Annotated in this window: 111 protein-coding genes and 4 tRNA genes (2 of these 115 only partly in view); 37 read left to right on the plus strand and 78 right to left on the minus strand. The window is 67.3% G+C overall.

Annotation, left to right across the window (positions count from 1 at the left end):
• The 8 genes from ACYVII_RS00865 to dusB form a co-directional block, all read right to left on the minus strand.
• Window positions 1-615: the start of a sensor histidine kinase gene (locus ACYVII_RS00865; RefSeq protein WP_460529540.1), read on the minus strand. The gene continues 648 nt to the left of window position 1, outside the view; the window shows 615 of its 1263 coding nt (coding positions 1-615); it begins with the start codon at window positions 613-615; its stop codon lies beyond the left edge, outside the window.
• 55 nt (window positions 616-670) lie between these two features.
• Complete coding sequence (locus tag ACYVII_RS00870) at window positions 671-1564, minus strand: sulfurtransferase (RefSeq protein ID WP_460529543.1); 894 nt, start codon at window positions 1562-1564, stop codon at window positions 671-673.
• Window positions 1565-1600: 36 nt separating this feature from the next.
• On the minus strand, window positions 1601-2305 hold the full coding sequence (locus ACYVII_RS00875; RefSeq protein ID WP_460529546.1) for an MgtC/SapB family protein: 705 nt from the start codon (window positions 2303-2305) through the stop codon (window positions 1601-1603).
• A 49-nt stretch (window positions 2306-2354) separates the two neighbouring features.
• A tRNA-Asn gene (locus tag ACYVII_RS00880) sits at window positions 2355-2427 on the minus strand.
• Window positions 2428-2514: 87 nt separating this feature from the next.
• Window positions 2515-3330 carry an ABC transporter ATP-binding protein gene (locus ACYVII_RS00885; RefSeq protein ID WP_460529549.1) on the minus strand — a complete coding sequence of 272 codons (816 nt, stop codon included), beginning with the start codon at window positions 3328-3330 and terminating at the stop codon, window positions 2515-2517.
• Between the two features lie 60 nt (window positions 3331-3390).
• Window positions 3391-5319, minus strand: a complete 1929-nt coding sequence (dnaG, locus tag ACYVII_RS00890; RefSeq protein WP_460529552.1) for a DNA primase — start codon at window positions 5317-5319, stop codon at window positions 3391-3393.
• Between the two features lie 45 nt (window positions 5320-5364).
• Entirely contained in the window at window positions 5365-6633 is a 1269-nt protein-coding gene (locus ACYVII_RS00895) for a deoxyguanosinetriphosphate triphosphohydrolase (RefSeq protein ID WP_460530500.1), read from the minus strand.
• Window positions 6634-6661: 28 nt separating this feature from the next.
• A complete protein-coding gene (gene dusB / locus ACYVII_RS00900; protein ID WP_460529555.1) occupies window positions 6662-7849 on the minus strand; it encodes a tRNA dihydrouridine synthase in 1188 nt (395 codons plus the stop codon).
• 83 nt (window positions 7850-7932) lie between these two features.
• Here dusB and ACYVII_RS00905 point away from each other — a divergent pair, with 83 nt between their 5' ends.
• A complete protein-coding gene (locus ACYVII_RS00905; protein WP_460529558.1) occupies window positions 7933-8403 on the plus strand; it encodes an aminoacyl-tRNA deacylase in 471 nt (156 codons plus the stop codon).
• 93 nt (window positions 8404-8496) lie between these two features.
• On the opposite strand, the gene ACYVII_RS00910 is transcribed toward ACYVII_RS00905, so the two are convergent.
• From ACYVII_RS00910 to recO, 3 genes are read right to left on the minus strand one after another with little or no spacing between them, the layout of a single operon-like run.
• Entirely contained in the window at window positions 8497-9186 is a 690-nt protein-coding gene (locus ACYVII_RS00910; RefSeq protein WP_460529561.1) for a DsbA family oxidoreductase, read from the minus strand.
• A 29-nt stretch (window positions 9187-9215) separates the two neighbouring features.
• Window positions 9216-10025: an undecaprenyl diphosphate synthase family protein gene (locus tag ACYVII_RS00915; RefSeq protein ID WP_460529564.1), complete on the minus strand. Its 810-nt coding sequence runs from the start codon at window positions 10023-10025 to the stop codon at window positions 9216-9218.
• On the minus strand, window positions 10022-10765 hold the full coding sequence (gene recO / locus ACYVII_RS00920; RefSeq protein WP_460529567.1) for a DNA repair protein RecO: 744 nt from the start codon (window positions 10763-10765) through the stop codon (window positions 10022-10024). The genes ACYVII_RS00915 and recO overlap by 4 nt, the downstream gene beginning before the upstream one ends.
• A gap of 68 nt (window positions 10766-10833) precedes the next feature.
• Between recO and ACYVII_RS00925 the strand changes: the two genes are divergently transcribed.
• Window positions 10834-11541, plus strand: coding sequence for a trimeric intracellular cation channel family protein (locus tag ACYVII_RS00925; protein ID WP_460529570.1), 708 nt, complete (start codon window positions 10834-10836; stop codon window positions 11539-11541).
• 2 nt (window positions 11542-11543) lie between these two features.
• Here ACYVII_RS00925 and ACYVII_RS00930 read toward each other — a convergent pair whose 3' ends face one another.
• From ACYVII_RS00930 to hrcA, 15 genes are all read right to left on the minus strand, one after another.
• Entirely contained in the window at window positions 11544-12374 is an 831-nt protein-coding gene (locus ACYVII_RS00930) for a phosphotransferase (protein ID WP_460529573.1), read from the minus strand.
• 19 nt (window positions 12375-12393) lie between these two features.
• Window positions 12394-14160, minus strand: coding sequence for a 2-isopropylmalate synthase (gene leuA / locus ACYVII_RS00935; protein ID WP_460529576.1), 1767 nt, complete (start codon window positions 14158-14160; stop codon window positions 12394-12396).
• Window positions 14161-14337: 177 nt separating this feature from the next.
• Complete coding sequence (locus ACYVII_RS00940) at window positions 14338-15216, minus strand: fumarylacetoacetate hydrolase family protein (RefSeq protein ID WP_460529579.1); 879 nt, start codon at window positions 15214-15216, stop codon at window positions 14338-14340.
• Window positions 15217-15361: 145 nt separating this feature from the next.
• On the minus strand, window positions 15362-16126 hold the full coding sequence (locus ACYVII_RS00945; protein WP_460529582.1) for an alpha/beta fold hydrolase: 765 nt from the start codon (window positions 16124-16126) through the stop codon (window positions 15362-15364).
• A gap of 73 nt (window positions 16127-16199) precedes the next feature.
• The gene (locus ACYVII_RS00950) at window positions 16200-16961 is read right to left on the minus strand and encodes an ABC transporter ATP-binding protein (protein ID WP_460529586.1); all 762 of its coding nucleotides are present in this window, start codon (window positions 16959-16961) and stop codon (window positions 16200-16202) included.
• A 93-nt stretch (window positions 16962-17054) separates the two neighbouring features.
• On the minus strand, window positions 17055-17711 hold the full coding sequence (locus ACYVII_RS00955; RefSeq protein ID WP_460529589.1) for a transcriptional regulator: 657 nt from the start codon (window positions 17709-17711) through the stop codon (window positions 17055-17057).
• Window positions 17708-18916, minus strand: a complete 1209-nt coding sequence (locus ACYVII_RS00960; RefSeq protein ID WP_460529592.1) for a sensor histidine kinase — start codon at window positions 18914-18916, stop codon at window positions 17708-17710. Before ACYVII_RS00960 ends, ACYVII_RS00955 begins: the two co-directional genes overlap by 4 nt.
• A gap of 102 nt (window positions 18917-19018) precedes the next feature.
• A complete protein-coding gene (gene era, locus ACYVII_RS00965) occupies window positions 19019-19960 on the minus strand; it encodes a GTPase Era (protein ID WP_460529595.1) in 942 nt (313 codons plus the stop codon).
• The gene (locus tag ACYVII_RS00970; protein ID WP_460530503.1) at window positions 19957-21339 is read right to left on the minus strand and encodes a hemolysin family protein; all 1383 of its coding nucleotides are present in this window, start codon (window positions 21337-21339) and stop codon (window positions 19957-19959) included. The genes era and ACYVII_RS00970 overlap by 4 nt, the downstream gene beginning before the upstream one ends.
• Before the next feature lie 11 nt (window positions 21340-21350).
• Complete coding sequence (gene ybeY, locus ACYVII_RS00975) at window positions 21351-21812, minus strand: rRNA maturation RNase YbeY (protein ID WP_440294829.1); 462 nt, start codon at window positions 21810-21812, stop codon at window positions 21351-21353.
• A gap of 54 nt (window positions 21813-21866) precedes the next feature.
• Window positions 21867-22874, minus strand: coding sequence for a PhoH family protein (locus tag ACYVII_RS00980; RefSeq protein WP_460530505.1), 1008 nt, complete (start codon window positions 22872-22874; stop codon window positions 21867-21869).
• A 70-nt stretch (window positions 22875-22944) separates the two neighbouring features.
• Entirely contained in the window at window positions 22945-23301 is a 357-nt protein-coding gene (locus ACYVII_RS00985; protein ID WP_460529599.1) for a histidine triad nucleotide-binding protein, read from the minus strand.
• Window positions 23302-23394: 93 nt separating this feature from the next.
• Window positions 23395-24132, minus strand: coding sequence for an RsmE family RNA methyltransferase (locus tag ACYVII_RS00990; RefSeq protein ID WP_460529602.1), 738 nt, complete (start codon window positions 24130-24132; stop codon window positions 23395-23397).
• Between the two features lie 6 nt (window positions 24133-24138).
• Complete coding sequence (gene dnaJ, locus ACYVII_RS00995; RefSeq protein WP_460529605.1) at window positions 24139-25239, minus strand: molecular chaperone DnaJ; 1101 nt, start codon at window positions 25237-25239, stop codon at window positions 24139-24141.
• Between the two features lie 58 nt (window positions 25240-25297).
• Window positions 25298-26344: a heat-inducible transcriptional repressor HrcA gene (hrcA, locus tag ACYVII_RS01000; RefSeq protein ID WP_460529608.1), complete on the minus strand. Its 1047-nt coding sequence runs from the start codon at window positions 26342-26344 to the stop codon at window positions 25298-25300.
• A gap of 337 nt (window positions 26345-26681) precedes the next feature.
• Between hrcA and ACYVII_RS01005 the strand changes: the two genes are divergently transcribed.
• A complete protein-coding gene (locus ACYVII_RS01005) occupies window positions 26682-27302 on the plus strand; it encodes a DUF4870 domain-containing protein (RefSeq protein WP_460529611.1) in 621 nt (206 codons plus the stop codon).
• A gap of 50 nt (window positions 27303-27352) precedes the next feature.
• Entirely contained in the window at window positions 27353-27760 is a 408-nt protein-coding gene (locus ACYVII_RS01010) for a DUF4870 domain-containing protein (protein WP_460529614.1), read from the plus strand.
• Here ACYVII_RS01010 and hemW read toward each other — a convergent pair.
• From hemW to ACYVII_RS01030, 4 genes are read right to left on the minus strand one after another with little or no spacing between them, the layout of a single operon-like run.
• Window positions 27753-28979, minus strand: a complete 1227-nt coding sequence (gene hemW / locus ACYVII_RS01015; protein WP_460529617.1) for a coproporphyrinogen-III oxidase family protein — start codon at window positions 28977-28979, stop codon at window positions 27753-27755. The two genes, ACYVII_RS01010 and hemW, sit on opposite strands and share 8 nt — an antisense overlap.
• Window positions 28954-29787 carry a DUF1990 family protein gene (locus ACYVII_RS01020; protein ID WP_460529620.1) on the minus strand — a complete coding sequence of 278 codons (834 nt, stop codon included), beginning with the start codon at window positions 29785-29787 and terminating at the stop codon, window positions 28954-28956. The genes hemW and ACYVII_RS01020 overlap by 26 nt, the downstream gene beginning before the upstream one ends.
• Window positions 29788-29799: 12 nt before the next feature.
• A complete protein-coding gene (locus ACYVII_RS01025) occupies window positions 29800-30483 on the minus strand; it encodes a transcriptional regulator (protein ID WP_460529623.1) in 684 nt (227 codons plus the stop codon).
• Complete coding sequence (locus ACYVII_RS01030) at window positions 30480-31688, minus strand: sensor histidine kinase (RefSeq protein WP_460529626.1); 1209 nt, start codon at window positions 31686-31688, stop codon at window positions 30480-30482. Before ACYVII_RS01030 ends, ACYVII_RS01025 begins: the two co-directional genes overlap by 4 nt.
• 122 nt (window positions 31689-31810) lie before the next feature.
• Here ACYVII_RS01030 and ACYVII_RS01035 point away from each other — a divergent pair, with 122 nt between their 5' ends.
• Window positions 31811-32503, plus strand: a complete 693-nt coding sequence (locus ACYVII_RS01035) for a hypothetical protein (protein WP_460529629.1) — start codon at window positions 31811-31813, stop codon at window positions 32501-32503.
• Window positions 32504-32549: 46 nt separating this feature from the next.
• Here the strand turns inward: ACYVII_RS01035 and lepA are convergent, their stop codons facing one another.
• Both lepA and ACYVII_RS01045 read right to left on the minus strand, forming a co-directional pair.
• Window positions 32550-34403, minus strand: a complete 1854-nt coding sequence (lepA, locus tag ACYVII_RS01040; protein ID WP_460529632.1) for an elongation factor 4 — start codon at window positions 34401-34403, stop codon at window positions 32550-32552.
• Between the two features lie 112 nt (window positions 34404-34515).
• The gene (locus ACYVII_RS01045; protein WP_460529635.1) at window positions 34516-35739 is read right to left on the minus strand and encodes an amidohydrolase; all 1224 of its coding nucleotides are present in this window, start codon (window positions 35737-35739) and stop codon (window positions 34516-34518) included.
• A gap of 176 nt (window positions 35740-35915) precedes the next feature.
• Between ACYVII_RS01045 and rpsT the strand changes: the two genes are divergently transcribed.
• Complete coding sequence (rpsT, locus tag ACYVII_RS01050; protein ID WP_460529637.1) at window positions 35916-36176, plus strand: 30S ribosomal protein S20; 261 nt, start codon at window positions 35916-35918, stop codon at window positions 36174-36176.
• Between the two features lie 129 nt (window positions 36177-36305).
• Here the strand turns inward: rpsT and holA are convergent, their stop codons facing one another.
• From holA to ACYVII_RS01100, 10 genes are all read right to left on the minus strand, one after another.
• Window positions 36306-37283 carry a DNA polymerase III subunit delta gene (gene holA / locus ACYVII_RS01055; RefSeq protein WP_460530508.1) on the minus strand — a complete coding sequence of 326 codons (978 nt, stop codon included), beginning with the start codon at window positions 37281-37283 and terminating at the stop codon, window positions 36306-36308.
• A 200-nt stretch (window positions 37284-37483) separates the two neighbouring features.
• Window positions 37484-39865, minus strand: coding sequence for a ComEC/Rec2 family competence protein (locus tag ACYVII_RS01060; protein WP_460529640.1), 2382 nt, complete (start codon window positions 39863-39865; stop codon window positions 37484-37486).
• Between the two features lie 16 nt (window positions 39866-39881).
• Entirely contained in the window at window positions 39882-40553 is a 672-nt protein-coding gene (locus ACYVII_RS01065; protein ID WP_460529643.1) for a helix-hairpin-helix domain-containing protein, read from the minus strand.
• 123 nt (window positions 40554-40676) lie between these two features.
• Window positions 40677-43250, minus strand: a complete 2574-nt coding sequence (leuS, locus tag ACYVII_RS01070; protein ID WP_460529646.1) for a leucine--tRNA ligase — start codon at window positions 43248-43250, stop codon at window positions 40677-40679.
• A gap of 83 nt (window positions 43251-43333) precedes the next feature.
• Window positions 43334-44797 carry an anthranilate synthase component I family protein gene (gene pabB, locus ACYVII_RS01075; protein ID WP_460529649.1) on the minus strand — a complete coding sequence of 488 codons (1464 nt, stop codon included), beginning with the start codon at window positions 44795-44797 and terminating at the stop codon, window positions 43334-43336.
• 9 nt (window positions 44798-44806) lie between these two features.
• Complete coding sequence (locus ACYVII_RS01080) at window positions 44807-45736, minus strand: ABC transporter substrate-binding protein (protein WP_460529652.1); 930 nt, start codon at window positions 45734-45736, stop codon at window positions 44807-44809.
• A gap of 44 nt (window positions 45737-45780) precedes the next feature.
• Window positions 45781-46515, minus strand: coding sequence for an ABC transporter permease (locus ACYVII_RS01085; protein WP_460529656.1), 735 nt, complete (start codon window positions 46513-46515; stop codon window positions 45781-45783).
• Window positions 46512-47201, minus strand: a complete 690-nt coding sequence (locus ACYVII_RS01090; protein WP_460529659.1) for an ABC transporter permease — start codon at window positions 47199-47201, stop codon at window positions 46512-46514. The genes ACYVII_RS01085 and ACYVII_RS01090 overlap by 4 nt, the downstream gene beginning before the upstream one ends.
• Window positions 47198-48103, minus strand: coding sequence for an ABC transporter ATP-binding protein (locus ACYVII_RS01095; protein WP_460529662.1), 906 nt, complete (start codon window positions 48101-48103; stop codon window positions 47198-47200). Before ACYVII_RS01095 ends, ACYVII_RS01090 begins: the two co-directional genes overlap by 4 nt.
• Before the next feature lie 113 nt (window positions 48104-48216).
• Window positions 48217-48864, minus strand: coding sequence for a TetR family transcriptional regulator (locus ACYVII_RS01100; RefSeq protein WP_460529665.1), 648 nt, complete (start codon window positions 48862-48864; stop codon window positions 48217-48219).
• 143 nt (window positions 48865-49007) lie between these two features.
• Here ACYVII_RS01100 and ACYVII_RS01105 point away from each other — a divergent pair, with 143 nt between their 5' ends.
• From ACYVII_RS01105 to ACYVII_RS01115, 3 genes are all read left to right on the plus strand, one after another.
• Complete coding sequence (locus ACYVII_RS01105; RefSeq protein WP_460529667.1) at window positions 49008-50060, plus strand: App1 family protein; 1053 nt, start codon at window positions 49008-49010, stop codon at window positions 50058-50060.
• A gap of 36 nt (window positions 50061-50096) precedes the next feature.
• Window positions 50097-51173, plus strand: a complete 1077-nt coding sequence (locus tag ACYVII_RS01110) for a winged helix DNA-binding domain-containing protein (RefSeq protein ID WP_460529670.1) — start codon at window positions 50097-50099, stop codon at window positions 51171-51173.
• Between the two features lie 87 nt (window positions 51174-51260).
• Window positions 51261-51953 (plus strand): TMEM175 family protein, encoded by a 693-nt coding sequence (locus tag ACYVII_RS01115; protein ID WP_460529672.1) that lies wholly within the window; start codon window positions 51261-51263, stop codon window positions 51951-51953.
• A 15-nt stretch (window positions 51954-51968) separates the two neighbouring features.
• Here ACYVII_RS01115 and ACYVII_RS01120 read toward each other — a convergent pair whose 3' ends face one another.
• The 5 genes from ACYVII_RS01120 to ACYVII_RS01140 form a co-directional block, all read right to left on the minus strand.
• A complete protein-coding gene (locus ACYVII_RS01120) occupies window positions 51969-52949 on the minus strand; it encodes a carbohydrate ABC transporter permease (RefSeq protein WP_460529675.1) in 981 nt (326 codons plus the stop codon).
• Window positions 52946-53899 (minus strand): carbohydrate ABC transporter permease, encoded by a 954-nt coding sequence (locus ACYVII_RS01125; protein ID WP_460529678.1) that lies wholly within the window; start codon window positions 53897-53899, stop codon window positions 52946-52948. The genes ACYVII_RS01120 and ACYVII_RS01125 overlap by 4 nt, the downstream gene beginning before the upstream one ends.
• 4 nt (window positions 53900-53903) lie before the next feature.
• On the minus strand, window positions 53904-55286 hold the full coding sequence (locus ACYVII_RS01130) for a type 2 periplasmic-binding domain-containing protein (RefSeq protein WP_460529681.1): 1383 nt from the start codon (window positions 55284-55286) through the stop codon (window positions 53904-53906).
• Between the two features lie 37 nt (window positions 55287-55323).
• Window positions 55324-56979, minus strand: coding sequence for a glycoside hydrolase family 13 protein (locus ACYVII_RS01135; protein WP_460530511.1), 1656 nt, complete (start codon window positions 56977-56979; stop codon window positions 55324-55326).
• A gap of 269 nt (window positions 56980-57248) precedes the next feature.
• Window positions 57249-58256 (minus strand): LacI family DNA-binding transcriptional regulator, encoded by a 1008-nt coding sequence (locus ACYVII_RS01140; protein ID WP_460529684.1) that lies wholly within the window; start codon window positions 58254-58256, stop codon window positions 57249-57251.
• A 90-nt stretch (window positions 58257-58346) separates the two neighbouring features.
• On the opposite strand from ACYVII_RS01140, the gene ACYVII_RS01145 reads away from it, so the two are divergent.
• Window positions 58347-59198 carry a UbiA family prenyltransferase gene (locus ACYVII_RS01145; RefSeq protein WP_460529687.1) on the plus strand — a complete coding sequence of 284 codons (852 nt, stop codon included), beginning with the start codon at window positions 58347-58349 and terminating at the stop codon, window positions 59196-59198.
• Here ACYVII_RS01145 and ACYVII_RS01150 read toward each other — a convergent pair.
• Window positions 59158-60594 (minus strand): DHA2 family efflux MFS transporter permease subunit, encoded by a 1437-nt coding sequence (locus ACYVII_RS01150; RefSeq protein WP_460529690.1) that lies wholly within the window; start codon window positions 60592-60594, stop codon window positions 59158-59160. The genes ACYVII_RS01145 and ACYVII_RS01150 overlap by 41 nt on opposite strands.
• Before the next feature lie 167 nt (window positions 60595-60761).
• On the opposite strand from ACYVII_RS01150, the gene ACYVII_RS01155 reads away from it, so the two are divergent.
• The 4 genes from ACYVII_RS01155 to ACYVII_RS01170 all read left to right on the plus strand — a co-directional run bounded on the left by ACYVII_RS01155 (window position 60762) and on the right by ACYVII_RS01170 (window position 64518).
• A complete protein-coding gene (locus tag ACYVII_RS01155) occupies window positions 60762-61943 on the plus strand; it encodes a coiled-coil domain-containing protein (RefSeq protein WP_460529693.1) in 1182 nt (393 codons plus the stop codon).
• A gap of 42 nt (window positions 61944-61985) precedes the next feature.
• On the plus strand, window positions 61986-62999 hold the full coding sequence (locus tag ACYVII_RS01160; protein WP_460529696.1) for an LLM class flavin-dependent oxidoreductase: 1014 nt from the start codon (window positions 61986-61988) through the stop codon (window positions 62997-62999).
• Between the two features lie 92 nt (window positions 63000-63091).
• On the plus strand, window positions 63092-63931 hold the full coding sequence (locus tag ACYVII_RS01165; RefSeq protein WP_460529699.1) for a MerR family transcriptional regulator: 840 nt from the start codon (window positions 63092-63094) through the stop codon (window positions 63929-63931).
• Between the two features lie 206 nt (window positions 63932-64137).
• Entirely contained in the window at window positions 64138-64518 is a 381-nt protein-coding gene (locus ACYVII_RS01170; RefSeq protein WP_460529702.1) for a septum formation family protein, read from the plus strand.
• An 83-nt stretch (window positions 64519-64601) separates the two neighbouring features.
• On the opposite strand, the gene ACYVII_RS01175 is transcribed toward ACYVII_RS01170, so the two are convergent.
• Entirely contained in the window at window positions 64602-65039 is a 438-nt protein-coding gene (locus ACYVII_RS01175; protein ID WP_460529705.1) for an MmyB family transcriptional regulator, read from the minus strand.
• Complete coding sequence (locus ACYVII_RS01180; RefSeq protein ID WP_460529708.1) at window positions 65036-65524, minus strand: MarR family winged helix-turn-helix transcriptional regulator; 489 nt, start codon at window positions 65522-65524, stop codon at window positions 65036-65038. Before ACYVII_RS01180 ends, ACYVII_RS01175 begins: the two co-directional genes overlap by 4 nt.
• A gap of 165 nt (window positions 65525-65689) precedes the next feature.
• On the opposite strand from ACYVII_RS01180, the gene ACYVII_RS01185 reads away from it, so the two are divergent.
• From ACYVII_RS01185 to ACYVII_RS01210, 6 genes are all read left to right on the plus strand, one after another.
• A complete protein-coding gene (locus tag ACYVII_RS01185) occupies window positions 65690-66751 on the plus strand; it encodes an LLM class oxidoreductase (RefSeq protein WP_460529711.1) in 1062 nt (353 codons plus the stop codon).
• A 56-nt stretch (window positions 66752-66807) separates the two neighbouring features.
• On the plus strand, window positions 66808-67422 hold the full coding sequence (locus ACYVII_RS01190) for an NAD(P)H-dependent oxidoreductase (protein ID WP_460529714.1): 615 nt from the start codon (window positions 66808-66810) through the stop codon (window positions 67420-67422).
• 9 nt (window positions 67423-67431) lie between these two features.
• Entirely contained in the window at window positions 67432-68379 is a 948-nt protein-coding gene (locus tag ACYVII_RS01195) for an alpha/beta hydrolase (protein ID WP_460529717.1), read from the plus strand.
• 160 nt (window positions 68380-68539) lie between these two features.
• Entirely contained in the window at window positions 68540-69847 is a 1308-nt protein-coding gene (locus ACYVII_RS01200; RefSeq protein ID WP_460529720.1) for an MFS transporter, read from the plus strand.
• A gap of 5 nt (window positions 69848-69852) precedes the next feature.
• Window positions 69853-70539, plus strand: a complete 687-nt coding sequence (locus ACYVII_RS01205) for an SDR family oxidoreductase (protein ID WP_460529723.1) — start codon at window positions 69853-69855, stop codon at window positions 70537-70539.
• Window positions 70514-70633 carry an SDR family oxidoreductase gene (locus ACYVII_RS01210; protein WP_460529726.1) on the plus strand — a complete coding sequence of 40 codons (120 nt, stop codon included), beginning with the start codon at window positions 70514-70516 and terminating at the stop codon, window positions 70631-70633. Before ACYVII_RS01205 ends, ACYVII_RS01210 begins: the two co-directional genes overlap by 26 nt.
• Window positions 70634-70785: 152 nt before the next feature.
• Here ACYVII_RS01210 and ACYVII_RS01215 read toward each other — a convergent pair.
• From ACYVII_RS01215 to rplU, 10 genes are all read right to left on the minus strand, one after another.
• Window positions 70786-70861: transfer RNA gene (locus ACYVII_RS01215), tRNA-Ala, on the minus strand.
• A 77-nt stretch (window positions 70862-70938) separates the two neighbouring features.
• Entirely contained in the window at window positions 70939-71313 is a 375-nt protein-coding gene (rsfS, locus tag ACYVII_RS01220; RefSeq protein WP_460529729.1) for an RsfS/YbeB/iojap family protein, read from the minus strand.
• 105 nt (window positions 71314-71418) lie between these two features.
• Window positions 71419-72663 carry a hypothetical protein gene (locus ACYVII_RS01225; protein WP_460529732.1) on the minus strand — a complete coding sequence of 415 codons (1245 nt, stop codon included), beginning with the start codon at window positions 72661-72663 and terminating at the stop codon, window positions 71419-71421.
• 161 nt (window positions 72664-72824) lie between these two features.
• Window positions 72825-73445: a nicotinate-nucleotide adenylyltransferase gene (gene nadD / locus ACYVII_RS01230; RefSeq protein WP_460529735.1), complete on the minus strand. Its 621-nt coding sequence runs from the start codon at window positions 73443-73445 to the stop codon at window positions 72825-72827.
• Between the two features lie 12 nt (window positions 73446-73457).
• On the minus strand, window positions 73458-73697 hold the full coding sequence (locus tag ACYVII_RS01235; protein ID WP_460529738.1) for a hypothetical protein: 240 nt from the start codon (window positions 73695-73697) through the stop codon (window positions 73458-73460).
• A gap of 117 nt (window positions 73698-73814) precedes the next feature.
• Window positions 73815-75104, minus strand: coding sequence for a gamma-glutamyl-phosphate reductase (locus tag ACYVII_RS01240; protein ID WP_460529741.1), 1290 nt, complete (start codon window positions 75102-75104; stop codon window positions 73815-73817).
• 57 nt (window positions 75105-75161) lie between these two features.
• Window positions 75162-75983 carry a glutamate 5-kinase gene (proB, locus tag ACYVII_RS01245; protein WP_460529744.1) on the minus strand — a complete coding sequence of 274 codons (822 nt, stop codon included), beginning with the start codon at window positions 75981-75983 and terminating at the stop codon, window positions 75162-75164.
• 4 nt (window positions 75984-75987) lie between these two features.
• On the minus strand, window positions 75988-77502 hold the full coding sequence (gene obgE / locus ACYVII_RS01250; RefSeq protein ID WP_460529747.1) for a GTPase Obg: 1515 nt from the start codon (window positions 77500-77502) through the stop codon (window positions 75988-75990).
• 129 nt (window positions 77503-77631) lie between these two features.
• Window positions 77632-77883, minus strand: coding sequence for a bL27 family ribosomal protein (rpmA, locus tag ACYVII_RS01255; protein WP_460529750.1), 252 nt, complete (start codon window positions 77881-77883; stop codon window positions 77632-77634).
• A gap of 21 nt (window positions 77884-77904) precedes the next feature.
• On the minus strand, window positions 77905-78213 hold the full coding sequence (gene rplU, locus ACYVII_RS01260) for a large ribosomal subunit protein bL21 (protein WP_460529753.1): 309 nt from the start codon (window positions 78211-78213) through the stop codon (window positions 77905-77907).
• Window positions 78214-78411: 198 nt separating this feature from the next.
• On the opposite strand from rplU, the gene ACYVII_RS01265 reads away from it, so the two are divergent.
• Window positions 78412-78708 carry a DUF4031 domain-containing protein gene (locus ACYVII_RS01265; protein WP_460529756.1) on the plus strand — a complete coding sequence of 99 codons (297 nt, stop codon included), beginning with the start codon at window positions 78412-78414 and terminating at the stop codon, window positions 78706-78708.
• Window positions 78709-78745: 37 nt separating this feature from the next.
• On the opposite strand, the gene ACYVII_RS01270 is transcribed toward ACYVII_RS01265, so the two are convergent.
• Window positions 78746-81373 carry an Rne/Rng family ribonuclease gene (locus tag ACYVII_RS01270; protein ID WP_460529759.1) on the minus strand — a complete coding sequence of 876 codons (2628 nt, stop codon included), beginning with the start codon at window positions 81371-81373 and terminating at the stop codon, window positions 78746-78748.
• A 381-nt stretch (window positions 81374-81754) separates the two neighbouring features.
• On the opposite strand from ACYVII_RS01270, the gene ACYVII_RS01275 reads away from it, so the two are divergent.
• Window positions 81755-82366, plus strand: a complete 612-nt coding sequence (locus ACYVII_RS01275) for a vitamin K epoxide reductase family protein (RefSeq protein WP_460529762.1) — start codon at window positions 81755-81757, stop codon at window positions 82364-82366.
• Between the two features lie 72 nt (window positions 82367-82438).
• Here ACYVII_RS01275 and ndk read toward each other — a convergent pair whose 3' ends face one another.
• Genes ndk through ileS form a run of 4 tightly spaced genes read right to left on the minus strand, consistent with a single transcriptional unit; the run spans window position 82439 to window position 88005 of the window.
• A complete protein-coding gene (ndk, locus tag ACYVII_RS01280; protein WP_460529765.1) occupies window positions 82439-82855 on the minus strand; it encodes a nucleoside-diphosphate kinase in 417 nt (138 codons plus the stop codon).
• Window positions 82852-83265, minus strand: coding sequence for a DUF4233 domain-containing protein (locus ACYVII_RS01285; protein WP_460529768.1), 414 nt, complete (start codon window positions 83263-83265; stop codon window positions 82852-82854). The genes ndk and ACYVII_RS01285 overlap by 4 nt, the downstream gene beginning before the upstream one ends.
• 37 nt (window positions 83266-83302) lie before the next feature.
• Window positions 83303-84664, minus strand: a complete 1362-nt coding sequence (locus ACYVII_RS01290; protein ID WP_460530514.1) for a bifunctional folylpolyglutamate synthase/dihydrofolate synthase — start codon at window positions 84662-84664, stop codon at window positions 83303-83305.
• A gap of 5 nt (window positions 84665-84669) precedes the next feature.
• Entirely contained in the window at window positions 84670-88005 is a 3336-nt protein-coding gene (gene ileS / locus ACYVII_RS01295; protein WP_460529771.1) for an isoleucine--tRNA ligase, read from the minus strand.
• Between the two features lie 340 nt (window positions 88006-88345).
• Here ileS and ACYVII_RS01300 point away from each other — a divergent pair, with 340 nt between their 5' ends.
• From ACYVII_RS01300 to ACYVII_RS01330, 7 genes are all read left to right on the plus strand, one after another.
• The gene (locus ACYVII_RS01300) at window positions 88346-89905 is read left to right on the plus strand and encodes a multicopper oxidase family protein (protein ID WP_460529774.1); all 1560 of its coding nucleotides are present in this window, start codon (window positions 88346-88348) and stop codon (window positions 89903-89905) included.
• Between the two features lie 52 nt (window positions 89906-89957).
• On the plus strand, window positions 89958-91307 hold the full coding sequence (locus ACYVII_RS01305; protein WP_460529777.1) for a sensor histidine kinase: 1350 nt from the start codon (window positions 89958-89960) through the stop codon (window positions 91305-91307).
• A 25-nt stretch (window positions 91308-91332) separates the two neighbouring features.
• Window positions 91333-91968, plus strand: coding sequence for a response regulator transcription factor (locus ACYVII_RS01310; RefSeq protein WP_460530517.1), 636 nt, complete (start codon window positions 91333-91335; stop codon window positions 91966-91968).
• A gap of 95 nt (window positions 91969-92063) precedes the next feature.
• Window positions 92064-93431: an MFS transporter gene (locus ACYVII_RS01315; RefSeq protein ID WP_460529780.1), complete on the plus strand. Its 1368-nt coding sequence runs from the start codon at window positions 92064-92066 to the stop codon at window positions 93429-93431.
• Between the two features lie 104 nt (window positions 93432-93535).
• A complete protein-coding gene (gene valS, locus ACYVII_RS01320) occupies window positions 93536-96154 on the plus strand; it encodes a valine--tRNA ligase (protein WP_460529783.1) in 2619 nt (872 codons plus the stop codon).
• Window positions 96155-96321: 167 nt separating this feature from the next.
• Entirely contained in the window at window positions 96322-96777 is a 456-nt protein-coding gene (locus ACYVII_RS01325; RefSeq protein ID WP_460529786.1) for a GNAT family N-acetyltransferase, read from the plus strand.
• Window positions 96778-96779: 2 nt separating this feature from the next.
• Window positions 96780-97034, plus strand: a complete 255-nt coding sequence (locus ACYVII_RS01330) for a hypothetical protein (protein ID WP_460529789.1) — start codon at window positions 96780-96782, stop codon at window positions 97032-97034.
• 54 nt (window positions 97035-97088) lie between these two features.
• Here the strand turns inward: ACYVII_RS01330 and ACYVII_RS01335 are convergent, their stop codons facing one another.
• Complete coding sequence (locus ACYVII_RS01335) at window positions 97089-97289, minus strand: hypothetical protein (protein WP_460529792.1); 201 nt, start codon at window positions 97287-97289, stop codon at window positions 97089-97091.
• The gene (locus ACYVII_RS01340) at window positions 97286-97942 is read right to left on the minus strand and encodes a helix-turn-helix domain-containing protein (protein ID WP_460529795.1); all 657 of its coding nucleotides are present in this window, start codon (window positions 97940-97942) and stop codon (window positions 97286-97288) included. The genes ACYVII_RS01335 and ACYVII_RS01340 overlap by 4 nt, the downstream gene beginning before the upstream one ends.
• A gap of 104 nt (window positions 97943-98046) precedes the next feature.
• Here ACYVII_RS01340 and ACYVII_RS01345 point away from each other — a divergent pair, with 104 nt between their 5' ends.
• Window positions 98047-100074, plus strand: a complete 2028-nt coding sequence (locus ACYVII_RS01345; protein ID WP_460529798.1) for a M3 family metallopeptidase — start codon at window positions 98047-98049, stop codon at window positions 100072-100074.
• A 24-nt stretch (window positions 100075-100098) separates the two neighbouring features.
• Here ACYVII_RS01345 and ACYVII_RS01350 read toward each other — a convergent pair whose 3' ends face one another.
• Window positions 100099-100287, minus strand: coding sequence for a hypothetical protein (locus ACYVII_RS01350; RefSeq protein ID WP_460529801.1), 189 nt, complete (start codon window positions 100285-100287; stop codon window positions 100099-100101).
• Between the two features lie 140 nt (window positions 100288-100427).
• On the opposite strand from ACYVII_RS01350, the gene ACYVII_RS01355 reads away from it, so the two are divergent.
• Window positions 100428-100763: a hypothetical protein gene (locus tag ACYVII_RS01355; protein WP_460529804.1), complete on the plus strand. Its 336-nt coding sequence runs from the start codon at window positions 100428-100430 to the stop codon at window positions 100761-100763.
• A gap of 2 nt (window positions 100764-100765) precedes the next feature.
• Here ACYVII_RS01355 and ACYVII_RS01360 read toward each other — a convergent pair whose 3' ends face one another.
• From ACYVII_RS01360 to ACYVII_RS01390, 7 genes are all read right to left on the minus strand, one after another.
• On the minus strand, window positions 100766-101179 hold the full coding sequence (locus tag ACYVII_RS01360; RefSeq protein WP_460529807.1) for a four-helix bundle copper-binding protein: 414 nt from the start codon (window positions 101177-101179) through the stop codon (window positions 100766-100768).
• 79 nt (window positions 101180-101258) lie between these two features.
• The gene (gene clpX / locus ACYVII_RS01365; protein ID WP_460529810.1) at window positions 101259-102539 is read right to left on the minus strand and encodes an ATP-dependent Clp protease ATP-binding subunit ClpX; all 1281 of its coding nucleotides are present in this window, start codon (window positions 102537-102539) and stop codon (window positions 101259-101261) included.
• Between the two features lie 152 nt (window positions 102540-102691).
• A complete protein-coding gene (locus tag ACYVII_RS01370) occupies window positions 102692-103366 on the minus strand; it encodes an ATP-dependent Clp protease proteolytic subunit (protein ID WP_460529813.1) in 675 nt (224 codons plus the stop codon).
• Between the two features lie 37 nt (window positions 103367-103403).
• Window positions 103404-103988: an ATP-dependent Clp protease proteolytic subunit gene (locus ACYVII_RS01375; RefSeq protein ID WP_440294764.1), complete on the minus strand. Its 585-nt coding sequence runs from the start codon at window positions 103986-103988 to the stop codon at window positions 103404-103406.
• A 213-nt stretch (window positions 103989-104201) separates the two neighbouring features.
• Window positions 104202-104678 carry a tetratricopeptide repeat protein gene (locus ACYVII_RS01380; protein ID WP_460529816.1) on the minus strand — a complete coding sequence of 159 codons (477 nt, stop codon included), beginning with the start codon at window positions 104676-104678 and terminating at the stop codon, window positions 104202-104204.
• 101 nt (window positions 104679-104779) lie between these two features.
• Window positions 104780-106150, minus strand: coding sequence for a trigger factor (tig, locus tag ACYVII_RS01385; RefSeq protein ID WP_460529819.1), 1371 nt, complete (start codon window positions 106148-106150; stop codon window positions 104780-104782).
• Between the two features lie 45 nt (window positions 106151-106195).
• Window positions 106196-106273, minus strand: a tRNA-Pro gene (locus ACYVII_RS01390).
• Window positions 106274-106439: 166 nt separating this feature from the next.
• Here ACYVII_RS01390 and ACYVII_RS01395 point away from each other — a divergent pair.
• From ACYVII_RS01395 to ACYVII_RS01405, 3 genes are all read left to right on the plus strand, one after another.
• Window positions 106440-106513: transfer RNA gene (locus ACYVII_RS01395), tRNA-Gly, on the plus strand.
• Window positions 106514-106660: 147 nt separating this feature from the next.
• Window positions 106661-107266 carry a hypothetical protein gene (locus ACYVII_RS01400; RefSeq protein WP_460529822.1) on the plus strand — a complete coding sequence of 202 codons (606 nt, stop codon included), beginning with the start codon at window positions 106661-106663 and terminating at the stop codon, window positions 107264-107266.
• An 84-nt stretch (window positions 107267-107350) separates the two neighbouring features.
• Window positions 107351-107836, plus strand: a complete 486-nt coding sequence (locus ACYVII_RS01405) for a Dps family protein (RefSeq protein ID WP_460529825.1) — start codon at window positions 107351-107353, stop codon at window positions 107834-107836.
• 59 nt (window positions 107837-107895) lie between these two features.
• Here the strand turns inward: ACYVII_RS01405 and ACYVII_RS01410 are convergent, their stop codons facing one another.
• From ACYVII_RS01410 to ACYVII_RS01420, 3 genes are all read right to left on the minus strand, one after another.
• Window positions 107896-108906 (minus strand): Fpg/Nei family DNA glycosylase, encoded by a 1011-nt coding sequence (locus ACYVII_RS01410; protein WP_460529828.1) that lies wholly within the window; start codon window positions 108904-108906, stop codon window positions 107896-107898.
• A gap of 5 nt (window positions 108907-108911) precedes the next feature.
• Complete coding sequence (locus ACYVII_RS01415; protein ID WP_460529831.1) at window positions 108912-109400, minus strand: ribose-5-phosphate isomerase; 489 nt, start codon at window positions 109398-109400, stop codon at window positions 108912-108914.
• Between the two features lie 81 nt (window positions 109401-109481).
• Complete coding sequence (locus tag ACYVII_RS01420; RefSeq protein ID WP_460529834.1) at window positions 109482-110081, minus strand: mycothiol-dependent nitroreductase Rv2466c family protein; 600 nt, start codon at window positions 110079-110081, stop codon at window positions 109482-109484.
• Between the two features lie 166 nt (window positions 110082-110247).
• On the opposite strand from ACYVII_RS01420, the gene pepN reads away from it, so the two are divergent.
• The 3 genes from pepN to ACYVII_RS01435 form a co-directional block, all read left to right on the plus strand.
• A complete protein-coding gene (gene pepN, locus ACYVII_RS01425; protein WP_460529837.1) occupies window positions 110248-112788 on the plus strand; it encodes a M1 family aminopeptidase in 2541 nt (846 codons plus the stop codon).
• Window positions 112789-112880: 92 nt separating this feature from the next.
• Window positions 112881-113792: an ABC transporter ATP-binding protein gene (locus ACYVII_RS01430; protein ID WP_460529840.1), complete on the plus strand. Its 912-nt coding sequence runs from the start codon at window positions 112881-112883 to the stop codon at window positions 113790-113792.
• Window positions 113789-114059 carry the 5' portion of an ABC transporter permease subunit gene (locus ACYVII_RS01435; protein WP_460529843.1) on the plus strand. Its footprint extends 608 nt past the window's final position, so 271 of the gene's 879 nt are visible here — the first part of the coding sequence; it begins with the start codon at window positions 113789-113791; its stop codon lies off the right edge, out of view. The genes ACYVII_RS01430 and ACYVII_RS01435 overlap by 4 nt, the downstream gene beginning before the upstream one ends.

Below are 114059 nucleotides of genomic sequence, written 5' to 3' on the forward strand. Positions count from 1 at the left end.
AGCGAGAACGTCGTGCAGCTCCCTGGCGATGCGCAGTCGCTCCTCCTCGGCGGCCGATCGCCGGCGGGAGGCTTCCTCGCGCGCCGCGGTTCGGAAACGCTCGCGCCTCCCGCTCGCACCGCTCGCAGCGGCCGCGACCACACAGAGCGCGACGGTGACGGCGAGCACCCGGATGCCCGCAGCACCGCCGCCCTGCGCCAGAATCCAGCCGATTCCGACCAGCCCGAGGCCGGCCAAAGTGCACCACGCCCACATCGACGCGCCACCGAGCACGGCCCGCGCGACGGCGATCGCGACCGCGAGCGCGGCGGCAGGCGGACCCGGTGCCAGCGCGATGGCCGGAACCGCGAGGGTCGCGACGGCGATCACACCGGCCCTGCGCGATGGGAGCAGCAGAAGCGCCGCGGCCGCTATCCCGAGAACGACCGATCCGGCTGACACCAGATCGACCGTTCCGCGGGCATGGTGCCAGGCGCCGCCGAATGCGAACGCGAGCCCTGGAAGCTGAACGAAGACGCTCAGGGCGGTGGCGAAGACCCGGGCACGCCATGAGCGGCGTGAGCGGATCTCAGGCGCCGGCTCGGGCCCGGTGCGCAGCCAGGGCGGGTACGGCATCTCCTCATGCTAGCCAGCGACCGCGTCCAGGCCGTCGGCCGCCGGGCGGTCGCGACTACTCCCCGCGGAGTACCGCCCGCACGCCTGCAGTCGGCTCATCGCCCGTCGCGATCGGACGGTCGGCGTGCTGCGACCACTGGCTCCACGATCCCGGATAGAGAGCGGGCCGGAACCCCGCGAGCATCAGAGCGGCGGCGTTGTGTGCCGCCGTCACGCCGGAGCCGCAGTACGTGGCAATCGCCCGGTCGCCGGTGACACCGGCCGCCTCGAACCGCTGCCGCAGCTCGTCCACGCTGAGGAATCGCCCCGAGGAGTCGACGTTGGCCGTCGTCGGCGTATTCCGCGCCCCAGGGATGTGGCCGGCGCGCGGGTCGATCGGCTCGGTCTCGCCCCGGTATCGTTCCGGGGCGCGGGCATCCAGCAGCACACCGTCATGTGCCACGCGCAGCGCCTCGTCCATCGAGACGACCGGGAGGTGGCCGTAGCTCAGCGACACGCTGCCGGGCGCCTGCTGTGCGACTCCGGACTCGAGCTCGCGACCCGAGGCGAGCCATGCGCGCAAGCCGCCGTCGAGCATCCGTACCTCGTCGAATCCGGCATACCGCAGGAGCCACCACGCGCGGGCGGCGGACATGTTGCCGAGATCGTCATAGACGACCACCAGGTCGCCGTCGTCGACTCCCCAGGAGCGGGCATCCGCCTCGAACTGCTCGATGGGTGGCAGCGGATGCCGGCCCTCCTTGGCATCCCCCTTCTTCGCCAACTGGGTGTCGAGGTCCACGTACACGGCGCCTGGAAGGTGCCCGGCGAGGTAGGCAGGGCGCCCATCCGGCACGTCCAGCCGCCACCGAACGTCGAGTAGCCTCACCGGGCGGCCGCCGGACGCGGCGTTCTCCAGCGCAGCTGCGAGATCGTCGGCGGTGATGAGCAGGTCGGAGGGATCGGACATGACGGCAACGCTACTCAGTCCTGTGGGCCCTGACGGCTACTCCAGGTCGTCTTCGGAGACCAGCTGCACGCTGCTGACACCGTCGATGCCGGTGAGCGCGTCGATGAGCGGGGTCGCGTCATCCGGGCCACGCAGCTCCAGCAGTACGGCGGCCAGACCGTCACCTGCCGGGTGATGGTCGGTGCGGCTGACCACCCAGCCGTTGCCGGTGATCGCGGTCAGAACGTCACGGAGAAGTCCTCTTCCGTCGCGGTAGACCACCTCCAGCTGCACCTGGGCGTTGCGGCCGCGCGGTAGAAGGCGCGTGACGGCCGTGAGCCCGTACGCGATCACGAAGTGCAAGGCGGTCACGGCCAATGCGAGCACCCAGAGTCCCGCTCCCGCGGCCATGCCGATCGCGGCGGTCTCCCACACGGACGCCGCCGTGGTCAGCCCGTGCACGGCACCGCGCCGGGTGAGGATGAGGCCTGCGCCGAGGAACCCGATGCCGGTGACGATCTGCGCCGCGACTCGTGACGGGTCGAGCGTGACGTGCGGGCCCAGAACATCGGCGAAGCCGTACTTGCTCACCAGCAGGAAGAGTGCTGCGGATGTTCCGACGATCGCCTGAGTTCGAAGTCCTGCACTCTTGCCGCGCAGCTGTCGCTCGAGACCGACGAGTGCGCTGAGCACGAACGCGAGTACAAGCTCGCCCACCTGGAGCCAACCCTGGCCCTGGAAGATGTCGACCGCGTGATTCATGACGCTTCGACCGTATGCCCGCCGCATTACCTGCGGCGAGGCCTTGACGCTCCCCCACTTGGACTCGAACCAAGAACCTGCCGGTTAACAGCCGGCTGCTCTGCCAATTGAGCTATGGAGGAATGCCCCCGCGGGGCTCACCTACTTTACCAAAGCGCGGCGCCTGGACAAATCGACAGCCAGTGTCGGGCGCAGCGCCGGAACCGCGGTCATTCGCTCAGGCGGAGCGCCTCGGCGAGCTGCGCCACGTAAGGGTGAGTCGGCGCGGTGAAGACGTCTTCCATGGTGCCGTATCCGACCAGCGATCCGGACTGGAGCACAGCCACTGTCGCGGTCGCGTGCCGCAGAACGCGCGCATCGTGGCTGACGATGACGGCAGCGAAATCGTGCTCACCGTGCAGCCTAGCCAGAAGGTCGACGACGGAGTCCCGCACGGTAACGTCGATGCCTGCCGTCGGCTCGTCGGCGACCAGCACGCTCGGCCCGAGCACGAGCGCTTGCGCGATCGCCACCCGCTGCCGCTGGCCACTGCTCAGCTCGTACGGGTACTTGTCGAGCGCGCCGAGCGGCAGCTGCACCGAATCGAGCAGCGAAGCGACACGCACGCCCGCCTCCCGCCTGCTGAAGTGCTTGTCCCGCTCGTAGATCGGCGCGGAGACCAGCTCGGAGACGGTCAGCGCCCGGTCGAGGCGAGTTCCGGCGTCCTGTCGTAGATAGCCGACGTGGAATGTGAGCGTGCTGCGGTCGCGGGAGCGCAGCCTCCTGATCGAGTGGCCCATCACCGTGGCGTCGCCTCCGGTGATCCTCGGCGCCGCTCCGCCGTCGGCACCCGCTCGACCGGAGACGATGCGTGCCAGGGTGCTCTTGCCCGAGCCGCTCTCGCCAAGGATGCTCAGCACCTCGTCGGGCCGCACGCGCAGGCTGATGCCGCGCAGGGCGACGCATCCCGCGGACGCCCCGTGCGACGGGTACTCCGCCGAGAGGTCATCGAGCACGATCGGGTCGCGGTAGGTCTGTGCGGTCATTCGGTGACTCCGGCGGGCATGAGAATCAGCCTATTAGGGACACCGTTGGCGGTGAGGGCGTCACTCGCCGCGGAGCCGTACCCTGTCCGCGTCGATCTGCACGAGCTCGCGCTGGATGCCCGCCACCGCGTCACGGTCGCCGGGATCGGTGCGCTGGAGCCGGCCGAGGGCATCCGCCTTGCGTCGGAGCAGGTCGCGGTCGAGCAGCGACGCCGTCACCGAGGTCGCGAACGCCGCCGCGCCGGCTTCGTCGCGCGCCGGGATGGGCGCGACGCTGAGTTGTCTGACCAGGCCCGCGAACGGCGGCGGAACGTCGCGCGCGACGCGCTCCACCCAGGCGGATGCGCCGTACGCGTCGGCGTTCGCCGCGATCGCGTCGCGCACGACCGCGAGCGAGGCATTCGAGAAACCAGCGTGCGCGACCGCGCCCGCACGCTGCGCGCCGACGTGCTGCGGATATTGCAGCACCGCCATCAGCGCTTCGCGCTCGAGCCGGGTTGCCGGGTCGGAACCGATGCTCGCCAGCGAGACGTCCGGCTCGCGCGAGCCGGGCTCATCTTGTCCACGGCGGTCGTACGGGTCGCGGTCGCCGGGGCGAGAGCGGGCATCGTGCTCTCCGCGGCGCTCGTCCCGGCCTGCACCGCGCCCCGTCTGTGCTCCCGATGTGCGTCGCAGTGCAGCCTGCACAGCGGACTGCACCTCGCCGAGCTCGGCACCGAGCATCCGTGCCAGCTGCCTCGTGTAGCCGGGCCGCAGGGCTGCGTCACGGATTCCCGCCACGATCGGCGCGCACTCGCGTAGCGCGGCGACCCGGCCCTCGACGGTCTCCAGGTCGTACTTGCTCAGCGCCTGGCGGATGACGAACTCGAACATGGGTCGCTTCGCATCCACCATGCGGCGCACGGCGGCGTCGCCCTGCTTGAGCCGCAGATCGCACGGGTCGAGCCCATCGGGGCCCACGGCCACATAGGTCTGCGCGGCGAACCGCTGCTCCTCGCCGAAGGCCCGCAACGCGGCCTTCTGTCCCGCCTCGTCGGGATCGAATGTGAACACCACCTCACCGAGCCCGCTGTCGTCGCCGAGCACACGACGCAGCACCTTGATGTGGTCGACGCCGAATGCCGTGCCGCACGTGGCCACCGCCGTGTCGACGCCCGCGAGGTGGCACGCCATCACATCCGTGTAGCCCTCCACCACGACGACCCGGTGCGAGCGCGAGATCTCCCGCTTTGCCAAGTCGAGCCCGTACAGCACCTGCGCCTTGTGGTAGATCGCGGTCTCAGGCGTGTTCAGGTACTTCGGTCCCTTGTCGTCGTCGAGAAGCCTGCGCGCGCCGAACCCGACGGTCTGGCCGGTGACATCGCGGATGGGCCAGATCACCCGGCCGCGGAACCTGTCGTACGAACTGCCGCGCTCGCCCGTGGAGACGAGACCGGATGCCGCCAGCTCGTCGCCCGTGAAGCCGCGGCCGCGCAGATGGGCGCCCAGGGCATCCCATGCGTTCGGGGCGAAGCCGACGCCGAAGCGCTCTGCCGCGATGGGATCGAAGCCCCGTTCCCCGAGGAAGCGACGGGCGGCCTCCGCATCGGGCGCGCCGAGTCGTTCTCGAAAGAACTCCTCGGCGGCCGCGTTCGCGGCGATGAGCCGTGCACGGTTGCCGGACTCCGCCGCTGCGGGCCCGCCGTCCTCGTAGTGCAGGCTGTAGCCGATGCGCGCGGCGAGACGTTCAACGGCCTCGCTGAACGTGACGTGGTCCATCTTCATCAGGAACTCGTACACGTCGCCGCCCTCGCCGCAGCCGAAGCAGTGGTAGAGGCCGACCTGCGGGCGCACCTGGAAGCTCGGGCTGCGCTCGTCGTGGAACGGGCAGAGGCCCTTCAGGGAGCCCACACCGGCGGACTTGAGGGTGACGTAGTCGCCGACGATGTCGGCGAGGTTCGTTCTGGCCTTGACCTCTTCGACATCGCTCTGTCGAATACGGCCCGCCATGGCGTTGAGTTTAGAGTGTTCGCGCGGACGACACCGGCCTGTGCACTACTTGTGTGCGAGGCGCTCGTACCAGGAGATCGCCGACTGGTCGGTCAGGCTCGCGACCTGGTCGACGACCACGCGCTTGCGCGCGGCATCATCGGATGCCCGCCGCCAGTCCTCCGCGAATCCGGGATCGAGGTTCGCCTCACCGGTGGTCAGCAGCACGTCAGCAAGCTCGGCGAGCATCGTGCGCTGCCTGGCGTAGATCGGCTGGCGCGTGTTGCGCGACATCACGAACGTCGCGACGATGCCTTTCAGAACGGCGATCTCCGCCTGAATCTCCCGCGGCACCACCACGTCGGCTCCGAAGCGGATGAGGCTCGACTGCGGGAAAGCCTCCTTCGTGGCACGTGCCGAGGAGACCGCGAAACGGCCGATGAGCTGGCTCGTCAGGTTCTTCAGCCGCGCCTGCGCGCGACGCGAGCCGTCCCAGTCGTCGAGCCAGACATCCAGGCTGTCCAGCCGATCGAAGGCGGCGATGAGCTCATCGTGCCCGATCTCTCCGCCGATCCATTCGTACATGGAGCTGACAAGCGCGTCGTGGTCGACCCGCCGGCCGAGCGCGGCGACGTCGATGTACCCGTTCACGACAGCGTCTTCGAAGTCGTGCACCGAGTACGCGATGTCGTCGGAGAGGTCCATCACCTGGGCCTCGATGCACTTCACGCGCTCCGGTGCCCCCTCGCGCAGCCAGTGGAACGCCGGCTCGTCGTCGGCGTAGAAACCGAACTTGGCGCGTCCGCTGGGGTCGGCCACGGAGGATGACGCCGGCCACGGGTACTTGCAGCTCGCGTCGAGGCTGGCACGGGTCAGGTTGAGGCCGTACGGATGCCCGTCGCCGCCGAACACCTTCGGCTCGAGTCGCGTGAGCAGCCGCAGGGTCTGCGCGTTGCCTTCGAACCCGCCGATATCGCTCGACCACTCGGCCAGGGCCCGCTCGCCGTTGTGCCCGAACGGCGGGTGTCCGATGTCATGCGCCAGGCACGCCGTGTCGACCACGTCCGGGTCAAGGCCGAGGCTCGAGGCGAGCTCGCGGCCGACCTGAGCAACCTCGAGGGAGTGCGTCAGCCGGTTGCGCGCGAAGTCGAGCCCGGCCGTCGGGCTGAGCACCTGGGTCTTGGCGGCCAGCCTGCGCAGCGCGCTCGAGTGCAGCAGCCGCGCGCGGTCGCGAGCGAAGTCGCTGCGCCGGGTCGAGTGCTGCTCGGGCAACCACCGCTCCCGGTCGAAAGCGCCGTAACCGGTCGAACGGTCAGGAACGACGGGCTGCGTGATGCCCACAGCATCGGCGGCGGTGCCGGGGTCAGCCGCCACTCGTGTTCACCTCTGCCTCAGCAAGCTGCTCATGCTCGTCCGCCGCGATGGAGCGCGATTCCAGCCAGCGGTCCGGCAACGCGGGATTCTTCGGCGTGCCCGCGCGCCCACGTGGGCCCTCCGCGTCATCACCCGGGTACGGCTGCGCCGGGTCGAGCGTGCCCAGCAGGTCGTCGAGTTGCTGGAGCGACTCGACCGTGGCGAGACGCGCCCGGAGGTCGCCGCCCACCGGGTAACCCTTGAAGTACCAGGCGACGTGCTTGCGGATGTCGCGGCATCCGCGCTCCTCGCTCTCGAAGAACTCGACCAGAAGCTCGGCGTGCCGGCGGAACGCGGCCATCACCTCACCCAGGCCAGGACGCGCGGTCGCGGCCTCGGCCTCCTCTGCACTGATCTGGCCGGCGTGCGCCTTGAACGCCGCAGCAAGGTCGCCGAACAACCACGGACGGCCAAGGCAGCCGCGGCCGACCACAACGCCGTCGCACCCGGTCTGCTCGACCATGCGGATGGCATCCTGACCGGTCCAGATGTCGCCGTTGCCGAGCACCGGAACGCTGGTCACGGTCTCCTTGAGCTTCGCGATGGCCGACCAATCGGAGTGGCCGGAGTAGAACTCGGACGCCGTGCGCGCGTGGAGCGCGATCGATGAGACTCCGGCATCTTCGGCAATGCGACCGGCCTCAAGATACGTGAGGTGGTCCGCGTCGATGCCCTTGCGCATCTTGATGGTAAGAGGACGATCGCCGGATGCCTGCACCGCGGCGGTCACGATGTCGCGGAACAGGTCGAGCTTCCACGGCAGCGCGGCTCCGCCGCCCTTGCGGGTGACCTTGGGCACCGGGCATCCGAAGTTCAGGTCGATGTGGTCGGCGCGATCCTCGGCCACCAGCATCGTGACGGCCTCGCGCACGGTCTTCGGGTCGACGCCGTACAGCTGGATGGACCGAGGCGTCTCGCTCTCGTGGTGACGGATCAGCCGCATCGACTCGGGTGTGCGTTCGACGAGCGCACGGGAGGTGATCATCTCGCTCACGTAGAGACCGGCGCCGAATTCTCGGCACAGGCGGCGGAACGCGGTGTTGGTGATGCCGGCCATCGGCGCGAGCACGACGGGTGCGTCGAGGCGCAGCGGGCCGATGGCCAGCTGCGAGGGGCTTAGTGTTGCCAGAGGAGACATCGCTCACGATTCTCCCAGATTGCACCTGAAAGACCAGGTAAGACGTGAAAGAACAGGTATCGGCCGAGAGGAACGGGACGCGTATGCCGCAGGGACGCGAACGAGTCGTCGAGGATGCCGCAGCACGCGGAGTCGACGTACGGATCGTCGAGCGCCCGGCGGCCCGGTCCCTGCACGAGGCCGCTTCGCTGCTCGGCATCGAGCCGTCGGACATCGTCAAGACGCTCGTCGTGAAGCGGCACGACGGCGACTACCTGTTCGCACTCGTGCCCGGCGGCCGTAAGATCTCGTGGGCGAAGCTGCGCGCTCTGGTCGGTGTGAACAAGCTGTCGCTTCCGGATGCCTCGCTCGCCCTCGCCGCGACGGGATACGAGCGCGGGACCATCACGCCGTTCGGCTCGACCACCCCGTGGCCGGTCGTCGCCGACGCCGGGGTCGCCGGCCGCACAGTCGCCATGGGCGCCGGCGAGCACGGCTACAGCGCGTTCGTCGACGGCGACGCGCTGATCCGCGCGTTCGACGCCACGGTCGCCGACATCACCGACCCGGAGTAGCCCCCGGCGCCTCGTCGTGCACCGGCTGCGGAACGATGCAGACATCGCCGTCGCACACGACCGCGGTCGGGTCGCCAAAGGGCTTCAGCTCGGTCATGCCGACACCGCCTCCGACTCGTCGACCTGGTCGCGCTCGTTCCACACCTGCTCCAGCACCTGCGCGAACGTTGCCGCCTCCTGGGCGCCAGAGACACCGTATTTGCCGTCGATGACGAAGAACGGCACGCCGGAGATGCCATACTCCTGCGCCGTCGCCTGGTCCTGGCGCACTGCGGAGAGATAGTCGCCGTGCTCGAGCGCAGCACGCGCATCCTCGCCGTCGAGTCCTATCTCGGACGCGTAGCCGGCGAGATCGTCGATGCGGCCGACGTGCCCGCCCTCGACGAAGTACGCCTTCAGCAGACGCTCTTTCATCTCGGCCTGCTTGCCGTGCGCCTTGGCGTAGTGGATGAGCTCGTGGGCCTTGACCGTGTTGGTGTGCTGCATGGCGGCGAAGTCGTAGTCGAGCCCGACCTGCGCAGCGATACCGCTCACGCGCTCCAGCATCTGTGACGCCTGCTCCGGGCTGATCCCCTTGTGCTGGGCGAGGTAGTCCGCCTCGTTGCCCTCGAAGTCGACCGGCGTGTCTGGTGAGAGTTCGAACGAGTGATACTCGACCTCGACGCCGCGGCCGTCGCCGGCGCCGGCGAACAAGCCGGACCCTGCCTCGAACTTGCGTTTGCCGATGTAACACCACGGGCACGCCACGTCGGACCAGATGTCAACCTTGATGGGATCGCTCACATGCAGGTGCAACTGGCAGCGGGCGGCCGCTATTCCGCAGCGGTGGGCACGTCCACCGCTCCGCCGAAGCGGCGGTTGCGCGCCGCGTACAACTCGATCGCGCGCCACAGGTCCTGTCGTGTGAAGTCCGGCCACAGCGTGTCGAGGAACACCATCTCTGCGTACGCGCTCTGCCACAGCATGAAGTTGCTCGTGCGCTGCTCGCCTGAACTGCGCACGAACAGGTCGACATCGGGCAGCTCCGGCGCATACAGGTGACGCTGGATCGTCTTCTCGGTGACGGCGGAAGGACGCATCCTGCCCGCAGCGACCTCGTCGGCGATGCTGCGCACGGCATCCGCGATCTCGGTGCGGCCGCCGTAGTTGACGCACATCGTGAGCGTGAGCACGTCGTTGCCTGCCGTGAGTCGCTCAGCGAACTGGAGCTCCTTGATGACGGATGCCCACAGCCGCGGCTTCCTGCCAGCCCACCGCACGCGCACGCCCCACTCGTTCAGCTGATCGCGTCGCCGGTGCAGCACCTCACGGTTGAACCCCATCAGGAACCGCACCTCGTCGGGCGAACGCCGCCAGTTCTCGGTGGAGAACGCGTACACGCTCAGCTGCTTCACCCCGATCTGGATGGCGCCGGCGACGACGTCGAGCAGCGAGGCCTCCCCCGCCTTGTGGCCCTCGATACGGGTGAGGCCCTGCCCGTTCGCCCAGCGGCCGTTGCCGTCCATGACGAGCGCAACGTGCCCCGGTACGGCGGATGCCGGCAACCGCGGTGGGTACTCGCCCGTCCAATCCACGGGGCGGTAGGCGACAGCATCCTGGTGCGTGTACGGCTTCGGAGTCACGCCGTCTCCCCTGCAACTGCCCTGGAGACATGCGGAAGCGACCGTAGAGCGCGCTCCAGATGCCACTGCGTGTAGGCGGAGACGATGCCGCTCGCCTTGGCGCGAGTGCCGGCATCTGTTGACTCCGCCGCCGCCCATTCACCCCTCATGAGCGCGGCCAGCAGGTCGATGACGACGCGGCCGACGCGCGGCGCCCCCGGCGGAGCACAGTCGTCGCAAACTACGCCGCCCAACTGCACGACGACGCTGGTGTGCTCCCCCGGCCTGCCGCACCGCGCGCACGCGTCGAAGCTCGGCGCCCATCCGGCCAGCGACAGCGCCCGCAGCAGGTAGGAGTCGAGCGTGAGCGACGCGTCGTGCTCGTGCCGCGACAACGACCGCAGCGCACCGACGAGCAGCAGGTACTGCTGCGGCGATCCCTCCGACTCGGTCAGCCGGTCGGCCGTCTCGACCATGGCGTTCGCCGCGGTGAAGCTCGAGTAGTCTCCGGCGATCTCTGCACCGTATGCGCCGAGCGACTCCGCCTGGTTCACTATGTCGAGGCTGCGTCCCTCGTAGAGCTGCACGTCGGCGACCATGAACGGCTCGAGGCGCGCACCGAACTTCGAGGCCGTGCGACGAACCCCCTTGGCGACAGCACGCACCTTGCCGTGAGCCCTGGTCAGCATCGTGACGATGCGGTCGGCCTCGCCCAGCTTGTGGGTGCGTAGCACGACGGCTTCATCACGGTAGGTGGGCACCGGTCCATTATCGCCGCGGCGCTCGTGCACGGTGCGAACGCCCGCCGTCGCTGACGAAGAATAGTGGTGTGACCGAGTCCGCCTTCATCATCCCGCTCTGGGCGGATCTGACCGCCGTCGCACTCGGCGGCATCCAGGGCGCGCTGTTCGCTTCGGGATTCCGCGGACAGCGCCGGCTGGACCTGCTCGGGGTGGCCGTGATCGGAACCGTGGTGGGCCTCGGCGGCGGCCTCATTCGAGACCTGCTGCTCGTCGTGCGGCCCGCAATGCTGTCGAACAATTGGTATCTCATCACGGTCATCGCCGCGTCTCTGCTGGGGATGCTGCTGGCGGGTCCGCTGCGCAGGGTGAACGCGCTGATCGTGGTGCTCGATGCGCTCGTGATCGGGATGTTCGGCGCGTTCGGCACGGCAAAGGCGCTGGGGCTCGGCGTTCCGGTCGTTCCCGCTGTCTTCGTCGGCGTGTTCGCGGCAGTGGGCGGCAGCGTGCTGCGGGACGTGATCATGGGCCTGCCGGTGGCGATCATGCACGTCGGGTCGCTCTACGCCGTCGCCGCAGCGGCCGGATGCGTGCTGCTCGTCGTGCTGCACGCGTTCGGCGTCGGCCTTTTCGTCGCCGGTGTCGCCGGATTCGCGCTCACCGCGGTGATCCGCATTCTGGCCGTCGTGTTCGACCTGTCGCTTCCGGAGCAACGGATGCTCTACCGCCGCAAAGTGGCCGCGGAGACCTCCGCGATCCCGATCGTGAAGCCAGACAAGGGCAGCTCCGCCGGCTGAGCTCAGGTGGCGTCCCACAGCGCCCGATAGAACGCGATCCGCTCCTCGTCGGGATCCACCCCGTACGCCTCGTAGTACAGGCGGTCATAGCCGAGGCCGTAGTTCCACTCGGTGCTCCACGCGCCGATCGCGATGTCGGCCCAGCGGTCTGCGATGCCCATCCGGCCCAGATCGACATGACCGGCGACGGAGCCGTCGTCGTTCAACAGCGTGTTGGGGGCGCATGCGTCGCCGTGGCAGACCACAAGCGTGTCGACGGCCGGGGCGTCTCCCAGCCGCTCGAGGGCCGCCGCACGCTCCGGGATGCCAGACATCCGGCCCCGCTGAACACGCTCGCCGACCGACCAGTCGAACGGGCATCCGGCCACTGGCAGGGCTTCGTGCAGAGCGCGCAATCCCTCGCCCAGCGCAATGACCGCCGTTCGCGGCTCGGAGCGCCACCGATCCGTGACCGCGTTCGTGCCCGGCAACGCCCGCGTGACGAGCACCTCGCCGTCCTGGTCGGAGGAATAGCCGACGACCTCGGGAACGCGCGTGTGTACCGCCGCCCACTGCAGACGTTCCGCCTCTGCGGCCAAGTCGAGTTCAGCCCTGCTCTCGGGCGGCGCCCACTTCGCGAACACGCGGTCGCCGTCGGCCCGGCCCCGCACCGTGACGCCGCCCACCTCGTTGACCCACACGACGGCGTCGATGCCGTTCCCGAGCCGCCTTCTGAGCGGCTCGGGAACGGCGAACGACGCATGCGGTTCGCTCGCAAGGGAACGCGCGCCGTGCGACCCGGCCGGCACACCGCTGTCGGGCGCGGCCGCGCCGGGAAGACCAGGACTCAGCATCGAGCAGGATGTGGTGCGATCAGGCCGACGTCAGCTGACGCTCGGTCACGCCGTCGTCGACGCGCACCGCACGGTTGACGGCCGACACGATAGCTTTCAGCGACGCCGAGACGGTGTCCGAGTCGATGCCGACTCCCCACAGCCGCCGCTCGCCGACCTGCAACTCGACATAGGAGGCGGCCTGGGCGTCGCCGCCCTCCGACATGGTGTGCTCCACGTAGTCGTAGAGAGACACCTGGATGCCGCGTGCGGCCAGCAGCGCGAGGAACGCGTCGATCGGGCCGTTGCCGGCCGCCTCGGTCCACTCCACGTCGTGGCCGTCGCGCAGCTTCACCCGAAGTGAGAGGGTGCCTGACTCGTCCTTCGCCGTCGCCGTGGACTGCACCTCGAAGCGGCCCCACTTCGCCGTCTCGTCGACGCTCGGCAGGTACTCGTCGCTGAAGATGCGCCAGAGCTGGTCGCTCGTGACCTCGCCGCCCTCGGCATCCGTCTTCGCCTGCACCACCCCGGAGAACTCGATCTGCAGTTTGCGAGGCAGGTCGAGCGCGTGATCGTTCTTCAGCAGATAGGCAACTCCGCCCTTGCCGGACTGCGAGTTGACGCGGATGACCGCCTCGTAGCTGCGACCCAGATCTTTGGGGTCCACCGGCAGGTAAGGCACTGCCCACACGAGGTCGTCGATCTCGACGCCCTGCTCCGCGGCGTTCGCGGCCATCGCCTCGAAGCCCTTCTTGATGGCGTCCTGGTGCGAACCGCTGAAGGCGGTGAACACCAGGTCGCCCACCCACGGGTGCCGCTCGTTCACGGGAAGCTGGTTGCAGTACTCCACCGTGTGCTTGATGCCGTCGATGTCGCTGAAGTCGATCTGCGGGTCGATGCCCTGGGTGAACAGGTTCACGCCGAGCGCAACGATGTCGACGTTGCCCGTGCGCTCGCCGTTGCCGAACAGGCATCCTTCGATGCGGTCGGCGCCGGCGAGGTAACCCAGCTCGGCGGCAGCGATCGCTGTGCCACGGTCGTTGTGCGGGTGCAGCGACAGAATGACGTTCTCGCGGTGGTTCAGGTGCCGGGACATCCACTCGATCGAGTCCGCGTACACGTTCGGGGTCGCCATCTCCACCGTCGCCGGCAGATTGATGATCACATTGCGCTCCGGCGTGGGCTCGAACACCTCGAGCACCTGGTTGCAGATGTCGGCGGCGAATTCGAGCTCGGTGCCGGTGTAGCTCTCCGGCGAGTACTCGTAGTAGATCGTCGTACCGGGAACCGTCGACTCGAGCTCTTTGCACTTGCGGGCCCCGCGCAGGGCGATGTCGACGATGCCCCGCTGGTCGGTGCGGAACACCACGGCACGTTGCAGAACGCTCGTGGAGTTGTACAGGTGCACGATGGCCTGCTTGGCGCCTCGGATGGCCTCGTACGTACGTTCGATGAGGTGGTCGCGGGCCTGCGTCAGCACCTGGATAGTCACGTCGTCGGGGATGGCTCCGGTCTCGATCAGGCTGCGAACGAAGTCGAAGTCCGTCTGGCTGGCGCTCGGAAAACCGACCTCGATCTCCTTGTAGCCCATGCGCACCAGAAGGTCGAACATGATGCGCTTGCGCTCGGGGCTCATGGGATCGATCAAGGCCTGGTTGCCGTCGCGGAGGTCGACGGCGCACCACCGTGGTGCCTTGGTGATGCGGGCATCCGGCCAGGTGCGGTCGGGAAGCTCGACACGGATCTGCTCGTGAAACGGCCGATACTTGTGGATCGGCATTGCAGACGGCTGCTGGGTGTTCTGCATGGTCTTCTCTTCTTCTCGTTCTCGCGAAACTTGTTCAGCCGACGACGAACTCCGCGACGAGGGAGGCCGAGAGACTAGGCCTCGTCGCGGCAGCTAAGAAGGAGCATGCCGAAGCGCACGAGATCATGGTACACCCGTCGCCCAGGCGTTCCGTCACCGCGGCATCCGGGCGGCCTGTCAGATCTGCCGAGTGCTCGCTGCCGCAAAACGCTGACGGATGCTCCCCAGCCCCTCGATCTCGCTCGTCACGCTCTGTCCCGGCTCCAGGTACACACGGGGGCTACGCCCGAGGCCGACGCCCTCGGGGGTGCCGGTGAAGATCACGTCTCCCGGCAGCAGCTCGACGAGCGCGGAGAGGCGGGCGATGAGCGACGGCACGGAGAAGATCATGTCGCTCGTGCGTCCGTTCTGCAGAACCTCGGTCCCGCCGTCGGCGCGGGTGAGCGTGCATCCGATCGAAAGGTCGGATCGGTCCGCGATCGTCGCCAGTTCGTCCAACGTGACGACGGCCGGACCGATCGGGGCGAAACCCTTCAGGGATTTGCCGATCGAGAACTGCGCGGGCGCACCCCAGAATTGCACGGTGCGGTCGCTGATGTCCTGGCCGATGGTGAGGCCGGCGACGTGGCTCCAGGCGTCCTCCTCGCGGATGTCGCGACCACCCTCGCCGATCACGGCCACCAGCTCGACCTCCCAGTCCACGGTGTCGCTGGTGAGTTCGACGTCGACGTCGGCCCCGGTGAAGCTCGAGACGAACTTCGTGAACACCATGGGATTCTCCGGGATGTTCAGTCCGGACTCTCCCGCGTGGCTCGCGTAGTTCAGCCCGATCGCGAACACCTGCGGCGGCCTCGGAACGGCCGGCCCGAGGTCGCGAGCCACGAAGGGGGCACCGGCTGAGGCATCCTGCGCGCCTGCCCACTGCACGAACTCACGCCAGCGGTCGTACACGGCCTGCGGATCCGACGAGAAGCGTCCTTCGCTGGCCTGCTCCACGTCGAGGGCGCGGTCATCGGAAAGGAGCACGAGTCGTCCGGAGAGGTTGGCGATGCGCACAGCTACCTGCTTTCGGTGCAATACGGAGTAAGAATCTGCGACAGAGCCGGAGGAAACATCCGACCAATCGAGCGTAGCGGAACTCTATCGCGGCGTTGCCGCTCAACGGCTCAATCGGGCCGGCCACATGAGCAAGCTCGCGCGGTCAGCGAACGAGGAAGTCGCGCATGGCGATCCCGAGCGCCGGATCGGTGACCGCGCTCATGTGGTTGCCCGGGATCTCGACGAACCTCGCCAGCGGCATGGCATCGGCCAGTTCGGGACCGGAACCGTGCCCGCGGTCATCCTCGCCCATGACGACCAGTATCGGAGTGGCGATACCGGCGAGCTCCTCCATCGTTGCTCCCACCGAGGTCTCGAGCACGAGACGCAACGGCACCGGGTCGCCTCCGGTGGTATGCATGAAGGCCTCCGAGCGCCACTCCTCGGTGCCCCTCTCGTGCTTTCCGAGGCCGTCGAAGACGCGAGCGAAGAACTGGTTGCGCTTCTCCACCTCGGTGATGCCGCCGAGACCCATGCCCGCGACTATCGCGCGACGGGGCTGGGCGCCGCGCACGAGCATCCGCACCGTCGTGCGCGCCCCGAGCGAGTAACCGCCCAGGTCGTACTCGGTGAGCCCGAGCTGTTCGATAAGGCCGAAAGCATCGTCGGCGAGCACGTCACGCGGATAGTGCTGCGGATCGTGAGCCTTGTCGCTGTCGCCGTGTGCGCGCAGATCGGGCATGATCACCCGGAAGCCGGAGTCGGCCAGCAGCTTCGCGTGTCCGTAGCGAATCCAGTTCACGTAGGCCGTGGAGAAGAATCCGTGGATCAAGACCACGGGGCGACCGTCGCCGAGCTCGCGATAGGCGAGGGCTGCGCCGTCGCGTCCTCGGTAGCGGTTCACGGGCAGATCGGGCATGCGCGGCATCCCTCCAGCCTACGGATGCCTGACCGCCTGCTGCGCTATGGCTCGAACGTTCTGCTGCCGGCGTCACCGGCGGTCATCGCACCGCCTCAGCGGACAGCATGAGCTCCGCCACGTCGGACGCGGCCATTCGCGGCCCATCGTGCACGATGCGGCCGTCGGCGAGCATGATGATGCGATCCGCGTGGCTTGCGGCGACCGGATCGTGGGTCACCATGGCGACGCTCTGCCCATAGCCGTCGGATGCCTCGGCCAGCAGCGCGAGCACCTCCCGTCCCGTACGGGAGTCGAGGTTGCCGGTCGGTTCGTCGGCGAAGATCACCTCGGGCCGTGTCGCGAGCGCCCTGGCGATGGCCACCCGCTGCTGCTGGCCACCAGAGAGCTCGTACGGGCGGTGCGCCGTGCGGGCTGCGAGGCCGAGCGCGCCGATCAGCTGATCGATCCAGCCGAGTTCCTCGGCACTCGGCCTCCTCCCGTCGAGTTCGAACGGAAGCAGGATGTTCGCGCGCACGTCGAGCACCGGCACGAGGTTGAACGACTGGAACACGAACCCCGCCGAGCGACGGCGGACTCGAGTGAGCTCGCGGTCGCCGAGCGCGGTCAGTTCCCGGTCGCCCAGCCACGCACGCCCGCTCGTCGGGCCGTCGAGCCCTGCCATCACGTGCATCAGAGTCGACTTGCCTGAACCGCTTGCACCGATCACGGCGGTGAACTCGCCGCGGCGGATGCCGACGGAAACGTCGTCCAGAGCGGTCACGGCACTGCTTCCCGTGCCGTAGGTCTTCGTGAGGCCTGCGACGCGCGCGGCAAGCCCGAGGTCCGAAGGAGAGATCTGCATACCTTCGACGCTACGGATGACCCTTGGCGTCATCGTCGGCCGAGCGGGCCATTCCGATGCGACCTCAGGATGACCCGCACCGCTGCCGTCGGTCTACTCCACGAGGCCGTTCTCGTAGGCGTACGCGACCAGCTGCACGCGATCGCGCAGCCCGAGCTTGGTCAGCACGCGCGAGATGTGCGTCTTCACGGTCGCCTCGGAGAGGTACTCGCGCTCGGCGATCTCGCCGTTGCTCAGAGCCCGCGCGGCGAGATCGAAGATCTGCCGTTCCCGAGTGGTCAGCGTCTGCAGCTCGGCGGGAACCCGCTTCTGAACGCGCGTCGTGAACTGCTCGAGCAGCCTGCGGGTGGCTGACGCCGCGATGACGGCGTTGCCGGCATGCACGGTGCGGATGGCGGCGAGCAAAAACTCGGGGTCGGCATCCTTCAGCACGAATCCGCTCGCGCCGGCCTGAATGGCCCTCGCCGCACTCTCGTCGACGTCGAAGGTCGTGAGCACGAGCACACGCGGCGTCGCGCCGGTGTTGCGGGCGACGATCTGCGCTGTGGCGGCGACGCCGTCGAGCTCCGGCATCCGCACGTCCATCAGGATGACGTCGGGTCGCTCACGCGTCGCCAGCTCGACCGCCTCTCGTCCGTTCGCGGCTTCTCCGGCGAACTCGAGGTCTGCTTGCGACTGGATGAGCATGCGCACGCCGGCCCGGAACAGCGCCTGGTCGTCGACGAGTGCCACTCGGATGCGATCGGTCACTCTGCAGCCTCTCCTCGGGGTGCCACCGGGGTCGGCAGCATCGCGAACACTTCGTACATCCCTGCCGTGTCGGGCGCGGGTCCAGCGGACACCGTGCCACCCGCCAGTGCTGCTCGCTCGCGCATGCCGGGAAGGCCGTGCCCCGCCGATCGTACGGCGTCGACGGGGGCTGTTCCGGCGGGAACGCTCACCACAGCATTGCGCACGCGCAGATGCAGGGCTTGCGGCTCCCAGAGCAGCTCGACGCTCACCGCTCGCGCGGTGTCGCCATGGCGAAGCGCATTCGTCAGCGCCTCCTGCAGGATGCGGTACGCGGCGAGCCCGGTCCCTTGCAGCAACGGAACGGGCGTGCCGCTCGTGGACTCGGCGATCCTCAGCCCCGCACCCCGCATGCCGGCGATCAGCGCAGGCAGGTCGTCGAGCGAGGGCTGCGGGCCGTCGGGCACTTCCTGCCGCAATTGCGTGAGCAGCAGACGCACCTCGGTGAGCGCGGACCGCGCGGTCGCCGAGATCGTGCCGAGGGCATCCGACTGCACTTCCGGACTGGTCGCCCCCGCGTAGCGTGCACCATCGGCTTGTGCGATCACCACGGCCAGGGAGTGAGCGACGACGTCGTGCATGTCCCTGGCGATGCGTGTGCGCTCCTGCTCGATCGCGGACTCGTACGCGGCACGCTGAGCGGCGACGGCCGCCTGCACTTTCGCTTCCCGCGACTGGCGCACCGTGCGGGCCAGCAGCCCCAGAGTCCAGCTCAGCACGAACAACGTGAGCATGCCGATGCCGAGGGCGATCAGCGTCACGAGGGTGTGCGTCGGGGACCCGACCGGGTTGAAGTACTGGTCGCGTGACGACAGCGACAGATACACCGCGGCGATAGCACCGCCCGCGATCGAGGACCCGAGCCCGATGAGCCGCACGGTGCGGGAACCGTAGGATGCCGACGCGTAGGCGACGCCGAGCACGGCGGCATCCGCGGGGGTGACGGCCATGAGCACCGCGATCTGCAGCAGCGCGCCCGCCCAGGCTCCGATCACCGCCAGTGCAGGGCTGAGCCGGCGCACCGCGAGAGCGCCGCAGAGCAGCAGCGCGACGACGGGTCCCGCGATGACCGACTCGGCTGTGGCGCTCCAGATCACGAACAGCAGCAGCACGCTCGCGACGACGATGTCGACGATGAGCTGTGTGCGGCTGATGGATCGAATCACCCGTCAACGGTACTGGCGGCGACCGCACGCCCGATGCCGATCCCGGCCGGAATCATCCTCGAGACGGATGCGCGTGCATCCGATCGACGGAGGCTACCCGCTTCAGAATCCGAGACGGCCGAGCTGCTTCGGGTCGCGCTGCCATTCCTTGGCCACCTTCACCCGCAGCGAGAGGAAGACCTTTCCCCCCACCAGCGGTTCGATCTGAGCCCGCGCGGTCTCGCCGATGGTTCGCAGCCGCGAACCGCCCTTGCCGATCACGATGGCCTTCTGGCTGTCGCGCTCCACGAACAGGTTCGCGTAGATCTCGGTGAGCGGCTTGTCGTCGCGCTCCACGATGTCGTCGATCGTCACCGCGAGTGAGTGCGGAAGCTCGTCTCGCACGTCTTCGAGCACTGCCTCGCGGATGTATTCGGCGATCCGGTCCTGCAGCTGTTCATCGGTGATCGTGTCATCCGGGTACAGCTGGGGAGAGACAGGCAGAAGGCGGATCAGTTCCTCGACGAGGATGTCGAGCTGGTCATTGCGCACCGCAGAGAGCGGGATGATCGTGTCCCACTCGCGCAGGCTCGACACGGCAAGCAGCTGGTCGGCGACGGCGGCCTTGGATGCCGCGTCCGTCTTGGTGACGATCGCGACCTTCTTGGCGCGCGGGAAGTCGTCGAGCCGCTCGTTGATGAAGCGGTCGCCCGGCCCGACCTTCTCGTCGGCGGGCACGCAGAACCCGATCGCGTCGACGTCGCCGAGCGTCGACTGCACGAGCGAGTTCAGGCGCTCTCCGAGCAGCGTGCGTGGGCGGTGGATGCCCGGGGTGTCGACGACGATGAGCTGACCGTGCGGCCGGTTCACGATCCCGCGGATCGCCCGCCGTGTCGTCTGCGGCTTGGAGCTCGTGATGGCCACCTTCTCGCCCACGAGCGCGTTCATCAGGGTCGACTTGCCCACGTTCGGGCGCCCGACGAACGAGACGAATCCTGCCAGGTACGGCTGGTCGTGCTCGGCCGGATCGTCCTTGGGCTCGTGGGTGCGCTTCGCGCGGCTCATTCGTTGTTTCCTCTCGCCCGCCCCGCCGGCTGTGCCGGAACGGGGCCCGTTCGCTCACGCCCGTCGTCGGAGCGACCTCGTGTCGGCACCGCTTCGATCGCACCGCCGGATGCCTCGGCGATGCCGAACAGGGCGGCGTCGCGTTCCGCCAGCACCGTGCTGATCCGGCGCCTCCGACCCTCCGCTCGGTCCGCCGTCAGCCGCAGCCCGCCGATCGTGGCCACCGAGCCTTCTACCGGCAAGCGCCCCAGCGCCTTGGCCAGCAACCCGCCGACCGAATCCACGTCGTCGTCATCGAGCTCGATGCCGAACAGGTCGCCGAGCTCGTCGACCGGCAGCCGTGCGCTGACCCGGAACCTGTCCTCCCCGAGCGGTTCCACGAGCGGCACGTCGTGGTCGTACTCGTCGGAGATGTCGCCGACCAGCTCCTCGATCAGGTCCTCCAGGGTGACGAGGCCGGCGATGCCGCCGTATTCGTCGACAACCATCGCGAGGTGGTTCGACTCCAGCTGCATCTGCCGCAGCAGGGCATCCACCTTCTTCGACTCCGGCACGAACAGCGCCCGGCGGGCGAGAGCGCCGATAGTGGCGACGTCCACGTCGAGCGGCCGCTCGTACGCCTCCTGCGCCAGGTCGCGCAGGTACAGGATGCCGGACACCTCGTCGACGTCGTCGCCCACAACCGGCATGCGCGACACGCCCTTCGCGAGGAACAGGCTCATCGCGGCCGAGACGGTGGCGTCGGCATCCACGGTCACCATGTCGGTGCGAGGGATCATCACTTCGCGCACGAACGTCTCGTTGAACTCGAAGATGGAATGGATGAGCTCGCGGTCGTCCTCCTCGAGCACATCGAGGTCGGCGGCCTCGTCCACGATGCTGAGCAGTTGTTCCTCGTTGGCGACCGCCGCCGATCTCGCCCGAGACGGAGTCACCCGGTTGCCGAGTTCGACGAGTCCACGGGCGATCGGGCCGATCAGAACCCGGATGCCGTGCACGAGCGGAGCCGTCGCGACGAGCAGTCCCTTTGCGTGCGCGCGACCGACGCTGCGTGGACTGGTGCCGACGAGCACGAACGACGCTCCCGTCATGAGCGCGGCGGAGAGGATGAGTGTGAGCCACCACTGCGAGAACACGCTCGCGAACGCGAGGGTGACGAGCACGGCGGCCGTCGTCTCGGCGACGATGCGGGAGAAGCTCACCGCGTTCAGGTGCGCTCCCGGATCGGTGGAGATCGCCTCCAGCGACCGACGGAAGCGCGACGTCTGCGCCAGCTCCGCGACATCTGCACGTGACTGCACCGAGATGGCCGCATCGACGGCCGCCATAAGACCGCCGAACGCCACCAGCAGCAGCGCGATGACGAAGAACAGAGCGATCACGTGAGCGCCTATCGTCGTCGTTCGGCGACCGCGAACCCCACGAGCACGTCGCGCTGGATGGCGAACATCTCGCGCTCCTCATCCGGCTCCGCGTGGTCGAATCCGAGCAGGTGAAGGATGCCGTGCGCGGTGAGCAGCTTCAGCTCGTCCATCAGCCCATGCCCAGCAGCTTCGGCCTGAGCGCCCGCCACCTGCGGGCAGAGCACGACGTCGCCGAGCAGCCCCGCCGGCGTCGGCTCGTCTTCTGTGCCCGGCCGCAACTCGTCCATGGGAAAGCTCAAGACATCCGTGGGCCCAGGCTCATCCATCCACTGCACGTGCAGCTGCTCCATGGCCGCCTCGTCGACGAGAAGGATCGCCAGCTCCGCCTCGGTCGACACGTGCATCATGTCGAGCGCGTAGGCGGCGAGGCGCTGCAGCGCCGCCTCGTCGACCTCGACGGCCGATTCGTTGTTGACTTCGATGCTCACGGGGTCCTCTTCGCGTGTCTTGGCTTCGGCTGCTGCGTGCGATTGCGCTCGGCGTCAGCGACGCTTGGGCGGCAGGTGGTCGCGCGGAATCGATCCGCGGCGTTCGGCGCGGTTCGCGAACTCCCTTGCCTGCTCACGCTCGTAGTGCTCGGCCTGCTTGCGCGCGTCGTACTCGGTGTACGCATCCACGATGCGTCCGACGAGCGTGTGGCGTACGACGTCGTCGCTGGTCAGCCGTGAGAAGTGGATGTCCTCGATGCCGTCGAGCACGCGCGTCACCAGCCGCAGACCGCTCGCCGATGTGGGTAGGTCGATCTGCGTGATATCGCCGGTCACGACCATCTTCGAGCCGAACCCGAGTCGCGTGAGGAACATCTTCATCTGCTCTGGCGTGGTGTTCTGCGCCTCGTCGAGCACGATGAACGAGTTGCTCAGGGTTCGCCCGCGCATATAGGCGAGCGGTGCGATCTCGATGGTGCCGCTGGCGAGCAGCTTCGGCACGAGCTCGGGGTCCATCATCTCGTTCAGCGCGTCGTAGAGGGGACGCAGATACGGGTCGATCTTGTCTGTCAGCGTGCCGGGCAGGTAACCGAGCCGCTCCCCCGCCTCGATCGCCGGCCGGGAGAGGATGATGCGCTCGACTTCCTTGCGCTGCAGCGCCTGCACGGCCTTAGCCATCGCCAGATAGGTCTTGCCGGTGCCGGCAGGTCCGATGCCGAACACGATCGTGTTGTGGTCGATCGCGTCGACGTACTCTTTCTGCCCGAGCGTCTTCGGCCGGATGGCCTTGCCGCGAGACGTGAGGATCGCCTGACCGAAGACGTCGGCTGGGCTCGATCCGTTCTCGATGATCCTCGCCGAGCTCGTCACCTCCACCGGTGAGAGGTCTTGTCCTTCGCGCACCATGACCAACAACTCCTCCACGAGCGTGCGGGCGGCCTCGACTTGGGCCGGATCGCCCGTGATCGAGATGTCGTTGCCTCGCACGTGCACGCTGACCAGCGGGTACTGCTTCTCGATCGTCGTCAGCAGGCGATCCTGCGCCCCGAGCAGTCGCACCATGGCGACGCCGTCGACGTGCAGCCGGGCTTCCGCGTTGTCGCGGGCGACGTCGGCCGCGGCCGACGTCTCATCACTTCGAGCCAAGTGTTCCTTCCGCTAGACCCCCACCGAGCACATGTGCGTGCACATGGAAGATCGTCTGGCCGGCCGATTCGCCGTTGTTGAAGATGAGACGGAACTCGCCGCCGGCGCGCTCATCGGCGACTTGCTTCGCCACCTCGACGACGTGCGCCAGCAGCACCGGATCTTCTGCGGCCAGCTCGACAACGTTACGGTAATCGGCCGTCTTGGGCACAACGATGACATGCACGGGCGCCTGCGGAGCGATGTCGTTGAACGCGATCACCGAGTCGTCCTCGTACACCACGTCGGCCGGGATCTGCCGTTCGATGATGCGCGTGAAGATGCTCGGCTCCGTCTGAGTCATACCTTTCATTCTACGAAGAACGACCACGCCGGCGGGCTTGGTTCTGCACGGCCATCGCGTCGCGATCGTCGGTCGATCGCGGCCGGCCGCCGATCACCAGCGTCCGATCGCTGCATTCAGCACCGCGATCGCCGCCGGCCCTGCGCTCGACGTGCGCAGCACGGAGTCGCCGAGGCGAACCGAGGTCGCGCCCGCGGCCGTCAACCGTTGCGACTCCTCCGGGGCGATGCCGCCCTCCGGGCCGATCACCACGACGAGGTCGCGATCATCTCCGGCGGCCAAGCGGATGCCCGTGAGCGGCACCACCGCGCCCGGCTCGAGCACGAGCATCCGGCTGGTGGACGCGCGCTCGGCCAACCGGGCGGTCGTCACCGGTTCGGCCACGTCGGGCAACCATGCGCGCATCGACTGCTTGGTGGCTTCGCGCACGATGGCGCGCCAGCGCTCAACGCCCTTGCGTGCCTTGTCACCCTGCCAGCGCGACACGGACCGGGACGCCTGCCACGGCACCACCTCGTCGACGCCGAGTTCGACCGCGGCCTGCACGGCCAGCTCGTCCCGGTCTCCCTTCGCCAGCGCCTGCACCAGCACGGTTCGGGGCCGTGCGCGGTCGATCTGCGAGACGGCGTCCACGCGCACGACCACCCTCGACGGCTCGGCCGTGAGTACGGCACCTTCGACGACGAGCCCGCGCCCGTTCGTCACCTTCAGTGCGTCGCCCACCCGGGTGCGGCTCACGCTGACGATGTGCCTGGCCTCCGCGCCCTCGAGCATGACCTCGGCACCGGTGGCGGCATCGTCGAGGTCTTCGCGCAAGTAGAGGTTGGCCATGCGCGTCTAGAGGAATCTGTCGCGCAGCTTGGCGAACAGTCCCTGCTGGAACCGCGCGAGCGACGGTTCTTCCGTCTTGTGATGTTTGGCGAACTGCTCGATGAGGTCGCGCTCCTTGCGGTCGAGCTTGGTCGGGGTAACTACCTGCACGCCCACTCGCAGGTCGCCGCGTCCCGTGCCGCGCAGGTGCGTGATGCCCCTGCCCTTCACGACGATGACGTCCGCGCTCTGCACACCCGGCTTGAGTTCGAGGTCGATGTCGCCGTCGAGCGCCTTCACCTTCGTGTGGGTGCCGAGCACGGCATCCGCCATCGACACCGTCAGCGTGCACAGCAGGTCATCGCCGTCGCGGCTGAACACGTCGTGGTGGCGCACCTTGATCTCCAGATAGAGGTCGCCGTTCGAACCGCCCGCCGGACCCGCCTCGCCACTGCCGGGCATCTGGAGCCGGAGTCCGGTGTCGACACCGGCCGGAATGTCGACCGGCACGGTCCGCCTGGCCCGCACCCGCCCCTGTCCCTGGCAGGTCACGCACGGCGTGGCGATGACCGTGCCGTATCCGCGGCAGGTGCCGCACGGCGAGGAGGTCATGACGTTGCCGAGCAGCGAGCGCACCGTGCGCTGGATGCTCCCCGTCCCGTGGCAGATGTCGCATGTGACGGGCGCGGTGCCGGGCTGGCAGCAGGAACCCCCGCAGGTCTCGCACACGACGGCGGTATCGACCTCGAGATCGCGGTGAGCTCCGAAGATCACCTCGTCGAGGTCCACCTCGACCCGCAGCAGGGCATCCTGTCCGCGTTCCCGGCGCGAGCGCGGGCCGCGCTGAGCGCCGCCCGTCGCGCCACCGAAGAACGTCTCGAAGATGTCGCCGAAGCCGCCGAAGCCTCCCCCGTCGAAGCCGGGTTGTGGTCCCAGGTCGTACTGCTGCCTCTGCTGGGGGTCGCTGAGCACGTCGTAGGCGTGCGTGACGAGCTTGAACCGCTCTGCGGCCTCGGGGCTCGGGTTCACGTCGGGGTGCAGTTCACGCGCGAGCCGGCGATATGCCTTCTTGATCTCGTCGGGGCTGGCGTCGCGGGCGACGCCGAGTACTTCGTAGTGGTCGGCCACGGAAGAGGGGTTTCCTTAACTGATCGTGTACTGAACGTTTCTCACCGCCACGGCAGGGTCACTCGCCGAGCAGCCGGGAAAGATAGCGGGCCACCGCACGCACGGCGGCCATGTTGTTGGAGTAGTCCATTCGGGTCGGGCCGAGCACGCCCAGCCTGGCAGCGTCGATGCCCGAACCCGCATAGCCGCTGGCCACGACGGATGCCTCGGAGAACGGCGAGACCGCGTTCTCGCGTCCGATCCGTACCGAGACGCCGTACTGCTCTCTGTCCAGCTCGCGGGCCATCTCGCCGAACAGCTTCAGCAGCTCCACCTGCTCCTCGATAGCCTCCAGCACGGGCGTCACGCTGCCGGTGAAGTCGTTCTCGGTGCGCACGAGGTTCGCGGCTCCCGCCATGATGAGGCGCTCCTGACGGGTCGCCTCGATCTGTTCGACGATCACCTGGCACAACGAGGCGACGGTCTCCCGCGCCTGCGCGGTCCACCGCTCGGCCGGAAGAGTGGAAGGAAGGCGACGGAGCACGACTGCCGCATCCGCCAGTCGCAGCCCCGCGCTCTGGGCGTTCACCTGTGCGCGCACCTCGGCGAGGGCATCCTCTCCCAGATCGCCATCCGGTTCGGCGACGCCCTGCTCCACGACGCCCGAGTCGGCGATCAGCACGCACAGCACGCGGCGCGGGGCGAGCGGCACGAACTCGATGTGGCGCACTCTGGCACGTGACACCGACGGGTACTGCACGAGAGCGACCTGGTGGGTCAGCTGCGCGAGGAGGCGCACCGTGCGCGCCAGAACGTCGTCCACGTCGACGGACTGGCCGAGGAACACCTCGATCGCCTGGCGCTGAGCGCTGGAGAGCGGGCGCAGTTCGGACATCCTGTCGACGAACAGCCGGTATCCCTTGTCGGTGGGCACACGCCCTGAGGAGGTGTGCGGGGCCGCGATGAGCTCCTCCTCCTCGAGGGCCGCCATGTCATTGCGGATGGTCGCAGCGGAGACGTCGAATCCGTGCCGCTCCACGATGCTCTTCGAGCCGACCGGCTCTCGGGATGCCACGTAGTCCTGCACGATGACCCGGAGGACCTCGAGGCTGCGTTCTGTCACCATGGCGCCAGCTCCCTTCCGGTCATCGACTCCGGCCCGCACGCGATTGGCACTCGTTGCGGTCGAGTGCCAATCATATCCCGGGCGCACGACGAGGGCGTCTCCGTCCACGGTGCGGCACAGCATCCACCCGCTGCGTTCCGAACAGGTGAAAGGAGTTTCAGGCTAACGACCCACGATGCCCACCGTGAAACTGCTCCTCTTCGGCCACCGGTGGTAGGGGCCAGTCCGCTCACTACGGCGCGGAATCATTGCAGTCGAGCATGGCGAGCAGTACTTTTAGCGCTATCTCGCAAAGGGCGAGATACGCATCTTGCATGCCGTCGAAAGGCGCACCGTCATGAGCGATCCGAATCTCCCTCAACAGCCGGCCGGTGAAAACGCACCCCCGGCGCCGCCGCCCCCTCAATACGGGCAGCAGACCCCTCAATACGGGCAGCAGCCTCCGCAGTACGGGCAACAGCAATACGGCCAGCAACCGCCCGGGCAGCAGCAGCCGCCGCAGTACGCGCAGCAGCCGCAGTACGCGACTCCGGCCGGGCCCCTGACGCCCGAGCAGGACAAGTCCTACGCCGCGTGGTCGCACTTCGGCGGCGCGATCGCCTTCCTCGCCTTCTTCATCGGGTGGCTCGCCATCCTGGCGATCGTCCCGTCGCTGGTGTTCTATCTGGCATTCGGGAAGCGCGGAGAGCGGGTGCGCAATGAGGCGAAGGAGGCGCTGAACTTCCAGATCACCATGGTGGGAGCCATGATCGTCTGGGCGATCGTCGCCGCCATCATCTACGCGGCCCTGTTCGTTCCCCTCGTGCTCGGCGGCGGCTGGTTCGTGCTGGGGCTGATCCTCGCCCTGGTCGGGTGGGCGCTCGTGGTGATCGACGTGGTCTTCTCGATCATCGGCGGCGTGCGCGTCAACGCGGGAGGCAGCTACCGCTACCCGTTCGCGGTGCGATTCATCAAGTAGCCGACCGTCGCAACACGCGGACGGCATTCATCACCTACGAAGGAGAGCTCATGAGCAACGTCCCACCCCCTCCCCCGCAGAATCCGTATCCGCAGAGCCAGGCGCGCCAGATGCAGCCCGCCGACGAGAAGCTGTGGTCGATGCTCATCCACCTGGGTGGCGCGATCATCTCATTCCTCAGCTACGCGAGCCTCGCCTTCCTGCCCGCGCTGATCGGGTTCCTCGTACTGAAGGACCGGGGGCCCTTCGTGCGCGAGAACACGAAGAACGCCCTCAACTTCCAGCTGACGATGCTGATCGGTGTCATCATCGGCTGGATCACGGCGTTCATCCTGATCGGATTCCTGATCCTTCTCGCGGTCTGGATCGTCAACATCGTGTTCAGCATCATCGCGGCGGTCAAGGCCAACCACGGGGAGAACTACCGGTACCCGATCACCATCCAGTTCATCAAGTAGCAGTCAGCCGTCGCACGACGGCGTCCGCCAGAAGCCGTCCTGTGCGGGTCAGTTCCACCGATCCGTACAGGGCGGCTTTCGCATTCACGAGACCGTCCGCGATGAGGCCGGCGACCGCGGCGCGTCCTGTCGCGCCGAGCGCTTTCGTCGGCAGTCCGTCGCGGATGCGCACCCGCAGCAACACGTCCTCGAATGCCCGCGTCGCGGCATCCAGAGTTTCCCGCCCTGCCGCGGGCGAGTCGCCGGAGAGCACACGTTGCGCGTAGGCGGCAGGATGCTTAACGTTCCACCAGCGCACGCCGCCGACGTGACTGTGTGCACCTGGACCGACTCCCCACCAGTCGTGCCCCAGCCAGTAGCCGAGGTTGTGCCGGGAGCGGTGTGCGGCATCCGTGGCCCAGTTGCTCACCTCGTACCATTGGAATCCGGCGGACTGCAGCCGATCGTCGGCGAGTTCGTACATGTCCGCCTGCAGGTCGTCGTCGGGCCCCGGAAGGTCTCCTCGACGGATCTGCCGCGCCAGCTTCGTGCCATCCTCGACGATGAGCGCGTAGGCGGAGAGGTGATCGGGCTTGCACTCCAGCGCGGCGTCGACCGACGCCGACCAGTCGGCGAGGGATTCCCCCGGGGTGCCGTAGATGAGGTCGAGGCTCACCTGCAGGCCGGCATCCTTCGCCCAGCGCACCACTTGCGGCACGCGTTCCGGATCGTGCGTGCGCTCGAGCGTGCGCAGCACGTGCGCAACGGCCGACTGCATGCCGAACGAGACCCGGGTGAATCCGGCGGCGGAGAGCTCCGCGAGGTACCGAGCGTCCACGCTGTCGGGATTCGCCTCCGTCGTCACCTCGGCCCCTGCGGCGAGGCCGATCGTGTCTCGGACCGCGCTCAGCATCGAGTTCAGATCGCTGGACGGGAGCAGAGTCGGCGTGCCGCCGCCGAAGAACACCGTGGCGGCGGGACGAGCCGCAACGCCGGTACGTTCCAGAACACCGGCCGCGAATCGCACCTCCATGGCCGCCTGCTCCGCGTAGTCCGCCTGGCGTGCACCGCGCAGTTCCGTTGCCGTGTAGGTGTTGAAGTCGCAATATCCGCAGCGCACGCGGCAGAACGGCACGTGCAGATACACGCCGAGGTCGCGCGCGGTCGCGCCATCGGCTGCGCTCGCCGGCAGCAGCCCGTCGGCAGGAGCGGGATCAGCGATCGGGAGTGTGCTCGGCACCCTCGACCCCATCGGAGTCGTCGTCCGTCTCGCCGGCAGCCACATCGGCCGCTGCCGGAAGCTGCGGTTCGTCATGCACCGTGACGTGCGTCACCGTGAGCGCGGTCGGCGCGTTCCGCTGTGCGTCGTCGTCGCCGACCCCGGGGGTCTGCGCGACGCCAGGGCTCCCGGTGACCGGGTGCAAAGCACGCAGGTAGCGCTTGCCCAGCCGGCGCTGCGAGGCGAACGACACCGGGGCGATCATCTTGCGCACGCCACCGGCGGCCCGGGAGAACGACCGCATCGTGAGCCACACCGAGTCGTCTTCGCGCTGCTCGAGCACGAACGACTCCTCGCCGGAGAGCGGATGCCCGTTCATCGTTCCGTAGCCGAAGCCGACGCGGTGCTCCTCCTCGATCACATACACGACGCGCACGGGGGCGTTCACATGGAACGGACCGAACGGAACGCGCAGCACCGCTGTCATGCCGTTGGCTATGTACGGATGCCCGTCCTCGTCGAAGACCGCCTCGGTACCGTGGTGCGGCTCGAGTCGCTCGGGGGTGCCGTCGGCCGCGTAGCGCACGCCGGCGTACTCCTCGCCGCTTCCGGGATCCACGTGGGTCACCTCGACGCCGCTCCCGCGCTGCACGCCCCACGTCATGAGCGCTCGCGCCGACGTGGTGAAACGCTCGTCGCCGCTGCCGAGCCTGATCGAACGCGACGTCGGGCGGTAGCCCTTCGGGGGATGCTGCGTGAGGTCGTGGGCGAGCGTCGCTCCGACCGCAGCGTAGGTCACCGGCTGGTCGGTGAAGGTACTGCGTCGCATGGCCATCAGAGTCTAACCAAGGTTGCTGCCCGATCCCTGACCCGGTTCCACCAGCCCCGACTCGTACGCGGCGATCACCGCCTGCACGCGGTCGCGAAGTCCGAGCTTGAACAGCACCCGGCTCACGTGCGTCTTCACGGTGCCTTCCGCCATGTGGAGCCTTGCGCCAATCTCCGCATTCGTGCGTCCGTGCGCTATCTCGGCGAGCACCTCGCGTTCGCGCTCGGTGAGCGTGCTCAGGGGTGGGTCATCCGCTCCAGGCGGAGGCGGGCGATGCACGAACTGCTCGATGAGCCTGCGCGTGAGCGAAGGAGCCAGCAGCACATCGCCGCTCGCCGCGGCTCGCACGCTGTTCACGAGAGCCTCGGGCGTCACGTCTTTCAGCAGGAAACCACTGGCGCCCGCGCGGAGGGCCTCGTAGACGTACCGGTCGACGTCGAACGTCGTCAGCATCACGATCCGGATGCTCGCGTGTGCACTGAGCACGCCCCCGATGGCGTCGACTCCGTCCACCCCCGGCATACGGATGTCCATCAGCATCACGTCTGGTGCGGTGCGCCTGGCCAGTGCGATCGCCTCTCCTCCGTCGCCGGCCTCACCGGCGATCCGCATGTCCGGTTGCGACTCGATGATCAGCCTCAGTCCGGCTCGGATCAGGGGCTGGTCGTCGACGAGCGCTACGGACACTTCGCTCATACCGGGTCTCCGCGCAACGGCAGCATCGCCGACAGCGTGAACGAGCCGTCGGCATCCTCGTGCGAGGTCAGCTCACCGCCCATGAGTTCCACCCTCTCGCGCAAACCGGAGAGCCCGCGTCCGGCACCCGGAACGGTATCCGACTTCGTACCCGGTCCGCTGGTCACCGTGATCAGGAGGCGGTCTGCCGGTTCTGCGATGCCAACCCGGACGACGGTGTCGACCGTCCCCGAGTGCTTCAGCACGTTGGTCAGTCCTTCCTGCACGACCCGGTACCCGGTGAGTTGAAGGCCGAGCGGAAGCGACTCTGCACGCTCGGACACGAACAGCGAGACGGGCAGCCCGAGGCGCCGCATCCGCTTGCAGAGATCCGCGAGCCCGGTGAGCGTGGGCTGCGGGTCGCCCCTCTCGTCCGTGTCGCCTCGGAGGACCGTGAGCAGCGCTCTCAGCTCCCCGAGCGAGTCCCTGCCCAGTTCCTCGATCTGCGCCAGCGCCGTCACGGCCGCGCCCGGGTCGCGCGCTGCGGCCACCCGTCCACCGCCGGCTTGGACCACGATCACGGTGATGGTGTGGGCGATGACGTCGTGGAGTTCGCGGGCGATTCGTGCGCGTTCCTGTTCGCTTGCCCGTTCCGCTGCCTGGGTGCTCTCGATCTCGGCACGCAGGGCGTTGTCACGATGAACGGCCCAGCTGCGCGCGAACAGCCCAAGAGTCCACGACGCGACGAGGAAGGCGCCGTTGTAGAGCACGTCTCCCGGGTCGCTCATCTCGGGAAAACGCACTGCTATGGATGCGAGCGTCGCCGCGGCCGTCGCGAGCGCGATAAGCGGACGGAGCATGCCAGGCTCGTGCCGAGCGCACGAGTACACCGCTACCAGCCAGGGTATGAACTCGCCCCAGTACGTGAGCGCGACGGGGAAGACCCAGGGCGGAATCGCGATCACCGCGACGATGACGATCAGGATGGCGAGCGGCTGCTTGCGCCGGAAGGTCAGCGCGGCACAGGCGATAACGGTCGGGATGACCGCCGTCACGGCCGGTGCCCTGCCCGTCGGCTGGCTGAGGCCCGTTGCGATGTCTAGGAGACCGACGACGAGGAGCAGCACCGGCGGTACGCCATCGATCGCGATGTTGCGCCAGTCGAACCTTCCCGGCCTCGCGATGGCATCACGGTAGCGCCGGACGGCGTCTGCCGCGTCTGCCACACGACAGATGCGGCATCAGTCCCGCGACCGATCGATCAGGGCTGGGTGATGGATGTCTGCGCGGCGACCGCGAAGCAGCCTGACATGTAAGCGGTGTCCGGACACGCCGCCAGGAGGACATCATGAATTGGACATCAACCGACGGCGTACGTCGATCCGTCGTCGTGACCGGCCTGATCGCCGGTCCCGTGCTGCTCGTGGCGTCGAACGCGTTCATCGTGCCCGACGCCGCTGGCGGGATGCGCGCCGAGTTCGCCGCGATGGCGGCGCAGCCGTGGCTTCTGCTCGTGCAGTCGCTGCTCGAGGCGCTCGGCTTCACGATCGCGATGGCGTCGTACGCAGGAGTTCCGCACGCACTCCGCGGCAGAGGCGGTGCGCTCGGAACTTGGGGAGCCGCGCTCTGCATCGTTGGCATCCTCGGGTTCGTTCTCTCCGCTGCGGGCGGTCTCTTCCTCTACGTCGTCGCCCGGATGCGGGACGCGGACGCCGGATTCGCCGCGGGCGCCGCGCTGAACGCCGATGCGGTCACCGGGAACATCGTGATGATCCTGATGCTGGCCGGCGAAGTGGGAGTCTGCCTGATCGTGATCGGGCTGATGCGAGCCCGCCTGATCAGCTTCTGGCCTCTCGTGATCGTGCTGGCCGGCATCGTCGCGGACTACGTGCTGCCGTCCATCTTCTCCGGGCTGACCGCGGACGTGCTGCTGCTCGCCGCGAGCACCTGGGTGGGGATCCGACTGGCGAGGGCCCCGAGGCCCGTGTGGCTGGGCGACCCGGTCGACGCTCGCCGGCCGCAGTCCGTGGCTGCGCGCTGACCCGTCGCGCCGGCGGACCGAGGCAGGCTGCTGTCGTCCGCCGGCGCTACTTCGACTTGTCCTTGCCCTCGACGTCGCCGGAGAGTGCGGCGATGAACGCCTCCTGGGGCACCTCAACGCGACCGACCATCTTCATGCGCTTCTTGCCCTCCTTCTGCTTCTCGAGGAGCTTGCGCTTGCGGGTGATATCACCGCCGTAGCACTTGGCGAGCACGTCCTTGCGCATGGCACGGATGGACTCGCGGGCGATGATCCGCGCGCCGATGGCGGCCTGCACCGGCACCTCGAACTGCTGGCGTGGGATGAGCTTCTTCAGCCGCTCGGTCATCATCACGCCGTATGCATAGGCCTTGTCCCGGTGCACGATCGCGCTGAAGGCATCCACCTGCTCGCCCTGCAGCAGGATGTCGACCTTCACGAGGTCGGCCTCCTGCTCGCCGGAGGGTTCGTAGTCCAGGCTCGCGTAACCCTGCGTACGGCTCTTCAGCTGATCGAAGAAGTCGAACACGATCTCGCCGAGAGGCATCGAGTACCGGATCTCCACCCTGTCCTCGCCCAGGTACTCCATGCCCAGCATCGTTCCGCGCCGGGTCTGGCACAGCTCCATCACTGTGCCGACGTAGTCCTTGGGGGTGAGGATGGCCGCCTTCACCATCGGCTCGCTCACTGCGCGCACCTTGCCGGTCGGGTATTCGCTGGGGTTCGTGACCGTGACCTGCTTGCCGTCCTCCGTCTGAACGTCATAGATCACGCTAGGAGCGGTGGTGATGAGGTCGAGGCCGAACTCGCGCTCGAGCCGTTCCGTGACGATCTCGAGGTGCAGCAGGCCGAGGAATCCGCATCGGAAGCCGAAGCCGAGCGCGACCGAGGTCTCCGGCTCGTAGACGAGCGCGGCATCCGAGAGCTTGAGCTTGTCGAGCGCTTCACGCAGGTCGGGGTAGTCACTGCCGTCGATCGGGTACAGCCCGGAGAACACCATGGGCTTCGGGTCGGTGTAGCCGGCGAGCGGTTCGGACGCCGGCCGCCCGGCATTGGTCACGGTGTCGCCGACGCGGGACTGGCGCACGTCTTTCACGCCCGTGATGAGGTAGCCCACTTCGCCGACACCGAGGCCCTTCGTCGGCACCGGCTCCGGAGAGCTGACACCGATCTCGAGCAGCTCGTGCGTGGCGCGGGTGGACATCATCTGGATGCGCTCCCGCGGAGTGAGCTGTCCGTCGACCATGCGCACGTAGGTGACGACGCCGCGATAGCTGTCGTACACGGAGTCGAAGATCATGGCACGTGCCGGGGCATCCGCCACACCGGTGGGCGCGGGCACCAGCTCGGTCACGCGGTCGAGGAGAAGATCGACGCCCGCCCCGGTCTTCCCGCTCACCCTGAGCACGTCGTCCGGGCTGCCGCCGATCAGGTCCGCGAGTTCACGCGCGTACTTCTCAGGCTCGGCGGCGGGCAGATCGATCTTGTTCAGCACCGGGATGATCGTCAGGTCGTTCTCCAGGGCGAGATAGAGGTTCGCGAGCGTCTGCGCCTCGATGCCCTGCGCGGCATCCACCAGCAGGATCGCGCCCTCGCACGCCGCCAGCGATCGCGAGACCTCGTAGGTGAAGTCGACGTGACCGGGAGTGTCGATCATGTTGAGCGCGTACGTATCGCCGCCGTACTGCCACGGCATCCGCACCGCCTGGCTCTTGATCGTGATGCCGCGTTCGCGCTCGATGTCCATGCGGTCGAGGTATTGAGCACGCATCGCCCTTTCCTCGACCACACCGGTCAGCTGCAGCATGCGGTCGGCGAGCGTGGACTTGCCGTGGTCGATGTGCGCGATGATGCAGAAATTGCGGATGCGCGCGGGGTCGGTCGCGGCGGGCTCGAGAGCCTTGGTGGCACGTGGGGACATCGTTCGGCAATTCTCCCATGAGCACGCCCGTGCTCATGGCGCCAGTCCCGGGCGTTCGGCACGACGGCGTACCGGCTTCGAGCAGCGTGCCGTCAGCACCATGCCGGTCCGCCTATCCGGCGAAGCGCTCCGCTCGCTCCACGACCACGCCGCGACCGTCGCGCCAGCTGTACACCTCGCGGCCCGAGATGAACACCTGCTCGGCGCGGCTCATCACCTCGAGCGGATCGCCCGACCACAGCACCAGATCGCCGTCGAGCCCGGTGCGGATGGCGCCGACCCGGTCGTCGAGGCCCAGGAACGACGCCGGGTTCACGGTGAGCGCCTCGATCGCGACGACCGGGTCGAGGCCCTCCTTCACCGCCAGCGAGGCCTGATGCACGAGGAAGTTGATCGGAACGACGGGGTGGTCGGTGGTGATCGCGACGCGCACGCCGACCGACGCCAGCTTGCCGAGGTTCGCGATCGCACGGTCGCGCAACTCCACCTTCGAGCGTGACGTGAACATCGGCCCGTAGATGACCGGGATGTCCCGCTCGGCCAGCACATCGGCGAGCTTCGCACCCTCGGTGCCGTGATTGATCACGAGCCGGTATCCGAACTCGTCGGCCAGACGGAGCGCTGTGGCGATGTCGTCATGGCGATGCACATGCTGGTCCCAGGCGAGCTCCCCGTCGAGCACGCGTGTGAGCGTCTCCTTGGCGAGATCGCGGGCGAACGGCTCGCCCTTCGCCGCTGCCGCATCCCGCGAGGCCGCGTAGTTCTGCGCGTCCACGAACGCCTGCCGCAGCACGTATGCGACACCGAGGCGCGTGCTCGGCGTCTGCTTCTTCTCGCCGTACACGCGCTTGGGGTTCTCTCCGAGTGCGGACTTGACGCTCACGGCCTCCTTGATGACCTGCTCGTCGATGGTGCGTCCGCCCCAGGTCTTGATGGCCACCGTCTGGCCGCCGATGACATTGCCGCTTCCCGGCTTCACCACGACCGAGGTGATGCCGCCGCTCAGCGCGTCACGGAAGCCCTCGTCGTCGATGTCGATCGCATCGATGGCGCGCACACCGGCCGTGTTCGGGTCGGTCATCTCGTTCGTGTCGTTGCCCGCGCTGCCGTTGGCCTCCTCGTGGATGCCCACGTGACCGTGCGCCTCGATGAAGCCCGGCAGCAGCCAGCGGCCGGCCGCATCCACGACCCGAACGCCCTCCGGAGGAGCGATGTCACGGCCGACGGCGGTGATGATGCCGTTCTCCACGACGACGGTGCCGTTCTCGATCGGCTCGGAGGCGACCGGAACGACGTGGGCTCCTACGATGGCGATGGATGCTGCTTGTGCGCTCATCCCTCCACCCTAGGATTCAGGGTGGCCCGCTGTGATTCGTGTGCGGCAGGCGGTGTCTGGTATCGTGGTCTGCTGGCTTGCGTGTGGTTCTGGCCGCACGAAAAGTCACGCGACGCCCTCTCTCGTCTCGTGACACATCCCATCTGAAGCATTTCGAAAGAAGGACGTATCCACTCGTGGCAAACATCAAGTCGCAGCTGAAGCGCATCAAGACCAACGAGAAGGCTCGCGAGCGCAACAAGGCTGTGAAGAGCGAGCTCAAGACTGCTGTGCGCTCCACTCGCGAGGCCGTCGCCGCCGGCGACAAGCAGAAGGCCACCGCGGCGCTGGCTCACGCCAGCAAGAAGCTCGACAAGGCTGTCAGCAAGGGCGTGATCCACAAGAACCAGGCCGCCAACCGCAAGTCGGCCATCGCCAAGCAGGTCGCCTCGCTCTGAGCAGCAGACTCGTTCACTGAGCGTTGAAAGAACCCCGTCTCCGGACGGGGTTCTTGTCATTTGCCGCTTCGCCCATCGCCTGCCACGGGCCCATAGCCTGCCACGGGCCCATCACCTGCCACGGGCCCATCACCTGCCACGGGCGCTGAGCACGCCGATCATGCGTTCGAGCGCGAACACCGGGTCACGCCCGGCGCCTTTGACGTTCGCGTCGGCGTCGGCGACCTCCTCGATGCTGCGCGCAAGGCCCTCTTCGGTCCACCCCTGCAGGTCGCGGCGGGCGCGATCCACCTGCCATGGGGCGAGCCCGAACTGCGAGGCTAGCCCCGCGGAGCTGCCGCGCGCGCCGTACAGCTTCGCCATCGTGCGCAGCTTGCTGGCGAACGCCGCCACCATAGGCACCGGATCTGCACCGGATGCCAGCGCGTGCCGCAGCGTGATCAGCGCCTCGCCGTAGCGGCCGGCGAGGGCGGCGTCTGCCACTCTGAAGGCATTGGTCTCGACCCGGCCGCCGTAGTAACGGTCCACAGTTGACTCGGTGACCTCATCGCCGGCATCCGAGATGAGCTGCTGGCAGGCGGCTGCCAGCTCGGCGAGGTCATCCGAGAACGCGCTCGTCACGGCACGAAGGGCACCGGGAGTGACTCGCTTGCCCGCCATGCGGAACTCGGCCTGCGCGAAGTCGTACTTGTCGGCATCCCGTTTCAGCTCTGCACAGACAACCTCGACTCCGCCGCCTGCACCCGAGCGGATCGCGTCGAGGAATCGCTTGCCGCGTTGTCCACCGCCGTGGCGGACCAGCACCGTGGTGTCGTCCGCCGGCGCCTGCAGGTACGCCACGAGATCGTCGACGAATGCGTCGTTCGCACGCTCTGCGCCGGTCACCCTGATCAGTCGCGGCTCGCCGAAGAGTGACGGACTCGCCACTGATGCGAGCTCCCCGGCCGCGTAGTCCGCTGCGACGATGTCGGTGACCTCGAGGCTGGGATCTGCCTCGCGCAGCGAGTCCCGCAGGACGCGGATCGCGCGGTCGGCGAGCACGGTCTCGGTACCGCTGACGAGCACGACGGGCGCCTGCCGCACCTGGTGCCATGCCAGTTGAGGAATGACCGTCTTCGCGCTCGCGGAGCGTCCCGAGGATGCGCGTGCGGAACCGCGGCGCGCCGAGGGCGATCGTGTCGACGACGAACGCGATCCACTCGACCGGGATCCCGCTCCCTCTGTTCTCGCCGCCACTCTCTTTACTCCGTTCGACGTGCTCGCGCTGCTGGTCAAGCCTATTCGGCGCGACCGACACGGCTGGCACATCATCCCGGCCGGGCAAGTTCCGCGGGCATCGCGTGCCGCTGCGTCCACGTACGGAGGCCACCCGCGCTTTCTGCCGAGACCATGAGCATCCCTTCGACGTCGGTGCGCATCACCCTGCTGCCCGCACGACGCAGGATGCCCAGCGCCGTCGCTGTGGGGTGGCCGTAGTCGTTCCCGGTGCCGCACGAGATGAGTGCGACGGCCGCGCGGATGTGGCGGTACAGCGGCTCCGCCTGGTCTCGCGATCCGTGGTGCGCGACCTTGACGACATCGACGCGAGGAACACGGCCCGTCTTCAGGAGGGCATCCTGCGCGCGTTCGTCGAGGTCACCGAGGAACAGCGAGCGGATGCCGTCACCGCTGAACAACACGGTGACGCTCTGCTCGTTGCCCGGTTCCATGCCGTGCGACTCCACATCGGGCCACAGCACTCGCCACGACACATCGCCGAGCCTGCCGTGGTCGCCCGTGTGCGCGACGTGCACCGTCGCTCCACCGCGCTTCAGCTGCTCCTCCATGCGACGGCCGCGCGCGTCCGACGGCGGGCCGATCATCGCGACACCCACCTTGCCGATGACAGCCTGCGTGCCACCGACATGGTCCAGGTCGTAGTGGGTCAGCACGAGCAGGTCGATCCGCGATACACCGAGTTCGTTCAAGCAGGCAGTGAGCCGTGCGGGATCCGGTCCGGTGTCGACCAGAGCGCGCGTCCCATTGCTGCTGACCAGCACCGCGTCGCCCTGGCCGATGTCGCACGCAGCGATCGACCACCGGGCGGGCCGGTCGATCGCCTCGGCGATCTGCGCTCCCGCCACGCCGGCGAGCGAGCAGACGGAGATGGCCGCCGCGGCGGATAGCGCCGCGATCCGCGCCACCCGAGCGATGCGGTGCACCGGGCGCGCGACGACCAGCATGATCGCAACGGTCAGCACCGCCATGAGAACGACGCCCAGGGCCCCGTCGGCCCAGCCGATTCCGCTGGAGGGCAGCGCCGCGCTCACCCTGGCCACGGCGGCGATCCATGCCGATGGCACCCAGGCGAGATGCGCCAGCAGCGCGCCGGCCGGAGCCCAGAGCGGAATGACGACACAGGATGCCAGCCCCAATACCGTCGCCACCGGTGCGGCTGGCTCCGCCACAAGGTTCGCGAGCACGCCGTACAACGGCACCGTCGGATTCAGCATCAGCAGCACGGGCTGGCACACGACCTGCGCCGCGATCGGCACCGCGAGCAACGCTGCCAGGCGGGACGGCATCCACCGGGCCAGCCGCTCTGCCAGCGGTGGTGCGAGCAGCAGAAGCGCACCTGTGGCCAGAACGGAGAGCGCGAAACCATAGCTGACCGCCAGCCACGGGTCGACCGCGAGCAATGCCACGACGGCCAGCGCCAGCGCTGGCACGGCGCGTCCGGGTCTGCCGGCCCAGCCGCCGAACACGATCACCGCCGCCATCACCGCCGCCCGTAGCACGCTCGGCTGCGGCGTGACCAGCACCACGAAGCCGGCCAGTGCGGTGAGCGACGCGATGGTCCTGCCGCCCCTGCCGAAACCGAGCGCGGCCGCAGCCGCTCCGACCAGGGAGACGACCACCGCGCAGTTCGCGCCCGACACCGCGGTGAGATGTGTCAGGCTCGCCTGCTTCATGTCGTCCGAGAGGGACGACGGCAGCTCGTGCACGTCTCCGATGGCGAGCCCGGGCAGGAGCTTTCCTCCGTCTCCCGGTAGGCCGCGTGCCTGCGCCGAGAACGCCGAACGCACGGAGTCTGCGGCAGCGAGTATCGGCGAAGGCGGCGCCAGCGACCGGGGCCGAGAGGAGGCATAGACGAACGCCGCTGTCTCCGATGACGTCGGCAGAACCTTCATCGTTCCGCTCACCGCGACCGTCTCGCCGATGCGCACCCTCGTGCCGGCCGGCGCGAACACGAGCACGGGCATCCTCGCGGCGTGCGACCGCGTTCCTGCGGTCATACCCACCGCGGTGGCCGAGAATCGCATGCCCGATGCACCGGGTCGGCCGAACCCGCCGCCGCTCCCCGAAGCCTGCGCGACAGAGGCGACCTCCAGGCGGAAGGTGATGGTGTGGTGCTCAAGCTGGGCCACGGCATCCGGATGTCGCGACGGCATCCCGGCGGCAGCCGCGCTCGCGACCAGTGCCGCGGCCGCCGCGGAGACGCAGACGGCCGCGGCGATGGCGGATGCTCTGCCGGGTGCGCGGTCGCGACGAGTAGGACGCGTCATGCGGATCACCACCGCCGCCCCCGCGGCGGCGATCGCCAGCGCCCAGAGCGCGAGAGCCAGCCACCAACCGTTCGGCAGCGCGATCGCGACACCGCCGCCCACCCACGCCACCATCGCCGGCACTGCGAGTCTCAGGTCGATCATCCGAAGACCCCGCACATCAGACGGTCACCAGGTCTTTCAGCCCATCGAAGGTCTTCTGACCGATACCGCTGACGTTCATCAGGTCTTCGATCGACGTGAAGCGCCCGTTCTGAGTGCGCCACGCAAGGATCTTCGCCGCCATCGCCGGGCCCACCCTCGGCAGCGACTCGAGTTGCTCCTCCGTCGCCGTGTTGAGATTGACCTTGCCGCCGGGCACGGCGCCCGTCGACGTACCGGCCGGACCGGCAGCGCCTTGCGCGGGTTGCACAGGGTCGCCGACATGCGGCACGACGAGTTGCTCGCCGTCGGTGAGGGGCCGGGCGAGATTCACGCCTGCCTGCTCGGCGTCCGCTGTCATCCCACCTGCGACGCCGACGGCGTCGACCACCCGCGAGCCGGCCGGCAGCGTGTACAGCCCTGGCCGAGCGACGGCGCCGAGCACGTGTACATACAGAACGGCTGCGGGGGTGGGAGTCGGTGTGCTCGTGCCCGAGTCGCCTGCCGTCACGCTCACCGCCGGAACGTGCCCGGATTCCCCGTGCGGCGAGAGCATTCCGACCAGCACGGCTGTGGCAAAGGCCGCGATCAGCAGCACGGCGGCGGCGCCGACCCCGATCCGCACCTTGACGGAACGGGGAACGGCACGCGAACGCTGATTCAGCTGGTCGAAGGGGTCGTCGGCATCCACTCCCGCGACGCTATGACGGCGCCGACGAGCTCTGCGGCGCTCTCAGCGGGGACGGGGATGACTGCCCTGCCGATGCAGTTGTGGAGGACGACTACGCACCGATCGCACGGCGCGGGCGTCGCGCTATTTCTTCGTGGCGATGTTGACGACGCGCGGGGGACGCGCGATGACCGCCGCCACCTCCCGGTCGCCGAGCGCACGCTGCACGGCTTCGGATGCCCGGGCCAGTGCCTCCAGCTCCTCTGCACCGATGCGTGGCGACACCTCGAGGCGATCCCGCACCTTGCCGTCCACCTGAACCACAGCGGTGACGGACTCTTCCACCAGCAGGCTGGGGTCGGCCTTCCGCCATGTCTGGGCTGCGACGGTCGGTTCGTATCCGAGCGTCGACCACATGTCTTCGGCGGTGTACGGCGCGAACAGGTTGAGCGCCAGTGCGACGCTCTCCGCCGCTTCGCGTACCGCGGCATCCTTCGGCCCAGGGCCGGAATCGATCGCCTTCCTCGTCGCGTTCACCAGTTCCATGAGCCGTGCGATCACCACATTGAACTTGAACGACTCGACCAGTGCCGGCGCATCGGCCAGGAACCGGTGTGTGATGCGTCGGAGCGAGACATCACCGGTGCGCCAGTCGACCTCGGGAGCGCTTTCGACGTCACGCGCAAGCCGCCAGGCGCGCGCCAGGAACTTTGCGCTGCCTGCAGCCGAGACATCCGCCCAGTCGATGTCGTCCTCCGGCGGCCCGGCGAACGCGAGCGTGACGCGAAGAGCGTCGGCGCCGTGCTGACGCAGCTCATCGGCGAACTCGACGAGGTTGCCCTTCGACTTGCTCATGGCGGCGCCATCCAGGATCACCTGCCCCTGGTTGAGCAGCGACGTGAACGGCTCCGTGAACGACACATAGCCGAGGTCGAACAGCACCTTCGTGATGAAGCGCGAGTAGAGCAGGTGCAGGATCGCGTGCTCCACGCCACCCACGTACTGGTCGACCGGCGCCCACTTCTCCACCTCGGCGGGGTCGAACGCCTGAGTACCGTCGTTCGCGGACAGATAGCGCAGGTAGTACCAGGAGCTGTCGACGAACGTGTCCATGGTGTCGCTGTCACGTGTGGCTGTGCCGCCGCACTTCGGGCACTCCACCGTCGACCACTCGGTCGCGGCGCCGAGCGGGCTTGTGCCCTTCGGTTTGAGGTCCAGGCCCTCCGCATCGGGCAGGAGCACCGGCAGCTGGTCTTCCGGCACCGGCACCTCGCCGCACTCCGGGCAATGGATGATCGGAATCGGCGTGCCCCAGTACCGCTGCCGCGAGATGAGCCAGTCGCGCAGCCGGAAGTTGCGCGACGCATGCCCGATCGACGAGGCGTCCAGTGCCTCCGTGATGCGGTGGATCGCGTTGTTCTTGCTCAGCCCGTTGAACGGCCCGGAATTGATCAGGCGACCATCGCCGGTCAGCGCCACGCCGGTTGATCCGGGATCCAGCGGTGGAAGGTCCTCGGGCAGCAGCGCCTCGCCTGTCGCCGGGTCGGTGGGAATGACGGGAATCGCACCGGTCACGGGCGCATTCGTGTCGACCACCACCCGTACCGGCAGACCGAACTCACGCGCGAAGTCCAGGTCGCGCTGATCGTGCGCAGGCACGGCCATGATGGCGCCGTGACCGTACTCGGCCAGCACGTAATCCGCCGCCCAGATCGGGAGTCGCTCCCCGCTCAGTGGATTGATGGCGTACCGCTCGAGGAACACCCCGGTCTTGGCGCGGTCCGTGCTGAGCCGGTCGATGTCGGTGATGGACTGCGTCTCCCGCAGGTACTGGTCGAAGCGTTCGCGCACCTCGGGAGAGGCATCCTGCACCAGTTCGGCAGCCAGATCCGATTCGGGTGCCACGACCATGAACGTCACGCCGTAGAGCGTGTCGGGCCGCGTCGTGTAGACGGGGACCGGCTCGTCGCGACCTTCGATCCTGAAGTTCACGTCGGCGCCGATCGACCGGCCGATCCAGTTGCGCTGCATGGTCAGCACGCGAGGCGGCCATGCGCCCTCGAGCTGATTGAGGTCGTCGAGCAGCCGATCCGCGTAGTCCGTCACGCGGAAGTACCACTGCGTGAGCTTCTTCTTCTCGACCAGGAAGCCACAGCGTTCGCAGTGCCCGTCGATCACCTGCTCGTTGGCGAGAACGGTCTGATCGTTGGGACACCAGTTGACGGAGCCGTCCTTGCGGTAGGCCAGGCCCTCTTCGTACAGCTTGAGGAACAACCACTGGTTCCACTTGTAGTATTCAGGATCGCTCGTGTGCAGCTCACGGCTCCAGTCGAACGAGGGCGCGTAGATGCGGAAGCTGCGCTTCTGCTGGGCGATGTTGTCGTACGTCCAACCGCGAGGGTCGATGCCGCGCTTGATCGCGGCGTTCTCGGCGGGGAGCCCGAACGAGTCCCAGCCGATCGGGTGCAGCACGTTGAATCCCTGTTGACGCCAGTAACGTGCGACGACGTCGCCGAACGCGAACGCCTCGGCATGACCCATGTGCAGGTCTCCGGAGGGGTACGGGAACATGTCGAGCACGTACTTGCGCGGACGGTTGTCACCGGGAGCATCCGTGCGGAACGGACGCAACTCCTCCCACACCGGCAGCCACTTCGCCTGAATGGCAGCGAAGTCGTACCGGGCGTCAGTCGCTTCTCGCTCGTCGTGTTGTGACACGTCGCTCTCAATCTCTGTGCGGGACGGGTGTGCGGACCCCGGCGTCCGCAGAAGAAAAAGGGGGCTCGGAAAAGATTACCCGGTCAGGGGTGCCCAAGGGCTGCCAGCAGTGCCGCCGCCTTCAGCCGGGTCTCGGCCAGCTCGTTCTCGGGCACCGACAGAGCGGTGATGCCGCCACCCGTGCCGACCGAGGCTTCTCCCCCGGCCATGACGATCGTGCGGATGACCATGGCGAACTCGGCGGATCCGTCCAGTCCCAGGCGACCCAGGCATCCGCTGTACACACCGCGGGGTCCTCCTTCGAGCTCGTGAAGGATGCCCATCGCGCTGAGCTTCGGCGCACCGGTCATCGAACCCGCGGGAAAGCATGCGTGAAGAACATCGAGCGCGTCGACGGCCGGAGCCAGTTCGGCTCGCACCGTGCTGACCAGCTGGTGCACGTGGGTGTGAGTCTCCACCGCCAAGAGCTCAGGAACAGACACGCCGCCGACGCGCGCCACCCGGCCGAGGTCGTTGCGCATGAGATCGACGATCATCAGGTTCTCCGCGCGCTCCTTGTGGTCGGCCATCAGCTCGCGCTTCAGTGCGGCGTCCTCGCTCTGTGATGCGCCGCGGCGTCTCGTTCCCTTGACCGGTCTGGTCACCGCGACGCCCTCGCGCACGCGAAGGAACAGCTCTGGCGATGCGCTCAGCACGGACACGTCGTCGACACGGATGAACGCGCCGTGCACGGCGTGGGAGATGCGCCGCACTGCCTTGTAGACGCCCAGTGGATCTGCCGGAGTGGATGCCTGCACTTCGTTCGTGAGGCACAGCTGGTACGCGTCGCCTGCGCGAATGAACCTCTGACACTCCGCGATCATCTGCAGGTAGTCGTCATCGCTGTGCCGCCACAACGGCTCCGGCGGATGCTGAGCCTCGGGGAGCTCTGCTGGGGGCCGATGCTCGTTACGCGATGTGCTCCCCGTACGGGCGCCGCCATCCTGCTCCGACGCCTCAGGCAATGAACGGAGAAGCTCCTCCGTCTCGGCGGCCCACGCCCGACCGTCTGCGTCGTCGAAGAACCACAGTGCCGACTGGCCGGCAGCGTGATCGATCTCGATCACGCGGTCGGCGGCCAGCATCACGGCATCCGGATAACGCGACGACGCGGCGGCCACCCCGAGCCGCCGCGCACCGTACTCGTAGCCGAACCAGCCGACCCAGCCCAGCGGGCACGGTCCCGCCGCGACATCCGTCCGATCGCCCACCGCGGGGCGGTCGTGCGGCCAGGAGCGCAGAACATCCTCGAACGTGCCGGCCACGGGCATCCGCTCGCCGCCGAGCATGCGTACGAGCCCTTCCCCCGTCAGCAGCCAACTCGGCCGAACCGGCGACGCCGCGCCCAGGTAGCTGAAACCGCTGCCGGCGTGGATGCCCGCATCAAGCCAGAACGCGAGCCTCTCCCCCGAGAACATGGCCTCGAACACGCGCTCGGCGTCGACAAGAACGGGAAGCCGTTCCCGGCGCACGGGCACGGATGCGCCCCGCGCCGAGAACGGCTCCATGTGCGCCGCCTACTTGAAGAGGTTCTTCGAGGCGAGCCACTCCTTCGCGATCTGCGCCGCGGACTCCTTCGCGGAGCCGGAGCTCTTGTCGTTCATCGTCACCAGATCGTCCGTGGTCAACGTGCCGGACACCTTGTTCAGCACGTTCTTCACGGTGTCGGTCACCTTGTTCTCGTTGATGATCGGCACCACGTTCTCGGCGATGATGATGTTCTTCGGATCCTTCAGCGTGACCAGGTTGTTGTCCTTGATCGCGGAGCTCGTCGTGTAGATGTCGGCCAGCTGCACCGTTCCGTCCAGGAGAGCCTTCACCGTCAGCGGTCCGCCGCTATCGCTGATCGGGTCGAGCGTCGCCGTGACGCCGTAGGCGGACTTGAGCCCCTTGATCCCGTACGGCCGATCCGCGAACTCCGGGTTCGCGCCAACGGTGAGCGGAACCGTGACCTTCTTCAGGTCGGAGAGGCTCGTCACCCCGTACTTGTCCGAGAACGCTTTCGTGACGTTGTACGAGTCCTTGTCCTGCGCCTTCGACTGGTCGAGCACTTCGAAGCCCTTCGGGAGGGCGTCGCTCAGAGCCGCGTACACGTCGTCGCTGGACTGTGCCGTGCTCTTCGCGTTGTAGTACTGCAGAAGGCTTCCGGAGTACTCGGGCACGAGGTCGATCGAGCCGTCCTGCAACGCCTTCAGGTACACCTCGCGCGCACCGATGTTCGGCTTGATGCTCGCATCCACCCCGTTGTCCTTCAACGCCTGGGTGTAGATCTGCGCGATGATCTCCGACTCGGGGAAGTTGGCCGAACCGACGACGATCGCACCGCCGGATTTCGACGCAGGGGTCGACGAGGAGTCGAGCGGGTTGCCCGACGAGCAGCCGGCAAGAGCGAGGGCACTCACCGTCGCAACGGCTGCGAGGGCGATAGCGCGTGTTCTCAGTGACATGGTGCTTCGCTTTCTTCTGTGGGGGCCGAATCGCCGTGAGCGGCTCAGCCTGCTGTGGTGGACTGCGAGGTCGTGGTGAGCCTCTTGGATGACCGCGCACGCACGTCGGATGCACGCCCGACGACGACGCCACGCGGCACTACGAGTCGCTGAACGACGACGAAGATGCCGTCCGCGATCAGCGCGAGCAGGATGACGAGTACGGACGCGCCGAGCATCTCGGCGTAGTTCTGCACGGCGTACCCGTCGTAGATGAACCGGCCGAGGCCGCCGAGCGGCAGATACGCCGCCACTGTCCAGGTCGCGATCACCTGAAGGCACGCCGAGCGCAGGCCGCCGATGATGATCGGCATGGCCAGCGGCAGCTCGACCTTGACCAGCACCTGCCAGCCGGTCATGCCGATGGATTTCGCCGCATCGATCGTCGCCCGGTCGACGGCATCCACTCCCGCGTACGCACCAGCCAGAACCGGCGGGAGCGCGAGCAGCACCATCACGATGAGAGCTGGCCCGATGCCCAGCCCGATCCAGAGCGCGACAAGCAGCAGCACGCCGAGAGTAGGCAGGGCGCGCAGCGCGCCCGACAGTTGCACGGCCACGGCACGGCCTTTGCCGGTGTGACCCACGGCCACACCGACCGGAACCGCGATCACGACAGCGATCACGAGAGTGATCAGCGTGTACAGAACATGCTCGCCGAGGCGCGTCGGGATGCCACCGGGACCGGCCCAGTTGGCGGGGTCGACCAGCCACGCGAACGTCGAGTTCCACAGGCTCATGCAGCGCCCACCACCTCGAGCTCGGGGTCGACCCGTGCGCGCCGAACGCGCCGTGTGCCGTGCGTCCACGGCAGCAGCAGCCGGCCGAGCAAGGCAAGGATGAGGTCGAAGATCACGGCGATCACGATCGTGCCGACGATGCCGACGATGATCTCGAGCGGGAAGTTGCGCTGGAACCCGTCGAGGAAGAAGTAGCCGAGGCTCGTCACCCCGATGACGGAACCGACGCTGAGCAGGCTGATCGTGCTGACGGAAACCACTCGGATCCCCGAAAGCAATACCGACCCGGCCAGCGGAAGCTCCACCGACCAGAACCGGCGCCAGGTGGAGAATCCGACGGCGGTGGCCGAGAGCTTGACGTCGATGTCGACGGAGGCGAAGGCATCCGATGCGGTGCGCACCATGATCGCCAGCGCATACAGGCTCAGCGCGACGATGATGTTCAGCGGGTCGAGGATGCGCGTCCCCAGGATGCCCGGCAGCACGATGAAGAGCGGCAGCGACGGAATCGCGTACAGCAGTCCGACGATGGCGAGCACCGTGCCGCGGCTCGCACGGTAGCGGTTCGTGAGCCATCCGACCGGGATGGCCAGCACGAAGCCGACCACGATCGGCACGGCGGAGAGGCCGGCATGAACCAGGGTCAGCTGCAAGATCTGACCCGCGTTCTCGATCAGCCAGCTCACGGCTGCCGATCACCCTGCGCCGAAGCACCCGAAGCGGCGGCGGCCGCTCCGGCCTCATCGATGACTGAGTCGCGGTGGCCGGATGCGGCGTCGCGTACGAGAACGCCGGCGGGACGACCATCGCCGTCCACGACGACGGCGCGCCCGGATTCCGGCCTCAGATGCAGCACGCGCTTGCCGCGATCCGCTCCCACGAATCGGGTGACGAACTCGTCGGCCGGGTGGGCCAGGATCTGCTCGGGCGTTCCGACCTGGGCCACGATGCCGCCCGGCTTGAAGATGACGATCTGATGGCCAAGCAGAAGGGCCTCGTCGATGTCGTGCGTGACGAAGACCACGGTTTTGTCGAGCTCGTGCTGCAACCGCACGAGCTCGTGCTGCAACTCGGCGCGCACAAGCGGGTCGACCGCGCCGAACGGCTCGTCCATCAGCAGGATGTTCGGGTCGACGGCAAGCCCCCGTGCCACGCCGACGCGCTGCTGCTGACCACCAGAGAGCTGGCTCGGGTACCTGTCGGCGAGTGAGCGGTCGAGACCGACCGTGTCCATGAGCTCGAGCGCCCGCGCACGGGCATCCCTGCGGTTCACACCTTTCAGGAGCGGCACGGTGGCGATGTTGTCGGCCACCTTACGATGAGGCAGAAGGCCGGAATTCTGCATGACGTAGCCGATGCTGCGACGCAAGCCGACCGGTTCCAGCGTGGCGATATCGTCGCCGTCGATCTCGATCGTGCCGCTCGTCGGGTCGACCATGCGGTTGATCATGCGCAGGATGGTCGTCTTGCCACTCCCGGACGAGCCGACGAGAACGGTGGTCTTGCGCGAGGGGATGACGAGACTGAAGTCCCGCACCGCGACGGTGCCGTCAGCGAATTGCTTGGTCACCGATCGGAATTCGATCACCGCACCACTATGTCGTACCCCACCGACATTCGCTTGCGATGCTCAGGAAATACGCCGTAACAGGTGGCCCTCGTGTGGGCTCCGATCCCGCGCGACCGGGCGCCGACGAGCGCCTATGAGTAGTACTTCTCCAGGTAGGCGATGGCGACCACGCCCGCCTCGGCGAGTACGCGATCGTCGCCCTTCGGCTCACGCAGGTAAGCGCGCTCGATGAGCGACTCCGCCATCTGGCAGGCGATGTCGAGCCGGAACACGAGCTCCTCGCTGTAATCGAAGCCGTAGCTGGCGGCGAGGATCTCCGCGACGCGCTCCGCGAACTCGTGCACGTGATCCACGGTGACGGCGCCCTCGTCGACGCCGCGCACTTCCTCGAACCGCATGATGCGGAACCCGGGCTCGGTGCGGAACATGCCTGCGAACCGGGCGACGAGCAGTGCCATGGCATCCTGCCAGGTCGCGGGCTGCTTGCGCTCGAGCTCTTCGGAGGCCGCCAGGCGGTATCGCCTCACGGCGCGGTCGCGCAGCGCGACGAGCAAGGCGATGCGATCCGGGAAGTAGCGGTACACCGTACCGATGGATGCCCCGCTCAGCTCGGCGACCTGTGCCGTGGTCAGCCGGTCGAAGCCGACCTCGTCGACCACCGATGCCGCCGCGTCGAGCAGGGCGTCGATCCGCGCCAGACTCCGCTCCTGAGCCGGCTCGACGCGCAGCGCTCCCGCGTTCACGATCTCCTGCGTTCCGACGAGGATCTCTTCGATCATCTTCCGGCCAGCTCCCTTCCTCCGTGCACGACGCTGCGCCCGCTCGTCGAATATGCCCGATGCGACGGTACCCGACTGTTCTTCAGGTTGACAGGGATACCGCCCCTTCTCATCGAGGTCGCGGCCCGTGAAAGACTGTACCGATGGCCCGACGTCCCCGCTCCGTGACGAGGATGCATCGCGCCGCGCGCATCGAGGATGCCTTCCACGGTTTTCGGGCTCGACGTGCGCTGAAGCGCGGGTACTTGCCGACGGTGCTCTCCTACACGGGATACGGGACGACCGAGTGGATCAGGGTGCTCGGACGCGTCGTGCTCGCGAAGGATCCGCGGCCCGGCTCGCGCGCTGAGCGCAAGAATCGCAAGCGCGAGGAGAGCGTGCGCGGATGGCGCAGCTTCGTCAGCGTGCCGTACAGCGAGGTCGACGTGGTCGTCGAGGTCGACGGCACGAAGCTCGCCGTGCGACCGGACCGCGGCGGTGTCATCGACGAGGTGATCCCCGTGCGGCTCGAGCCAGGCACCCACACCGTGACGCTGCGTGCGGACACCAGCGACCACGCCGCGACGTCGCCCGTGCTGGTGGCGCCCGATGAGGCATCCTTCGGGCTGATCTCCGATGTCGACGACACCGTCATGGTGACGGCGCTCCCTCGCCCGCTGCTTGCGGCATGGAACACGTTCGTGCTCGACGAGCACGCTCGGGTGCCCACGCCGGGGATGGCCGTGCTGCTGGAACGGCTCGCCGCGACGCATCCGAACGCGCCCGTGCTCTACCTCTCCACGGGTGCTTGGAACGTGGCGCCTGCGGTGACGCGGTTCCTCTCCCGTAATCTCTTTCCGGCCGGGGCCCTTCTGCTCACCGACTGGGGGCCGACGCACGATCGCTGGTTCCGCAGCGGCCGTGAGCACAAGGAGCAGAGCCTGCAGCGCCTGGTCCGCGAGTTCCCGGCCGTCAAGTGGCTGCTGGTCGGCGACGACGGCCAGCACGACGAGGCGATCTACGCGGCGTTCGCGAAGGAACACCCCGGCAACGTGGCAGCGGTGGCCATCCGGCAGCTCTCGAACGCGGAGTCCGTACTCGCCGGCGGTCGTTCGACGGCGGAGAAGCACGCCCAGACGAGCGGGGTCCCGTGGGTGTACGGCGCTGATGGCGCCGATCTGCTGACGCAGCTCAAGGACCTCGGTATCCAGGTCTGAGCGCTGAGTGTCGCCGGCTGCTGCGATCATGAGCGGATGACGGCCCCGCCTCAACAAGCATGGTTTCGCGCCCAGCGTCTCCGTTCGCAGCACCTGGACGGCCGAGCGGCCAGCCCGCTCGAGGTCGTGCGCACGCTGGGAGCCGTTCAGGCGCAGAACGGTTCGGCTGCCCGATGGGCCATCGGCGTGCGCTCCCCCGGATGCGCGCAGGCCGACATCGAGCGGCTCTTCGATTCCGGCGACCTGGTGCGTTCGTGGACGATGCGCGGGACTCTGCACATCGTCGCCGCGGACGACCTCGGATGGATGCTCGCACTCACGTCGGCCAGGCAACGTGCGGCGGTCGCGCGTGAGGCCCGCGTTCGCGGCATGGACGAATCGGAGTTCGAGCGCGCATCCGAGCTGATCGTTCAGGACGTGGAGCAGAACGGGCCGCGTACGAGGGCGGTGGCGCTGAGCACGTTGGAGGGGGCCGGCATCCCTGTCGGCGACGAACGCGGATACCGCTTCATCAGAGACGCAGCTCTGCGCGGGCGCGTCGCCTGGGGACCGATGCGCGGCAAGCAACCGCAACTCGTGCTCGTGCAGCCCGCAGGTGAGCACGACCGTGACGAACTGCTGGCAAGGTACCTGGTGCGATATGTCGCGGGACACGCACCGGCGACCGTCCGCGATTTCGCCTGGTGGTCCGGCCTGACTCTCACGGACGCACGGCGCGCACGCGAGGCGGCCGGCTCGGCGCTCGAGACCGCCGGCGACGAGGAATGGCTGATCGAAGCAGGGCGCACGCAGAGCGACGCGATTGCCTCGACGCCCTCTGGGGTGCAGGCGGTCCCCGGCTGGGACGAGTACGTACTCGGCTATGCCGATCGCAGTCCGGTGCTCGACCCGGAGTTCGCGCCGCGAGTCTCTGCGACGGGCAACGGTGTATTCCTTCCGACCATCCTCTCGGCCGGCCGTGTCGTGGGGACATGGCGGCAGAGTGTGCAGGGACCGCGCGTTGTCGCGCAAGCGCAGCCGTTCACGCGGCTGACGGCGGCGGAGCAGCGCGGCTTCGACGGCTCGATGCACCGGCTCTCCCAGTTCCTCGGTCTCGAGGCCGCGCCGCGATAGAGGCGATTCAGGCGAGGACGAGCAAGCTTGCTCGCTCGTCGGAGCCGATTGAGCCAGTGGGCGCCGAAGGCGCGATAGGTTCGGCGTATGCCAGACGACCTGACGAAGGCGCCGAAGGCCGGCGACCTTCCGAAGACGCTCTCCCCTCGTCGCCTCGAGGCGTACTCAGACGGCGTCTTCGCCATCGCCGCGACTCTGCTGGTGTTAGACCTCAGCATCTCCGAATTCCACGTCGGTTCGAATCCCTCGGACGCCGCAGTGTGGAAGGCACTCTTCGAGATCAGCGACAAGCTCGTCAGCTTCGTCATCAGCTTCCTGATCCTCGGCGTGCTGTGGGGCATTCACGTTCGTCAGTTCGAGTTCGTGGAGCGCGTGGATCAGGTCGTGCTCACGCTCAACACGTTCCGTCTGCTCGGGGTCGTGCTCGTGCCGTTCACGACGACGGTCACCGACAACTTCAGCGGGACCGTCCCCGGACGGTTCCTGCTGCCGCTCAACTTCTTCTTGATCGTCGCGGTGAGCCTCTGGCAGTGGTGGTACATCTCCTCGTCGGCACGCAGTCTCACACCGAACATCTCCGATCGCTACCGACGCATCTCGCGTCGCAACGCGCTGGTCGCGGCGATCATGGCGGGCATCATTGCGATCGCGTCGATCTGGATCGGCTCGTTCGCGTTCCTGCTCTTCCTGCTGAATAACGTGGTCGACGTGCTCGATCGGCGCGAGGCGAAGAAGGAGCCTGGCCGGCGCACCCGCGCGGAACGACGCGGCGGAGCGTGACCGGCGCGAGCGCGATCATCCCTTGACCGCCCCGCCGAGCCCGCCGCCGCGCAGGAACGTGCGCTGGAAGATGAGGAAGATGACGACCGGGATGAGCGTGGCGATCGTGAGCGCCGCCAGATACACACCCAGGTCGGTGGAGGACTGGATCTGCGGGAGCCGCACCGACAGCGGCTGAATGCCGATGTCTTTCAGCACGAGGTTCGGCCAGAGGAAGTCTGCCCACGCCGCGTTGATCGCGAACACCGAGACCACGCCGAGGATGGGCTTCGACATGGGCAGCACGATCGACCAGAACAACCGGAACGTTCCCGCCCCGTCGGTCTTGGCCGCCTCGAACACCTCCTTGGGGAGGCTGTCGAAGAATCGCATGACGAGGAGCACGTTGAACGCGCTCGCACCCGCGGGCAGCCACACCGCCCAGAACGTGTTGATCAGCGAGTGCCCGATGAGCGGCGGGTGCAGCACCGTCAGATACAGCGGAACGAGCAGCACCACGGCGGGCACGAAAAGCGTCGCGAGCACGAGCCCGCTGATCAGCTTGCCGTACTTGGGTCGCAGCACCGAGAGCGCGAAGCCGCCCGTGGTGGCGACCAGGAGCTGCACGGCCCACTCGCCCGCGGCCATCCAGATCGTATTGAAGAAGAAGTCGCCGATCTGCACGTCATTCCATGCCTTCACGACGTTCGACCAGTCGACGCCGCCCGGAAAGAGGGCGAGCGGATGCGCGAGCGTGTCCTGAGTCGGCGTGATCGCCGATTTGAGCAACCAGAGCAGGGGCAGCAGTCCCGCCACGACCAGGCAGACGCCGAGCAGCACGTTCAGCGCGGTGCCGAGCACGCGCACATGCGGTCGTCTCCGATCAGTGGCAGAAAGAATGCCCCTGTCGCCAGCCTCCTGCACGATCTGTCTGCGCTTTCGCGCTTTCGCTTCGAGCCTCTGCCCGGGGAGCTCGGCTTCCTGCACGGGCTGCTGAGCCGGAACGGTGGTGGTCAATTGTCGCTCCATCTCGCGGTGAGCCGGAAGTACACGATCGACAGGATCGCCAGGAAGGCAGCAAGCATCAGGCTGAGCGCGGTCGCCTGGCCGTAGGCGCCCCCGAGGGACTGCGTGAACGCGTACTGGTAGATGAGCAGCAGGATCGTCGTGGTCGAGTTGACCGGGCCGCCGCCGGTGAACAGGAACGGCTGAAGGAACACCTGGGCGGTGGCGATGATCTGCAGGATCAGCGTGATGAAGAGGATGCCCCGCAGCTGCGGCAGCGTCACGTGCCAGATCTTTCCCCAGATGGATGCGCCATCCACCTCTGCCGCGTCGTACAGGTCGGGCGAGACGGAGGTGAGCGCAGCCAGGTAGATGATGATCGTTCCGCCTGCGCCTGCCCACGTCGCCTCCAGTACCAGGGAGGGCATGGCGGTGACGGCATCCTGAATCCATGGCTGTGGAGGAATGCCGACCCAGCCGAGGATCGTGTTGAACACACCGTTCGGGCTCGCGTCGTAGAAGATCTTCCAGAGCAGCACCGAGACGACCGGCGGGATCACCACCGGAAGGTAGGCGAGCACGCTGTAGAAGCCCTTCATGCGCTTCACCTCGCTCATCAACACGGCGGCGACGAGCGGGATCGGGTAGCCGAAGAGCAGCGCGAGCAGGGCGAAGAAGCCGGTGTTGCGCACGGCGATCCAGAACACCGGGTCCTCGAAGACGGCGACGAAGTTGTCCCAGCCGACGAAGACGGGTGCAGTCACGAGGTTGGTCTTCTGGAAGCTCATGATCACGGCTTCGACGATCGGGGTCCAGGAGAAGACGCCGAAGATGATCAGGAGCGGCAGGAGGAAGAGGAGCGTGGTCAGCCCGCCGCGCTGCACCCACGTGACCGGGTTGTGGCGGCGCCGGGTGCGGGCGGCCTTCGCCACCCGCACCCGCGCCGGGGAATCAACGGTCATCGTGCTACTTGCTGTCGGCGTCGACCAGCGCCTGCACCTTGGTGTCGACGCCCTTCAGCATGGTGTCGACGTCGGCGTTCTGATTCGTCAGCACGGCCTGCACGACCGCGTCGAGCGCCCCGTACAGATCCTGGGTGTGCGACGGCGGCTCCGGCGAGATCTTCTGGTTGAAGATGTTGTCGTTGAACGGCTTCAGATTCTCGACCGGGATGTTGTCGTACGGCTTGATCCACTCCTGGTTCTGCTCCCAGGTGGCCTTGTCGAACACCGGCAATGTCGGAGCATTCACGGCCTGATCCCCCTTCGCGAGGGTCTTCGCGTTGTTCACTGCCGCCGTCTTGTCCACGGTCGGCTGCGTGCGGTAGAAGTCGATCCACTTCACCGCCGCCGCGATCTGCTCAGGGCTGTCCTTGACGTTCACCACATCGACGTTGCCGCCGGAGAGGATGCCCGCATTCGGGCTCGAAGAGAGCGGGAACGTGGTCACCCCGTACTTCTTCTGGTCGAAGCCGTTGGCCTGCATGAGCGAGCCGATGACATCCGATCCGCTCATGTACATGGCCACCTGGTCTGAGGCGAACGCCTGGTTGATGCCACTCCAGTCGAACAGGAAGTTGCTGCCCATCGCGTTGTCGTCCCAGCGCAGCTTCTTCAGCCAGGCGAGGGCCTGCTTCGTCTGCGGGTTGTCGGCCGTGACGGTGACCTTGCCGTCGGAGCCCACCTTCTCGAGCTTGCCGCCGAGTGACTGCGTGAGGGTCGCCAGCTCCCATCCTCCGGTGTTGTCCTTCGTCATCTGCATGTAGCCGGCGACACCGGGCACCTTCTGGGAGATGATCTTCGCGTCCTGCTCGATCTCATCCAGAGTGGTCGGCGGCTTGTCGGGGTCGAGCCCCGCCTTCGTGAAGATGTCGCGGTTGTACGACAGCGCCATCGCGTACGGGCCCCACGGGATGCCGTACACCTTGCCGTCTTTGCCCGTCGCGACATCCAGCACGTTCTTGTTCCACTTGCCGGCGGTCGCGGTCTGCTTGAAGTACTTCGTGATGTCGGCGAGCTGGCCATTGTTCGCGAGCGTCTTCGAGTCGGTGAACGGCACGTTGAACACGTCGGGCAGCGTTCCGCCGGCAAGCTCGGCCGCGAACGTCGTGCCGGTCCACTGGTACTCGATCGCCTTGACGTTGATGTTCGGGTACTTCTTCTCGAACTGCTGCACGCGATCGTGCAGCGCCTTCAGCGCGTCGGCCGTCGCGCCGGGCAGCACGGGCGCGACGACGAGGTTGACCTTGCCGTCGTCGCCTCCGCCGCTGCTCGAGGAGCATCCGCTCAGGATGCCCACACCGGCCAGTGCCGCTGCGGCGAGTACCGCGAGCTTTCCTGGTGACTTCATTGTCGTGTCCTTTCGTTCGAAGGTGATTGCAGGTTGGTCAAGTGGTTGCGGGGTTGGCGAGCCATGCCGTGGAGTCGGGTGGCAGCATTCCGTTCTCCAGCGGGCTGCTGGCCAGAAGGATGCCGCCGCTTTCGGGCAGCTCGATGCTGTGCGTGGAGAGATTGGTGACCGAGAGGAAGTGCTCGCCGCGGTCGAAGGCGAGCACGTCGGGCTTCGATTCGCGCCAGGAGAAGGACGCGCCGGATTCCCGGTTCAGTGCCCTGCGGATGCGCAGTGCCTGCTTGTACAGCCAGAGCATGGACGACGGGTCGGCCTGCTGCGCCTGCACCGTGAGCGCTGCCCAGGAGTCCGGCTGCGGAAGCCACGGTTTCGCGGGAGCCTCCGCCGGGCTGAATCCGAAGGGTGGGCGCACACCACTCCACGGAAGCGGCACCCGGCATCCGTCTCTCCCAGGATCGACGCCGCCGGAGCGGAAGTGCATGGGATCCTCCAGCAACTCCTCGGGAAGGTCCTCCACCTCGGGCAGTCCCAGTTCGTCGCCCTGGTAGATGTACAGGGCGCCGGGGAGCGCTGCCGTGAGCAGGGCTGCGGCCCGCGCACGCCGGGTTCCCTGGGCGAGGTCCGTCGGTATGCCCGCGCGCTTCTTGGCGAACGCGAACGAGCTGTCCTCCCGGCCATACCTGGTCACCGGGCGTGTGACATCGTGATTGGAGAGAACCCAGGTCGATGGGGCGCCGACCGGAGCGTGCGCGCGCAGGGTCTCGTCGATCGACGCCCGCAGCTCACGGGCATCCCACGGGCGCGCCAGGAAGTCGAAGTTGAACGCGGTGTGCAGCTCGTCGTCGCGCAGGTACTTCGCGAAGCGATCGATGTCGGGCAGCCAGAGCTCGCCGACCAGCACCCTGCTGCCCGGGTACGAGTCCGCGATGGTGCGCCAGTCGCGGTAGATGTCGTGCAGCTCGTCGCGGTCCTGGGTGGGATGCTCGCCTGGCCTCGGGTGCTCCGGAACCTCTGGCAGGGCCGCATCCTTCACCAGCAGCGCGGCGGAGTCGACGCGAACACCACCTACACCGCGATCGAACCAGAACCTGAGCACGTCTTCGTGCATGCGGCGCACGTCGGGATGATTCCAGTTCAGGTCCGGCTGCTGAGGCGTGAAGAGGTGCAGGTACCACTCCCCTGGCGTGCCGTCGGGATTCGTCGTGCGCGTCCAGGTCTCGCCCGAGAAGTTGGACTCCCAGTGCGTCGGCATCTCGGCACCGTCGGAGCCCTTGCCGGGGTGAAACCAGAATCGTTCGCGCTCAGGCGAGCCGGAGCCGGCCGCCAGGGCGGCCTGGAACCATGCGTGGCGGTCGGAGATGTGGTTCGGAACGATGTCGATGATCGTGCGGATGCCTAGGGACAAGGCGTCCCGGATCAGTGCCTCGGCCTCCTCGAGAGTTCCGAAGCGCGGGTCGATCGACGTGTAGTCGGCGACGTCGTAGCCGCCGTCCGCCAGCGGCGATGCGTACCAGGGCGTGAACCAGATGGCGTCGACGCCGAGGTCCTTCAGGTATCCCAGTCGGCGGCGGACGCCCGCCAGGTCGCCGATGCCGTCACCGTTGCCGTCGGCAAAGCTGCGCGGATAGATCTGGTAGATCGTCGCGTGACGCCACCACAGCGGGTCGTCGTCCGACGGGCCGGCCGGAGCGATGGGCGCGGGAGATACCGCATCGGCGAGGGAGGGCACGTTCAAGGAGGGAGCCTTTCGTAGGCAGCGACCGTGGTGCGAAAGGCGGCGCTGCCGGAGCACGAGAGCGAATGGTGAGTCGGCCGACATCGGATGCCCGTGCGGCTTGAGAACTCAAGGTAGCTATCTCGACAAAATGACGCAAGAACTAAACATTGAGCAACTGGCTTACGCGGGATTGCGCTCGGTTGCAGTCGTGAGCCTCTCGAAAGACCCGTCGAGCAGTGCGGAGATCAGCGCGGAGCCGGTCCCGTGGACGCACGGACCACAAGCTCCGGCTCGAAGAGGAACTCGTCGACCGAGGGCCTCACGCCGCTGATCTGCGCGGTGAGCAGTTCCATGACCATCCGGCCCATAGGCTCGATCGGCTGACGCACAGTCGTCAGTGGCGGCTCCACGCATCCCATCAGAGCGGAGTCGTCGTACCCGACGACCGAAACGTCTTCGGGCACGCGTAGCCCCGCGCGACGAACTGCCCGGATCACACCGAGCGCGAGAGGGTCGCTCGCGCAGACGATCGCAGTGACGCCGGTGCCCAGCAGCTTCGTGGCTGCCGCCTGGCCGGCTTCGAGGGAGTACAGGGATCGCACCACGAGCCGTTCGTCGAACTCGTCTCCCGCGCGGGCGGTCTCGGCCTTCGCGGACTCGTACTTGCGCTTCGACGGCACGTGATCGTGCGGGCCCAGTACATAGCCGATCCGGCTGTGGCCGAGTTGGTGGAGGTGTCGCACAGCGAGCCGGGTCGCGACGCCGTCGTCGCACGACACGGTCGGAAAACCGATGCCCTCGGCCGGAGCGCTCACGAGAACCGTCGGCAGCTTCACCTCTCGCAGCTTCTCGTAGTGATCGTGCGCGCCGAGCTCTTGGGTGTACAGGCCGCCGGCGAACACGACGCCGGAGACATGCTGTTCCAGGAGCAGGTCGACGTAGTCGGCCTCAGAAATGCCGCCGGCCGTCTGGGTGCAGAGCACCGGCGTATAGCCGTTCTGCGCGAGGGATCCGCCCACAACCTCGGCGAAGGCCGGGAAGATCGGGTTCGACAGCTCGGGCAGCACAAGTCCGACGAGCCGGGCGCGCTCCCCGCGCAGCTTCGTCGGTCGCTCGTAGCCCAGCACGTCGAGCGCCGTCAGCACCGCCTGCCGTGTCGCCTCGCTCACTCCGGGCTTCTCGTTCAGCACGCGACTCACCGTTGCTTCACTGACGCCTACCTTGCGCGCCACTTCGGCGAGTCGTTTGGCCATGGAGCAATTCTTGCAATTGCTTGCAGTAGAACGCAAGATCCCGACATCACCCGCCATCCTTCGGAGTCCCTCGGCCCATAGCATGTCCCCATGCCGAAAGCCGCGCGCGGTCTCGCTCTGGCCTGTCATCCGGGGCCCGCGCTCGTGGTCACCGTGATCGCCGCGGTGCTGGGGGCATCCGTCGGCTATCCGGCTGCCCGAGTGGCGCTACTCGCGGCCGCGATACTGGCCGGCCAGCTCTCCGTCGGTTGGTCGAACGACTGGATCGACGCCGAACGAGACCGATCGGTGGCCCGCGACGACAAACCCATCGCCGTGGGACTGGTCTCTCGCGGCACGGTCGGTGCGGCGGCCTGGATCGCTCTCGCGGCCGCGCTGGTACTGACCGTCCCGCTCGGCGTGCCCGCGCTCGTCGCCCATGCGATCGCGATCGGCAGCGCGTGGGCCTACAACGCCTGGCTGAAGCGCACCGTGTTCTCGGTGGTCCCCTATCTCGTAAGCTTCGGGATTTTGCCGGCGATCGTCACCCTGGGGTCCATCGATCCGACGTTCCCGACGTGGTGGGTCGTGACGGCGGGATGCCTGCTCGGCGTGGCTGCACACGTCACGAACGTTCTGCCCGACCTCGAGCAGGACCGTCTCACGGGCATTCGCGGCTTCGCGCATGTGCTCGGAGCACGCGTCGGCGGACTTGTCTCGTTCGGCGCGCTCGCGTTGGTCGGCATCGTCATCGCGGTCGGCGCGATCGGTATCGGCGGGCTGAGCGGTGCAGCAGCCGTGCTCGTGCTCGCCGGCAGCGTCATCACCCTGATGGTGGCGGTGGCAGGGGTACTGCTGACGCTGCGCGGCGAGCGCTCACGGTGGCTGATGCGCCTCATCATGGCTTGCGCGATCGTCGACGTCATCGCGTTGGTCGCTGCGGGTCCGGTGCTGTCGGCCTGATCCGCGGCGCCGGAACGCTCGACTGAGCAAGCCCGTCGCCATCGCCTGAAACCGATCGGCGCTTGTTCTGGATACCGATACCCGACACCACACCGCCCACCAGCAACAGTGCGACGCACACGAGCAGCACGCGCTGCAGCCCGGCCTGCGCGAGCGGCCCGGCCACGATGAAGCCGGCGCACGCGACCGCGACCAGGCCCGCTATACGCGCCACCGCGTTGTTGATCGCTGAACCGATCCCGGCGTGCTCGGGCGGCACGGCGCCGAGAATCGCCGCCGTGAGCGGCGCGACGGTGATGGACAGACCCAGACCGAACACGAGAATGCCTGGCAGCACTTCGAACCAGTAATCGACGCGCGTGCCCATGGTGAGCATGAGCGCATAGCCGCCCGCGGCGACGATGGGACCGATCGCCATGAAGAGCCGGGGACCGATCTTGCCGGAGAGCGCGCCGAAGCGGCCGGAGAGCAGCAGCATCACGACGGTCGACGGGATGAGTGCGAGTCCGGCGAGCGTCGCTTTGTAGCCGGCGACCTCCTGCAGATAGATGCCGATGATCAGGGTGCCGAGCGACAGTGCCGCGTAGACGACGAGAGTGGCCAGATTGCCGACGCCGAAGTTGCGGATGCGGAAGAGGGCGAACGGGAGCATCGGCTGCCGGGAGCGCAACTCGATGATCGCGAACGCGGCGAGTGACAGGCATCCGACCGCGCCTATCCCCCACACCAGAGGGCTCGCCCATCCGACCTGGCTTTGTTCGATGAGGCCGAAGACGACGCCGCCAAGTCCGAGCGCTCCGAGAACGGCGCCGAGGTAGTCGACGTGGCCGTGAGCGTGCTCGTGATCGAGTTGCACACGCCACAGGATGATCACGGTCACCGCGATGGGCAGCGGGTTGATCCAGAACACGAGGCGCCACGACAACGTGTCGACGAACAGCCCGCCGAGCAGCGGACCGGCCAGCATGGCCGCGGACGTCCAGGCAGTCCAACGTCCGATCGCTTTCGGCTGGTCGTCCTCACTGAAGACCTGGATGATGATGGCGAGCGAACTCGGCACGAGAAGCGCACCGGCGATGCCCTGCAGTGCGCGAAACAGTACGAGCGACACACCGTCCGGTGCGAGCGCGCAGGCGATGGAGGCGACGCCGAAGCCGAACAGGCCGATCATCAGGATGCGCTTGCGGCCGAACGCGTCCGAGAGCGAGCCGGCGAGCAGGATGAGCGCACCGAGGGTGATGAGATAGGCATCCACCACCCATTGCTGCAGCACGAGGCCGCCGCCCAGCTCACGCTCGATCGCCGGCAGGGCGACGTTCACGACCGATCCGTCGAGGAACGCGACGAGGGATGCCAGGATCGCCACCGTCAGCACCGCGCGTTGCAAGGAGCTCACCCGGCTCAGTCAAGCACTCGCCCCCGTCATGCGCGCCACCGATTTTCGTCAGGCCATCCGGACCCGGGAACTTGGGCTTATGTCCGCAGGGATGGGCGCCCGACGAGCTCGCGGCATGCCGCGGGATCGCGATGGATCCGCGACAAGATCTGCCTATGGTGGAACCCGTGGCTGTGCGCGCAAACCGGACAGGGACCGACCGACGACGTGTCGGGGCCCGGCTGCGCCTGGCTGCGCTCGGTGCCGCCGTCGCGGTCGCGATCCCGCTCGTGACCGCGCTGCCTGCCCACGCCGACGACTATCCGAGCTGGGACGAGGTGCAGGCCGCGAAGGCGAATGCCGCCGCTGCGCAGGCTGAGTACAACAAGATCGCGGGTCTTATCGCGCAACTCCAGCAGGCAGCCGAGGCGGCCTCCACAGAAGAGTTGAAGAAGGAATTCGAGTACACCGAGGCGAAGAACGCTCTCGATGCGCAGACCAGCAAGCTCGGCTCGATCAATCAACAGGCCGCAACCGCACAGAAGGACGCCACACAGGCGAAGACGCAGTACGGCAAGCTCGCGTCACAGCTCTATATTTCCGGCGGCGGAAGCCTTACGGCGAAGCTCCTGCTGAGCAAGGGGAAGGCCGAGAACTTGCTCGATCAGCTCGGTTCGATGAGCCAGCTCACCGGGCACATCTCCCAGCTGCAGAATTACGCCAAGGAGAAGCAGAACGTAGTGACGTCGCTGCAGGGGCAGGCGAAGCAGGCGGAAGACATCCGCACCAGCCTCGAGCAGGATGCCGACACGAAGTACAAGGCGGCACAGGCGGCGAAGGCTGCAGCCGACGCGGCGCTGGCAACGCAGCAACAGCAGGGTGCCATCCTGCAGGCACAGGCGGCGAGCCTCAATGCGAAGGCGGCCGCGGAGGAACAGCAGCGCAACGACGGGCTTGCGCGCGATGCGGCTGCAGCCCGGGCTGCAGCCGCATCAGCAGGAGGAAGCGGCAGCAATGCCAACGTCAGCGGCGGCGGCAGCTGTACCGCCGGCTGCAGCCCGGGCGCCGCACAGGCATACGCACAAAGCGCAGCGGCATCTCGTTATGGCTGGGGTTCCGACCAGTTCTCCTGCCTCCAGCAGCTGTGGACTATGGAGTCCGGCTGGCGCTGGAACGCCTATAACTCGTCCAGCGCTGCGTACGGCATCCCGCAATCGTGGCCGGCGTGGAAGATGTCGAGCGCCGGCGCAGACTATATGACGAACGGCGACACCCAGATCAACTGGGGTCTCTCATACATCTCGAGCGCCTACGGCAGCCCGTGCGCCGCGTGGGACCACGAGATGTCGCAGAACCCCCACTGGTACTGACCGTACGGGAATAGCCGGACCGCACACCGGGCTGGAGATGCAGTGAAACGCATAGGCTTTCTCTCCTTCGGGCACTGGTCTCCGGCGCACGGATCAGTGGTGCGCAGTGCCTCCGATGCCCTGCTGCAGACCATCGAGCTGGCCGTGGCCGCCGAAGAGCTCGGAGCGGACGGCGCATTCGTGCGCGTGCACCACTTCGCGCCTCAGCTGGCGTCCCCGTTCCCGCTGCTCGCGGCGATGGGCGCGCGCACGTCTCGCATCGAGCTCGGCACCGCGGTGATCGACATGCGGTACGAGAACCCGCTGTACGCGGCAGAGTCCGCTGCCGCGGCCGACCTCATCGCCGGTGGCAGGCTGCAGCTCGGCATCAGCCGGGGTTCTCCCGAGACCGCAGACAAGGGCTACGAGTCGTTCGGCTTCATTCCCGCCGAGGACCAATCGGATGCCGACATGGCGCGTTCGCACACGGAGCTCTTCCGCGCGGCGATCGCAGGCGCGGGTCTCGTCTATTCGAACCCGCAGATGACCGGTCAGCGGGTGCCGCTCGCGATCGAGCCGCGCTCGGAGACGCTTCCCGATCGCATCTGGTGGGGCGCTGGCAGCCGCGCCACCGCCGTGTGGACGGCCGAGCAGGGCATGAATCTCATGAGCTCGACGCTGCTCACCGAAGACACCGGCGCGCCGCTGTCGGAGCTGCAGGCGGAGCAGCTACGACTCTTCCGTGACACGTGGAAGCAAGCAGGGCACGAGCGTGAACCGCGGGTTTCGGTGTCGCGGAGCATCCTGCCGATCATCGATGACGAGACGCAACGCTACTTCGGGTTGCGCGCGCAGGCCGATGCACACGACCAGGTCGGCTACATCGGCGACGAGCTCGCCCGGTTCGGACGCAGCTACATCGGCGAGCCCGACGTCATCGCAGAGGAACTGGCGCAGGATGCCGCCGTGCAGGAAGCCGACACGATCCTCGTCACCGTGCCCAACCAGCTCGGTGTGGACTTCAATGCGGGGGTGCTCGAGTCGATCGTGCGCGACATCAGACCGGCGCTGGGCTGAGCACGGGCACCTTCTCTCCCACACCGATTCTGAGAGTCTTCGACGCTGTCGTTGACCCTCACACGGTGTCAGACTCCAACGTTGGAGGCGTCATGTTGTCCATCGGAGAGTTCGCGTCGATCGGAAGGGTATCCGTACGGATGCTCCGCCACTACGACCGGATCGGCCTGCTGCGTCCCGCACGGGTCGATGCGCTCACGGGATATCGCGCGTACGCCGCCACGCAGTTGACACTGCTCAGCCGGGTCGTGGAGCTCAAGGGTCTAGGACTCACACTCGAGCAGGTCTCGCATGTGGTCTGGGGCGACGTGGACGACGGCGAGGTCGAACGGATGCTGGAATCCGCTCGCACGGAGCTTCAGTCCACCATCGCGGATGCCGAAGCGCGGTTGCGGCGCCTCGACGCGAGCCTCAAACGAATACGAGGAGAAACAGTCATGCCCAGCTCACAGACCATCACCGCCGAGGTGCGCTCCATCGAAGCGCAGCGGGTGGCCACGCTCACGCGCAAGGCGCCGGGATTCGGCCCCGCCAACGTCTCGCCCGTCATCGGGCCGATGTTTCCCGAGGCGGCCGACCTCATTCAGGCCGCAGGGATCCAGAAGTTCGGCCCCGCAGTCGCACTCTACGAGGCGGACGAATCCGGCGACGGAACGGGTGCGCTCGTGACCGCAGGCTTCGTGGTGCCCGACAACACGGCGTCGATCGACGGCCTCGACGTCGGAACCCTCCCGGGCATCGCCCAGGCCGCGGTGACGGTGCATCGCGGCGAAGTCGCCGGAATCGGAGAGTCGTGGAACGCGCTCATCGAGTGGGCGCGTGAACACGGCTACGAACTGGACGGCATCTGCCGCGAGGTCTACTGGACGCCCGGCGACCGCCCCCAGTCGGAGTGGGTGACCGATCTCATCCAGCCCGTACGTCTACTCTGAGGCTCGTGCCACGACAGCAGCGCCGTTTCCCTTCTCGGCACGCTGTTGCCTGTGCCTCCGTCGTGGCGGCGATCGTCGCCTGCTCTCTGGGCGGATGCGCCACAGCTCATCCCGCACCCGTAAGGTCGGCGTCTCCCCGTCCATCGTCTGCAGCGACTGCCGCACTCACATCCACTCCCAATGCAACGCCGACCGCCGGCGCGCCCGTGTCCGCGCTGGCGGTCGGCGACTGCCTGACGAACCCGGCCGGATCCGACCAGGTGGAAGACGTCCAATTCCTGGTGGTGCCGTGTTCTCTCCCGCACTCATCGGAGGTGATCGGGCTGCCGTCGCTCGAGGGCGACGCCTATCCCGGAGACGACTCGGTGTCGGCTCAGGCGGATGACACGTGCAGCTCTGCGTTCACCGCCTACGTCGGCGTGAGCATCTACGACACGACCGCGATCGACGTGAGCGCCTACACGCCGGGCCAGACGGACTGGGCAGCCGGGCGTCACACCGTGGTCTGTGTGGCCTTCTCCCCCGCCGGAGACACCATCGGAACCGTCAAGGGGATCGGAGCAGCGGCACCTCAGCCCGCGCCGTAACCGACGGGCGCCACCAGGTCAACGTCGTGTCGCCCGCGACATCGCCGGCCGGCACCCAATCGCTCCGCTGGCGGCGTTCCGCCTCACGCCGCGACCGGTTGTATCTCTAGCGAAGCCAGCAGGGCCACGGAGTCTGCGCCGGCCATGCCCGGTGCTGCGGTGAACAACACGACTCTGAGATCCGATCCGTGCACAGTGAGCACGTCACAGTCGAGATCGAGCCGACCGAGCTCGGGATGCTCGATCGTCTTGTGCGTGTCGTGCACCGTCTCGACAAGGTCGGCACTCCACAGTTCACCGAATCGCGGGTCCGTGGCACGGAGGGCCGTGATCAACCGGTGCACGCGCGGATCGTCGGGAAATCGGGCGGATGTAACGCGCAGGTCCGACACGTACGCCCTGAGGTAGTCGTCGCCTTCCCCTGGCCGGCGACGCACCCGGGTAGGCGCGTCGGTGAGGTGCCGGTCTGGGAATCGTGCCGTGGTAGTCGCTCCTGTCTGTCGCCCTGTGCCGCCCCTCACTGGCCGGCCGAGTTCGTTCGCTGTCGTTCCGGCTCGTCCGGTGCCTCCTGCTCGCTCAGCCGGCGCCAGACGTCGGCCAGCCTGGACAGGTCGTCGGAGTCGAGCCGGTCGAAGAACAGCTGGCGAAGTTGGGCGTACTGCTTGCGCCAGGCCTTGCGCAGCAGCGAGCGGCCCTGGCTCGTCAGGACCGCCTCACTTCCCCGGCCGTCCGCCGCCGAGCGGCGGCGTTCGATCAGGCCGCGCCGTTCCAGGCGATCGGCCAGCCGGGTGAATCCACCGGTGGACATCAGCCGGCGGGCGGCGAGATCGGACATCCGCATTCCGCTCGGCCCCGCCTCACCGAGCAGCGCAAGCACGCTGTACTCCGCCATGCTCACATCGAGAGCGGAGAGCCCGGCCTCCAAGGCACGCCACAACCGGTCATGGGTGAGCAGGAATCCCCGCCAGGCGGCATCCTCCAGCTCGCTCATCTTCTCCGTTGTCATATGCGGAACTCTAACGTCCTGCTTCGGCGGCACCGACGCGATCATTGACCGCATTTTCGGCCGACGCGACCAGGGAATAGAGCGGGCGTAACGTCAGTTATCTGCCTGCGCAGGCACCTATATTGCCAATCGATACCGCGAGTCGGTGCAGGAGAGAGGTCAGCGATGAGTTTCGAGATCGGGATCATGACGTTCGGCGAAGTGACCAAGGATCCACGGACAGGGCGGCTGCCGTCGCCGCGGGAACGGGTTCTGCAGACGATCGAGCAGGCACAGCTGGCCGATCAGGTCGGACTGGACGTATTCGGCATCGGTGAGCACCACCGCAGCGACTTCGTGGGATCCGCGCCGACGATTCTGCTTGCCGCGGCGGCCCAGGCGACCCGGAACATCCGGCTGACCAGTTCGGTGACCGTGCTCAGTTCGGAGGATCCGGTGCGCGTCTGGGAGCAGTTCGCCACCATCGATCTGCTTTCGGCCGGTCGAGCCGAGATCATCGCCGGACGCGGCTCGTACACCGAGTCGTTCCCGCTGTTCGGTTATGACCTGGCGGATTACGCCGACCTCTTCAGGGAGAAGCTGGATCTGCTGCTGAGGATCCGCGAACAGAACCCGCTGAGCTGGTCCGGAAAATTCCGGGCGCCGTTGGTCGATGCGGACATCGCCCCACGCGCCGACGGCGCATCGATCCCGATCTGGGTCGGGGTCGGCGGTTCTCCCGCATCGGCCATCAGCACCGGGCGGCTCGGGCTGCCGATCGCTCTGGCGCAGCTTCTGGGACCGATCACGCTGCATGAGCAGACGGTCGAGCTGTATAGAGCGGCTGCCGAGCAAGCCGGCCACGATGTCACGTTGATGCCCATCAGCATCAACACGCACGGTTACGTGGGCGGCACCAGTCAGGAAGCCCGGGACACCATGTACCCCTACTTCGCGCAAGGGATGGCGGAGAACAACCACCAGCGCGGAGCGGGCATGCTGATCCCGCGCGCGGCGTTCGAGGCTCAGGCGACCCCGGGATCGGGGCTGCTGGTCGGGAGTACCGACGAAGTTATCGACAAACTCCTGACCTATCACCGCCTGTACGGGGTCAGCCGAGCCATTGTCCAGATCGGGTTCGGCGGTATGCCTCAGGAACAGCACCTCGCCGCGATCGAGCGGCTCGGCACCCAAGTTGCGCCGGTGGTCCGCCGCGAGGTGCGTGCGGTCACGGAGCGTGCGGCATGAGCACGGCACTTGTGGGCGGTTCGCCTGCTGCGCCATCGCGCTCCGGTCAATCCCGGATGCTGCGCGTGGTGGTGATCAACGGCAGCCCACACGAGAACTCCAAGACGATGGGCCTGGTCGACGTCGTGCTGGCCACGCTGGAAGACCTGCTCCCGATTTCCGCACACCGGATCGACATCTACCGCCTCGGCACCGGACTTACCGCGGCCAGCGAACGCGAGGAAGTCGCACCAGGCATCGAGGCCGAGCTTCAGGCGGCCGAATCGGCCGACCTGCTGATCGCAGCCACGCCGATCTATCGCGGCTCCTACACGGGTCTGTTCAAGCACTTCTTCGATCTCATCGACCAATACGCGCTGGCCAACAAGCTCGTTCTGTTGGCCGCAACCGGCGGGAGCGACCACCACGCCCTCGCGTTGGAACACGCGCTGCGCCCACTGTTCGGCTTCTTCCAGGCAATGACCATCCCCGTCGCGATCTTCGCCTCCGCCGGCGACTTCGACGGCACCACCGTGCTCAACCCCCGCGTCTACGGCCGGATCGAAATGGCCCTCACGGATGTCAAGGACCTGCTGTCCAGCCGTGAAACCGGCGTGCGACCCAGCACGGCGGCCAACGGCGCGAACGAGAAGCCCGGCACGGCGCGTACCTCCGCCGTGCCACAACCCTGAGGAGGATCCTTGAGTAGACAACAACGACGCGTGCTCGATGCCGAACTACGGTCACATCCACAGCCGTCCGGACCGGTGCCGGTGGAGGACATGCGCGCGGCGTTCGCCGCCCTCATGGCCAACTTCCCCGTACCCGACGGGATCCGGCAGACACCCACCGTGCTCGGCAATCGACCAACCGTCCTTGTCGAGGCCGCCGAAGCAGACGGTGGCGCAGCCCAGCCGGGTACGATTCTGTACTTCCACGGCGGCTCGTTCTCGTTGGGGTCACCGGAGACCGCAATGGTCCTCACTGCCCACCTCGTGAAACGGACGGGCGTGCGCGCCATTTCGCTGGACTACCGACTCGCCCCCGAGCACCCGTTCCCGGCCGCGATCGAAGACTGCGTGGCGGCCTACCGAGACCTGCTCGCCAATGGCCATGAGCCGGACAGCATCGTGTTCGCCGGCGACTCCGCCGGCGGAGGCCTGACGGTCACGACCTGCCTTGCAGCGCGAGATGCCGGCCTGCCGATGCCGGCAGCGCTGCTCGCCTTCTCCCCGGGACTCGACCACACCCACGCCGGGGCTTCGATGACGACCAAGGAAGGCATCGACCCCATCTTCACTCCGGCCGCGTTGGCCCGCACCGGCGACATCTACCTCGCCGGTCAAGACCCCCACCAACCACTGCTTGCGCCCGCCGTCCTCGCCGACCTCGCCGGCTTCCCGCCCATCCTCCTGCAGGTCGGCACCAACGAGCTGCTGCTCGACGACGCAGTGCGCCTGGCCGGACGAGCCCGTGATGCCGAGGTCGACGTCATCCTCGACGTCGTCGCAGGGGTCCCACACGTCTTCCCAGTCTTTGTCGACGCCATCGACGAAGCCGGCCAGGCGCTCGATCGGGCCGCGCTCTTCCTGACCCAGCACCTTCCCTTTCCGTTACGACTGGGACCACCCCGACCTGGCCAGCAATGACCATCTGATCTTTTCCAAGGGCCATGCGTCGCCGTTGTTGTACGCGGTCCATAAGGCCGCCGGCGTCATCAGCGGCATCGATACCGACAGCATCGTCGAAGCGGCCCGCTGCACGAAGTAGTCACGCCTCACACACGGCACTCTCGTCAGGAGGAATCTCATGTCGAATACCACTTCGGCCAAAGGCAGGCGCACGCGGCCGCCCCGACGTGACGCGGCGCGCACCCCAGTTCCAACCGCGCACGGCTCAGCCGTCGGATTCTGGATGGTCGCCAGCGGCTTCGCAATCATCGTCGGCTTCTCCGCCGTGCCGACACCGTTGTACGGGCTGTACGCCGCCCGCGACGGATTCGGTCCGCTGATGATCACGGTCGTCTACGCGACGTATGTGATCGGTGTCGCGGCAGGACTGCTGGGCGCAGGACACATCTCCGACTGGTACGGCCGGCGGCGCGTGCTGATCCCGGCTCTTGCGACGGCCGCCATCTCGGCCGTGCTGTTCCTCGTCTGGCGTGACCTGCCCGGTCTGATGGTCGCACGTCTCGTCGGCGGACTCGCCGTAGGTGTCACCGGTTCGACCGCGACCGCCTGGCTGAGCGAACTACACGCGGCCGGGCATCCCGAAGCGAACAGCCGCCGTGCCGAGATCGTCGCTACGGTCTTCAATTTCGGTGGCATCGGCGTGGGTGCGCTGATCGCCGGCACCCTGGCGCAGTGGGTCAGGATGCCGTTGACCGTGCCCTACCTGGTATTCCTCACCCTGATGGCTGCCGCCGTCGTCGCACTCGCTCTCACCCCGGAGACGAGCATCGTTGCCGCGGCCGATCGGCCGCCTTACCGGCCCCAGCGGATGCGAGCCCCCGCGCACGGGCGCGGCAGGTTTTACGCGGCTCTGACCGGAGCCTTCATCTCGACGGCAGCCATCGGATTCTTCACATCCCTTGCACCCAGCTTTCTCGCCGGCCCATTCGGCCAGCCCTTCGTTGCTCTGGCGGGAACGCTCGTTCTCGTCGTCGCTGCCGCGGCCGCAATCGCTCCGATCACTCTCGTGGGCGCTCGGCAAGGCATCCAAGCCGGAATCGGCGCGGCGAGCATGAGCGCCGGTACGGTCGCCATCGTCATCGCCGTCGAGTTGCCCAGCCCGAGCCTGTGGCTGTTCCTGTGTGGCGGAGCTCTCATCGGTATCGGTGGCGGCACCTACTTCCGGAGCGCACTGACCGGAGCGCTGGCCTTGAGTGACCGCAGCAGCCGTGCCGGCACCCTCGCGTCGGTATATCTAGCCAGTTACGTCGGTCAAGCCGTCCCGGTCGTCGGGCTCGGTGTGCTCATGCAGAACATCGCGGCCGGCACGTCGTTATTGATCTTCGGCGTGCTCCTCATCGCTGGCGTCGCCGCCAGCGCGCGGTCGATGATCCAGGGGCACGCGGGCTCCGGGCCGCAACGCGCGCCCGCCGGGAAGGGAAAGTGAGTCTGGTGACGCAAACCACGGATTGGAGTGTTCAGAACATGTCGCGCTACCGCAACAAGCGCGCAGCCGTTATCGGTGGCACCAGCGGAATGGGTCTCGCCACCGCCCGTCTGATGCAGAACGAGGGCGCGGCTGTTCTCGTGACCGGACGCACAGCCGGCATCATCGACGCCGCTCGCAGGGTACTCGGTGAGGATGCGATCGTGCTGCGCAGCGACGTCACCAGCCATGCGGATATCGACGAGCTTGCACAGCAGGTCCGCGACCACTACGGCGAACTCGATGCACTCTTTTTCAGCGCCGGAATCAACCTCAGCTCCTCAATCCAGAACACCGGCCGGGAGACCTACGACGAGGTCTTCGACCTCAACACCAAGGGCGCGTACTTCACCTTGCAACAGCTCGCCCCGGTGATGCGCCGGGGCGGCGGCATCGTGATCGCCACCTCGGTTTCCGACGTCAAGGGCCTGCCGGACAATAGCGTGTACGCGGCAAGCAAGGCCGCCTTGCGCTCGATGACACGCACGTTCGCGCGCGAACTACTGCCAGGCGGCGTACGGGTCAACGCTGTCAGCCCCGGGCCGATCGACACCGGCATCCTCGACCGGTCGATTCCGCCTGAGGCAGCGGAAGCCCTCAAAAGCCCTCATGATCAGCAACAATCCGATGGGGCGTTTCGGAAGACCGGATGAAGTCGCGAGAGCGGTCGCCTTCCTCGCGTTCGACGCCACCTTCACTACCGGCGCCGAGCTCACCGTCGACGGCGGAGTCTCCCAGCTGGTCTGATCCGAGTTGTCGCTTTTCACGGCAGACAGCCAAGACGCGCGTGTGCCCGCTGCGCCCTGCGCGGGGGCCGGTCACGTTTCTCGGCGGTCTTCACAGACCCCGTCGAGTGGAGAAAGACCGAGCCCCGGAGTTCGGTTGAACTCCGGGGTTCTTGGTGGATCTGAGGGGACTCGAACCCCTGACCCCCTGCATGCCATGCAGGTGCGCTACCAGCTGCGCCACAGACCCGCGATTCGCCGTTCCGACGTGCGGAGCAACCTGATTAGAGTACTACATCGCCGTGACGGGTACGAATCGGATGCCCGTCACGCCTCCCGCGCGACCGGCAGGTGGAACGGCACCGTCGGGCAGTCCTTCCAGAGCCGCTCCAGAGAGTAGAACGACCGGTCCTCTTGGTGGAACACGTGCACCACCAGATCGCCGAAGTCGAGCAGGATCCATCGCCCTTCGGAGCGGCCTTCGCGCCGCAAGGTTCGTGCTCCTGCCTCGTTCAGCCGGTCCTCTACTTCTGCGGCGATGGCGATCACATTGCGCTCGGAATTGCCCGACGCGAGCAGGAACACGTCGACCAGGGGCAGCGGCCCCGAGACGTCGAGGGCGACGAGATCGGTCGCCGCCTTGGAGTCTGCGGCCTCCGCCGCGAGTTGGAGCAGTTCGCGCGAGAGCGCGGACGCGGTCATACGGATATCACCTCGTGGGGTCGGAAGTAGCAGGAGTCACTGACGAAGCGACCTGCAGAGAACTGTACAGACTTGGCCGGGCTGTGCGGCTCGAGCATATGCAGATCAGAAGGCATGGAAGGCGAAGCCGGCGACCAGCAAGGCTGCGACGCCGATCGCGAGGAAGGCGGCTGTCACGGCCAGCACCACGGGAAGCTTGTTCCCGCGTGCCTTCGGCGGAGTGATCATGCCTCGCGTCGAGGTGTGGGTCGCGACGGCCTTGCTCGCACGTACCGGGGCGACACCGGATGTGGCCGGCGCGGCGTCCGATTCCTCGAACAAGCGGTCGATGTCGGACGAGTCGAAGTGGTCAGGGTGCTGCCCCGTCGCACCCAACGACTTGGGAAGATCGATCGAGCCGGTGACGATCACCTCGCCGGTGCTCGTCAGCGGTGAGGTCGCGAGACCGGCCGAGGGGATCGAGGGCAAGATCAATGCGTTCGCGGTGGTCACGCTTCCGGTCGACACGGCGGACCGCGGAGTCCCATCGGTCGCGTTCTCATCGTCCATCGTGGACCAATGGCCCGCAGCCCTGGCCCGCAGCTGTGGATCGGTTGCCGGACCCGTTGTCTCCACGGCTCGATCGGTTGCGGCGGGTGTTGCGCCGGCCGGTGCCGCGCCGTCCGGGGCCGGAGCCTGCGGCCGACCGCCGACAGCCTCGGGAATCACAATCGGTGACACGGATGACGTGCCGCGGGCTGCGGCAGGCGTCGACACGGCGCTGATCGGAGTGCGCGGGTCTGACTCGTCTGGCCGCAACGGCGCTGCCGGCGGAACCACCCGGTGCGTCGTCTCTTCAGCATGCTCGGTCGCGGTCGCCGACTGTGCTGGCGGCCCTGGCTCTGTGGCTGTGCCGGGCTGCGCTGCCTCATTCGCGGCTTGAGCCTGCAGCATTGCGCGCAGTTCGCGACGAGTGAGCGGATGGCCGTCCACCGGCGACACCGTCGGCAGCGGCGGCTCGGGCTGCTGGACAGCCGATTCCTTCGAGTCCGAGGAGGACCGGGCGTCCGCCGGGGATGCCGGAACGTACGACAGCGGTGACGCCTGCGACGGGAGCGGAGCGGACGAGCCCGGCGCCTGGCCCGATGAGGAGGAAGGGTCGGTGGCGAACGCGACGGTGGCAGGGGCGCGGTCGTCTGCGGGTGCGGCTCCGTTCGGTCCACCGGCATGAGAAGCGGCCAGGAGGCTGTCGAACGAGAGGTCTTCGTAACGGGGCGTGCGCGGTCGAAGCGGCGGAGCATCCGTGGGAGCAGCATTCTGCTGCGCCTCCGCGTCGCGCTGTGCCGAGGCGAACGAATAGGGCGTGGCCACGTCCGGAACTTCACCTGCGGTCGTGGGTGTGACGGTGACGGCGCGACGTGAGACAGGAACCGGTTGCTGCTCCGGGGAAGCCGAGCCGACTTCGCGCTCAGCGGCGCGTTGACTCTCTCTAGCCTGTCGCCGCGTCTGTGGCGGCTGGTCTGGCCACGACGTCATGCCACACTCCGATAAAGGTGATGCTTGGAGATGTACTGGACAACTCCATCGGGTACGAGGTACCAGACAGGGAACCCCCTGCTGACACGGTCCCTACAGTCGGTCGACGAGATGGCCAATGCCGGAACCTCCAACAAGCTTACGTCGCCGTTGGGTAGACCCGTCACTTCCAACAGATGTCCCGGTCGACTCACAGCGACGAAATGGGCCAGTTTCCACAGCTCTTCGACGTCTCGCCAGCTGAGGATCTGCGCGATCGCGTCTGCCCCGGTGATGAAGTAGAGGTCGGTGTCGGGGCGCGACTCCTGCAGATCGCGCAGCGTGTCGATGGTGTAAGTGGGGCCGGCTCTGTCGATGTCCACCCGGCTCACCGTGAAGCGCGGGTTGGATGCCGTGGCGATCACGGTCATCAGATACCGATGCTCCGGCTCGGTCACATGCCCCTTCTGCCACGGCTCACCGGTCGGGACGAAGATGACCTCATCGAGATCGAAGGACTGCGCCACCTCGCTCGCGGCGACCAGGTGGCCGTGGTGGATCGGGTCGAACGTGCCGCCCATGACGCCGACGCGCCGGCGACGTTCTCCCGACGGCGTTGTGGTCGCTGACGGCCGCATGGACGCGCTGGGTCAGTGATCCTGCGCCGACGGATGACCCTGCCCGTGATGGTAAGCACCGGGCGCGCCCGCGTGCTGCGCGGCATCCGCTTCCGCCTTGTGGCTGTGACGGTTGGCGACGTCGCGGTAGGTCCAGGTCACGAAGGCCAGAGCGGCGAACACGCACAGCACGACGACGCCGAGCACCCACGGCTCCACACCGAACACGGCCGGCTTGCCGGCCTCGGTTACGACTGCTGCTGCGAACGACATGCGACTCTTTCCTCTCGTGGCGAATGCCCGATACCCCAGTCTATAGGCGACCGAGGTGAGCGAAGGGCGAGCTTGCCCGGTTTTCCGAACCGAGAGCCTGTGAGGGACGAAGTCCCGCTACTCGCGCACCTGGCCGCTTCCGCGCACGACCCACTTCGTGCTCGTCAGTTCGGGAAGGCCCATCGGACCTCGGGCGTGCAGCTTCTGTGTCGAAATGCCCACCTCGGCGCCGAACCCGAACTCGCCACCGTCGGTGAAGCGAGTCGACGCATTCACCATCACGACAGCGGAATCCACCTCGGCGAGGAACCGCTCCGCGTTCGCGAGGTCGTCCGTGATGATCGACTCCGTGTGCTGCGTGGAATAGCGCCGGATGTGCGCGATCGCCTCGTCGAGCGAGTCAACGACGCCTACAGAGACATCGAGACTCATGTGTTCCGTAGCCCAGTCCTCCTCGGTGACCGGCACCGAATCCGGGAAGATGGCGCGGGCACGCGCATCCGCGTGCACCGTCACGCCCTCCTGACGCAACGCCTGCAGCACGGGAGGAAGAAGGCGCGATGCCGCGCCGCTGTGCACCAGAACGGTCTCGACAGCGTTGCACACGCTCGGTCGCTGCACCTTCGCGTTGCGCACGATGTCGACGGCCCAGCCCTCGTTCGCGCTCTCGTCGAGCACGATGTGCACGACACCGGCCCCGGTCTCGATGACGGGGACGGTGGACGACTCAACGACCGTGCGGATGAGTTCGGCACTGCCGCGCGGGACGAGCACGTCGACGAGTCCCCTGGCCTGCATGAGGCGGGTGCCGCCCTCGCGGCCGAACTCGTCAACCGTCTGCACCGCGTGCGACGGGATGCCTGCGCCGGCGATCGCCTCTTGGATCAGCTCCACGAGAACGCGGTTGCTGGACTCGGCCGCACGGCCACCGCGCAGCACGACGGCATTGCCGCTCTTCAGCGCGAGGGCCGCGATGTCGACCGTGACATTCGGCCGGGCCTCGTAGATCGCGCCCACGACGCCGAACGGCACGCGCACCTGCTGGATCGAGACCCCGTTCGGCAGGCGACTGCCTCGCACCGACGTTCCTACGGGGTCGGGCAGCGCCACGACGTCGCGCACAGCTCCGGCAAGGGCGGCGATACGGCGCTCGTCCAGCGTCAATCGGTCGAGCAGCCCGTCGGAGAGCCCGTTCTCACGGCCACGGACGAGATCGTCGGCGTTCGCCCGGATGATGCTGCTCTCGTTGTCGATCAGCGCTCGTGCGATCCGCTCGAGCGCATCGTTCTTCTGCGCGGTGGTCGATGTCGCCAGCGGTACGGACGCCGCCTTCGCGTCCTCCAGCTTTCGTACGAAGGAGGGCGCATCCGTCGCCACGGGTACGGATTCGAGGATGCTGGGGGCCATCGCACGAGTTTATCCGGCTGGACTCAACGCGCCGTACGCGAGCGCGATCGGCACCCGTCAGTCCGGAATCGCCTCAGCCGCCGGCATCTGCTCGCCTCGCTCGTGCGGTGCGAACCAGGTGCCCACCGGTTCGCCGGACAAGGCTGCAGAGACCAGCCGGGTCGACGTGAGCAGCACGGCGCTTCCCGCCTCAGCCGCGTGACGTGCCGCTGAGACCTTGGTGATCGCTCCCCCGGTGCCCACACCGGCGAGCCCGGTCGATCCGATCTCGACCCCCTGCAGCTGGTCTCCGGCTGCGACGTGCCCGATGGGTTGGGCGCCCGGCTCGTGCGGAGGCCTGGTGTAGAGCGCGTCGACGTCGGAGAGCAGCACGAGCAGGTCAGCGCCGATCAAGGTGGCGACCAGCGCAGCAAGGCGGTCGTTGTCGCCGAACCGGATCTCGTGCGTCGCCACCGTGTCGTTCTCATTCACGATGGGCAGGATGCGCAGGTCGAGCAGGCGCTCCATCGCACGTCGCGCATTCGACCGGTGAGTCGGATTCTCCAGGTCACCCGCGGTGAGGAGCACCTGCCCGGCGACGATGTCGTACCGATCAAGACTGTCCTGGTACCGGTAGATCAGCACGTTCTGTCCCACCGCCGCCGCCGCCTGCTGAGTCGCGAGGTCGTTGGGGCGGCCGTTCAGCGCAAGATAGGGGATCCCGGTCGCGATCGCTCCCGACGAGACGAGCACCACCTGAACTCCACGGCTGTGCGCCGCGGCGAGAGCATCGACGAGGGGACCGATCTGGTGCGCATTCTCGCCGCTGATCGACGAGGATCCCACCTTCACGACGATGCGCCGGGCGGCAGGCACCAGCGAGCGGTCGGTGATCACCATCGGGCTACGCGTCCTCCTCGTCGTCGTGCCAGAGGCCTGCCTCGCGCTCGCGTAGGAGCTCCGCACGCGCCTCTGCCTTGGCATCCATGCGCTCGTGGTACTCCTCGCGACGCTGTCCGCGCGTCGGCCGCTGGTTCGGGTCGAGACGGGCATCGGTTCCGCGCGGGGACGTCACCAGCTCCGCTGTCGAGGTGAGCGTGGGCTCCCAGTCGAACACCACACCGTTGTCCGCACCGATCACGACCGTCGAACCGGCGACCGCTCCGGCCTTCACCAACTCGTCTTCGACGCCGAGCTTCGCTAGCCGGTCCGCAAGGAATCCCACGGCCTCGTCGTTCGCGAAGTCAGTCTGGGCGACCCAGCGCTCTGGCTTGCCGCCGAGAATGCGATACACCGGTCCATCCGATCCGCCTTCGACGCGCACCGTGAATCCGGCATCGTCGACAGCACGCGGACGGATGACGATGCGCGGCTTCGAGTCGGCGCTCGCGGCCTCGTCTTTCCTGGCATCCTCGACGACCTGGGCGAGCGCGAACGACAGCGCCCGCAGACCCTGGTGGCTCACCGTGGAGATCTCGAACACGCGGTAGCCGCGCGCCTCGAGATCGCCGCGTACGAATTCGGCGAGCTCCGCGGCATCCGGCACGTCGACCTTGTTCAGCGCGATGAGCTGCGGGCGTTCGAGCAGCGGGACCTGGCCATCCGGAACCGGATAGGCCCCGAGTTCAGCGAGGATGACGTCGAGATCGCTGATCGGGTCCCGGTCCGGCTCCAGCGTTGCGCAGTCGAGCACATGCAGAAGCGCGCTGCAGCGTTCAACGTGCCGAAGGAACTCCAGCCCGAGGCCCTTCCCCTCGCTCGCGCCCTCGATGAGGCCGGGCACGTCCGCGATCGTGTACCGCACCTCTCCGGCCTGCACGACACCGAGGTTGGGGTGCAGCGTAGTGAAGGGGTAGTCCGCGATCTTCGGTTTCGCCGCCGACAGGGCGGCGACCAAGCTGGACTTGCCCGCCGAGGGAAAGCCGACGAGCGCCACGTCCGCCACCGTCTTCAGCTCGAGAACGACGTCGCCCTCCCAGCCGGGCGTGCCGAGCAGGGCGAATCCGGGTGCCTTGCGCTTGGGTGAGGCGAGCGCGGCGTTGCCCAGACCGCCGAGACCGCCGGGCGCGACGACGAAGCGCATGCCCGGCTGGTCGAGGTCGACGAGAAGCTCGCCGGAGGCATCCTTGACGACAGTGCCGACCGGCACCGGGAGTTCGAGGTCCGCGCCCGATGCACCGCTGCGGTTGTCGCCCATGCCGAAGCCGCCGTTCTCCGACGAGCGGTGCGGATGCCTGTGGTACGCGAGCAGCGTCGTGACACCCGGATCGGTGACGAGCGCGATGTCGCCGCCGTGCCCGCCGTTGCCGCCGTCGGGACCGGCGAGCGGCTTGAACTTCTCGCGGCGCACCGACACGCAGCCGTTACCGCCGTGGCCGGCCCGCAAGTGCAGCGTCACGGTGTCGACGAACGTCGCCATGGTGCCCCTCTCCCCCGCATACGGGCCTTCATCGGATGGGATGCCCGTTCGTCTCCGAACGCGCGACCTGTGCAAACACGGATGGGCGGGCACGAGGCCCGCCCATCGGCTGTGTTCGTCACAGGAAGATCAACTGACCACCACGTTGACGACCTTGCGGCCGCCCTTGGTGCCGAACTCGACAGCGCCCGGTTCGAGCGCGAAGAGCGTGTCGTCGCCACCGCGGCCGACGTTCGCGCCCGGGTGGAAGTGCGTGCCGCGCTGACGGACGATGATCTCGCCCGCGTTCACGACCTGGCCGCCGAAGCGCTTCACGCCGAGGCGCTGCGCGTTCGAGTCGCGGCCGTTGCGAGTGGAGCTCGCTCCCTTTTTGTGTGCCATGAGTGTCTCTCCTCGCGCTGCTTACTTGATGCCGGTGACCTTGACGCGCGTGAGCTCCTGGCGGTGGCCCTGGCGCTTCTTGTAGCCGGTCTTGTTCTTGAACTTCTGGATCACGATCTTCGGGCCGCGGAGGTCTCCGAGCACCTCGGCGGTGACCTTCACCTTGGCCAGAGACTCGGCGTCGCTGGTGATCGTGTCACCGTCGACGAGGAGCACCGCGGGCAACTCCACGGTGCCGTTCTCGCTCGCCTTGACGCGGTCCATCGTCACGATGGTGCCGACCTCGACCTTCTCCTGCCGACCGCCGGCGCGCACAACTGCGTAAACCACTACTCGTACCTATCTGATGAGGGGCGCAAAGAGCCCCAGACTGACGTTGATTTTCGCTGGTCACGCCCCCAAGTGGGAGAAGGGTTCGAGCCAGAAAACGAAAGGATGCTGGCCGCGATAAGTCGACACGCACCAACGGTCGAGCTTACCAGACACCGGAAAGCCGCTCAAACCGAACGCCACCGTAGACTCGCCCGCATGGCCATCCTGATCGACACCCCGATGTGGCCGAACCACGGCACGCTGTGGTCTCATCTGGTCAGCGACGCCTCGATCGACGAGCTGCACGCGTTCGCACGCGCGAACCGCGTACCCGAGCGGGCATTCGATCTCGACCACTACGACGTTCCTGCGGAGCGCCACACCGAACTGGTCAGTGCGGGAGCGCTGCGCGTGTCGAACCGCGAACTCGTCGTGCGGCTGAGGGCAAGCGGCCTTCGCATCACACAGGCAGCGCGCCGGAAGGCGCCTCGAGCCGACTCCCACCGACACTGACATGCTCGGCGCGCGCCTCGGTAGCGGCGCCGAACCGTCAGCTCGCCTGCGAGTCGTCGTTCCGAGGTGCTACCGCACCGCCGGTCAGGCCCGCCGTCGTCACGCGCCTGCGCGACCGCCCGTGGCCGGGCTGCTTCGGCTCGGGAAGAGCATCGAGCACGGAGCCCAGGATCTCCTGCGCCTGCACCCTGTCCACTCGCGGCTTCTGCTCGGTGTGCGCGGCCACCGGGATGTCCAGGATCGACAGCGCTGATTCCGCGTCGACTCCCGAGGGCACCTTCGTCGGTTCTTCTGCAGCTGCGGGGGATGCTTCGTCGGCCCCCCGACGCGAACCGCGACCGCGATTGCCTCGGCGGCCCCGCGGGGCATCCTGTTTCTCGCCCTGCGTCAGGTCAGCCGGCTCGGATGCCGCTTCCTGCGGCTCGGCCGCGTGCTTCGGTCCCTCGACGCCCGCACCGTCGCCCTGAACCGGCTCGCTCGCGACCGATTGGGTTTGCACGGTGGCGGGCACGGCGGCAGCGGACTCGGTGACGGCGGCCGGAGCATCCGTCGAGCCGTCCTGGTGCGGGTGGAGCGTGCTGGCCGCGATCTGAGCGAGCGCGTTCTTCGCGTCATCGGTGATGGCGTGCGTGCCGGTGTGCGTGTTCGAGGCGCCGTTTCCGTTCGACGGCACCGACGAGCCACCGTTCTTGCCGCCACGTCGGCGCTCGGGAGGCTGTGGTGCTCGGTGCCGCGTGACCGGATCGTGGTGCACGATCACGCCACGGCCGGCGCAGACCTCACAGGGCTCGCTGAACGTCTCGAGCAGGCCGAGGCCGAGCTTCTTGCGCGTCATCTGCACGAGTCCGAGCGAGGTGACCTCGGCCACCTGATGCTTCGTGCGATCTCTGCTGAGGCACTCGACGAGCCGGCGCAGCACGAGGTCGCGATTCGACTCGAGCACCATGTCGATGAAGTCGACGACGATGATGCCGCCGATGTCGCGCAGCCGAAGCTGGCGCACAATCTCTTCCGCCGCCTCGAGGTTGTTCTTCGTGACGGTCTCTTCGAGGTTTCCTCCGGAGCCCACGAACTTGCCCGTGTTGACGTCGATCACGGTCATCGCCTCTGTGCGGTCGATGACGAGCGAGCCACCGGACGGCAGCCACACCTTGCGCTCGAGAGCCTTCTCTATCTGCTCGGTGATGCGGAACTCGTCGAACGCGTCACGCGATCCCTCGTAGGCCTGAACGCGATCGAGCAGGTCGGGAGCGACCTGGCGCAGGTAGCTCTCGATCGTCTGACGGGCATCGTCGCCCGCGATGATCAGCTTCTGGAAGTCCTCGTTGAAGACATCCCGGACGATCTTGATCAGCAGGTCGGGCTCGCTGTGCAGCAGCGCAGGCGCCTGCACGGTCTCGGTCTGCTTCGAGATGTCCGCCCACTGCGAGGTGAGCCGGTTGACGTCGACGGTGAGCTGTTCCTGCGTGGCGCCCTCCGCTGCCGTACGCACGATGACGCCGGTGTTCTCGGGGAGCACCTCCTTGAGGATTTTCTTGAGCCTGGCGCGCTCCGTGTCGGGCAGCTTCCGGCTGATGCCGTTCATCGAGCCGTTCGGCACATACACCAGGTAGCGGCCGGGAAGGCTGACCTGGCTCGTCAGCCGGGCGCCCTTGTGCCCGACCGGATCCTTCGTCACCTGCACCAGGACCTTGTCGCCCGGCTTGAGCGCGAGCTCGATGCGCCGGGGCTGGTTGCCCGTCTCCGCCGCCTCCCAGTCCACCTCGCCGGAGTACAGCACGGCGTTGCGGCCGCGGCCGATGTCGACGAAGGCCGCCTCCATGCTGGGCAGCACGTTCTGTACCCGGCCCAGATAGACGTTGCCGATCAGCGACGCCTCCTGGGAGCGTGCGACGTAGTGTTCGACGAGGACCCCGTCTTCGAGAACGCCGATCTGGATGCGCCCGCTCTTGGATCGCACGACCATCTGACGGTCGACGGCCTCGCGACGGGCGAGGAACTCGGCCTCCGTGATGACCGGGCGCCTCCGGCCCGCATCGCGGCCGTCACGGCGACGCTGCTTCTTGGCCTCGAGCCTGGTCGAACCCTTCACCTTCTGCGGCTCGGTGATGAGCTCGGGCTCGCGCTGCCGCTTGCCGCCCTCTTCGGCACCCTCACCGGATGCCCCGCGACGACGCGTGCGGCGCCTCGAGGTCGAAACCTCCTCGCGCTCCTGCTCCTCGTCCTGCTCCGCGGCCGGCAGCGGCGGAAGCACCGGCGGCGCCTGGAACAGCAGGGCTGTGCTCGGCAGCCCCGGCGCCTGCGCCGCGTGCGTCGTGGCTTCGGATGCGCGGGCATCCTGTGCTGCGTCGCCGGAAGCGAGCGCCTCTGCGTCACGTTGTCGGGCCGGCATACGCTTTTCGTCGTCGCCGGCGACCTGCTGCTCGGCAGCAATCGGAGCCGGCGCTGCAGCGGGCTGCTGCGTCTGCTGCCCGGCTGCTGGCACCGTCGCCGACGCGTCGTCGGTCGGTGCCGGAGCCGCCGAATCGGCCTTGGGAGCCTGCGGCGCTTCGGCCTTGCGGCCTACGCGACGTCCGCCGAAAAAGCGACTGCGTCTGCGCTGCTGTCCGCCTTCCGCGTTCCGTGCTCCCGATTCATCCCATGCATTCTGATCGTTCTCCACCATCGCTGGTGCACTCCTCGACCGCACGGCGCACGCGCGCGCCGGGTACGGCTGTACTCGTGCGGGCGGCGCTCAGAGCGCTCGTCCGCCAATCCTCGGTTCGGCGTTCGAAGGGGTGCGCGATGGATGCTGCGCTTCGTGGCGCGCGGTCCGCTGCACTCGTCTTCGTTCGCCCGTCCCTGTCTCTCGTGGTCTGCACTGTCTTCTCGCCCGGTCGCGCGCGGCCGGGCCCCCGGGCATCCGACCTTTCAGCGGTTCCCGGAAAAGCTTCTTCGTCTCTGCCCGGACGGCGTCCGGGCAGCTGTCTGCCATTATCGCACGGCCGCCGTGGAGCCCCGTTCAGGCCCGGGAAGAGCTCATTTGCCGCTCTGCCATAATGCGATGGTGTCGCTCGACTCCCCCACCGAAACCAAGCGGCCTTTCGGGCTCGCGATCTTTCTCATCGTTGCCGGCGTCATCGGATGGTTCGCCGCCTTCGCGCTCACGCTCGACAAGTTCACGCTCCTGGAGCATCCGAGCGCGCAGCTGACCTGCAACATCAACCCGCTCGTTGGGTGCGGCAAGAACCTCGATTCGTGGCAGGGGTCGGTACTCGGTTTTCCGAACCCGATCATCGGCGTGGCGTGCTGGGCCGCGCCCATCGCAGTAGGGGTCGCCATCCTCGCGGGGGCACGATTCCGCCGTTGGTTCTGGATGCTCTTCAACCTCGGAGTGCTCGGTGCGATCGTGCTCGTGATCTTCCTGATCTACTCGAGCCTCTACGACCTCTACGTGCTCTGCCCGTACTGCATGATCACGTGGACCGTGACCATCCCGACGTTCTGGGCCGTGACGTTCTACAACCTCAAAGAGGGGAACATCCCGACCAACGCTCGGGTGCGGAACTTCTTCGCCGCCGCGTACACCTGGATCCCGCTCATCACGTTCATCAGCTACGTGATCGTCGCGGTGTTCGCGCAGATCCAGGTGCAGTGGATCCCGAACGCCTTCCGCTAGCGCGCTGGCGTCGGCGGAGGCCAAGTGGGCCAGCGCCGACGCCGGCGCCGAGACGGCTGTGCTGCCTCGGTTCTAGAACCAGAGCTTGAGCTCGCTCGCAGCGCTCTCTGGCGAATCGGAGCCGTGCACGAGGTTCTGCTGCACCGGCAGGCCCCAGTCCCTGGCGAGGTCGCCGCGGATCGTCCCGGGAGCGGCGCTCGTGGGATCGGTCGCTCCTGCCAGCGTGCGGAATCCCTGGATCACGCGGTTGCCGGCGACGCGGATGGCCACGATCGGGCCGGACTCCATGAACTCCACCAGCGGCTCGTAGAACGGCTTGCCCTGGTGCTCGGCATAGTGCTGCGACAGCAGCTCGCGGTCTGCTTCCACCAGTTTGATGTCGACGAGCGCATAACCCTTCGCTTCGATCCTTCTCAGGATCTCTCCGGTCAGTCCGCGGGCCACGCCGTCGGGCTTGACGAGCACGAGGGTCTCTTCGATGGTGGTCATTCGTTCTCCTGTTCGGTGGATTCGGACTGGGATGCCCGGAAGGCCGCGCTGCGCCTGTCGAGCCGGGCGCCCGCGATCATCGCGTACGCCCAGATGGCGGTGAAGATGACGCCGACGATGAAGAGCATGCCGACGAGGAACCCGGCGGCGATCACGCCGAGCTGGATGAGCCAGCCGAGCCAGTAGCCGACACGGAATCGAAGCAGCAGGATCGCCACGATCATCAGCACGATGAACACGGCACCGCCCCCGAGCGCCTGCACGGGAGGCAGTGCGTGCAGACCGAAGACGACGAGCGCGCCGAGGAAGACGACGACGAGCTCGAAGCCGAGCACGATGGAGCCGAGGCTCTCTTGCGCCGAACGCTCTCGACGCGGGCGACGCGTGCGCGCAGGGGTGCTGCCGGTCATCGTCCTTGCTCCGTCGTACCGCGGGTATCGGCCCCGCTCATTCGGTGGACGCCTTCCACTCGCGCTCCTGCGCGAGCCCGAGAGCCTCGCCGATCAGGGCTATCGATCCGGTGACCACGACGGCGCGGCGCGGATGCGATGCCGCCCACTGCCTTGCGGCCTCGATCGCGTCGCCGAGGTCGTGGTGCGCTTCCGCGTGCTCATGCGTCCACTCCTCCACGTGGTCGGCGAGCTCTGATGACGAGGTGGAGCGCTCGGAGTGCGACTGGGTCACGAAGATGCGGGCCGCGAGCGGTGCAAGCGCGTCGACGATTCCGTGGGCATCCTTGTCGCGAAGGATGCCCAGCACGAAGGCGATTTCATCGAAGTCGAAGAACTCCGGAAGCGCTCTGGCCAGCGTGAGTGCGCCTGCCGGGTTATGGGCGGCGTCAACCAGCACTGTCGGATCCGTGCCGATGAGCTGCAGCCTGCCGGGCGAGGTCGCAGTGGCGAACGCCTCCTCGAGGAGCGGAACGCGCAAGGGTTCGCTGCCGTCGCCGAGGAAGGTCTCGACGGCCGCCACAGCCACCGCGGCGTTCTGCGCCTGGTGCGCACCGTACAGCGGAAGGAACAGGCCGGAGTAGGTGCCGGCACGACCCCGGATGGTGACCAGCTGGCCGCCGACTGCCACCGCGTCATCCTGAACATCGAAGTCGACGGGCTGAAAGGCGATGGATGCCTCGCGCAACTCGGCCGCACGCACCAGCTCGCGCGTGGCATCCTCCACCTGGGCAGCGCTCACGACGGCGGCCGACGGCTTGATGATGCCGCTCTTCGTGCGGGCGATCTCCGCGATGGTCGAGCCGAGCCGGTCTGTGTGATCGAGCGAGATCGGCGTGAAGACGGCGACCTGACCGTCGCCGACGTTCGTGGAGTCCCATTCCCCGCCCATGCCGACCTCGATCACGGCGACGTCGACCGGCGCGTCTGCGAAGCAGGCGAACGCGAGCACTGTGATGACCTCGAAGAACGTGAGGCGCTGCTCGCCCTGCTCCGCCAGCTCGGCATCGGCCATCTGCACGTACGGCGCGACGTCATCCCAATTGCGCGCAAGGGCCTCGTCGCTGATCGGTTCGCCATCGATCGTGAAGCGTTCATTGAACCGCAGCAGGTGTGGGCTGGTGAAGAGCCCGACCCGCAGGCCGTACGCCCGCAGGATGCTCTCGATGATGCGACTCGTCGACGTCTTGCCGTTGGTTCCGGTCACATGGATGATCGGATACGCGCGCTGCGGGTCTCCCAGAAGTTCGACGGCCCGCCTCGTCGGCGCGAGCCGCGGGCGCGGGCTGCCCTCGCCCAGCCGGGTGAGGAGCGTCTCGTAGACCGCGTCGGCCGCCTCGCGGTACTCGTCATCCGTCAGATCTGTCACCGAACCTTCTCCAAGCTCACCAGTAGCGCGGACCCGGCGCCGACGGGTGCGGACTCCGCCGCGTCGGCGACCGCATCGTCCACATCGACGTCGAGCTCGACGGCGAGCGTCTCGGCGCTCACCAGCTCGGCGTGCGTGCGCACGGCGTCCGCACCCGCCGTGTCCAGCACGAGCCGCAGCCGGATGCGGTCGCTCACGTCCAGTCCCGCCTGCTTGCGGCTCTCCTGCACGACACGCACGGCATCCCTGGCCAGACCCTCGGCCTCGAGCACCTCGTCGGTCGTCGTATCGAGCAGCACGAAGCCTGCACCGGGAAGCAGAGCGAGCGCGCGTCCGGTGTCGTGCGTCTCCGATGTCTCGAGTACGAGCTCGTACTCGCCATCCTGCAACGGGATGCCGCCGGCTGTGACAACGCCGTCGCTCTCGGTCCATTCGCCCTCGCGCGCCGCACGGATCGCCGCCTGCACGCTCTTGCCGAGGCGCGGTCCAGCGGCTCGCGCGTTGACGGTGAGCCGTTTGCTCACGCCGTACTCTGCGGGGCTGTTCTCCGTCAACTCGACCAATCGCACACGCTTCACGTTGAGCTCGTCGCGCAGGATGCCCTCGAACGGCTCGAGCGAGGCCGCGGCGTCCGTCACCACGGTCAGCTCGGCAAGTGGCAGGCGTACGCGCAGACCGGCTGCCTTGCGCAGCGACAACGCGACCGAGCTCACCTGCCGCACCCGGTCCATCGCCGTCACGAGCGATTCATCGGCCGGGAACGTCGATGCGTCAGGCCAGTCGGTGAGGTGCACGCTGCGCCCGCCGGTGAGGCCCTTCCAGATGCGCTCGGTGGTGAGGGGCAGCAACGGTGCAGCAACACGCGTCAGGGTCTCGAGCACCGTGTAGAGGGTGTCGAAAGCCTCCGCATTACCACCGTCGGGCGTGACGCCCTCCCAGAACCTGTCTCGGGAGCGACGCACGTACCAGTTCGTGAGCACGTCGGCGAAGTCGCGGATCTTGGCCGCCGCGAGCGTCGAGTCGAAGTTCTCGAGATCGCGGGTGACGGCATCCACCAGCTCCCTCGTCTTGGCCAGCAGATAGCGGTCGAGCACGTCGGACGAATCCGTGCGCCATCTCGCGTCATAGCCGCACGCGTTCGCGTACAGGGAGAAGAAGTACCAGGTGCTCCACAACGGAAGCAGCGCCTCGCGCACCCCCTGTCGGATGCCCTCCTCCGTGACGACCAGGTTGCCGCCGCGCAGCACGGACGACGACATGAGGAACCAGCGCATCGCGTCCGAGCCGTCACGGTCGAACACCTCGGCCACATCCGGATAGTTGCGCAGCGATTTCGACATCTTCTGGCCGTCGCTGCCGAGCACGATGCCGTGGCTGACGACCCGCTTGAACGCCGGCCGGTCGAACAGCGCGGTGCTCAGAACATGCATGAGATAGAACCAGCCACGGGTCTGCCCGATGTACTCGACGATGAAGTCGGCCGGATTGTGCGCCTCGAACCAGTCTTGGTTCTCGAACGGGTAATGCACCTGCGCGTACGGCATCGATCCGGAGTCGAACCACACGTCGAACACGTCGGGGATGCGTCGCATCGTGGAGCGTCCCGTCGGATCGTCCGGGTTCGGCCGCGTCAGCTCGTCGATGTACGGGCGATGCAGATCCGGTTCGCCGTCCGCGTTCACAGGCAGCCGCCCGAAGTCGCGCTCCAGGTCGGCGAGCGACCCGTAGACGTCGATCCGCGGATAGGCGGAGTCGTCGCTCTTCCATACCGGGATGGGCGAGCCGAAGTAGCGGTTGCGGCTCACCGACCAGTCGCGTGCACCGGAGAGCCACTTGCCGAACTGTCCGTCTTTGACGTTCTCCGGCACCCATTCGATCTGCTGGTTGAGCTCCACCATGCGGTCGCGGAACTCCGGAACCCGAACGAACCAGCTCGACACCGCCTTGTAGATCAGCGGGTTGCGGCATCGCCAGCAGTGCGGGTAGCTGTGCTCGTAGGATGCCTGCCTCAGCAGCCGCCCCATCGCCTTCAGTGCCTGCGTGAGCGGCTTGTTCGCGTCGAAGACCTGCAGCCCCGCGACATCCGTCACCTCCGGCAGGAACCGGCCGCCCTCGTCGACGGAGACGACGACCGGGATGCCGGCGGCCGCGCACACCCGCTGGTCGTCCTCGCCGTATGCGGGCGCCTGATGCACGATACCCGTGCCCTCCTCGGTGGTGACGTAGTCGTCCACGAGGATCTGCCAGGCGTTCTGCGTGCCGTACTTCTCGGCATCCGCGTAGTAGTCCCAGAGCCGGTCGTACTGCACGCCGGCCAGCTCCGCGCCTGTCACAGTGCGCGTGACCGCGGCACGGGCGTCTTCCGCCTTCTCGTAACCGAGGTCTTTCGCGTAGGAGCCGATCAGGTCGAGCGCCAGCAGGTACTCCGCCGCGAGCACCGTGACGTCGCCTCGCTCGGCGGCGCCCTCGCGCTCCACCTCCGCGTCCGGCGTGCCGTTCGGCCCGGCCGGAACGACGGCGTACTCGATCTCCGGGCCGACCGCCAGGGCCTGGTTGGTGGGCAGCGTCCACGGCGTCGTCGTCCAGGCGAGCGCACGCACGGCGGTGAGGCCAAGCGCCTCGGCCTTCTCGCCCACCAGCGGGAACGTCACGGTGACGGTCTGGTCCTGGCGCATCTTGTAGACGTCGTCGTCCATGCGGAGCTCGTGGTTGGACAAGGGCGTCTGGTCGCGCCAGCAATACGGCAGCACGCGGTAGCCCTCGTACGCGAGCCCCTTGTCGTACAGCTGCTTGAACGCCCAGAGCACCGACTCCATGAACGTGATGTCGAGCGTCTTGTAGTCGTTGTCGAAGTCCACCCAGCGCGCCTGGCGGGTGACGTATTCGCGCCACTCGCGGGTGTACTTCAGAACGGATGCCCGTGCCGCGGCATTGAACGCCGCAATGCCCATCTGCTCGATCTGGCTCTTGTCGGTGATGCCGAGCTGTCGTTCCGCTTCGAGTTCTGCGGGCAGACCGTGAGTGTCCCAGCCGAAGCGGCGATGCACCTGCTTGCCGCGCATCGTCTGGAACCGGGGGAACACATCCTTCGCATACCCGGTCAGCAGGTGGCCGTAGTGCGGGAGCCCGTTCGCGAACGGCGGGCCGTCGTAGAACACCCACTCCGGGGCGCCCTCGCGCTGGTCGACGGACGCCCGGAACGTGTCGTCGCGCTTCCAGAACGCGAGGACCTCCTCCTCGATCTGCGGAAAGCGCGGCGACGGAGTGACGCGACCGGAGGCATCCAGCTCGACGTCAGGACGATTCGAATCATCGGATCGGGGGTACGGCATGCTTCTCCTGGCAGGTGAGGACTTCTGCGCGAGGACGCCGCCGCACGTGTGAAACACGATGCGGGAGACGCGGTACCACCCCGTTTGCCGTACCCCGGCATCCATCGGCGAGGCACGACCACTCAATGACAGGCTGTGACGGGCCCACCCGCCCGGTTCTACTGGATGCTTCGGCCATGCCGCAGCGTCGTTCTTCCGGAGACTCCCCGGTGATGTCCGGATCTCAGTCGTTGCCGTCATTCTACAGGGCTGCGAGGGCCGTCCTGGTAGGGGTAACCCCCCGCGCTTTTCGGGAACCAGCCGGATAGGGCACGCCCGCCTGCTTCGCCAGGCTGAAGGCATGCCTGCACTCCGACTTCGCCGCCCACGCGCCGTCATCGCCTCGATCGGCGCCATGACGGCTGCCGTCGTCGGGCTGGCCATGCTGGCCGGACGCACGGGGAACCCTCGCGCCCGGGTCGACACCGTCGGTCAGGTCTCGTTTCAGAATCCCCTTCGTCTTCCCCCGGCAGATTCCGGCCCGCCCGGGGCCGACGGAGTCCGCCACTTCACGCTCGTCGCACAGAAGGGCACCACGACGTTCCGGAACGGCGAGTCAACGCCGACGGCGGGCTACGGCACGCCCGAGCAGCCAGGCGCATACCTGGGACCGACGATCATCGCGAACCGCGGCGATCGCATCAGGGTGCGCGTGAAGAACGAGCTCGACGAGGTGACGACGCTGCACTGGCACGGGATGCACCTGCCTGCCGCGATGGACGGCGGGCCCCACCAGCCGATCGCGCCAGGGGCGTCACGCACACCGGCCTTCACCATCGACCAACCCGCCGCCACCTTGTGGTACCACCCCCATCCGCACGGCGCGACGGAACACCAGGTCGCAGCCGGCATGGCGGGAATGGTCATCCTTCACGACGAGCAAGAACAAGCGCTCGGCCTGCCGAATGAGTATGGAATCGACGACATCCCGGTCATCGTGCAGGATGAGCACTTCGGCCGGAACGGACGATTCGCGCCAGGGGACCACGGATTCGTCGGCGCCCTGGGAGACACGCTCCTCGTCAACGGCACGGTCGGTCCTTATCTGAATGTGACAACGGATGCCGTCCGCTTGCGTCTGCTCAACGCGTCCTCCGCACGCACCTACGACTTCGGACTCGACGACCGTCGCCCGTTCGCCCTGATCGCAACCGATGGCGGCCTGCTGTCCGCGCCGGCGGCCATGTCGCACATCCGTCTGTCCCCCGGCGAACGGGCCGAGATCGTCGTGCGCATGACCCCGGGTGAGACCCTCACGCTGCGTTCCACTCCACCCGACCTCGGAATCTCCAAGGTTCTGGCCGCGCCGAACGGGGGAACCGACCGGTTCGACGTGCTTCAGCTCCGGGCCGCCGATGCTTTACGGCCGCTGGCCGAGCTCCCCTCCACCCTCGCACCCATCGAACGGCTGAAGCCGGCCCCCGGTGCACCGATCCAGCGTTTCACCCTCGATGGCCACCTCATCAACGGCCAGAAGATGGATCCGAACCGCATCGACACCACGGTGACCGCCGGGCAGGTCTCGGTGTGGGAGGTCACGAACGCCATGGACATGCCGCACAACTTCCACATCCACGACGTGCAATTCCAGGTGCTGTCCGTCGGCGGCAAAGCGCCGCCAGCCGAGCTGTCCGGATGGAAGGACACCGTCTACCTCATGCCGCATACGCCGTTGCGTCTGATCATGACGTTCCGCGATTACACGGACCGGCACATGCCATACATGTTCCACTGCCACCTGCTCGCGCACGAGGACGCGGGCATGATGGGTCAGTTCCTCGTGCTGAAACCCGGACAAAGCGCGGGATCGCCACCCCCGCTGCCGCGCGACTCCCAACAAGGAATGAACCATGAGCACTGAGACGATGAGCACTGAGACGATGAGCACTGAGACTACCGACCAGACTGTGAGCATGGCAGCAAGCACGCCGGGCGTCGTTCCCGTCCAGCGTCCGTATGACCGGCGCGGAGGGTTCTGGGCGTTCTACGGCCGCCTCTGGGCGCGGATGCCTGGCGAGGCCGGCGTCTTGTTCATCGCCTTCCCGATCGCCGTGGTCGCAACATCCGTGCTGTGGCCGCTGTTCTTCACGGGCGTGGGAATGCTCGTGCTGATCCTCGGGTTCTTCCTCGTGCTCGCGGCCCTGTACGTTGCGCGCGGCTTCGGCGGTGCGACGCTGACGCTCCTCGAGGCAACGGGCCAGCCGCATATCCCCAGGCCGGTCTGGAACCGCAAGGTCGGCACCGGCTTCTTGGGCCGCGTGTTCGGACCGTTCGCCAACGGTCACTCGTGGCTGTATCTGCTGTACGCCATGGTGGTGCAGATCGCACTCTCCACCGTGACGTGGGGAATCCTCATCGCCTGGGTATCCATGTCGTTCGGTGGCGTGACCTACTGGATCTGGGGCGGATTCATCCCCCACCAGGGGCAGAGTGTGTGGATCTCGCAGGTCATCTGGGAATGGGTGACCCGGTCGTCCGCGACCTTCGACCCGCTGACCGGTGACATGGTGTTGTATGCCGTGGCCGGCGTCATCTTCCTCTTCACGCTCCCGTTCGTCACGCGCGGCCTCGTGAGCCTGCACTGGCTGGTGGCACGCGGGTTCCTCGGCTCATGGCCCAGTGACCGACTTCGCCGCGAGGTGAGCGAGCTCTCCCAGTCGCGCGCGGCGGCCGTTGCGGCCGAGGACCGGGAGCTCCGACGGTTGGAGCGAGACATCCACGACGGGCCCCAGCAGCAGCTGATCCGCCTCCGTATGGACATCGCCGCCGCTCAGCGCCGCCTCAACGACGACCCTGATGCGACGAACAGCCTGCTGGAGGAGGCAGGGGCACGCGCCCAAGACGCACTCGACGAGTTGCGCGCGCTCTCGCGCGGATTCGCTCCTCCCATACTTCAGGACCGCGGGCTGGGCGCGGCGCTCGACTCCCTTGCGGCACGAAGCGTCGTTCCCGTCACGGTGGTCAATGAGCTCGGCGAGCGCCCCGTTCCCTCCGAGGTCGAACGCAACATCTACTTCGTGGCGGCCGAATTGCTCACGAACGTGGCCAAACACGCGAGCGCCGGCTCGGCGCGGCTCCAGGTGAGCATGGATGACGGCAGCCTTGTGCTCAGCGTCGCCGACGACGGACGAGGCGGGGCGACCGAAGCCGCGGGTCACGGATTGGCCGGGATCCGGGAACGGGTCACAGCGATGCGTGGCACCACGCAGTTCACGTCAGGCCCGGCAGGCACGACAGCAAGGATCTCCGTGCCGTTATCGTGAGAGCGTGACCGGGCCCCTTCGAGTGATGCTGGCCGACGATTCCGTACTCCTGAGGGAAGGACTCGTGCGAGTACTCGAGGAGGCGGGCTTCGACACCGTCGGGGCGTTCGGTGACGCCGACTCCCTGCTCGCAGCAGCGCGCGCGACACCCTTCGACGTAGCCGTGCTCGATGTGCGTATGCCGCCCACGTTTCGCGATGAGGGTGTGCGCGCCGCTCTGGAACTGCATCGCAGTCATCCCTCGTGCGGCGTGCTGTTGCTCAGTCAGTACGTCGAGACGACGTACGCGCGGGAACTGCTCGGAGGCGGTGCCGGCGGCATGGGATACCTGCTCAAGGACAGGGTGGCGAGCCTGGACGAACTCGCGGATGCCGTGACACGCGTCGCCACGGGCGGCACCGTGCTCGACCCCGAGGTCGTCGCTCAGCTCGTGGGACGACGGGCCGATCCGCTGTCGGCCCTCACCCCGCGCGAACGGGAGACCCTCCAGCTCATGGCGGAGGGCCGCACCAACGCAGCCATCGCCGAGCGGCTGCACATCGGCATAGGCGCTGTAGAGAAGAACGTGACCGCTATCTTCGCCAAGCTCGGTCTCGAGGACTCGGGCGCCGATCACCGCAGGGTGCTCGCCGTTCTGACCTGGCTCGATATCGGAGGCTGACGGCCGCCCCTGAGAGGTGGTGCACAACTTCGGCGTCCTGACCCTGGAGGAAACATTCGCCACCGTCCCGTGCGCAGGCACCACACTTGAAGTCCGTGACCGATTCCACAGCCATCGCCGCACGCAACGCCGACCGCAACGCCTGGCGGGTAACCCTCGCGTCCCTCGTCGGCACCTCGCTCGAGTCGTACGACTTCTACGTCTTCAGCTACTTCAGCGCTCTGTTCAGTGCGGCAGTGTTCTTCCCCGCCGAGAACAAGGTCGCGGGCACTCTCCTCGCCTTCCTCACCCTCGCGACCTCGTACTTCGTCCGTCCCATCGGCGCGATCGTCTTCGGCCACCTCGGAGACCGCCTCGGTCGCCGCGCGACGCTGATCTGGACGATCGGCATCATGGGCGTCTCGACCGCGCTGATCGGTGTGCTCCCCGGCTACGCCACCATCGGAATCGCCGCGCCGATCCTGCTCGTGGTGCTGCGGATCATCCAGGGCATCTCGCTCGGCGGCGAGTGGGGCGGCTCGATACTGGTCGGTGTCGAGCACTCGACTCAGCGGCGCCGCGGGTTCTATGCCGCGCTCCCCCAGCTCGGCTCGCCGATCGGCACCATCGTCACGGCTGTGCTGTTCCTGGTACTGAGCTTCAACATGTCAGCCGAAACACTGGCCGCCTGGGGCTGGCGCATCCCCTTCCTGCTCGCCCTTCCGCTGCTGGCGGTCTCGCTGTATCTGAGGCTGTCCATCGATGAGACGCCGGTCTTCTCGCACCTGGTGCAGGAGAAACGGCGCACACGGATGCCCGTGCTCGACGTCTTCCGCCTCCAGTCCGTCGCCCTGGTCGTCGCGATCGGCGCCGCGCTGCTCGGCATCGGCTCGTACTCGCTGATGAACACCTACACCATGAGCTACGGCGTCGCGACGCTGCACTTCGACTACACCCAGTTGTTCATCGCCACGACGATCGGCAGCCTGCTGCAGCTTGTAACGATCCCGCTGTTCGGCGTTCTGGCCACCCGCATCGGCTCGGCGCGAGTGGTGTGGATCGGTGCACTCACGACACTGCTCATCGCGTTCCCGATGTACTTCCTGCTTCAGTTCGCGACATTCCCGATCCTCGTCGGCACGATGATCGTCGGCGGCATCTTCCCTACGCTGAGCTGGGCGGGGCTCGGCGGACTGATGGCCGACATCTTCGGTCAGTCCATCCGTTACAGCGCGCTGTCGATCGCGTACGCCGTGGCGGCGGCCCTATCCGGGCTGATCCCCATCCTGACCGAGGCGCTCGGCGCCGCCACGCACAACGCGTGGTGGCACCCTGGCATCGTGCTCGGCATACTGTCGGCGATCACGCTGGCGACGGCACTGGCCGCAGCGTCCATTGCACGCCGCCGCCGGGAAGGACTCGCAGATGCCGAAGACGTGCTCGAGTCCGAGCAGGCAGCAGAGGCGGTGCCGGCGACCGAGTAGCCCGCTTCGCGACCGGCTGCCGGGCCCACGGTAGAATGGCGGAAATCCCACACTCAGGCACCAGTTGACGCGGTGCCGCACATACTGACCACGAAAGATCCGCCATGACCGACGCCGCGAACCACGACGCATCCGCCACGACCGCTTTCGGCAGGATCCCCGACAAGCCGGCGCTCGAGGGTCTCGAGCAGGTGTGGGACGAACGGTGGCGCGCTCAGCGCACCTACCACTTCGACCGGGACGCAGCCCTGGCCGCCGAGCGGTCGGCGATCTACTCCATCGACACGCCGCCGCCCACAGCCTCTGGCTCCCTGCATATCGGGCACGTCTTCAGCTACACGCACACGGACATCGCCGCTCGCTACCACCGCATGCGGGGCAAGCAGGTGTTCTACCCGATGGGCTGGGACGACAACGGGCTGCCCACCGAGCGCCGGGTGCAGAACTACTACGGCGTGCGGTGCGATCCGTCGCTGCCGTACGATCCCGACTTCGTGCCGCCGTATGAGGGCGGCGACAACAAGAGCTCGCGAGCGGCCGACCAGAAGCCCATTTCGCGGCGCAACTTCATCGAGCTGTGCGCAAAGCTCACGGTGGAAGACGAGAAGCATTTCGAAGCGGTATGGCGCAAGCTCGGTCTCTCCGTGGACTGGAACCAGACGTACCGCACGATCGGTGATGAGTCGATGTTCGTCTCGCAGCTCGCGTTCCTGCGCAACGTCGAGCGCGGCGAGGCGTACCAGGCGATGGCTCCCACACTGTGGGATGTGACGTTCCGCAGCGCTGTCGCGCAGGCGGAGCTCGAGGATCGCGACCAACCTGGCGCGTTCCACACGATCTCGTTCCACGGCGAGGCCGGCCCTGTCGTCATCGCCACGACGCGTCCCGAACTCATAGCGGCGTGCGTGGCCCTTGTCGCGCATCCGAGTGACGAGCGCTACAAGCCGCTCTTCGGCAAGACCGTACGCACGCCGGTGTTCGGCGTGGAGGTACCGGTGCTCGCACACCACCTCGCAGAGCCCGACAAGGGAACGGGCATCGCCATGGTCTGCACGTTCGGCGACATCACGGATGTGACGTGGTGGCGCGAACTCGACCTGCCCACTCGCCCGATCATCGGCTTCGACGGCCGCGTGCTCGCCGACCCGCCCGAGGCGATCGCCACGCAGGAGGCGAAGGACGCCTACGCCCAGTTGGCGGGCAAGACCGTGTTCTCGGCCAAGCAGGCAATGGTCGAGCTGCTGAAGGCATCCGGCGATCTCCTGGAGGATCCGAAGCCGATCACACATCCGGTCAAGTTCTACGAGAAGGGCGACCGGCCGCTCGAGATCGTCTCGACCCGCCAGTGGTACCTCACCAACGGCGCGCGCGACGGGAAGCTCTCCGACCGGCTCATCGAGCTCGGCCGCGAGATCGACTGGCACCCCGACTTCATGCGCGTGCGCTACGAGAACTGGATCGGAGGGCTCTCCGGCGACTGGCTCGTGTCGCGACAGCGGTTCTTCGGCGTGCCGATCCCCGTGTGGTACCCGGTAGACGCGGATGGCGAGACAGACTTCGACCACCCGATCCTGCCTGCTCGGGAGCAGCTGCCGGTCGATCCCACGATCGACACCGCCCCCGGGTTCGAGGAGGCGCAGCGTGGCGTGCCGGGCGGATTCGTCGGCGAGGTGGACATCCTCGACACCTGGGCGACGTCATCGCTCACTCCGCAGATCGTGGGGGGCTGGGAACGCGACCCGGAGCTGTTCGAGTCCGTGTTCCCCTACGACCTCCGTCCGCAGGGTCAGGACATCATCCGCACCTGGCTGTTCTCCACCCTCCTGCGTGCTCAGCTCGAGGAGGGCGTCGCGCCGTGGAGGCACGCTGCTCTCTCCGGATTCATCGTCGATCCCGACCGCAAGAAGATGTCGAAGTCCAAGGGCAACGTCGTGACGCCCGCAGACATCCTCGAGAAGCACGGCTCCGATTCGGTGCGCTATTGGGCCGCATCCAGCAAGCTCGGCACCGACTCCGCGTTCGACCCGCAGAATCCGACGCAGATCAAGATCGGGCGGCGCTTGGCCATCAAGGTGCTGAACGCGGCCAAGTTCATCCTTGGCTTCCCGGAGGGCGACGGTGCAGTCACGGAGCCGTTGGACCACAGCATGCTCGCCTGGCTCGCCGACGTGGTCGCCGACGCGACCACAGCGCTCGACGGTTATGACCACGCAAGGGCGCTCGAGGTGAGCGAATCGTTCTTCTGGACGTTCTGCGACGACTACCTGGAACTGGTCAAGGAACGCGCTTACAGCGAGGGCCCTGGCGCCGGCTCGGCGGTGGCCGCCCTCCGGATCGCGCTCTCCACCATGCTCCGGCTGTTCGCCCCGGTCATCCCGTTCGCCACGGAGGAGGCCTGGTCCTGGTTCCAGGCGGGCTCAGTGCACACGACGGAATGGCCCTCCGCCGACGAGGTGCGAGCAGCGGCGGGCGAGTCGACACCGCTCGTACTGAAGGCGACGTCGGGTGTGCTGACGGGCATCCGCGGAGCCAAGACGTCGGCGAAGGCGTCGCAGAAGGCACCGGTCGCCCGTGCCGTCGTCACCGCGCCCGACGACGATCTGCGGGCCATCGAGCAGGCCGCTGCAGACATCCGTGCCGTCGGCCGCATCGCCGAACTCGAGTTCGTTCCGGGCGACGAGCTGACGGTCGAGGTGGAACTCGCGGACGAGTCTGCCGCGTAGAAATGGTCTATCGCGGCAGTGCCGCTCAGAGGCTCAATCGGCTCGACCGAGCAAGTGAACTCGCTCGGCTCTCGCCTCAATTGCCTCTAGGCGCACTGTTCCGCCTGACAATAGGTTGTAGACACGTCTCGCGCGTACCGCGAAGGGCGTGCCCAGAGGGGGATTGAATGGGAATCACGATCCGCGAACCGGCAGAGGGAGACTTCTTCTCCTGGCTCGCCCTTTACGAGGATTACGCTGCGTTCTACGGACGCCAGCTCACCGACCAGGGCGCTCTCCTGGTGTGGAGCTGGCTGACGGATGCCGCGCACAGCGAGCGCGGGCTGGTCGCCGTCGACGACGAAGGCGCCCTGGTCGGCCTCGTGCACTTCCACGACGTGCCGCGTCCCCTGGAGGGCGGCCACGCACTGCACATCGACGACCTCTTCGTGCTCGAGGAGCACAGAGAGCAGGGTTACGGGCGCACGCTCATCGAAGCCGTCGCTTCCCTCGGCGCCGCGTCCGGCATTCGCGTCGTGCAGTGGCTGGCGAAGCCGGAGGACTCGGATGTCCGTGGCTTCTACGACGAGATCGCCGATGCCTCCGAAGAGACCGTCTACCGTCTGCGTCCTCAGGAGTCCTGACCGTGCAACTCGGCACCCGCTGGCCCGTTGGCGGCACCGCGCCGGATCGCCTTCCCTCCGTCGTCGTCTCCGCCGTGCGGGCCGTGGAGGATGAGCTCGAGGCGCTCGACGTCGACGCCTCGACCTGGCGGTGGACGCTGACCTGGCTCGAGGGCAAGCCCGTTGTGGAACTGGATGATGGAACGGTCATCCGCTATCACCCCGAAGAGGACACGGCTACCGTCTCCCAGCCAGACGACGGCGATATCGCCGGTTGACCTCGTCAAACCGCGCGTTGGTTCGACGAGGTCGGCCCACGGCGAGGTCGCAACTCAGGGCAGCAGCTGCCCCCGCAGAGCGGCCGTGCGCACCGCGGCTTGCTCTTCGACCTCCGCCTGACGACGGTAGAGCGCCTGCCGCTCCGCCTCGAGTCGCTCACGCCGCTCGCCCCAGGAGACCAATGCCCTGCCGATCCTGATCGCTGCACGCCCTCGCCCGAATCCGCGAGCGGGAACCGCTCCGATCGTGCTCATGATCCCTGCTCCACTCCCCCGATGATCGGGAACGCATTGAACTGCACCTGCACCGGCCGCGCCCCTGCCGGCACCTCTCGCTCGCGGAAGGCGACGATCGCCTCGTCGAGCACGTCATAGACCTTCGCGGAGAGCTCGGCGAGCTCCTCGGCCGTCATGCGCAGGTTGGACGTCGAGATCGTGCTGGCCTTCAGCCACGTCTCGGAGAACGTGTCGGCCGCCCGCGCCATGAAGTCGTTCAGCGCGTTCTCCTGGTTCCTGCGGAATTCCCTGTTGACGAGGTCGTACGCCTCGCGTCCGGCAGCGGTGTCGCCGAGCTCCGTCGGATCCATCGAGAGCCCGACCGGCGCCCGGCGCCACCAGCGCTCTCTTGCGCTGCCTTTGCCCTCCACCTCGCGAACGAAATCATGCTTGGCAAGCTGCCTCAGGTGATAGCTGGTGGCGCCGCTCGACTCTCCGAGACGTTCTCCCAGGCCACTGGCTGTCAGCGGTCCGAATTTAGACAGCTCGTCGAGGATGCGCACCCGCAACGGGTGGGCCATCACCTTCAGCGCTGCGAGGTCGATGTGGCGATCGGTGCGACGCAGCGGCCGCTCGGAGGTTTCTCCCCCCTCAGCTGCCGAAGTCGCCTCGGCCGGCTCTTCGTCGTTCATGCCACGAGACTACGCGTGCAAAGTATCCTTTGCAAGGATTGCTTTGCATAGTGTCCTTTGCAACCACTTCTTTGGATGCCGAGTTTCGGCCCTAGGCTGGGCACATGACGAACCCGCTCATCAGCGACAGCACGCTTCCGCACGGCCTTCCCCCGTTCGCCGAGATCCGCGACGAGCACTACCTCCCCGCGTTCGAGCAGGCCATGGCCGACCACCGTGCAGAGGTGGCCGCGATAGTGGCCGACCCCGCGGAGCCCACCTTCGAGAACACGTTCGTACCCCTGGAACGCTCCGGCCGTCTCTTGCGCCATGTCTCCGAGGTGTTCTTCAACAAGAGCTCGGCCGACTCGAGCGACGAGATCAGCGCCATCGAGGAGAAACTCGCACCCGACCTCGCCGCACACGAAGACGCGATCCGGCTCGATCCCGCACTCTACGAACGCATCAGTGCCGTGCACGCCCGCCTGAACGAACTGGGCCTGGACGCGGAGTCCCGCTATCTCGTCGAGCGCTACCACGAGGAGTTCACGCTGGCCGGCGCCGGACTCGCGGATGCCGACAAGGAACGTCTCAAGCAACTGAACGCTGAGCTTTCCACGCTCTCGACCCGGTTCGAGAAGAACCTTCTCGCAGACACGAACGACCTCGCTGTGCACGTGGACGATGCGGCGCAGCTCGATGGTCTCTCCCCTGCGGAGCTCTCCGCGGCTGAGCAGGCCGCGCATGAGCGCGAGCTCGACGGGTACCTGATCACGCTGGTACTGCCCACCGGGCACCCGTACCTGGCGCGGCTGACCGACCGTGGTGTGCGCGAGCGCGTGATGCGGGCATCCCGCTCCCGGGGCATTCACGGCGGCGATCACGACACACGCGACCTCGTTCTGCGCATCACTTCGTTGCGCGCCGAACGTGCCCGCCTCCTCGGGTTCGCGAACCACGCAGCCTACGTCACCGCTTCGCAGACGGCGCGCACTCCGGATGCCGTGGCTGGCATGCTGGGCCGCCTCGCCCCGGCCGCAGCCCGGAATGCCGCCGCGGAGAAGAAGGACCTGCGTGCATCCGCCGGTTTCGACATCGAGCCGTGGGACTGGGCGTACTACTCCGAGAAGGTGCGCGCGGCGAAGTACGACGTGGACACCGCCGCGATGCGCCCGTACTTCGAGGCGGAGCGGGTGCTGCGCGACGGCGTGTTCTTCGCCGCGAACCGGCTGTACGGCATTCGTTTCGAGGAACGCGCGGATCTGACCGCGTATCACCCGGATGCCCGTGTGTTCGAGGTCTTCGACGAAGACGGCACGGCGATCGGCCTCTACATCAACGACCTCTACACCAGAGACTCCAAGCGCGGCGGCGCGTGGATGAACGAGCTGGGCGAACGCACGCACCTGCTCGGCGGATCGACCATCGTGGTCAACAACCTCAACGTTCCGAAGCCGGCCGATGGCGAGCCGACGCTCCTGACGTATGACGAGGTGGGCACGCTGTTCCACGAGTTCGGGCACGCGCTGCACGGGCTGTTCGCCGTGACGAAGTATCCGAAGTTCGCCGGCACGAACGTGTTCCGCGACTTCGTCGAGTTCCCCAGCCAGGTCAACGAGATGTGGCTGCTGTGGCCCGACGTGCTCGACAACTACGCACGCCACTACGAGACCGGCGAGCGGATGCCTGCAGAGCTCGTGGAGCGCATCCGCGCCTCAGAGGCGTTCAACCAGGGCTTCGCCACCAGCGAGTACCTTGCTGCGGCGATGCTCGACCAGACCTGGCACCGCATCGACGCCGACGCGAGAGTGGAGTCCGTCGAGGGGTTCGAAGCGGCCGCCCTGAGGGAGGCGGGACTCCACGATCCCGCCGTGCCGCCGCGGTACGCGAGCACGTACTTCGCTCACACGTTCTCGGGCGGCTATGACGCCGGCTACTACTCCTACATCTGGAGCGAGGTGCTCGACGCGGACACCGTCGAGTGGTTCAAGGAGAACGGCGGGCTCTCCCGTGAAGCAGGCGAGCGGTTCCGCCGCCACCTGCTCGGTGTAGGCGGTTCGAAGGATCCGCTGGAGGCGTACCGCGACTTCCGAGGCCGGGATGCCGTTATCGAGCCGCTGCTGCGCCGTCGTGGTCTCGACGCGGCGGGCTGAATTCGCCGAGCCGGTGCGGGACCGTCAGCGTGTCAACGAGAGGACGGTGACGACCACGACGAGGGTGCCGATGATCCCCGTTGTCAGGCCGATGGAGAACCAGCGGAGCCGACCGCCGACTCGTTCCGGAGCGGTTGGCAACCCCGGCATCGCACCGCCGCCGCTCTTCATCGTCACCGGCCCCATCGAGCCCGGGCCGAGTCCATTGCTCATGACTCGACTATATCGAGGCAGGCGCAAAGCGGCCGTATGTCGTCGTGTGACGACTGCGGATGCGCTCGTCAACGCCTGCTGCGTACCCTGAACGAACCGAATCGCGAGACCCACGATTCCTCGACGCAGGGAGCCAAGTCATGTCCGTCCGAGCCGACCAGCACACCGCCGCCTCGTGCGCGTGGGAGCAGGGGGGCATGTGCGCGGACAACCGGCCAGGTCACGGACTGCACGCGGTGCAGCTGCGCCTCGCGGCCGCCACGCCCTCTCAGTGGCAAGACCTGCTCGTGGTCCGCGTCCGTAACGACGGCTGGGTCGAGGCCGCGACGCTGGACGGCTGCCCGGTCTCGCTCTGGAACCACGGCGACCTCACGGACGTGGTGGCCGCGGGCGATCCCGTCGCGCTGCACCCCGTTTACAACGTGCTTTCCGCAGGCGCACGGCGCTTCAACGTGCTCGCCGAGAGCGCGGCCTGAGTTCAGACCGCTTCGGCCTGACGCATCATGTCGAGCATGGCCTGGCATGCCTTCATGCAGGCATCGCACGCCATGGCGCACATGCGGCACGTCTCGCTCATCTCGGAGTGATTTCCGCACTCGTCGGAGCACGCCGAGCACATCGCCATGCACGCCTGCAGCATCGACTCCATCGCGGCCATGTCGAACCCGCTCGGACGCATCATCATACGCATCATCGTGTTGCAGACATCCGCGCAGTCCATGCACATCGACGCGCACTTGATCATGCCATCTGCCATGGCGTTGTCGGCGCACATCGTGCACGCCTGCTCGCACGCCGAACACGCCTCCATGCACTCCTGCATGGTCATCGTGTCCATAGCAGGCATGCCGATCGCATCCATCGACATGTTCTGCATCATTTCGGCCGTCATCTTGGTGTCCATCGGAGCCCCCGTTACGTCATCGTGACGGTTGCGATGCTACGCGCGAGCGGCCTCGACTGCTACGGACTCAGGCGGACTTCTCTTCGCGCCGCGTTCGACGATGCGGAACGATGGTCGGCGCCGCGTTGTCGAGCACGGCCTCGCGAGTCACCACGACGCGGGCTACCTCGTCACTGGAGGGCACCTCGAACATGATCGGTCCGAGCACCTCCTCCATGATCGCCCGCAGGCCGCGAGCTCCGGTCTGGCGCAGCACGGCGAGGTCGGCGATGGCGTCGAGCGCCGCAGAGTCGAACTCGAGCTCCACGCCGTCGAGCTCGAACATGCGCTGGTACTGCTTGACGAGCGCGTTCTTCGGCACGGTCAGAATTTGAATGAGCGCCTCGCGGTCGAGCTGCGTCACCGTCGTCACGACGGGCAGCCGGCCGATGAATTCCGGAATGAGCCCGAACTTGTGCAGGTCTTCCGGCAGCACCTCGCTGAAGAGGTTGACGTCGTCGCCCTTGCTGTGCAGCGGCGCACCGAACCCGATGCCCTTCTTGCCCGCACGGGAGGAGATGATGTCTTCCAATCCTGCGAAGGCGCCGGCGACGATGAACAGCACGTTCGTCGTGTCGATCTGGATGAACTCCTGGTGCGGATGCTTGCGCCCACCCTGCGGAGGAACCGATGCGACGGTGCCCTCCAGGATCTTCAGCAGGGCCTGCTGCACGCCCTCCCCCGACACATCGCGTGTGATCGACGGGTTCTCGGCCTTGCGAGCGATCTTGTCGACCTCGTCGATGTAGATGATCCCGGTCTCGGCGCGTTTGACGTCGTAGTCCGCGGCCTGGATGAGCTTGAGCAGGATGTTCTCGACATCCTCCCCGACGTAGCCCGCCTCGGTCAGCGCTGTTGCGTCGGCGAACGCGAACGGCACGTTGAGCCGCTTCGCGAGCGTCTGCGCGAGGTAGGTCTTGCCGCATCCGGTCGGGCCGATGAGCAGGATGTTCGACTTCGAGATCTCGATGTCGTCACCCACGGACTCGGCCGGCCCGAGCGTCGTCCGCGCCCGGACCCGCTTGTAATGGTTGTAGACCGCGACCGAAAGCGCCTTCTTCGCCGCATCCTGGCCGATGACGTATTCCTCGAGGAAGGCGAAGATCTCCTTCGGCTTGGGAAGGTCGAACTGCCCGGTGTTCTCCTCACCGGACTCCGCCATGCGCTCTTCGATGATCTCGTTGCACAGCTCGACGCACTCGTCGCAGATGTACACGCCAGGGCCCGCGATGAGCTGCTGGACCTGCTTCTGGCTCTTTCCACAGAACGAGCACTTGAGCAGGTCGGCGCTTTCTCCGATGCGAGCCATGGAACCTCCCGATTGGGCTGCTTCGTACGAGCCTAACCTGTGGTGCAGACAATGACCGGTAGGCATCTGTCGGGTGTGGCAATCTCGTGCCCGGGTGCGAAAAGCGGCGGAGGACCGGTCGTCTCCTCCGCCGCCTTCTTGTGTCTTGCGACCTACTTCGCCGTGAGAGCCGGCAGGTTCTTGCGGCTGCTCAGCACCTGGTCGATCAGCCCGTACTCACGGGCCTCCTCGGCCGAAAGGATCTTGTCGCGGTCGATGTCCTTGTTCACCTGTGCGACATCCTTGCCGGTGTGCTGGGCGAGCGTCTCCTCGAGCCAGGTGCGCATGCGCATGATCTCGTTCGCCTGGATCTCGATGTCGGATGCCTGCCCCTGCCCGGCCTCACCGACGGCGGGCTGGTGGATCAGGATGCGTGCGTTCGGCAGCGCGAGGCGCTTGCCGGGCGTGCCTGCGGCAGTGAGCACGGCGGCGGCCGAGGCGGCCTGGCCGAGAACGACCGTCTGGATCTGCGGGCGGATGTATTGCATCGTGTCGTAAATCGCCGTCATGGCAGTGAACGAGCCGCCGGGCGAGTTGATGTACATCACGATGTCGCGGTCCGGGTCCTGGCTCTCCAGTACCAAGAGCTGCGCCATGATGTCGTCGGCCGACGCGTCGTCGACCTGCACGCCGAGGAAGATGATGCGGTCCTCGAAGAGCTTCGCGTACGGGTCTTGCCGCTTGTAGCCGTAGGCGGTGCGCTCCTCGAAGCTGGGCAGGATGTAGCGGGAACTCGGCATCGCGATGCGCGGTCCGCCGGCCAGACCGGAGAAGTTCGGGGTTTCCATTACGTGTGGTGTCCTTCGTCTCGTGCGCGTTCTGCGCCTACTCCTGGGTTCCGCCGCCGCCGACCACGTCGGTCGCCGACTCGCGGATGTGGTCGACGAAGCCGTAGTCGAGCGCCTCCTGGGCGGTGAACCAGCGGTCGCGGTCGCCGTCCGCGTTGATCTGCTCGACTGTCTTGCCGGTCTGGGCCGCAGTGATCTCGGCGAGGCGCTTCTTCATGTCGAGGATGAGCTGCGCCTGCGTCTGGATGTCGCTGGCTGTTCCGCCGAATCCGCCATGCGGCTGATGCAGCAGCACTCGTGCGTTCGGCGTGATGTACCGCTTACCCTTCGTGCCGGCGGTGAGCAGCAGCTGACCCATCGATGCGGCCATGCCGATTCCGACGGTCACGATGTCGTTGGGAACGAACTGCATGGTGTCGTAGATGGCCATGCCAGCAGTGATCGAGCCGCCGGGCGAGTTGATGTACAGGTAGATGTCGCGCTTCGGGTCCTCGGCAGCCAGGAGCAGCAGCTTCGCCGCGATCTCGTTGGCATTGTCATCGCGCACCTCCGAGCCGAGCCAGATGATGCGGTCCTTCAGCAGTCGGTCAAAAACACTGGGTTGCAGTGTCGGTTCGGCCATGAACGTGCTCCCTTTTTCGTACGTGCTCTCGAATCTATCGAAGCGGTCGCGCGGTCACGGCCCTGTTCGCCGTCGGCAGAGCCGATGGCGAACGAGACAAGCAGGGCTCGCCGCAAGCGCAGCCTGCCGTCGGCAGAGCCGATGGCGAACGAGACAAGCAGGGCTCGCCGCAAGCGCAGCTTGCCGTCGGCAGAGCCGATGGCGGACGAAGCGTCAGATAGCGATCTCTCTCGCGTACGCGGTGACGGACTTCGTGTACAGCGGAAGGTGTGGTGCGAGCGCGCCGAGCGCGATCGATGATGCACGCCGGGCTTCGCCGCTGCTCACGAGAGCGAGCGCATAGAACGCGGCGACGGCGTCCCGGTAGGGAGAAGTGGGGTGATTCGCGTGCTCGTCACCGAGCATCCACACCGCTTCGTGCACTCGTCCCAGGTTGCGCAGGGTGCTGGCGAGCTGGATGACGGCGCGCACCCGGTGATCGTCGTCGAGCCCCAACTGCAGCGCGCGCCGGTAGAGCGGTTCGGCCTCTTCCTCCTGTCCGGCGGAGTCCCGCGCTCCTGCCCTGTGGAAGAGCGCGACGGCGTTGTCGCCCCAGACCGCGGCCAGCCGGTCGATGCGCTCGATGCGTTCGATGTCGCTCAGTTCTTCGTCGGCCCACACGGCGTCGAACTGCTGGTCCCAGTCGGTCATGGCATCCTCCGCGCTGAAGAGGGGACGAACAAGAAGAAGGGGGCGGATGCAACGCACCCACCCCCTCGCAAGACCCTATCGCCTTGCCGGACTTGTTCTTCTTACTTCTCCTCGGCTTCCGGCGCTGCCTCGTCGGTCGCCTCCGCGTTGTCGGATGCCTCAGCTTCGTCGGATGCCTCAGCCTCGTCGGCCGGCTCGTTCACCGCGGCGAACTCGGAGAGGTCCACCTGCTGGCCGTTGGAGTCCTTCACGACGGCGCGGCCGAGGAGTACGGCGATCGTCTTGTTGCGAGCGACCTCACCGAACATCTGCGGAAGCTGGCCGTTCTCGCCGAGCAGCTGCACGAACTCGTTCGGGTCCATGCCGTACTGCGCGGCGGCCTGAACGAGGTAGTTGCTCAGCTCGTCCTGGCTGACCTGGATGTTCTCCTTCTGCGCGATCTCGTCGAGCAGCACCTGCGTGCGGAAGGCCTTCTCGCTGGCCTCCTTAACCTCGGCACGGTGCTCGTCGTCTTCGAGCCGGTTCTCGGACTCGAGGTGGCGGTGCACCTCGTCTTCCACCAGGCCCTCCGGGACCGGGATCTCGGTGAGCTCGAGCAGCCGGCCGACCAGCAGGTTGCGCGCCGCGTTGCCCTGATCGAACGTCTTGCTGCGGGCGGCTTCGCCGCGGAGGCTCTCGCGGAGCTCGTCGATGGTGTCGAACTCGCTGGAGATCTGCGCGAAGTCGTCGTCGGCATCCGGGAGCTCACGCTCCTTGACGGCGTTCAGCGTGACGGTGATCTCAGCGTCTTCGCCCTCGTGATCGCCGCCGAGCAGCTTGGAGGTGAACGTCGTGGTCTCGCCGGCAGACAGCGCGTCGAGCGCCTCGTCGATGCCCTCGACGAGCTCGCCGGAACCTACCTCGTACGAGACGTTGCTGGCGGTGTCGACCTGCTCGTCCCCGATCGTGGCGACCAGGTCGAGCTGGGCGAAGTCGCCCTTCTTCGCAGGGCGGTCCACCGTGACCAGCGTGCCGAAGCGGCTGCGCAGGCGCTCGAGTTCGGCCTCGACGTCCTCGTCGGTGACCTCCGCCGCGTCGACGGTCAGCTCGAGGCCGTCGTACTCCGGAAGCGTGATCTCAGGGCGAACATCGACCTCGATGGCGACGATCAGGTCACCCGAGTAGTCCTTGTCGCTGGGCCACTCCGTGATGTCGGCCTCGGGGCGGCCGACCGGCTTGACGTCGTTCTCTTCGACCGCGTTGCGGTAGAAGCCCTCGAGCCCCTCGTTGACGGCGTGCTCGAGAACGGCAGCCTTGCCGACGCGCTGATCGATGATGGGCGGCGGCACCTTGCCCTTGCGGAACCCGGGGATGCTCACCTCCCCGGCGATGTGCTCATAGGCATGCTTGATGCTGGGCTGCAGCTCTTCCGGGGTCACTGCGATGGTGAGCTTCGCGCGTGTCGGGCTCAGCTTCTCGACCGTGGTCTTCACGTGGGAGATCTCCTGTTTTCGAAAGTGGTTCAGTCAGAGTCGACGTGGTCGGGGCGACAGGATTCGAACCTGCGACCTCCCGCTCCCAAAGCGGGCGCTCTAGCCAAGCTGAGCTACGCCCCGGATCGTGGTGACCCGCTAGGTGACCGGCCGGGCACGCGCCAGGGCGTTCAGCAAGCCGAAATGACCTCGCACAGTCTACCGAAGAAAGAGGGATGCCCGCTCCGGCAGGTTCCGCACCCCTCAGCCGGCATGCACTACACTTGCACAGCGCGGTTCACCACCGCTCGGGGATGTAGCTCAATGGCAGAGCCTCAGTCTTCCAAACTGATGGTGCGGGTTCGATTCCCGTCATCCCCTCCACTGGTTCTGACGTCGGCCGTCGTTGCTGCAGGACGACACCGTGACACTCCAATCGGACACGGTCGAGAGGGCGTCAACGAAGGTCCACGGTCTTTGGGAGAATGTCCACGGCTCCGCCGCCCCTTCCGCCCACGAAAAGGCCCGAACATGACAGCAGACGAAGCAGCCGCCCTTCTCGACGTCGCGAAGGATGCCTCGGCATCCGACATCCTTGCCGCTTACTCCGCCAAGGCGCAGGCGGCGGGTGGCGCGCACTCCGGCGATATCGAGGCGGAGAAGGCCGAGGTGCAGCTGCTCGGCGAGGCGCGGGTCACGTTGATGACGTACAGGCAGAAGATGCAGGGCACGCAGCAGCGCACGGCGGTCGCGCAGCGGGCCGCCGGAAAAGGCCCCGCCGCGGGTACACCGGAGTACGGCGAGCGCGCCGAGGCTCCGGTCTGGCCGGACGATGCTCCTGCCAAGGGCAAAGTGCGCACCGCTGAAGAGGAGCAGGTTCGCAAACAGCGATCCTTCGTGATCGCTGTGATCGGTCTCGTGCTCTCGTTGGCCGCATGGGTGTGGTGGCTGCTCGAACCGATCTCGCTGTTCGGCATGGGTCTGGCGATCTGGTCGATGGTTCGCGTGCGCGGCTACGGCAGCGGAATGTACACCGGAACGCGGATCGTCGCATGGCTCGCTCTCCTGCTCGGTGCGCTGGCGCTGATCGGGAACATCCTCCTCGTCGTGAACGGACTCGGCGCCGCGAAGGGCTGAACTTAGCCCAGCCTCCGCTTCCTTGCGGAATGCGGGCGGCCGCGTAGCGTTGATCGAGACAATGAGCGAAGGGACTATTCATCCATGAGCAACACCGACACCACTCCGAAAGCCACCACCAATCCCGACGTCGCTGCGGGCACGGCACAGTTCCTGACTCCGGTGGTCATCGAGCTCGAGGCGCTCGTTGTCAACGGCAAGCAGGCGCACTGGAACCTGCGCGGGTCGAACTTCATCGGCGTTCACGAACTGCTCGACACGCTCGTTGCCGACGCCCAGGAGTGGGCGGACCTCGCCGCCGAGCGCATCGTCGCACTGGGGCTGCCGATCGACGCCCGCATCGCAACGGTCGCCGCGAACACGAAGGCATCTCCGCTCAGCGACGGATTCGTGCAGTCGGACAAGTCGATCGCCGAGGTCATCGGTCAGATCGACGTCGCGCTCGACGCCGTGAACACAGCGGTGCGCGAACTCGACGAGCTCGACCAGACCAGCCAGGACGTCGCGATCGAGATCGCACGCGGACTCGATAAGGACCGCTGGCTTCTGTTCGCCCACATCGCGAAGTAGTCGCGGCTAACACGACAGAACGGGAAGAGGGTCGTGACCGGAAAGTCGCGGCCCTCTTGCTATGCCTGGCAGACAGGGCACCAGTAGAGCTTGCGGGCGGCCATGAGTTCCATCGCGATGTTCGTCCCACACACCCGGCACGGGAGCCCCTCCCGCTTGTACACCCAGTGGCGATCCTCCCGGCTCGCCATCGCCTTCGCCCACTCCTCAGGGCCGAGGTCGTCCATTGTCATCATCTGACCGGTGCGCACGCCGATGTCGAGCAGGTGCGCCCAATCCCGCCAAAGCGCTCGAGCGGTGTCCTTCGGAACCTTCTTGCCCGGCGTGTGAGGGTTCAGCCCGGCCCGGAACAACATCTCAGCCCGGTAGACGTTGCCGACGCCACTCATCACGGATTGGTCCATCAGCAACAGGCCGACGGGCGTCTGCTTCGACGTGATGGTCTCCGCAACCCGGTCCTCGACCTCCGGACCGTCATCCACGAGAGGATCGGGGCCCAGCCCCGCGATCACCTTGGCGACGGAGGCCTCGTCGAGCACCTGGCACGCCGTCGGCCCTCGCAGGTCGGCCACAGCGGTGTCGGTGAGCAGCCGGGCCCGCACAGCGCCGACCGGTTCGGGTGGGAAGGCGAACGCGGTGTCGTCCTCTTTCTCGGACTCGGACATCCGAAGCCGAGCCCTTCGGGGTGCGCCCATGCTGGCGATCGAGTCCTCACCGCGCGAGTCCAGCACCGGAACGCCCGCCTCCGACACCGCTTCGGTCGGCACCGTCCCCCGCTGATTCGTCTGCCCCATGCGTCCGCGAGCGGACCGGATCGTATCGTCCACCGTGATCTCGCCGGCGAAGTCCCATGCGCCGTAGATGCCCAGGTGAACACGCAGCCAGAGCCCGTTCTCGAACTCGAGGAAGAGCTGCTTGCCGATGGCACGGGCATCCACCATCGTCTGCCCGTCGATGAGGGCGGCATCTGCGCTGAACCTGCCCTGCGGCGAACTGACCGCCACCCGTTTGCCGACGAAGTTGCGCTTGAACTGCAGGGCGATCCGGTGAACGGAATGACCTTCAGGCATCCGCGCTACTTGTCGACGTTCTTGCCGGCGATGTCGCCGGTCGCCTCGAACTCGGCCAACTGCGCGATGCGCCGCACGTGGCGCTCCTCGAACGAGAACGGCTCGGCGATGAAGGTGTCGATGTACGAGATCGCCTCGTCGACCGTGTGCTGCCTCGCGCCGATCGCGATCACGTTCGCATCGTTGTGCTGGCGTGCCAGAAGCGCCGTGCTCTCGTTCCAGACCAGGGCGGCGCGGATGCCCAGCACCTTGTTCGCGGCGATCTGCTCACCATTGCCCGAACCGCCGAACACGACACCGAGCGCCTGCACGCCCGCCTGCTGGTCGGCAATGACGCCCTTGGCCGCGTTGATGCAGAACGCCGGGTAGTCGTCGAGCGGGTCGAACTCCTGCGGTCCGTGGTCGATGACCTCGTGCCCGGCATCCCTCAGGTGCTGCTGCAGGGTCTGCGAGAACTCGAGTCCGGCGTGGTCGGTGCCGATGTGGATGCGCATGGGCACCAGTCTAGGGACGCCCGCCAAGGTGAAACCCGCTCCCTCGAGGAGAAGAACCCACACCCTCGAGGGAAGGGGAGGTCAGTCGAAGATCGGGTCGCGGGTGCGGCTGCGCTTGAGCTCGAAGAAGCCGTCGTAGGACGCGGCCGCCACCACGCCGTCCCACAGCGTCAGCGCCTGCTGTCCGCGCGGAGTGGGTGAGATGACCGGCCCGAAGAACGCAGTTCCGTTCACGGCGATCACCGGGGTGCCGACATCCTGTCCGACGCGGTCGATCCCGTCGGCGTGGCTGGCCCGCAGCTGCACGTCGTACTCCTCGGAGTCGGCGTACTCGGCGTACTCGGCAGGCAGCCCGACCTCGGAGAGCGCTTCGCCGATGACGGCGTCGGCGTCTTTGCGATGCTCCGGATGGATGCGCGTGCCCAGCGCATCGTAGAGCGGCTTCACCGCCTCCTGCCCGCGCAACTCCCCCACAGCTGTGACGAGCCGCGCATAGCGCAGGGTGCGGGGCAGCTTCGCGCGGTAGGACTCGGAGACGTCCTTGTCCTCGTTGAGCACGTACAGGCTCATGATGTGCCACGTCACGTTCAGGTCGCGGTGCGGGGCGACCTCGTCGACCCAGCGTGAGGTCATCCAGGCCCACGGGCATGACGGATCGAACCAGAAGTCAACATCGGTCATGACCACCATCTAAGCGGCCGTGCCCCGGAGCCGTGCCGGCCGTCGCAGTTCCGCTCTCGTGGGCGGCCCGCACCGCCGAATAGGCTTGACAGTCGGGCCGCGCACACGATGCGCCCGGAGCCCGAGCTTGCGTCGGACACCTTTCGCCAGGAGAAGAAGGAGAACCATGCCAGGAGAGAACCTCACGCGCATCGAGGCGGCCGAGCGCCGCGCCATCGTCGATACCCAGAGCTATGACGTCACGCTCGACCTCACCGCGGGCGACGAGACCTTCCTCAGCACGACGACGGTGAAGTTCGCCGCCAAGGAGGGGGCGTCGACCTTCATCGATGCGATAACGGCATCCGTCGACTCGATCGTGCTCAACGGAGAGGCGCTCGATGTGGCGAGCGTCAACGACGGAGTGCGCATCCAGCTGAACGATCTCAAGGCCGAGAACGAGCTGACCGTCGTATCGCACCCTCGGTACACGAACACCGGCGAGGGCCTGCACCGCTTCGTCGACCCGGTCGATGGCGAGGTCTACCTCTACACGCAGTTCGAGGTGCCCGATTCCCGCCGTATGTTCGCGGTGTTCGAGCAGCCCGATCTCAAGGCCGTGTTCACCTTCACGGTGACCACGCCCGAGAAGTGGGCCGTCGTCAGCAACTCGCCGGTGGCATCCGTCGAGCAGAACAGCGACGTGAAGACCACCGTCTTCGAGCCGACGCCGAGGATCTCCTCGTACATCACCGCGCTCATCGCGGGGCCCTATTCGAGCTGGCACGCGGAGCTCACCAGCCGCGACGGACGCACCATTCCGCTGGGCGTCTACGCGCGCGCATCGCTGGCGGAGTACATGGATGCCGACTACATCTTCGACAAGACCCGGGAGGGCTTCGCGTTCTACGAGGAGCGGTTCGACGTGCCGTACCCGTTCGCGAAGTACGACCAGCTGTTCGTGCCGGAGTTCAACGCCGGCGCCATGGAGAACGCCGGCGCGATCACGTTCACCGAGACGTACGTGTTCCGCTCCAAGGTGACGGACGCCATCAGGGAGCGCCGCGTCGTCACGATCCTGCACGAGCTGGCGCACATGTGGTTCGGCGACCTCGTGACGATGAAGTGGTGGAACGACCTCTGGCTCAACGAGTCGTTCGCGGAGTACGCCTCGACGCTGGCGACCGCCGAGGCGACCGAGTGGCGCGAGGCCTGGACCACGTTCGCGGCCATGGAGAAGAGCTGGGCGTACCGGCAGGACCAGCTGCCGTCGACGCATCCGATCGTCGCCACCATCAACGACCTCGAAGACGTGCAGGTCAACTTCGACGGCATCACGTATGCCAAGGGCGCGTCGGTTCTCAAGCAGCTCGTGGCGTGGGTGGGTCAGGACGACTTCCTTGCAGGCGTCTCGAACTACTTCAAGAAGCACGCGCACTCCAACACCGAGCTTCGCGACCTGCTGCTGGAACTCGAGGCCACCAGCGGCCGTGACCTGACATCGTGGTCGAAGCTTTGGCTGGAGACCGCAGGGGTGAACACACTGCGGCCCGAGATCGAGACGGATGCCGACGGCAACGTCACCGGGTTCGCCGTGCTGCAGTCCGCGCATCCGGACTACCCGACGCTGCGTCCGCATCGCCTCGCGATCGGGCTGTACAACCTGCGCGGCAACAAGCTCGTGCGGGACGGACGGTTGGAGCTGGACATCGACGGCGAGCGCACCGAGGTGCCCGAGCTGGTCGGCAAGAAGCGTCCCGATCTCGTTCTGATCAACGACGACGACCTCGCATACGCGAAGATCCGCCTCGACGAGCAATCCCTGACGTTTGCGATCGAGCACCTCTCCGAGATCGAGTCGCCGCTGGCGCGATCGCTGGTGTGGGGCTCGGTGTGGGATGCCACGCGCGACGCCGAGACGCAGGCGAGCGATTACGTGCGCCTCGTGCTGGGCAACATCGGCACCGAGACCGAGTCGACGACGCTCCGCACGACACTGAACCAGCTCGTGCTGACCGTGCACTCGTACGTTGCGCCGCATCGTCGTGAGTCCTCTGCCCGACAGGCGGCGGACACCCTCTGGGAGCTCGCCTCGTCGGCACAGGCCGGAAGCGACGCGCAGTTCCAGTTCGTGAAGTTCTTCGCCGTGCTCGCCTCCACGCCGGAGCAGTTGGCGAAGATCTCCGGACTGCGCGATGGATCCATCGTGCTGGACGGCCTCACCGTCGACACGGATCTCTCCTGGGAGCTTCTCACCTCGCTGGTCGCCGGCGGACAAGCCGGCTCCGCCGAGATCGACGCCGCTCTCGCGGCCGACAACACCGCGACCGGCGCGCAGGCGGCCGCGCAGGCGCGCGCGGCGATTCCCACCCCCGAGGGCAAGGCGGCGGCGTGGGCGAGCGTCTTCGACTCCGACGACCTGCCGAACACCATCGTGCGGATGACCGGGGTCGGCTTCCAGCGCGCGCACGACACCGCACTGCTCGAGCCCTACGTCACGAAGTACTTCGACGCACTGCAGTCGGTGTGGGCATCCCGCACCTACAAGATCGCGGAGTACCTCGTCGAGGGCATGTACCCGTTCCCACTGGCCGATCAGCGGCTCGCGGACGCCACGCGCGACTGGCTGGAAGCGAACCAGGAGCCGGCCGCGCTGCGTCGCCTCGTGTCGGAGAACCTGGCGTCGGTGGAGCGGGCGCTGCGAGCACAGGAGCGCGATGCGCTTTAGTCGCTGATCGGGGTGCATCTCGACCGTGGGATGCATCCCGATCATCCTGTGGGTTGACGACGCGGACCCGCGGTCTCCGTAGCGTCGAGGTCATGATCGAAATCGATGGCCTCACCAAGAGGTATGGCCCCAAGCTGGCGGTCGACCACGTCAGCTTCACGGTGCGTCCCGGCATCGTCACCGGATTCCTCGGCCCCAACGGTGCCGGCAAGTCCACCACCATGCGCATGATCATGGGGTTGGACAAGCCGACCGCGGGCAGCGCGCTCGTCTCCGGCAAGCCGTACGCACAGCATCCGTCGCCTCTGCACGAGGTCGGCGCGCTTCTGGAGGCCAAGGCTGTGCACACCGGCCGCACCGCCTTCAACCACTTGCTCGCGCTCGCGGCGACCCACGGCATCCCGAAGAAGCGGGTGAACGAGGTGATCCACCTCACCGGCCTCGAGTCGGTGGCAGGCAAGCGAGTCGGCGGGTTCTCGCTCGGCATGGGACAGCGCCTCGGCATCGCCGCCGCGCTCCTCGGCGACCCGCACACGCTCATCCTCGACGAGCCGGTCAACGGCCTCGACCCCGAGGGGGTGCGCTGGGTGCGCGAATTCTCGCGGCACCTCGCCTCTGAGGGTCGCACTGTCTTCATTTCCTCGCACCTGATGAGCGAGATGGCTCAGACCGCCGACCACTTGATCGTGCTCGGCCGAGGGCGTGTGCTCGCGGATGCCCCGATCGCCGAGGTGATCGCCGGCGCCACACGGCGAGTGGTGCGCGTGCGCACACCCGACGTGCGCTCGCTCACCGCTGCGCTGGCCGGACCGGACGTGACCGTCACCTCGTTCGACGACGGTGCGCTCGAGGTCGTGGGACTGGATGCGGCACAGATCGGCGATGCCGCCGCGGCGCACGGAGTCGCGCTGCACGAATTGACGCCGGTCGACGCCTCACTGGAGGAGGCCTACCTCGAACTCACTCAAGACGAGGTCGAATACCACTCGGAGGTGGCACGATGAGCACGGCAACCAGCACCCTGAACCGGCCGACACCGACGGCGAGTCCGCTGGACGGCATCCGGCTCTCCTTCGCCGGTCTGCTCCGCTCGGAGTGGATCAAGCTACGCAGTCTGCGCTCCACGGTGTGGTGCCTCGGCATCGTCATCGTGCTCGCGGTCGGCGTGGCGGCGGCATCCGCCGGCCTCTACCACCTGGAGAACGTCTCCGCCCTGCCGACGGATGTGGCGAACGGCTACGTGGTCTCCGCTGCCACCATCGGACTCTCAT

It is taken from the genome of Humibacter ginsengiterrae (assembly GCF_054780115.1).

Excerpts from the sequence above, each read along its gene's own strand:
- ACYVII_RS00870 (WP_460529543.1), bottom strand. The coding sequence starts at position 1,564 with ATGTCCGATCCCTCCGACCTGCTCATCACCGCCGACGATCTCGCAGCT.
- ACYVII_RS00875 (WP_460529546.1), bottom strand. The coding sequence starts at position 2,305 with ATGAATCACGCGGTCGACATCTTCCAGGGCCAGGGTTGGCTCCAGGTG.
- ACYVII_RS00885 (WP_460529549.1), bottom strand. The coding sequence starts at position 3,330 with ATGACCGCACAGACCTACCGCGACCCGATCGTGCTCGATGACCTCTCG.
- dnaG (WP_460529552.1), bottom strand. The coding sequence starts at position 5,319 with ATGGCGGGCCGTATTCGACAGAGCGATGTCGAAGAGGTCAAGGCCAGA.
- dusB (WP_460529555.1), bottom strand. The coding sequence starts at position 7,849 with ATGTCTCCTCTGGCAACACTAAGCCCCTCGCAGCTGGCCATCGGCCCG.
- ACYVII_RS00905 (WP_460529558.1), top strand. The coding sequence starts at position 7,933 with ATGCCGCAGGGACGCGAACGAGTCGTCGAGGATGCCGCAGCACGCGGA.
- ACYVII_RS00930 (WP_460529573.1), bottom strand. The coding sequence starts at position 12,374 with ATGCTGAGTCCTGGTCTTCCCGGCGCGGCCGCGCCCGACAGCGGTGTG.
- leuA (WP_460529576.1), bottom strand. The coding sequence starts at position 14,160 with ATGCAGAACACCCAGCAGCCGTCTGCAATGCCGATCCACAAGTATCGG.
- ACYVII_RS00945 (WP_460529582.1), bottom strand. The coding sequence starts at position 16,126 with ATGCCGCGCATGCCCGATCTGCCCGTGAACCGCTACCGAGGACGCGAC.
- ACYVII_RS00950 (WP_460529586.1), bottom strand. The coding sequence starts at position 16,961 with ATGCAGATCTCTCCTTCGGACCTCGGGCTTGCCGCGCGCGTCGCAGGC.
- era (WP_460529595.1), bottom strand. The coding sequence starts at position 19,960 with ATGAGCCGCGCGAAGCGCACCCACGAGCCCAAGGACGATCCGGCCGAG.
- ACYVII_RS00980 (WP_460530505.1), bottom strand. The coding sequence starts at position 22,874 with ATGGTGCGACTGCTCGGGGCGCAGGATCGCCTGCTGACGACGATCGAG.
- ACYVII_RS00985 (WP_460529599.1), bottom strand. The coding sequence starts at position 23,301 with ATGACTCAGACGGAGCCGAGCATCTTCACGCGCATCATCGAACGGCAG.
- ACYVII_RS00990 (WP_460529602.1), bottom strand. The coding sequence starts at position 24,132 with ATGGCCAACCTCTACTTGCGCGAAGACCTCGACGATGCCGCCACCGGT.
- hrcA (WP_460529608.1), bottom strand. The coding sequence starts at position 26,344 with ATGGTGACAGAACGCAGCCTCGAGGTCCTCCGGGTCATCGTGCAGGAC.
- ACYVII_RS01005 (WP_460529611.1), top strand. The coding sequence starts at position 26,682 with ATGAGCGATCCGAATCTCCCTCAACAGCCGGCCGGTGAAAACGCACCC.
- ACYVII_RS01010 (WP_460529614.1), top strand. The coding sequence starts at position 27,353 with ATGAGCAACGTCCCACCCCCTCCCCCGCAGAATCCGTATCCGCAGAGC.
- ACYVII_RS01020 (WP_460529620.1), bottom strand. The coding sequence starts at position 29,787 with ATGCGACGCAGTACCTTCACCGACCAGCCGGTGACCTACGCTGCGGTC.
- ACYVII_RS01025 (WP_460529623.1), bottom strand. The coding sequence starts at position 30,483 with ATGAGCGAAGTGTCCGTAGCGCTCGTCGACGACCAGCCCCTGATCCGA.
- ACYVII_RS01035 (WP_460529629.1), top strand. The coding sequence starts at position 31,811 with ATGAATTGGACATCAACCGACGGCGTACGTCGATCCGTCGTCGTGACC.
- lepA (WP_460529632.1), bottom strand. The coding sequence starts at position 34,403 with ATGTCCCCACGTGCCACCAAGGCTCTCGAGCCCGCCGCGACCGACCCC.
- ACYVII_RS01045 (WP_460529635.1), bottom strand. The coding sequence starts at position 35,739 with ATGAGCGCACAAGCAGCATCCATCGCCATCGTAGGAGCCCACGTCGTT.
- ACYVII_RS01060 (WP_460529640.1), bottom strand. The coding sequence starts at position 39,865 with ATGATCGACCTGAGACTCGCAGTGCCGGCGATGGTGGCGTGGGTGGGC.
- pabB (WP_460529649.1), bottom strand. The coding sequence starts at position 44,797 with ATGGAGCCGTTCTCGGCGCGGGGCGCATCCGTGCCCGTGCGCCGGGAA.
- ACYVII_RS01080 (WP_460529652.1), bottom strand. The coding sequence starts at position 45,736 with ATGTCACTGAGAACACGCGCTATCGCCCTCGCAGCCGTTGCGACGGTG.
- ACYVII_RS01085 (WP_460529656.1), bottom strand. The coding sequence starts at position 46,515 with ATGAGCCTGTGGAACTCGACGTTCGCGTGGCTGGTCGACCCCGCCAAC.
- ACYVII_RS01100 (WP_460529665.1), bottom strand. The coding sequence starts at position 48,864 with ATGATCGAAGAGATCCTCGTCGGAACGCAGGAGATCGTGAACGCGGGA.
- ACYVII_RS01105 (WP_460529667.1), top strand. The coding sequence starts at position 49,008 with ATGGCCCGACGTCCCCGCTCCGTGACGAGGATGCATCGCGCCGCGCGC.
- ACYVII_RS01110 (WP_460529670.1), top strand. The coding sequence starts at position 50,097 with ATGACGGCCCCGCCTCAACAAGCATGGTTTCGCGCCCAGCGTCTCCGT.
- ACYVII_RS01115 (WP_460529672.1), top strand. The coding sequence starts at position 51,261 with ATGCCAGACGACCTGACGAAGGCGCCGAAGGCCGGCGACCTTCCGAAG.
- ACYVII_RS01125 (WP_460529678.1), bottom strand. The coding sequence starts at position 53,899 with ATGACCGTTGATTCCCCGGCGCGGGTGCGGGTGGCGAAGGCCGCCCGC.
- ACYVII_RS01130 (WP_460529681.1), bottom strand. The coding sequence starts at position 55,286 with ATGAAGTCACCAGGAAAGCTCGCGGTACTCGCCGCAGCGGCACTGGCC.
- ACYVII_RS01140 (WP_460529684.1), bottom strand. The coding sequence starts at position 58,256 with ATGGCCAAACGACTCGCCGAAGTGGCGCGCAAGGTAGGCGTCAGTGAA.
- ACYVII_RS01145 (WP_460529687.1), top strand. The coding sequence starts at position 58,347 with ATGCCGAAAGCCGCGCGCGGTCTCGCTCTGGCCTGTCATCCGGGGCCC.
- ACYVII_RS01165 (WP_460529699.1), top strand. The coding sequence starts at position 63,092 with ATGTTGTCCATCGGAGAGTTCGCGTCGATCGGAAGGGTATCCGTACGG.
- ACYVII_RS01180 (WP_460529708.1), bottom strand. The coding sequence starts at position 65,524 with ATGACAACGGAGAAGATGAGCGAGCTGGAGGATGCCGCCTGGCGGGGA.
- ACYVII_RS01185 (WP_460529711.1), top strand. The coding sequence starts at position 65,690 with ATGAGTTTCGAGATCGGGATCATGACGTTCGGCGAAGTGACCAAGGAT.
- ACYVII_RS01190 (WP_460529714.1), top strand. The coding sequence starts at position 66,808 with ATGCTGCGCGTGGTGGTGATCAACGGCAGCCCACACGAGAACTCCAAG.
- ACYVII_RS01200 (WP_460529720.1), top strand. The coding sequence starts at position 68,540 with ATGTCGAATACCACTTCGGCCAAAGGCAGGCGCACGCGGCCGCCCCGA.
- ACYVII_RS01210 (WP_460529726.1), top strand. The coding sequence starts at position 70,514 with ATGGGGCGTTTCGGAAGACCGGATGAAGTCGCGAGAGCGGTCGCCTTC.
- rsfS (WP_460529729.1), bottom strand. The coding sequence starts at position 71,313 with ATGACCGCGTCCGCGCTCTCGCGCGAACTGCTCCAACTCGCGGCGGAG.
- nadD (WP_460529735.1), bottom strand. The coding sequence starts at position 73,445 with ATGCGGCCGTCAGCGACCACAACGCCGTCGGGAGAACGTCGCCGGCGC.
- ACYVII_RS01235 (WP_460529738.1), bottom strand. The coding sequence starts at position 73,697 with ATGTCGTTCGCAGCAGCAGTCGTAACCGAGGCCGGCAAGCCGGCCGTG.
- ACYVII_RS01240 (WP_460529741.1), bottom strand. The coding sequence starts at position 75,104 with ATGGCCCCCAGCATCCTCGAATCCGTACCCGTGGCGACGGATGCGCCC.
- proB (WP_460529744.1), bottom strand. The coding sequence starts at position 75,983 with ATGGTGATCACCGACCGCTCGCTGGTGCCTGCCGCCCGGCGCATCGTC.
- obgE (WP_460529747.1), bottom strand. The coding sequence starts at position 77,502 with ATGGCGACGTTCGTCGACACCGTGACGCTGCACTTGCGGGCCGGCCAC.
- rpmA (WP_460529750.1), bottom strand. The coding sequence starts at position 77,883 with ATGGCACACAAAAAGGGAGCGAGCTCCACTCGCAACGGCCGCGACTCG.
- ACYVII_RS01265 (WP_460529756.1), top strand. The coding sequence starts at position 78,412 with ATGGCCATCCTGATCGACACCCCGATGTGGCCGAACCACGGCACGCTG.
- ACYVII_RS01270 (WP_460529759.1), bottom strand. The coding sequence starts at position 81,373 with ATGGTGGAGAACGATCAGAATGCATGGGATGAATCGGGAGCACGGAAC.
- ndk (WP_460529765.1), bottom strand. The coding sequence starts at position 82,855 with ATGACCACCATCGAAGAGACCCTCGTGCTCGTCAAGCCCGACGGCGTG.
- ACYVII_RS01285 (WP_460529768.1), bottom strand. The coding sequence starts at position 83,265 with ATGACCGGCAGCACCCCTGCGCGCACGCGTCGCCCGCGTCGAGAGCGT.
- ileS (WP_460529771.1), bottom strand. The coding sequence starts at position 88,005 with ATGCCGTACCCCCGATCCGATGATTCGAATCGTCCTGACGTCGAGCTG.
- ACYVII_RS01300 (WP_460529774.1), top strand. The coding sequence starts at position 88,346 with ATGCCTGCACTCCGACTTCGCCGCCCACGCGCCGTCATCGCCTCGATC.
- ACYVII_RS01305 (WP_460529777.1), top strand. The coding sequence starts at position 89,958 with ATGGCAGCAAGCACGCCGGGCGTCGTTCCCGTCCAGCGTCCGTATGAC.
- ACYVII_RS01310 (WP_460530517.1), top strand. The coding sequence starts at position 91,333 with ATGCTGGCCGACGATTCCGTACTCCTGAGGGAAGGACTCGTGCGAGTA.
- valS (WP_460529783.1), top strand. The coding sequence starts at position 93,536 with ATGACCGACGCCGCGAACCACGACGCATCCGCCACGACCGCTTTCGGC.
- ACYVII_RS01325 (WP_460529786.1), top strand. The coding sequence starts at position 96,322 with ATGGGAATCACGATCCGCGAACCGGCAGAGGGAGACTTCTTCTCCTGG.
- ACYVII_RS01335 (WP_460529792.1), bottom strand. The coding sequence starts at position 97,289 with ATGAGCACGATCGGAGCGGTTCCCGCTCGCGGATTCGGGCGAGGGCGT.
- ACYVII_RS01340 (WP_460529795.1), bottom strand. The coding sequence starts at position 97,942 with ATGAACGACGAAGAGCCGGCCGAGGCGACTTCGGCAGCTGAGGGGGGA.
- ACYVII_RS01345 (WP_460529798.1), top strand. The coding sequence starts at position 98,047 with ATGACGAACCCGCTCATCAGCGACAGCACGCTTCCGCACGGCCTTCCC.
- ACYVII_RS01350 (WP_460529801.1), bottom strand. The coding sequence starts at position 100,287 with ATGAGCAATGGACTCGGCCCGGGCTCGATGGGGCCGGTGACGATGAAG.
- ACYVII_RS01355 (WP_460529804.1), top strand. The coding sequence starts at position 100,428 with ATGTCCGTCCGAGCCGACCAGCACACCGCCGCCTCGTGCGCGTGGGAG.
- ACYVII_RS01360 (WP_460529807.1), bottom strand. The coding sequence starts at position 101,179 with ATGACGGCCGAAATGATGCAGAACATGTCGATGGATGCGATCGGCATG.
- clpX (WP_460529810.1), bottom strand. The coding sequence starts at position 102,539 with ATGGCTCGCATCGGAGAAAGCGCCGACCTGCTCAAGTGCTCGTTCTGT.
- ACYVII_RS01370 (WP_460529813.1), bottom strand. The coding sequence starts at position 103,366 with ATGGAAACCCCGAACTTCTCCGGTCTGGCCGGCGGACCGCGCATCGCG.
- ACYVII_RS01375 (WP_440294764.1), bottom strand. The coding sequence starts at position 103,988 with ATGGCCGAACCGACACTGCAACCCAGTGTTTTTGACCGACTGCTGAAG.
- ACYVII_RS01380 (WP_460529816.1), bottom strand. The coding sequence starts at position 104,678 with ATGACCGACTGGGACCAGCAGTTCGACGCCGTGTGGGCCGACGAAGAA.
- ACYVII_RS01400 (WP_460529822.1), top strand. The coding sequence starts at position 106,661 with ATGACAGCAGACGAAGCAGCCGCCCTTCTCGACGTCGCGAAGGATGCC.
- ACYVII_RS01405 (WP_460529825.1), top strand. The coding sequence starts at position 107,351 with ATGAGCAACACCGACACCACTCCGAAAGCCACCACCAATCCCGACGTC.
- ACYVII_RS01410 (WP_460529828.1), bottom strand. The coding sequence starts at position 108,906 with ATGCCTGAAGGTCATTCCGTTCACCGGATCGCCCTGCAGTTCAAGCGC.
- ACYVII_RS01415 (WP_460529831.1), bottom strand. The coding sequence starts at position 109,400 with ATGCGCATCCACATCGGCACCGACCACGCCGGACTCGAGTTCTCGCAG.
- ACYVII_RS01420 (WP_460529834.1), bottom strand. The coding sequence starts at position 110,081 with ATGACCGATGTTGACTTCTGGTTCGATCCGTCATGCCCGTGGGCCTGG.
- pepN (WP_460529837.1), top strand. The coding sequence starts at position 110,248 with ATGCCAGGAGAGAACCTCACGCGCATCGAGGCGGCCGAGCGCCGCGCC.
- ACYVII_RS01430 (WP_460529840.1), top strand. The coding sequence starts at position 112,881 with ATGATCGAAATCGATGGCCTCACCAAGAGGTATGGCCCCAAGCTGGCG.